This is a genomic window from Superficieibacter sp., assembly GCF_032071645.1.
In the GTDB taxonomy this organism is placed as follows: Bacteria; Pseudomonadota; Gammaproteobacteria; order Enterobacterales; family Enterobacteriaceae; genus Superficieibacter.
Window position 1 is genome coordinate 114909 of record NZ_DAMAPU010000006.1, and the last position, 115343, is coordinate 230251.

Here is a 115343-nt window from a genome sequence, read left to right on the forward strand (position 1 = left end):
GCGCTCACTTTTACGCCCCACGACGGGCGCGGTAGCCGCACTGAAGCGCTGGCCGCCCGCTGGCGCGCGCTGCCGGTGCCGATCATTGGCCGCATTTACGAGGGGCGTCTGTGGCTGGATCTGCGCTGCCTTGAAGATGAACCCCGTTTTCTGGAGTTGTTGAAATGATTATTGCCACCGCCGGGCACGTCGACCACGGCAAGACCACGCTGCTGGAGGCGATCACCGGCATCAATGCTGACCGCCTGCCGGAAGAGAAAAAGCGCGGCATGACCATCGATCTGGGCTACGCCTACTGGCCGCAGCCGGACGGGCGCGTGCCGGGGTTTATCGATGTGCCGGGCCACGAGAAATTTCTCGCCAATATGCTGGCGGGCGTCGGCGGTATCGATCATGCGCTGCTGGTGGTGGCGTGCGACGATGGTGTGATGGCGCAAACCCGCGAGCATCTGGCTATCCTGCAACTGACCGGCAATCCGACGCTCACCGTGGCGCTGACAAAAGCGGATCGGGTAGACGAGGCGCGGGTGCGGGAGGTTGAGCAGCAGGTGCAGGCGGTGCTGGGCGAATACGGCTTCGCGGCGGCGACGCTGTTTGTTACTGCGGCCACGCAGGGGCGCGGCATTGATGCGCTGCGCGCGCACCTCCTGCAGTTGCCGGAGCGCGCGCACCCGGCGCATCAGCGCTTCCGCCTGGCGATTGACCGGGCGTTTACGGTGAAAGGGGCCGGGCTGGTCGTCACCGGAACGGCGCTTTCCGGCGACGTGAAAATCGGCGATACCCTGTGGCTGACCGGTGCGGGCAAGCCGATGCGCGTGCGCAGCCTGCACGCGCAGAATCAGCCGGTCGAACAGGCGCGCGGCGGGCAGCGTATTGCGCTGAACATTGCAGGCGACGCGCAGAAAGAAGATATCACGCGCGGCGACTGGCTGCTGTCCGACGCGCCGCCCGCGCCTGCGGAGCGGGTTATCGTTGCGCTGCAAAGTCACGCCGTCTTAAGCCAGTGGCAGCCGCTGCATATTCACCATGCGGCGAGCCACATTACCGGGCGCGTCTCACTGCTGGAAAATAATCTGGCGGAGCTGGTACTTGATGCGCCGCTGTACCTGGCGGACAACGACCGGCTGGTGCTGCGCGATATCTCCGCGCGGACCACGCTTGCCGGAGCGCGGGTGGTGACGCTCAACCCGCCGCGCCGGGGAAAACGCAAGCCGGACTATTTACAGTGGCTGGCGCAACTGGCTGCCAGCGAAGGCGATGCGCAGGCGCTCAGCGTCCACCTTCAGCGCGCTGCCGTCCAACTGGCGGATTTCGGCTGGGGGCGGCAGCTTAGTCAGAGCGGGCTGGCGGCGTTGATTAACCGTCCGGATTACCTCCAGGCGGGCGGCTGCCTGCTGGATGCGCCACTGGCGGCACGCTGGCAGCGCAGGCTGCTGGACGCGCTGACCACTTATCATCAGCAGCATCCTGACGAACCGGGGCCGGGCCGCGAACGCCTGCGGCGTATTGCCCTGCCGATGGAAGATGAAGCGCTGGTCCTGACGCTCATCGAAAAAATGCGCGAAAGCGGGACGATCCACAGCCATCACGGCTGGCTGCATCTGCCGGATCATAAAGCGGGCTTCAGCGACGAGCAGCAGGAGATATGGCAAAAAGCCGCCGGGCTGTTCGGCGACGAACCCTGGTGGGTGCGCGATCTGGCGCGCGAAACCAGTACCGACGAGCAGGTGATGCGCACGGTGCTGCGGCAGGCCGCGCAGCAGGGGATGATTACGGCGATCGTAAAAGATCGTTATTACCGTAACGATCGGATCGTAACGTTCGCCAGCATGATCCGCGAACTGGATCAGCTGCGCGGATCGACCTGTGCGGCAGACTTCCGCGACAAGCTGAACGTCGGTCGCAAGCTGGCGATCCAAATTCTGGAACACTTCGACCGCATCGGCTTTACCCGGCGGCGCGGCAACGATCATATTCTGCGCGATAAAGCGTTATTTATTCACGAAGAGTAGAGGTAAATATCCTCCGGCGACTGGCCGGGGGATTACCCGCCCGTGCTTGCTTGTGCGTGATAAAGCCTCTCATCGCGCGCTTCTCTTTTTAAACGCGATATCACACTATTTTTAAGGGCATAAGAATATATTTCCTCTGGTTTATTAATCTTTCAGAGGTCATTATTATGTCTGCATTCTATATTCCAGCAATAAATATCCTTGGGATGAATACTCTGGCCGAAGCGCTGGAGACGATGGTCAGCTTTCATTTTAAAAAGGCGCTGATTGTCTGCGGCACGACGCTCAATAAACAGGGTATCGTCGATCGCATTCAGGCTGATTTAAAAACCAAAGGCATCGACAGCGTGGTCTACAACGGCTCCCGGCCTAATCCCGGCGTGAAAAGCGTTAATGCCGGGCTGGTGGTGCTGCGCGAGCACCAGTGCGACTGCGTGATCTCCATCGGCGGCGGCTCGCCGCACGACTGCGCGAAAGGCATTGCGCTGGTGGCGACCAACGGCGGCGATATTCGCGATTACGAAGGCATCGACCGCTCCGCCAAACCGCAACTGCCGCTGATTGCCATTAACACCACCGCCGGGACCGCGTCAGAAATGACGCGCTTTAGCATCATCACCGATGAAGAGCGGCACATCAAAATGGCGATTGTCGATAAACACGTCACGCCGCTGTTGTCGGTTAACGATCCGGCGCTGATGATGGGCATGCCCGCCTCGCTGACGGCGGCAACCGGGATGGACGCGCTGACCCACGCGATTGAAGCCTATGTCTCCATTGCCGCCACGCCGATCACCGACGCCTGCGCGTTAAAAGCGGTGACGATGATCGCCGAACACCTGCCCACGGCGGTGGCAAACGGCAGCGATGAAACCGCCCGCGAAGCGATGGCCTACGCGCAGTTCCTTGCGGGTATGGCGTTTAACAATGCTTCTCTCGGCTACGTTCATGCGATGGCGCACCAGTTGGGCGGCTTCTACGATCTGCCGCACGGCGTGTGTAATGCGATCCTGTTACCACACGTTCAGGCGTTCAACAGCCGCGTGGCAGCGGGGCGGCTGCGTGATTGCGCCCAGGCGATGGGCATTGAGGTGCGTTTGATGAACGATGAGCAGGGCGCGCAGGCGTGCCTGAATGCCATCCGTAAGCTGGCGCGCAGCGTGGATATTCCCACCGGGCTGCGCGATCTGAAAGTCAAAGAAGAGGATTTCCCGCTGCTGGCCACCAACGCCCTGAAAGACGCCTGTGGCCTGACCAACCCTATTCAGGCCACCCATGAGGAGATTATGGCGATCTACGCCTCAGCGATGTAACCGCGCGTTAGCCTTTTGCTGGCGCTGTCTTATGCTGCGCCAGCCACACTGCCCCCAGCCTGCCCGCCTGATTGCCCAGCTCGCACGGATGAATAGGCACTTTCAGTGCTTCCCACATTTCAAACTTTTCCAGATGCCGGTCCAGTAGCGGGTAGAGTTTTTCCTGCTCGCTGACGCCGCCGCCGATCAGCACCACCTGCGGATCGAACATTGAGATCACGCTATACACGCCGCGCGCCAGAAAGCGTCCCCAGTCGTTCACCGCCTCGCGCAGATGCATGTCGCTCTCCATCCGCTCGAAAATCTCCTTCCCGTGCGGCATTTCTTCTGCCGGTAGCGCCAGCGCCTGGCGGCAGGACTCCATCAGCCCTTTTGCCGAAGCGACCTCGTGCATACACTCGCCGTTATTACCGACCGGGATCACCCCAAATTCTCCGGCATGAAAATGCGCGCCGCGATACAGCTCGCGGTCAACAATAATCCCGCCGCCGATCCCGGTGCCGATGGTGATACAGACCAGGTTATCGTAGCGCTGCCCGGCTCCGCGCCACATTTCGCCCAGCGCCGCACAGTTGGCATCGTTTTCCACGATAACCGGCAGGTCGGTCAGCTCGCCGAACAGCTCCAGCAGATTCTGGTCATCCAGATAATCCAGCGCCCCCGCCTTCGCCGCATGGCCGGTATGCGGGTTGATATGCCCCGGAAAACTGACCCCAATCGCCGCGATATCATGCTCTTTCTGGCAGGTTTTCACCGCCTCCTGCCACTTTTCTTTGAACGTTTCGGCATCTTCCGGCGTGTCATATTCTTCGCTGGTTAACTCCTCACCGTCTTTGTCGATCACTCCATATTTAATATGGGTGCCCCCAACATCAAAACCGATATAACGCTGCATATCTTCTCCAGGAGTTTAACCGTCACCCCTCAAGTATGGCTGAAGCCAGCCGGGGAAACGTAAAGGAAAGTAATTCGTGAAGCGCGTCGTAAAGCGGTAAACGACTGGCGAAGAATTCACCAGTGGCGTCTACCCTTGTAAGACTATCCGCGACAAGGAGACGGCCATGACCAACAATCCTCCCTCTTCCCGCATTCAGCCTGGCGAATACGGTTATCCTCTTAAACTTAAAGCGCGCTATGACAACTTTATCGGCGGCGACTGGGTGCCCCCGGTAGAGGGCGAATATTACAAAAACCTGACGCCCGTTACCGGGCAGCTGCTGTGTGAAGTCGCTTCATCGGGTAAGAAAGATATCGACCTGGCGCTGGATGCCGCCCACAAGGTGAAAGACAAATGGGCGCACACGTCGGTGCAGGACCGGGCGGCGATCCTGTTTAAAATCGCCGACCGCATGGAGCAGAATCTGGAACTGCTGGCGACGGCGGAAACCTGGGACAACGGCAAGCCGATCCGCGAGACCAGCGCCGCCGACGTGCCGCTGGCGATTGACCATTTCCGCTACTTTGCCTCCTGTATTCGCGCGCAGGAGGGCGGGATCAGCGAGGTGGACAGCGATACCGTTGCCTATCACTTCCATGAACCGCTGGGCGTGGTCGGGCAGATTATTCCGTGGAACTTCCCGCTGCTGATGGCAAGCTGGAAGATGGCTCCGGCGCTGGCGGCGGGCAACTGCATCGTGCTGAAACCGGCGCGTCTGACGCCGCTGTCGGTGCTGCTGCTGATGGAAGTCATTGGCGATCTCCTGCCGCCGGGCGTGCTCAACGTGGTGAACGGCGCGGGCGGTGAAATCGGCGAGTATCTGGCAACCTCAAAACGGATCGCAAAAGTGGCCTTTACCGGCTCGACCGAAGTGGGTCAGCAGATTATGCAGTACGCCACGCAGAATATTATTCCCGTTACCCTTGAGCTGGGCGGCAAGTCACCGAACATTTTCTTCGCTGACGTGATGGACGAAGAGGACGCGTTTTTTGACAAGGCGCTGGAAGGCTTTGCGCTCTTCGCCTTCAACCAGGGCGAAGTCTGTACCTGCCCAAGCCGGGCGCTGGTGCAGGAGTCGATTTACGAGCGCTTTATGGAACGCGCCATCCGCCGCGTGGAGGGCATTCGCAGCGGTAACCCGCTTGATAACGGCACCCAGATGGGGGCGCAGGTTTCCCAGGGCCAGATGGAAACCATTCTGAACTATATCGATATTGGCAAGCAGGAAGGGGCGGATATCCTGACCGGCGGGCGGCGTAAGGATCTGGCGGGCGATTTGCAGGGCGGCTACTACCTCGAACCGACCATTCTTTTCGGCAAAAACAATATGCGCGTTTTTCAGGAAGAGATCTTCGGCCCGGTGCTGGCAGTCACGACCTTTAAAACCATGGAAGAGGCGCTGGAAATCGCCAACGACACCCAGTACGGCCTGGGCGCAGGCGTCTGGAGCCGTAACGGCAGCCTGGCCTACCGAATGGGGCGCGGCATTCAGGCCGGGCGCGTATGGACCAACTGCTATCACGCCTACCCTGCGCACGCCGCTTTCGGCGGCTACAAGCAGTCGGGCATCGGGCGCGAAACCCATAAAATGATGCTGGAGCACTATCAGCAGACCAAATGCCTGCTGGTAAGCTACTCCGATAAGCCACTAGGACTGTTTTAATCCGCAACACCGGGCGGCGCTGCGCTGCCCGGTTAATCCAGCACCTTCACCTGTAACGGGCGGAAACGGCTGTAAATCCACAGTCCCACGCAGCAAATGGTTCCCAAAAACAGAGTAAAAAACACGCTGATAAACAGCCCGCTTAGCAGCGCGATCGGCAGCGCCAGCACCCCGTGTACCGTTTCGTTATTCCAGTTCACCATGTTGTAGCCAAACATCCCCAGCAGGCCGCAAATCAGGCTGAAGATAAACATTGGAATGCCAAGACCGATCAGCATCAGGCGATAGATGACTGAGGCTTTAACGCGCTTGTGGGTGGCGGGAGTATTATTTTCCTGGGTGGACATGTTTTGTCTCTGAATGAGCATGGATAAATAAGGTTATACTATTTTTGGTTTTTTGTGGCAATAGTAGCTAACAGGAAGGGGATCCTGTTAGCCAAAATATTATAACGTTGTTGTTAGTTATATAAAGAAGCGGTAGCCTTCAGGATATCGGCAAAAGAATAAATATCGTCCACCGATCCAATAGGATGTCTGGTTTCATTTTTTTCCAGATCGAATAATCCAATGTACTTCTGACTGCGGTTGAAATGCAAACGGCAAAGAGGCTTTCTGTTATTATCATCAACAAGAACACCAAAATAACTTTTTGTATCTCTTTGGGTGATTCTTGGTGGCTCAATAACCGTTCTTACTATTGCCTTAACAATATGAAAACCTTCTAACTCCTCTATCGTAGTGACGATATCTGATGAATCTTTAGTTTCCCCTTCAGGTTGAGTATCGGCCGCTGTAGAGGACGATTCAACGAGCGGCAGTTGATTGCCTCCTATCGCTGACTTAAGACGTTCATTAATTTGAGCATTAATATACTGGCTGGCAGCTTTTTTGGTCAGAAGCGTAAACGTTTCACGTACCTTTTGGGTCAGCATTCCATCATAAACCCGTGAAGCAAAAAATTTAACAAAGTCTTCTTCTGGATTATTCAGTTGGGTATGTAGAACTTTTTTTATCAAACTGACGTATTTTAATTCACCAGCAGCGTTAATAATAGATTCTAAATCAAAAGAGGATTTAGTGATTTTTTTGATTTCTGGAATAAGCGTTTCATCGAGATCGAGCAGATCAATTTCCAGAAAGGGTCTTTCATCCATCTTATTTGGCGCTTCCAAATCGGTGTAAAATTTGTAAGTCTGACCGTTAGTAAGAATTGAAATTCTGGCACTGGTTACATGGAAATAACGGAATAACTGCGAGGCGTGATTAATATTCAGCGGTTCACCGATCTTTTTACATTCAATCAGGATTTGAATTTCGCCATTTTTAAGGATGGCGTAATCAATTTTCTCACCTTTTTTAGTGCCAATGTCGCAGGTAAATTCAGGGATAACTTCTGTCGGATCAAAAACATCATAACCCAGTACATTGTTAATGAAAGGCATGACAAAAGCCGTTTTTGTGGCTTCTTCTGTTTCAATGGCGGCAGATTGTTGCCTGATTTTTGATGATAAGACATTCAGCTTCTCTGTGAATTCTATCGTCATAACCACTCCTTGTAAGAATTGAGATAACAGGTTATTTACAATAAGTTATCTGGATTAACTTCAGATGTGAAAGAGTCCCTTTTTTTAGGTTTCAGCCTCTCATCCGGTTAAATTTCTTGATGCTTATTGCATAGAACATCAGTCCCGTCTCTCCATAGTGCAGGAGTAAATCGTTCACTTAATGAAGATAAATCACAGAATTGGAATATTTTAATCAGAAAACCCCTTCACCAAAAAGTAAAGGGGAGCTTTAGTTATTAAACCTCATTCACCCAGATGCGCATTTCCCCTTCGCCCCGGTTGGCCCAGCTAAACCACGGGATAAAGGTCAGCGTCTGCGGCTGGCGGAGGGCGGGCGACGCATCGTAACGCCAGAGCGGTTGCTGCGTGGCGTCGGGGGCGGTTTGTTTAATCCCCTGGGCCTGAATCAACATTTTGTGGGCGAAGATGCCTTTGCCTTCAAAGACGCTGAAATCACTGTCTTTGGGAAGCCAGAGATTGTGCAGCTCCGCGCCGTTGTCGGCTTCTTCCAGGCAGTAGACCAGCGGGCCGCGCTGGATGGCGACTTTTCCGGCCTGCTGGCGGACCAGAGGGTTACCGTAAACCCGGCGCACCGGCATTGGCAGGGTTAAGGTTATCGTATCGCCTTCCAGCCAGCGGCGCGGCAGATGCAGATACCCTTTCTGTGCGTTGACTTTAATGACCTCACCGTTCAGCGCGACCTGCGGCGCGTCGCACCAGTCCGGCAGGCGCAGTGCCAGAGTGTGCTGTACCGGCTGCGGTGAATCCACGGTGACGGTTATCTGCTCCTGCCACGGATAATTGCCGTCGATGCGCAGGCGCAGCGTTTGCTCGCCGACCGGAATTTCAACGCTGTTACCGATGTACAGGTTGATATACAGCGCGTCGGCGCGCGGCGTGTAAATATAATGCCCCAGCGAGGTCAGGACGCGGGCGATATTCGGCGGGCAGCAGGCGCAACCGAACCATCGCTGGCGCACCGGTTTAACATGATCGTAGATATGGTTGCCGGCCAACGATTTTGGATGCACTTCCAGCGGGTTGACGTAGAAAAAATGCTTACCGTCCAGCGCCATCCCGCCCAGCACGGTGTTGTACAATGCGCGCTCCATGACGTCGGCATACTGGCTGTCGGCTTCCATTTCCAGCATCCGGCGGGCAAACATCATCAGCCCGATGGAGGCGCAGCTCTCCGCATACACCGTGTCATTGGGCAAATCGTAGTCGCTGCTGAAGGCTTCGCCGCTACTCTGGGAGCCGATCCCGCCGGTGATATATAACTGGCGTTGAGCCATGTTATTCCACAGCCGCAGGCAGTCCTGGCGTTTGCCTTCGTCCTGGCTTAGCCGCGCCAGATGCGCAACGCCGGTCATCAGGTAGACGAAACGCACCGCGTGACCGATGGCGGTTTGTTGCTCCGCCAGCGGTTGATGCGCCTGACTGTAGGCTTTATCTTTGACCATCCACGCCGGGCCGTAAGTGTTCCAGTGGGACGTTTTGCCACGCTTTTCGTATTCTTCGTCATAGAAGTGCGGCTGCGCCCCGCGCTGCTCAACAAAGTATTTCGCCAGCGTCAGATAACGCGGCTGCCGGGTGACGTCGTACAGCCGCATCAGCGCCAGTTCGATTTCCGGGTGGCCGGGATAGCCGTGAAGCTGCCCGTCGCCGGGGCCAAACACGCTGTCGATATGATCCGCCAGGCGGCAGACCACGTCCAGCAGACGACGTTTTCCGGTGGCCTGGAAGAACGCCACGGCGGCTTCAATCAGATGCCCGGCGCAATAAAGCTCGTGGCACTCGGCCAGATTGGTCCAGCGTTCGCCAGGCGCTTTAACCGTGAAATAGGTGTTCAGATAGCCGTCATCCCACTGAATAGCGGCAATCAGCTCAATCAGCTCATCTGCGGTTTTTTCCAGTTGCGGATCGGGCTTCTGACACAGCGCCCAGGCCACCGCTTCCAGCCATTTCGCCACGTCGCTGTCCTGAAAAACCATGCCGTAAAACTCGCCCTGCACAATACCGGCAGCGATGCGGATATTTTCAATCGCATGGCTGGGATCGGCCTCTGGAATGCGGTCATTGAGCGCATCCCATTGATAGGGGATCACCACATCGCGTACCTGTTGTTGATACTGACCAAGAAAAGGATCGCTCACTTTCAGTTTATGCAGATCGACTTCCATTACAGACTCCTTAAGCGTGAACATGGCGCTGGCGCAAATCGCTGGCAATGCGCGCCATCATGGGATTAGTGAGATGACAGGCGCGGATAGCCAGTGCCAGCAGCAAATGAAACAGCGCGGGTAATAACGTTTCCATCGCGGTGATCCCCTGAAGCGAGCCCGCCGTTTGATTCTCCGCGCCCGGCTGATACGCCACCACAATAAACACCAGGCTGATAATCCCGGCGCTGGAAGCCCAGGCCAGCTTGATGAAAAACAGATTGAAGGCGAAGTTCATCCCGGAAGAGCGCACGCCGGTTTTCCACTCGCCGTAGTCATCGGAAAAGGCCATCAGTGAAAAATGCAGCGGCAGGGTAAAGCCGAGGATAATGCCGTTACCGAGGATCACCGCCAGCCACAGCGTCTGGTACGCGGGACCGGTGGGCAGAAACCACATCAGCACCGCAAGCAGCGCCAGAACCAGGTTGGTGTAGTAGTAAAGTTTTACCGTATCGAAGCGGCGCGATAACGGGTTGACGATTACAGAACCCAGAATGGAAGCAAACGTGACCATGGTAAAAAAGAGCGAGGTATAGCCGGTGCTGCCTTCCAGTACGTAGGTGATGAAATACATGTAGCCGCCGCCGCGAATGTTAAAGACGTTGATCAGCAGGAAGGACATCACCAGCATCAGCAGCAACTGATCGTTTTTACGTAGCCCGGCGAGATGCTCGCGCAGGGTAAATTTGCCCATCGCGCTGAGCGAGACGCGCTCGCGAACCCAAAAAAAGCAGCACAGAAACATCACTCCCGCGATGGCGCAGAGCACGCCGACGCCGAGCTGATAACCGCGTGCGGCGTTGCCTTCGCCCAGTTCCGCCACCAGCCATGGCAGGCCGACAGACACCAGAAATCCCGCCACCCCGCACAGAACGAAGCGCCATGACTGGCAGGAGATCACTTCGCTGTGGCGCGAGGTCATGGTGTTGATCAGCGCACAGTAGGGCACGTTAATGGCGGTATAGCTCACCGAAAGCAGCAGATAGGTGCCGAATGCCCAGGCGATTTTTACGCTCATGCTGGCGTCCGGGACGGTAAAGGTCAGCACGCCGATAATGCCAATCGGCACGGCGATCCACAGTTGCCAGGGGCGGAAACGTCCCCAGCGGCTTTGGGTGCGGTCGGCAATCACGCCCATCACCGGATCGGAAATGGCGTCGAAAACGCGCAGAGCGATAAATAACGTACCGACCAGCGCGGGCGTCAGGCCAAAAACATCGGTATAGAAAAAGGTTAAAAAGTTCATGATCAGGCAGGTGATCACCGTGCCGCCAGCGTCGCCCAGGCCGTAGCCAATTTTTTCGCGGATCGACAGCCTTTCATCAAGTGCCTTTTGCGTAATATCGGTAGAGGAAATCGGAGTGGAAGTCATCAATAACTCCTCGCGTAATGAAATGTTTTTATCCGGCTTGAGCCGGTGTTTTTTTGTAGTTTGCAAAGTACGGGACTCATTTTGCACCTTAAAAAAAGTGCAACAAGGGAAGGGGAAAGTAGATAAAGATGACGATTCCGACCTGATGTTTAAAATGTGACGTCGATCCTGCTGAATGTTTTAATTTCATGAATAATCAACATATAACGATTTATAACGGGCTGATAAGAGCGGAATAATGAATATCTATGCTTGAATTATCCATAGCGCTGCCCTTACGGGTACAAAATGGCGGATTATTTATTTCACGCGGCGTTGGACGTCATCCTGCGCGCAGGCTCAGTTCGTGGGAAATTATTTTCGTTGAGAAAGGAATATTAACCCTTCAGGAGGAAGAACGTGTGTTTCAGGTTAATGCCGGAGAGAGCCTGATATTATGGCCGCAGCGTCATCATATTGGCGTTGAGGATTTTCCAGCGGATCTGAAATTTTACTGGCTGCATTTTGACGTCATTGCCTCGCCTGCAACAGAGAAAAATCTGACCTCGCTCGCCGTGCCGCAGCATGTGCGGATCGGCGATCCCCAATATATGATTTCCCTTTTTCGGCAATTTCTCAGCGAGCAGGAAAGGCTTCAGCGCAGCGCGGCGCTGGAGTTTATTTTACTGCTGATCCTGCAACACATCGCGCTGGCGGGAGATTGTCAGGAGCGGGCGGATGATGCCGGAACGGCGCTGGCCTGGAAAGCGCAGCAGCTTATCCGCACCCAGTTTCATCGGCCGCTGTCGACCTCCGTGCTTGCCCGCGAACTGCACTGTAACGCCGATTATCTGGGGCGCGTTTATCGCCGGGTGTTTCGCCTCACGCTCACCGAAGCCATTCATCGTCAGCGAATACGGGCAGCGGAAAAAATGCTGGTCAACGAAGCCCGTTCGCTCAAAGAGGTTGCCGGACTGTGCGGCTTCAGCGACGTCGGCTATTTCCGGCAGATATTCCGCAAACATACCGGACTGACGCCCGCCGCCTGGAAACGGCGCTACTGTAAGGAGCACATCAATTCCGCGTAAAATAAAATCAACCCCTTTACAGGTAGTTGAACAGTAAACAGCCGGTGATTTATGCTGCATCCTCTTACACAACGCAGGGAGGCAATACATGTCGAATAAACCTTTTTATCAGGCTGCCCGCCAGGGTGGAGTCATCAAAGCGTTGTCGGAATATGTCCTGACGCTGCGCGAGCCGGTAACGCTGGACGTACTGCGTCAGCGCGCGCAGCAGCAGTCGTTGCTGCCGGAGCTGGATGCCAGTATCGACGAGAAAGAAGATGAGTTACATCTGGTTTTTCAGCAGGATAACGCCATTTATCTGTACCGCGTTTCGCTGTTCACCGACGAATATACCCTGTCGGCGCTGGAATATACCCCCAGAGTGCAAAGCATTGCGCCGGAGATCCTGCAACAGGCGGCAGGAGAACGTCAGCGGGTGTCGGTGGTTACGCGCTTTCAGAATAATATTTTCTTAAGCTGGCAGAACGTGATGAAGGTGATGGCGGTGCTGGCACCGGACCTGCTGATTGGTCAGGATATTAGCGCTGCCGGTAAGCTTTTTGCCCATAACTGGCTGCAATTTGAGGCGCGTTATCCGGCCCGACCGCGCGTGGATTCGCTGTATATTATTCACGCGGTGCACGACGATGAAACCGACGATTACTGGCTGCACACGCACGGGCTGGAGCGCCTGGGTCTGCCGGAGTGCGAAATCCTCTTCCGCCGCCAGGTGGAGTCGCTGGCAAGCGTTGGTGGTCTGATCGAAGCATTTGCGAACATCTGTCTCGATAACAACGGCATCGATTTTTATGTTCCGCAGTGGCTGGTGCGCACCCGTGAAGGCGATCAAGCTATTGTGGCGATCCCGTGGGAACAGGGGCTGGATTTTGTGCCGTTCGGCGGCAGCTTAAGCGATCTGCCGGAGCTGGATGAGATGGCGGAGATGCTGCCGGCGCCGACATCGCGTTTTAGCGGCGACAGGGCTGACCGTCTGGAGGGGCATAACGGGCCGTCCTGCCTGCTGTTTCGCCTGGAAGACGAGCGCGGGAGTGTCGGCTGCGTGCTCGACGGCGGCCTGGATGACGACCGGGTGATGTTTATGAAAAGCATCGCTCTTTCAGACAGCGAGGCGCATAAAGCCCAACTGCGCTGGCCTTATTTTCAACACGTTTTTGAGACGACGAGCGCCACGGAAGAGGCGCTGTTCATCGTCAAGATCGGTGTGCCGCACGGCAACGCCGATGAGCGGGAGCATATGTGGTTCCGGCTGCTGAGCATCGGCGATGAACAGCTCACCGGCGTGCTGACCAATCAGCCGTTTTACGTGCAGGATATGCAGCAGGACGAGGAATATACCCTGCCGCTGACGCTGGTAAGCGACTGGAAAATTTACCGTCCGGGGCAGGAATTTAACCCGGATAATATCTTTGAGATTATTTCCCACAGCTAACCTGTCGCCCGGCAGAATTTCCTGCCGGGCACGCGTTTACTGGCCGTAATAGGCGTTTTTGCCGTGCTTGCGCAGATAGTGTTTATCCAGCAGTTCAGGCTGCATATCCGCCAGTTCCGGCGTGAGCTGGCGTGAGAACAGGCCCATGTAAGCGCACTCTTCCAGCACCACGGCGTTGTGTACCGCGTCGGCGGCATCTTTCCCCCAGGCGAACGGACCGTGCGAATGCACCAGCACCGCCGGGATTTGCAGCGGATCAAGCTCGCGCGCCTCGAAGGTCTGAATAATCACTTCCCCGGTCTGGTATTCATAATCACCATTAATTTCTTCCCGCGTCATTAAGCGGGTGCAGGGGATGGTGCCGTAGAAATAGTCGGCGTGAGTGGTGCCCCAGGCGGGCAAATCGCGACCGGCCTGCGACCAGATGGTGGCGTGGCGCGAATGGGTATGCACAATGCCGCCAATCTGCGGATAGCGCCGGTACAGCGCCAGATGGGTTGGCGTGTCGGACGACGGTTTTTTTGCGCCTTCGACCACGTTGCCCGTGGCGATATCAACCACCACCATATCGTCAGCGGTCATCACGTTATACTCGACGCCGGAAGGCTTGATGACCATCAGGCCGCGTTCGCGGTCAACGGCGCTGACGTTGCCCCAGGTAAACGTCACCAGATGGTGGGCGGGCAGCGCCAGGTTTGCCGCCAGCACCTCGGCTTTCAGTTGTTCTGACATGTGAATCCTCCTTCCTGCATTCGCGCTTCTATCCAGCGGCGGGCCTGAATGATTTCCAGCACCGGCTCTTTTGCTTTCTCGGTCCACATTTCAATCAGAAACGCGCCCCGGTAGTTCAGCGCATGTAACGTTTTGAAGATGCCGACAAAATCGACGCAGCCTTCGCCGAACGGCACGTCGCGGAACTGGCCGGGGCTTTGCGCCGTTACTGGCTGGGTGTCTTTCAGATGAATGGCCGCAATGCGATCGATGCCCAGAGAGAGTTCTGCCGGAACGTCATTGCCCCACGCGCTGAGGTTGCCGACATCCGGGTAGACGCTGAACCACGGCGAGGCGAGCAGTTCATCCCACTTTTTCCATTTGCTGATGGAGTTCATAAACGCGGTATCCATAATTTCTACCGCCAGCATCACCTGCGCGGCAGCAGCCTGCTCCACCGCCCACGCCAGCCCGTCAGCAAAACGTTGCTGAGTGCCCGCGTCGTGTTCTTCGTAATAGACGTCGTAACCCGCCAGTTGAATGGTGCGGATGCCCAAATCGCGGGCCAGACGAATGGCTTTGCTCATGATCTCACGCGCGCGCTGACGCACGGTTTCATCGCGGCTGCCAAAGGGAAAACGGCGGTGGGCGGAGAGGCACATCGACGGAATAGTCACGCCGGTTTCCAGCATCGCCTGCACCAGCGAGGCGCGCTGGGCGGTGCTCCACTCCAGCCGGGCGAGGCGTTCGTCGGTTTCATCAACTGACATCTCCACGAAGTCAAAACCGCAGCTTTTCGCCAGCACCAGCCGCTCCGGCCAGCTCAGCTCTTTTGCCAGCGCCTTTTCATAAATGCCTAACGGATGGCTACGCATTATTGATCTCCCCAGATAGCGCGGATTTGCGCGTGGAAGTCGGCGGCGACCTGCGCGGGATGTTCGGCACCTGCCAGCGCGCGCCCGGCAATAAATGCTTTCACCCGGATGTCCTTAAACAGCGGCAGGTCGGCGGGAGTGATGCCGCCGGTAATCGAGAGTTCAAGTCCGATATCAGAGAGCGCCTTCATGCGCGCCAGATCGGCCTCACCCCACTGTTGCCCGCTGGCCTGCGCGTCGCGTCCGCGATGATAAATCGCCTGCCGCACGCCGGTCCGATACCAGTCACGGGCATTGTCCAGCGTCCAGTTGCCGAACAGTTCGATCTGGATCTCGCCGCCGCAGGTCTGCGCGACCGCATGGCCCTTTTCAATGGTCGCCAGCGGCGCAGCGCAGATAATGGTCATCCAGTTCGCGCCCGCGTTGAAGGCCTGCTGCGCCAGCGTTTCCCCGGCATCTGCCACTTTCCAGTCGGCCACGATGATTTTTTCCGGGCACTGCGCGCGCAGCGCTTTAACGGCGCTGAGTCCTTCGGTCAGGCACAGAATCGTCCCGGCTTCGACGATATCCACGTGATCCTGTAGCAGGCTGACGTCGCGTTGGGCGGCGGCAAGGCGGGTGTGGTCGAGCGCCAGTTGCAGTAATGGTCGGCTCATAATGTGTGCTCCTTAATACGGGCGTGAAAACCCTGTAGTGCTTCAATCAGAATCTGATAACGGTGGTATTTGCGCTGATAGGCAGCCTGCGCGGCCGGGTCCGGCGTGAAGGTGCGCAGGCTGTACGTCAGCGACCGCTGGGCGGCGTGGAAACTGGCGTGCAGGCCGGTGCCGACCTGCGCCGCCAGCGCTGCGCCGAAGCAGCCGGTTTCCTCCAGCTGCGGCAGCTCCAGCGGCAGGCCGCTGACGTCGGCGAGCATCTGCATCCAGACATCGGAGTGCGCCGGGCCGCCGGTCACGCGCAGGGCGCGAACGTCGTTAAAGCGTTCGCGCATCCGGTTGAGGTGGGTCATGTGGCTGAACACCACGCCCTCAAACACTGCCTGCAACAAATGCGCACGGCTGTGCATCGCCTGCATTCCGTAGAAACCGCTGGTCATTTCCAGCCCGGCGTTGCTGCCGTAAAGGAAGGGCAGAAACAGTAAATCGCTGCCCGCTTTCGGCAGGCTGGCTACCGCCGCGTTGATTTGCGCAAAAGAGAGATCGGGCCACTGGGCGGTCAGCCACTCAAGGTTGCCGGATGAGGTCGGGCTGGCTTCGTGAACGATGTACTCTCCGTCGTTGACGTAGCGACCATAGACGTAAGGATGCTTTTCGTGATGGCGCAGGCCGTGCGCGATCCCGCTGGTTACCGCCCACGTTCCCATTACCGCGTTCAGGGTGTGCTCATCCTGTAACCCGGCGCAGAGTGCGGTAGAGACCACATCAAACAGTCCGCCAACGACGGGCGTGCCCGCCGTCAGACCGGTCAGGGCGGCTGCCTGAGCGGTGATCTCCCCGCAAATTTCTGCTGAACCCACCACCGGCGGCAGGGCGTGGTCGATCTCGCTGATGCCGAGCCAGCGGGTCAGGCACGGGTCGTACCCGCCGCTGTTCATGTTGTAGAGATTGGATTCAGAGATGTTGCTCTCTTCACCGCCCTTAACCCCGGTCAGGCACCAGCGCAGGTAGTCGTGTCCCATCATTACGCAGCCGATACTGGCGTAGCGCTGCGGCTCGTTCTCCTTGATCCAGCGCAGCAGCGAAGCAGGATGCCCGGTCCACAGCGTCTGGCGCGTAGTCGGATACAGCGTTTCCGGGATGCCGTCCTGCTGCCAGCGGCGCACAATATCCAGCGCTCGCCGGTCGGAGGAGAGGATCGCATGGCCCAGCGGGCGATCATCTTTGTCCAGCAGAAACAGCCCTTTACCCTGCGCGGAGATGCCGACGCCGCAGATTTGATCGCCCGCGATGCCGGTTTTTTGCAGCAGGCTGGCGATGGTTGTGGCGCAGTGCTGCCATAGCGCGGCCATATCGCGCTCCGCATAGCCCAGTTGCGGGCTGAGGGTTTTCAGGGGCTGGCGAGCAATGCCGTGCTCGTGGCCCGCGCGATCGTATAAACCGGCTTTCAGATAAGTACCGCCACAATCGATACCCAGCCAGAAGGTCTCTCTTTCACTCATCTTGATATTCTCATTTTCCCCGGCAGCCAGAGCGTGCCGGGGCGACGCGGCGTTATGCTTCGCGCTTGCGCGAATTGACGGGGCGGGGGCTTTCGGCTCCGGCGTCACATTTAGCGGGTAACAGCAGGGCCATCAGTGCCGCCAGCGCCAGCGAAATGGCGAGGCAGTACACGCCCGCATCTTTGCTGTACAGGGTGATCAGCACGCCCACGGCGTAAGGACCGCAGAAACCGCCGAGGTTGCCGAGGGCATTAATCACCCCGCGTGCGCCACCGGCCATTTCAGCGCTGAACAGACGCGCCGGAATGGTCCAGAACACGCCAGCGGCGGATTGCAGGAAGAAGCCGCAGCCGACCAGCGCCGCATAAGACAGCCAGATGCTTTCTTTCAGCGCGACGGAGAGGAACATGCACAGCGCGAAGCCGATCAGCGGCAGGGAGACGAACAGTTTGCGTTTGCCGGTGCGGTCAGACAGCGACGAGAACAGGAACATCCCGGCAATCGCCCCGACGTAAGGCAGTACCGCCAGCATTCCCACCTGGCCAATGCTGGTGTGGGTCAGCTCTTTCAGAATGGTCGGCAGCCAGAGGGTGTAGCCGTAAATCCCGGTCTGGTAGAAGAAGTTCAGGGCAATCAACTGCCACATGGTTTTGTCGGAAAGCACCGCGCTGAGCGACGCGTTTTTGACTTCTTTACCGACAATCGCCTGCTGCTCAGCCGCCAGCGTTTCAACCAGGTAATTCTTCTCGGCCTCTGAGATCCAGCGCGCTTCCTGCGGACGGTCGTAAACGGTGAATGCCCACAGCACCAGCACCACTATCGACAGCAGACCTTCAATAATGAACAGCCAGCGCCAGTCGAGTACGGTAATGATCCAGCCGGAGAGCGGCGCGGTGATGATCCCGGCAATCGGCACGAACATGATCACAATCGCGTTGGCGCGACCGCGTTCGGCGTCCGGGAACCAGTTGCTGATCATCGTCAGCACCACCGGCAGCATTCCGCCTTCCGCCACGCCCAGCAGGAAGCGCAGCACCAGCAATTGATACTGATTGGTGATAAGCCCGGTGAGAACGGAAATCACTGCCCAGGCGACCAGCGACCAGCCGATAAATTTCTTGCCGCTGCCGTGAACGGCGATTTTGCCGCCGGGAACCTGTAAAAACAGATAGCCGATAAAGAAAATTCCGCCCGCCAGCCCCGCCATCGTGGCGGAAATACCGAGTTCCTGATCCATCCCGCCGGGCATGGCGAAGGCGATATTTACCCTGTCCATATAGGAAATAATACAGGCGATAAGAATCGGGGGAATTATTCTTAGCCAGCGTTGATGCGGAATGCCCGCAGGTGTCGATCCAGATAAAGTATTCATGATAGTAGTCTCATAAAAAAGTATTTGTTCTGGTGTAATGGCGCAGTGCTTTTATTATTTTGTTGCCAGATTCAGCGCGTTAATACCGTCGCGTAAAATGGCGATCCGATGCTGAATATCAGCATTAGCATTAATTTCCAGTAATTTGATACCGGCAAATTGCAATGTTGCGGCGTCTGCCGCAATAAATAATTCCTGCGCGCGCTGCGTCGTCAGCAGACTTTCTTCGCAGAATGGCGCAAAAGGCGCGTGCAGATCCTGCCATTCGCCGTAAGCGCCGCTCTCCGTCGTGCCGGAGAACATCAGCGCGCCCAGCTTGCCCGCCTTTTTCGCCATCTGCACATGCGCAAGCGGCAGGGTACTGTTGCGGCCTTCAATGGCCGAGCGCGCCCAGTTAATGCACAGGCTGATGTCATAATCCGCCAGCACCGCCAGCACGTTTTCCAGCGGCAAAAAACCTTTGCGCGGCGCGGGCTGGGTCATTGCGTCACAGTGCTCAAGAATGAGATTGCACGACCAGTCCCAGCTGGCGATCTCTTTTATCGAGCGGGCAAAGGCGTCGGTGGCCTGCGCCACGTTGCTGCTGCCTGCCAGCGGGGCGGCGTGAATTTCCAGCGCCGTCACTTTCCCGCGGTAACGGGCGTTGACGGCGTTGATTTTTTGCCGCAGATGACGGTAGTAGTCTACGCAGGCCCGGCGCTGATCTTCATCGCTGGAGGCCAGCCCGAAGCCGCCGTTTACGCCACGGCGACGCATGGTCTCCATAATGGCGGTGACGACGATTTGCCACTCGCCCGGCGTATGCTGCAACAGCCATTCATCGCCATAAGGATGAAGATGTTCGAGGCAGGGTTGCTCCAGCCCGCGAATATCGGCGGTATCCGCCAGCAGTTTCCAGAAGGCGCTTTCTTCCTCTTCGCTTTTCTGGTGAAACGAAGGCGCGCAGGGGTACGCACCGATAATATAACCGGCATGCTGAGTTTTCATTTTTAGCTCCTGATATTTATCGCATCAGATAAATATGCAAGTCATTAAAGCGCTGCGATGGCAACCTTTACCACAATTTTGCGAATGGGCGTCGCGGTGTATTTATTACAGGCAGGGCGGTGAACATCCTGCGGAAAAAATATGGCGTAACTGCCCGGCACCATTTCAATAAAGGATTCGTTTTCACTGTACTCATAAAAAATAATGTCGCGCTGTTCAAGCAGCGATTCACTTATTTCATTGTTGCCCGTATCAATGGCGATGCCAATTTTCTCTTCACCCCAGGCCAGAAACTGGATATCCAGATAGCGGCGGTGGGTTTCTGGCCTGTTTTCCTGCACCTCGCGGGTGGTGAGGTCAAGGATTTGGGCGAAAACGGTTTTGCCATCGATTTCCACTACCCCTGGCTCAAGCTGCTTAAAATCGGTGCTGCGCAGAAAATCGAGCGCTTTTTCAATGGCAGCAGGCAGGCGGCAAGGATTCGGCTGCGAAATATGACCAAAGATCATCGGTTATCTCCTTACAACGCCTGGATTTTCGCCCATACGCTGTCATCAATGGTGATGCCGTTGCGACGGTTTTCTTCCAGCAGTCGGGTGAATTCATGCCCCGGCAGGCGGATCTCAACGTTTTCATCAGCCCGGTCGGCGGTGGTGATGAAGTCCATAATGCGCTGCAATTTGGCGTCGCGGGTGGCTCCGTCAATCAGCCGGTCAACCTCAATGGCGATGAAAATCTGTGAAACGCCGTATTCGTCGCTGTTGTCCTGGGTGACTTCCGCAACCGAAGCGCCGTCGGAAAGCAGGGTGGCGATCATATCCAGCACCACCGAAAGACCAGAGCCTTTCCAGTAACCCATCGGCAGAATGCGGCGGTTTTTCTCAATGACGCCCGGCTCTTTGGTTAACTGGCCGTCGTCGTCAAAGCCGCCGTCTACCGGCAGGGTGCGGCCTGCCAGGCGGTTCACTTCTAACATGCCGTAAGAGAACATCGACATCGACATATCCACCATAGTGATGGGATTCGACGGGATGGCGACAATCAGCGGGTTGGTGCCGATACGGCACTCTTTCGATCCCCAGGGCGGCATAACGGCGATGGAGTTGGTCCAGCAAATGCCAATGTAGCCTTTCTCCGCCGCCTGCCAGCCATAGCTGCCGCCGCGCATCCAGTGATTGGCGTTGCGCAAAGCGACCAGTCCGATGCCGTGGTCTGACGCCAGTTCAGTCGCCCGGTCCATCATTTTTTTCGCCGTCAGGTTGCCGATGGCGCGTTGGGCGTCCCACTGTTCGATAGCACCGAGGCTGACGATCCGTTTTGGCACCGCCTCCGGGATGATATCGCCCGCATCCAGTTGTTGAATGAATCGCGGGAAGCGGTTAACGCCATGCGAGTAGACGCCGGATTCGGTGGTGCGGGCGAACATTTCCGCGCAGGCGTCGGCGGTTTCACTGGCAACACCGCGCGCCAGCAGAACCCGATTAAACGCCGCTTTTAATTCCTCAAAGGTCACTTTCATCTCTTTCTTTCTCCCGTTATCGGTTAGCGGTTTGATCGCTTTTTTATCTCTAAATTTCAATATGCGAAATGTGATTTCAAATATAACGATCTCCATTTAACAGATCAACGGGTAGCCCTGTTTTTTAAAGTGTTTAAAATCATAGAGTTGTAATTTTTCAGTCCAGATCGTGAACTGAAACACACTTTGCGCTACCATCAGGACGCGATAAAAAGGAGAGGGAAAGCAATGAGTACGAAAGAAAGCGATGTTATGCAGGATAAAGAGCGGCCCGCCGGAAGCCAGAGCCTGTTTCGCGGCCTGATGCTGATTGAGATCCTGAGTAATTATCCCAACGGCTGCCCGCTGGCGCATTTGTCCGAGCTGGCGGGGCTGAATAAAAGTACCGTCCACCGCCTGCTGCAAGGTTTACAGTCCTGCGGCTACGTCACCCCCGCGCCTGCAGCGGGGAGCTACCGGCTGACGACTAAATTTATTGCGGTGGGCCAGAAAGCGCTGTCTTCGCTGAATATCCTCCACGTTGCTGCGCCGCATCTGGAGGCGCTGAATCTGGCAACGGGGGAGACGATTAACTTCTCCAGCCGCGAAGACGATCACGCGATTCTGATCTACAAGCTGGAGCCAACGACCGGTATGCTGCGCACGCGCGCCTATATCGGCCAGCATATGCCGCTGTATTGCTCGGCGATGGGTAAGATTTATATGGCGTTTGGTCATCAGGATTACGTGGCGTCTTACTGGGAAAGCCACCGGGACAGCATCCAGCCGCTGACCCGCAATACCATCACCGGGCTGCCCGCGATGTACGACGAACTGGCGCAAATCCGTGAAAGCGGGATGGCGATGGATCGTGAAGAGAACGAGCTGGGCGTGTCCTGCATTGCCGTGCCGGTGTTTGATATCCACCGCCGCGTGCCGTATGCCATTTCAATTTCACTCTCCACTTCGCGCCTCAAGCAGACGGGCGAAAAAAATCTGCTTAAGCCGCTGCGTGAAACCGCGCAGGCGATTTCTAACGAACTGGGTTTTAGCGTGCGCGAGTAAAATGGGAGGATGCGCCAGATCGCTTCTGGCATCTGAACAATCTGTCGCTTTTCCCGCGTCGGATCAAAGCACGGGCGTGACCTTCTCTGGCACTCTGCGTTTTTCTTCTGCCGGAGAAGGCTATGAATCGCTTTATTGTCGCCGATTCCACAAAATGCATCGGTTGTCGCACCTGTGAAGTCGCTTGCGCGGTGTCGCATCAGGCGCAGCAGGATTGCGCCTCGCTGTCCCGCTCAGCATTGACTTCCCGCATCCGGGTGATTAAAGACGATACGTTTACCACTGCCGTAACCTGCCATCATTGCGAAGGCGCGCCCTGCGCCAGCGTCTGCCCGAATGGGGCCATTTTCCGGCGCGATGGCGCAGTTCACGTTGAGCAAAGCCGCTGTATCGGCTGCAAAAGCTGCGCGATCGCCTGCCCGTTTGGCGCGATGCAACTGGTAAGGGTGCAGGAGAAGGTGCAGGCCCTGAAATGCAATCTTTGTCAGCATCGCAGCCAGGGTCCGGCCTGCGTCGAAGCCTGTCCGACCGGGGCACTGCGCTGCATCGATCCGGCGAAAGTGCAGCGCACGCGGTTGCTGGCCTATCCTTCGCGCCAGGCCAGTTCGATTTCTTCGGCGAGAATTTTTACGCCAGCTTCAATTTTTTCCGGGTCAGGCACGTAGTTCATCCGCATACACTGGTGCGTGTGCGGCCAGGGTTTGTCGAGGCCGGGGAAGAAGTAGTCGCCGGGCACCATCAGCACGCCGCGTTTTTTCAGGCGCTGATATAACAGCTCCGTCGAGATGGGCAAATCTTTAAACCACAGCCACAGGAAAATAGCGCCTTCAGGTTTGTGGATCAGACAGCGCTCTTCCGGCAGATAGCGGCGAATGAGGGCGACAGTTTCCTGCACGCGCTGGTAGTAGAACGGTTTAATTACCGTTTCCGACAGGCGCAGCAGATCGTTGCGCTTGATCATTTCGCACATCATCGCCGGTCCCATGCCGCCTGGCGCAAGGCTGATAATGCCGTTCATATTGGTAATGGCGGAGATGATTTTCTCACTGGCGATGATGATCCCGCAGCGGCTGCCCGGCAGGCCCAGCTTCGACAGGCTCATGCACAGCACGATATTCGGGTTCCACAGCGGACGCGCGTCGCTGAAAATAATGCCGGGGAAGGGCACGCCGTAGGCATTGTCGATCACCAGCGGGATGCCGTGCTGGTTTGCCAGTACGTCCAGCTTCATGATTTCTTCGTCGGTAATGACGTTGCCCGTCGGGTTGGTCGGGCGCGAGACGCAGATCATTCCGGTATCTTCGCCGACGTGCAGATGTTCAAAATCGACGTGATATTTAAACTGACCTTCCGGCAGCAGTTCAATATTGGGCCGTGCGGACACGAACAGGTCTTCTTCCAGCCCGGCATCCGCATAGCCGATGTATTCCGGGGCCAGCGGGAAAAGCACTTTGCGGGAGGTTCCATCGGCGCGTCGGCCAGCAAAAAGGTTAAATAAGTAGAAAAATGCGCTCTGACTGCCGTTTGTCAGTGCAATATTCTGTGGCTCGATATCCCATCCCAGCTCATCACGCAGCATTTTCGCCAGCACGTCCAGCAGTTCGCTTTTACCCTGCGGCCCATCGTAGTTGCACAGCGCGTCCGTGGCTTTGCCGCTGACCAGCATGTCGGCAAGCAACTGGTGGAAGTAGTCGGTCATCGCAGGGATTTGCGCCGGATTACCGCCGCCGAGCATGATTGCGCCGGGCGTGCGTAAGCCGTCGTTGAGGTCCTGCATCAGGCGGGTAATACCGGAATGGCGGGTAAATTTGTCGCCGAAAAGTGAAAATGTCATAGCGGAGTTCTGCCGGACTGAGTGTAAAGAAGGTAACGATAACGATAACGCTGGCACGGTGCAAATCGGCAAAATGGAGATGGAGTGATATGTTTGGCTGATAATTTACAGTTGGCTGGTTTTAAATGTTGGGCGCGCTATGCGCGCCCCGGTAAAGATTTACTGCCGCTGACCCGCCCAAATCACCATCACCGCATCATCGCCCTTTTGACGGATGAAGCCGTATCCCTGTGAAAGCGTGAGCGTGGTCTGTTTGCCTTCGCCTACCGCCGGATGGCGGGCGCGGAACTGGCCCAGCTTTTGCCAGTGCGCCAGGTTTTGTGACGCTTTTCCGGCCAGATCCTGCCAGTTCATCTGTGAGCGGGTGCCCTGAAGCGGATCGGAACCGGTGGGCCCGAACGGACGCGCGGATTCATCACCGTAAAAGATCTGTACCGCGCCGGGTGCCAGTAGCAGCAGTTCCGCCGCCCGGCTGCCGCCCTCGCGGAACAGGCGAGTATCGTGTGAGGAGAGATAGCTGAGTACGTTAAACGTCTGGAGTTTATCGGCCATTTGCTGCCAGACGGGGTCGATGTTTGCCAGGCAATCCACCGCGCCTGCGGCCTGCTCCTGATAATCAAAGTTGATCATCGCGTCAAAGCCGTGGCGATAGTAGTCACTTTGCATCACGCCGTGTCCCCAGGCTTCCCCGGTCATCCAGAACGGCGCGTCGTCCAGCGCTTTGGCGGGATTGGCGGCTTTCCAGGCGGCAAGCGCTTCGCTGGCCTGGGTTTTCAGTTGTTGCCAGCCGTCCATTTCAACGTGTTTAGCGGTATCTACCCGAAAACCATCAATGCCGTAATCGCGCACCCACTGACTCAGCCAGTGCGTCAGATAGTCACGCGGCGTGTAGCCTGCTATCTCTTTGGCGTGAGTATCCGGCTTATGCTGATAAAAGACGGGCAGGCCGGACGGGGTGGTGGATTCGGTTTTCAGATCGGGTAAAAAGGCCAGCGACATGGTGAGATCGTCAAAACCGGGGTTGTCGTAATCGCCAATATCGGTCCTGATCCAGTTTTTCCCCCACCATTTGCCCCATGCGGTTTTGTCGCTGAAATTAATAAAATCGTTGTAGCTGTGCCAGCTTTGCCCGGCGGACGGTTTCCAGTCGGTCCAGCGCTCGCCCAGCGTTTTCTTCAGTTCGTCACCCTGCAAATACAGCGCGCCAAACTGGTACTCCTGCATATCGGCGAGCGTGGCGTAGCCGGTGTGGTTCATTACCACGTCAAAAAGGATACGTATTCCGCGTTTGTGCGCTTCATCAACCAGCGTGCGCAGGTCGGACTCATCGCCCATATTGGCATCCAGCCGGGTCCAGTCCTGGGTGTAATAACCATGGTAGGCATAGTGCGGGAAATCGCCTTTGGTGCCGCCGCCCACCCAGCCGTGGATTTGTTCCAGCGGCGAGCTGATCCATAGCGCGTTGACGCCCAGCTGGTGCAGGTAATCCAGCTTGCGGGTCAGCCCTTTCAGGTCGCCACCGTGGAACGTGCCGATCTCTTCCATCCCGTCCGGGTGTCGGCCATAGCTGTTATCGTTGCCGGGATCGCCGTTCTCAAAACGGTCGGTGAGCACAAAATAGACGGTGGCGTTATGCCAGTTAAATGCAGCCGGAGCGTCGGTTTCGGCACGCTCCAGAAGCAGCAGGCCGTTACTGTCAGCGGCGGGAGCGAGGGCGATTTTTCCCTCCCGGACGGTCGCGGTTTGCTGGCTATAAAAATCGCGCACCACGCTGCCTTCAGGAAAAGTCTGGCTGACATCCAGCGTCAAAGGTTTACCATCCCACTTCGGACACTGGCGCACGGCTACGGCGCTTGTTTCCTGCGCGTCGGTTTTTATGCTGATCATTAGCGTAGGCGTGCCGGATCGGGTATCGACCTCCAGTTGATATTCACCTTCCCGAAACAGACGCCACTGCGGCGCATCGCCGCTACAGGGCTTCAGCGAGAGCATCTGGTTGAGCTTAATCGCGTCTGCGGGCTGCCAGCACTGTTGGTCAAAATGTAAGGTCAGGGGGCGTATACCCTTCGGCAGTGACGTCTGACTTATGAACTTTCCGCTGCCCTGCGGCGTAAACGCCGGGAAATCTGGCGCGTTCCAGGCAGCGAAAGCCATGCCGGGCAGGAGTAGCGGAGCAAGTGCGGCGAGTTTCATAGTGATATCCAGTCACGGGGTTTTGTAGATTTTGCACGCAATCCCCGGCGGCGTACTCCTCCCTTGCGGCAGGCTGAAGGGGAGGACAACACAGGGTGAGTGACGGCGAGCACAAAATTGCGCAACAGAATGGTTTCGGTCGAAAAACGAGCTATTTTTAGTCGTTGCAGATGACACTATTTCGGACTTTATCTATTTCTTTACGTGATCAAGAAGGATATTTTTGATAAGGTCTGCGGATCAGTGCTCATTTTTTAACATAACTAAGGCGTTTTGGATGCTTAAATCCGACCAGGAGACTTAATGATATCGACTCCCCTTCGACGATACGGGGCCATGATACTCATGTTACTCACCTCTGCTTTTTCGGGTGGGACGTTTGCAAAAACGCACACAACAACGAGTGATATAGCCCATATAACAGCGACAACGAGTAAAAAGGTTAGCAGTAAACAAGAGTATTCTCGCAATAGTGATTTGAGCAGTGCACTCCCTGACTTGCGAAAATACCCTTCCGGAACACCCAGAAAGAAAGCGTTTCTCCGGACGGTCATGCCTTATATTACCAGTCAAAATGCAGCGATTACGACCGAACGTAACTGGCTGATTTCAAAGCAGTACGCCAATAAATGGTCGCCTGCAGAGCGTTCGCGCCTGAAGGATATTGCTAAGCGCTACAAAATTAAATGGTCCGGTAATACGCATCGTATTCCCTGGAACACATTGCTTGAGCGCGTAGACATTATTCCTGACAGCATGATCGCAACCATGGCAGCAGCAGAAAGCGGCTGGGGTACCTCGAAGCTGGCGCGTAACAACAATAACCTCTTCGGCATGAAATGCGCCAAGGGCCGTTGTAGTAATGCACCGGGCAAAGTGAAAGGCTACTCGCAGTTTGGTTCGGTAAAAGATTCGGTTAACGCCTACGTGGTGAACCTGAATACGCATCCGGCCTATTCTTCTTTCCGCAAATCACGCGCGCAGTTGCGCAAAGCGGATCAGGAAGTCACTGCCAGCGCGATGATCCACAAGCTGGAGGGTTACTCCACTAAAGGGTCCAGCTACAACAACTTCTTGTTTGCGATGTACCAGGATAATCAGCGGCTGATTGCGGCGCATATGTAATAGCTTTAAAGAGAACGCCTTCCGAAAGGAAGGCGTTTTTGTTTCTACATCATCACTTCACTATACCTGTCACGGTAATCCTTCGGCGTCGCGTCGTATTCCTTTTTAAATACTGAGTAAAAATATTGCAGTGAAGGGTAGCCGCACATCTGCGAAATTTCGTTAATCGACAGCGACGTGGAGATAAGCAGACTGCGCGCTTTGTCGAGTTTTTCCGCGTGGATCACCGCATGAATCGTCTCTCCCACTTCCTCCCTGAACCGCTTTTCCAGATTTGAGCGGGAAATACCTACCGCGTCGAGAACCTGATCGACCTTGATGCCTTTACACGCATTATTGCGGATGTAGTGCATGGCCTGGATGACGGCCGGATCGTTTAGCGAGCGATAGTCGGTAGAACGGCGTTCAATGACTCGCATAGGCGGAACCAGTACGCGCTGGAGCGGTAGCTCTTCGTTGTCCATTAAGCGGTGCAGCAGTTTTGCCGCCTGGTAACCCATTTGTCGCGCGCCCTGGGCGACGGAAGACAGCGCCACGCGTGAGAGGTAGCGCGTCAGCTCTTCGTTATCAATGCCGATAACGCACAGTTTTTCAGGCACCGGGATATGCAAATGCTCGCAGGCCTGCAAAATATGCCGTGCTCTGGCGTCGGTTACGGCAATAATCCCGGTCTGGGGCGGCAGCGTTTGTAGCCAGTCGGCGAGCCGGTTTTGCGCGTGCTGCCAGTTTTCCGGCGCGGTTTGCTGTCCCTGATAAACTACGCCGCGATATTTTTCTTTGGCAACCAACTGGCAGAAGGCGTATTCCCGCTCCACCGCCCAGCGTTTGCCGCTGGAAGTGGGAAGCCCGTAGAAGGCGAAGCGGTGAACACCTTTCTCTTTCAGATGTAAAAAAGCGCTCTCTACGAGCGCAAAATTATCGGTCGCAATATAATGTACGGCAGGATAGTGCTCTGGCAGATGATAAGAACCGCCGACGCCGACGATAGGAACGCCGACATCAGCCAGTAACTGCTCTATTTCAGGATCGTCATAATCAGCGATAACGCCATCACCCAGCCACTCTTTAATGTTCTCAATGCGGGCGCGGAAATCCTCTTCGATAAAAATATCCCACTCCGATTGCGAGGCCTGCAAATATTCCCCAACGCCCTCAACCACCTGCCGGTCGTAGGCTTTATTGGCATTGAATAAAAGGGTAATGCGGTGACGCTTTTCAAACATAGTACGGATTTCCTGGTAATCATCGCACGGTGAAAAATCAGACACGGCGTTTGGTGGCAGAGTCCATCCAGACTGCCAGCAAGAGGATTGCGCCTTTAACGATATACTGCCAGAACGTTGGCACGTCCATCATACTCATGCCGTTATCAAGGGACGCCATAATAAATGCCCCCATTACCGCGCCTGCCACGCTACCGATGCCACCCGCCAGACTGGTTCCGCCGATAACGCAGGCGGCAATAGCATCCAGCTCCGCAATATTGCCCGCTGACGGGGAACCTGCGCCCAGGCGTGAACTGAGGATCAGCCCGGCCACTGCGACCATCAGGCCGTTAATGGCAAAGACCGCAAGTTTAGTGCGTTCGACGTTGATTCCTGACAGGCGAGCCGCCTCCAGATTGCCGCCGATAGCATAAATACGACGACCAAACGCGGTGCGCGTTGCCATAAACATCCCGGCCAGCAGCAAAAAAGCCAGCAGCAGAACCGGCGTGGGAACGCCACGATAGTCATTCAGCAGCCAGATAGCGCCGAGAATAATGATCGCGGTGATGGCCTGCTTACCTGCCACGCCGCCCGACGCGGGTGTGTTCAGACCCAACGCCTGACGACGTTGACGACCGCGCCACTGCCAGGCAATAAACGCCATCAGCCCCAGTACGCCAATAGAGAAGCCAAAACCGCCGGGCAGGTAGCTTTGACCGATCTGCGACATCGCCGCGCTGGTCGGAGAGACGGTGGTCCCGTTGGTAATGCCGATCAGTACCCCGCGAAATGCCAGCATCCCGGCAAGGGTGACGATAAACGAGGGCACTTTACGGTAGGCCACCCACCAGCCGTTCCATGCGCCCAGCAGCAGGCCCATCACCAGCGTAACGATAATCGTCAGAGGCAGCGGCCAGCCGAACCAGACGTCAAAAATCGCCGCCGCGCCGCCCAGCAGCCCCATCATAGAGCCTACGGACAAGTCGATCTCCGCAGAGATAATCACGAACACCATACCCACCGCCAGAATGCCGGTGATTGCCGTCTGGCGAAGCAGATTTGAAATATTACGGGCGCTCAGATACGCGCCGTCGGTGGTCCAGGTAAAAAACAGCATGATCGCCACGATAGCGGCAATCATCACGAACACCTGGAGATTCAGGGATTTGAGGCCCGCGAATGCGCCAGGCACCGGGACCGCGAGTTTCATCTCAGACGGATTGCTTTTCGACATTGCGTTCGCTCCTCAGGGCGGCTTCCATAACCTGTTCCTGCGTCAGATTATGATTAACTAAGTTGGCTTTTAACTTCCCTTCATGCATCACCAGCACTCTGTCGCTCAGGCCAAGCACTTCCGGCAACTCCGACGAGATGACGATAACCGCGATTCCCTGCTGCACCAGCTGGTTGATAAGTTTGTAGATTTCATACTTTGCACCGATATCAATGCCGCGCGTCGGCTCATCGAGGATAAGAATGCGGGGATTAAGGAGCAGGCAGCGCGCCAGGATGGCTTTTTGCTGATTGCCCCCGCTCAGGCGACCAATTGCCAGCTCCGGGGATGAGGTTTTTACCTTCAGTCGCTGAATGGATTGCAAAATACAGTGCTGCTCCGCCGCGTCATTAAGTGTGCTGGCGGGACCGGTGAATTGATCCAGTGCGGCGAGAGTAATGTTTTTTCCGACGGCCATCACCGGCACGATGCCGTCTTTCTTGCGATCTTCCGGCACCATCGCAATCCCGTGGGCAATCGCTTGCTGGCAACTGTTTATTTTTACCGGCTGACCATCGATAAAAATCTGGCCCTCCCAGCGCCCGCGCCAGACGCCAAACAGACACTGCACGGCCTCGGTGCGTCCTGCGCCGACCAGCCCGGCAATGCCCAGGATTTCGCCACGTTTAAGAGAAAAAGAGACGTCGTTCACCCGCCTGATGTCGCGGTTGACCGGATGCCAGGCCGTCAGATGCTCAACGCGCAGGATCTCTTCGCCGGTGGTATGAGGTTCAGTAGGGTAGAGCGCCGTTAGCTCGCGGCCTACCATCATGGTGATGATATCGTCCTCGCTCATTCCCGCAGCGTCGCGGGTACCGATGTGCTGACCATCGCGGATCACGCAGATCGTGTCCGAAATGGCCTTAACTTCGTTTAGCTTGTGCGAGATATAAATGCAGGCAATATCGTGATGCTGGAGGTCGCGAATAATATTCAGCAGCACCGCCGTTTCCTGCTCCGTCAGCGAGGCCGTTGGCTCATCCAGAATAAGCAGGCGCACCTGTTTATTCAGCGCTTTAGCTATTTCAACCAGCTGCTGCTGGCCAAGTCCTAAATCACCGGTGCGTGTATTTGGTGAAATCGCCAGCTTGACCTGGGCGAGCAGCTTTTCACAGCGCAGCGTCATGGCGTCATAATCCATGACGCCATGACGGGTGATTTCCGCGCCGAGAAAAATATTTTCCAGCACGGTTAAATCTTTTACCAGCGCCAGTTCCTGATGAATGATGGCGATTCCCCGACGTTCGGTGTCGCGGATATGGCTGGCCTGTAACGGCTCACCGGTAAAAATAATCTCACCGTCGAAAGTGCCGTGCGGATAGATACCGCACAGCACTTTCATCAATGTGGATTTCCCGGAACCATTTTCGCCACACAGCGACATCACCTCGCCTGAGTTTAATCTTAGGCTGACATTATCCACGGCCTTTACCGCGCCGAAGGCTTTGGTTATGTTTTTCATTTCCAGTAAATAGGGCATAGCTGCTCCGCGTAGCCAATGAAATAACATCCAGAACCGGTGCCCTCGCGGGGAGGGCATCAGAGGTTAAAGGTCGCTTTTCTTGTGGAAGCCGTCTTTAACCACGGTGTCATCGATATTGTTCTTGTTGACTTCAATAGGCGTAAGCAGACGTGCGGGAACATCTTTCAGGCCATTATTCAGCGAAGAGTCTGCTTTTGGCTGCTGGCCGTTACCGAGCTCGACGGCGATCTCTGCGGCGGTGTTTGCCAGCAGGGTGATGGGCTTATAGACGGTCATTGTCTGGGTGCCCGCGAGGATGCGTTTGATCCCGGCAAGATCGGCATCCTGACCGGAGATGGAGACTTTACCCGCCAGCCCCTGAGCGTCCAGCGCCTGGATTGCGCCACCGGCGGTGGCATCGTTAGAGGCGACGACGGCGTCAATTTTGTTATTGTTTGCCGTCAGCGCATTTTCCATAATTTTCAGCGCGTTTTCGGGCAGCCAGCCATCAACCCACTGATCGCCGACCACTTTTATTTTTCCCTGATCGATATAGGGCTTTAATACTTTCATTTGACCGGCACGGAATAATTTGGCGTTATTATCGACCGGTGAACCACCCATCAGGAAATAATTTCCTTCAGGCGTTTTGTTTACCAGGCTTTGGGCCTGCATCTCGCCTACTTTTTCGTTATCAAAAGAGATATAAAAATCGATATCGGCATTGTTGATCATCCGGTCATAGGCCAGCACTTTTATGCCTTCCTGCTTCGCCTCTTTCACCACATTGCTGAGCACCTGACCGTTGTAAGGAATAATGACCAGGACGTCTACGCCGCGATTGATCATATTTTCAATTTGCGACATCTGGGTTTCTTCGTTGCCGTTAGCAGACTGGACAAATACTTTTGCACCGAGTGATTCCGCTTTTTTGACAAAGATATCGCGATCTTTTTGCCAGCGCTCCAGGCGCAGGTCGTCAATCGCCATACCGATTTTAACTTCTTTCGCGTGGCCTGCCGTACCGATCAGCAGGAGGGAGGCGCAGAGAGTGAGACAAACGTTCTTTATTTTCATAATCGTGATGCCTTTTGTAGGGTTAGAGTCGTTAAAAGAAAAATTGACTGCGTAACACGCTGCAAATTTTTAACAGGTAAACAGGAACTGGCAATTACAGATTCTTATCTTCGCATTACGATATTTCGTTTATTTTCTAATTTATGACCGCGATCGGACTTTTAAATGTCGGAGCCGGTTTTTTGCAACATTTTCAGGAAGGAATTACGTAAAACGCAAACAGCGTTTTTGCGAGCCAGCGCACATTTGTGGATTCTCTCAATAGCAGTGTGAAATAACGTAATTGAGCAACGCGAAAGGACGCTCCAGTATTACGCCTAAATCTACTATCCGCCGCGTCTCTGAATATGGAGTTCATTATGCAAGCTTATTTTGACCAACTGGATCGTGTCCGTTTCGAAGGGCCGAAGACCAAAAATCCTCTGGCGTTCCGCCACTACAACCCGGATGAGCTGGTGCTTGGCAAACGGATGGAAGACCATCTGCGCTTTGCTGCCTGCTACTGGCACACCTTCTGCTGGAACGGGGCGGATATGTTTGGCGTCGGTTCCTTCGATCGTCCCTGGCAGAAGCAGGGGGAGGCGCTGGAGCTGGCAAAACGCAAGGCGGACGTGGCGTTTGAGTTTTTCCATAAGCTGAATGTGCCGTACTACTGCTTCCACGATGTTGACGTTTCGCCGGAGGGCGCATCGCTGAAAGAGTACCTGAACAATTTCGCCGCGATGGTAGACGTGCTGGGCGAAAAACAGCAGCAGAGCGGCGTGAAGCTCCTGTGGGGCACCGCAAACTGCTTTACTAACCCGCGCTACGGTGCAGGCGCAGCCACCAATCCCGATCCAGAAGTGTTTAGCTGGGCGGCAACCCAGGTGGTCACCGCAATGAACGCTACGCACAAGCTGGGCGGTGAAAACTACGTTCTGTGGGGCGGTCGTGAGGGTTATGAAACCCTGCTGAACACCGATCTGCGTCAGGAGCGCGAGCAAATCGGCCGCTTCATGCAGATGGTGGTGGAACATAAACATAAGATTGGTTTTCAGGGCACGCTGCTGATTGAGCCGAAACCGCAGGAGCCGACCAAGCATCAGTATGATTACGACGTCGCCACCGTTTATGGCTTCCTGAAACAGTTTGGTCTGGAAAAAGAGATCAAAGTGAATATTGAAGCGAACCATGCGACGCTTGCGGGCCACTCCTTCCATCATGAAATCGCCTCAGCCATTGCCATGGGTATTTTTGGTTCCGTTGATGCCAACCGTGGCGATGCGCAGCTTGGCTGGGATACCGACCAGTTCCCGAACAGCGTGGAAGAGAACGCGCTGGTGATGTATGAAATCCTCAAGGCTGGCGGTTTTACCACTGGCGGTCTGAACTTTGATGCGAAAGTTCGCCGTCAGAGCACAGATAAATACGATCTGTTCTACGGTCACATTGGCGCGATGGATACGATGGCGATGGCGCTGAAAATCGCCGCCCGGATGATCGAAGACGGCGAGCTGGATAAACGCGTCGCTAAACGCTACAGCGGCTGGGACAGCGAGCTGGGTCAGCAGATCCTCAAAGGGCAGCTGAGCCTCGCGGAAATTGCCAGCTACGCCGAACAGCATAATCTGGCTCCGCAGCATCACAGCGGGCACCAGGAGCTGCTGGAGAATCTGGTTAACGCGTATCTCTTCGATAAATAATCACGTTTGCCCGGCCACGCAACTGCGCCGGGCCTCTCTGATAAGGAGTCGTCACTATGTATATCGGGATAGATCTGGGAACGTCCGGCGTGAAGGCCATTCTGCTGGATGAACAGGGAAACGTGCTGGCGACCCGAACGGAGAAACTGACCGTATCGCGCCCGCATCCGCTATGGTCGGAACAGGATCCTGAGCACTGGTGGCAGGCCACGGACCGCGCCATTAAAGCGTTAGGCGAGCAGCATTCGTTACGCGAGGTTAAAGCGTTGGGCATCGCCGGGCAGATGCATGGCGCGACGCTGCTGGATAAGCAACAGCGTGTTTTACGTCCGGCGATCCTGTGGAACGATGGGCGCTGTGGCGAAGAGTGCGCGCTGCTGGAGGCGCAGGTGCCTTCTTCCCGGGCGATCACCGGCAACCTGATGATGCCGGGATTCACCGCGCCCAAAGTGCTGTGGGTACAACGGCATGAGCCAGAAATATTTCAGCAGATCGACAAGGTGCTATTACCTAAAGATTATCTGCGCCTGCGGATGACAGGCGATTTTGCCAGCGATATGTCAGACGCGGCGGGTACGTTATGGATGGATGTCGAAAAACGTGACTGGAGCGATGAAATGCTCAGCGCCTGCCGGTTGACGCGCGACCAGATGCCAGCGCTGTTCGAAGGCAGTGAAATTACCGGAACGCTGCTTGCCGACGTGGCCGCTGGCTGGAATATGCCTGCGGTTCCGGTGGTGGCAGGCGGCGGCGATAACGCGGCGGGCGCGGTGGGCGTCGGGATGGCGGACGCCGGGCAGGCGATGCTCTCACTGGGCACTTCCGGCGTGTATTTCGCCGTCAGCGAAGGTTTTCTGAGCAAGCCGGAAAGCGCGGTACACAGCTTCTGCCATGCGCTGCCGGGACGCTGGCATTTGATGTCGGTAATGCTTAGCGCGGCCTCCTGCCTTGACTGGGCAGCAAAGCTAACCGGAATGGATTCAGTTCCTGCGCTGATTACGGCCGCCCAGGCCGCCGATGAAAATGCGGAGCCGGTCTGGTTCCTGCCGTACCTGTCCGGGGAGCGCACGCCGCACAATAATCCGCAGGCGAAAGGCGTCTTTTTTGGCCTGACGCATCAGCATGGTCCGGCAGAACTGGCGCGCGCCGTGCTGGAAGGCGTCGGTTACGCGCTGGCGGACGGCATCGATGCGGTTCATGCCTGTGGCGTGAAGCCGGAAAGTATTACGCTGATTGGCGGGGGTGCGCGTAGCGCATGGTGGCGTCAGATGCTGGCGGATATTTCCGGTCAGCAGATGGACTACCGCACCGGGGGGGATGTCGGTCCGGCGCTGGGCGCGGCGCGGCTGGCGCAAATCGCGTTAAATCCCGGACGTCCGCTGTCTGAACTCCTGCCCCAACTGCCGCTTGACCAGACACATGTCCCTGACGGCGCACGTCATGCGCGGTATAGCGGGCAGCGTGAAACGTTCAGACAGATCTACCAGCAACTGCTGCCGCTGATGTCCTGACGAATTTTCCCTCCTCATATCCGGGGAGGGATTCATTAGATGTATATATTGACGATTATTTGTACATATCATTACTTAATGATATGAATTTATTCCGAATTTCAGCCAGTTTTTCCTCCCGATGAAGTATCAGGACTCTGCTCTACCCCATAATGATTTTTCCACGGAGCGGAAAATGGAGATGGAGCGTATGGGTCAAAAAAGTGGGGCAATATCTCTTCACACGGCAAGAATCATGATGCTTGCAGGCGTTGTGCTGTATGGCATTGGGCTATGGAATATTTTCCCAACGTTAAGCGACAGGGGCTATTACGTTGCGTTGCTGGTGCTGGGGTTATTCCCCGTAGCGGTTTACTGGCATCTGGTACAGCACCAGTGCCTGAGTGCCGTGATGAATTCCTGGTGTCGTTTAACGCTTCTGACGGCGATGGGATTGCTTGCGGTCGGTTTATGGAATGAGCCAATTCCGTGGCAGCTTAAGCTTATGTATGTCATATCCTGGGCTATGAGTCTGACCGGTATGGCATTTTATTGCCGGGCGTCTGGTTCAGTGAAGTCTTAACAGAGCCTGTTCAGGTATATAAAACTCGAGAAAGATTTTAATACCTCCGATCGGAAAAAACGGGCGCTGTGGCCCGTTTTTCTGACTTACTAGCTGACCAGCCTGCGCGTATCCAGCCGCTGGAGCAGTATCGAAAGCAGCAAACTTCCCGCCAGCGTTGCCATAAAAATCCACACGATATCCAGCAGCGGCCAGCTTTTCAGCTCAACGCCGCGTGTACGCAAAGCATGAATGATCAGCGCGTGAAAACCATAAATACCCAGCGAATGGCGCGAAATAATATGCAGGCCGGGAAGTGGGCGCGTATTCAGCGTATTTTTAACCAGCGTCAGCAGCGATACCGCGCACAGAAAAACCATTGGACCGCAGTAAAGATACCAGGTGTCGGCAAAGCTGCCGCGCCATTTCAGTTCGTGCAGCGTGCCGCGTGAAATAATATATACCGCCACCACAAACAGCGCCGCGCACAGCAGGGTCAGCGGTTTTTTATCAGTATCCATCATACCGATGGCGCGCCCCAGCAGGCCGTACAGGACGTAGTAAAAGGTGTCGCCATTGATATAAAGGTTCACCGGCAGCCATTCAAAACCGCCGATTTTCTGCGGGACAGTATTCGGGTTCGCCAGCACGCCCGTCACGACGATCAGCGCCAGCAGCATTTTTCCGCTCACGTTTTTCACCTGAATTAACGGCGAAACCAGATAGATGACGATAATCGCGAAGAAAAACCACAGGTGATAAAACACCGGTTTTTGCAGCAGGTAGCGCAGCGAAAGCTCGCCATTAATGGAGGTAAAAAGCCAGATATAGAGCAGCGCCACCGCGCTGTAAAACACAAGGCATAGCGCGATGCGCAGAAAGTGGCGCGGCTGCGCGCTGCGTTCACCGAAAAAGAGGTAGCCGGAGATCATAAAAAACAGCGGCACGCTGACCCGCGAGGCGGAGTTCAGAACGTTGGCAATATTCCAGTCAGGATGGCTAATGACGGCAGAGTTGGTAATGTACCAGGTTGTGGTGTGGATCATCACCACCATCAGGCAGGCAATCCCTCGCAAATTATCTATCCAGTGTATTTTTGACGACATCAGTCTCCCGGTATCCTCTTTTATGGCGGGTTTTTCGCCTTATTTTGCCTGAGACGACGATTAGAAACTTCTGAATTTGTTTTGTACAACAATTTTCCGTTTACCAGAATGCACAGGTAAAAATATCTTATACAATTATTACCACTAAAAATAACAGCTGATTAACGAGGCGGCGGTAAATGATGTTAAGAATGATGATAGCCGTGCTGCTGGGGCTGGGTTTAACAGCCTGTCAGACACCGCCTGAATCGGTACAAAAGGCGCAGACGGCCAAAGTGGGGCCAGTCCGCAGTTTGGATATGGAAACGCTCTGCAAGGATGAAGCGGCCTGGCGCTACAATACGGGTGCGCAAAAAATAAACGTCATCGGCTTTGAGAAGTTCCAGGGCAGCTATGAGATGCGCGGTTATACACCGCGAAAAGAGAGTTTTATTTGCTCTTTTGACGCAGACGGCCAGTTTTTACACCTTTCTATGCGCTAGCAGGCCAATTTTGCCTCTTCTACCCGCTTTCGTACTGTATATCTTGCAGTCAGCGGGTATACTGGTCGCTTCCTTTAAATCCACACGTATCCAGCACGAAATACTATGCAAAAGTTTGATACCAGGACCTTCCAGGGCCTGATCCTGACCTTACAGGATTACTGGGCACGCCAGGGCTGCACCATTGTTCAACCACTGGACATGGAAGTCGGCGCGGGAACTTCTCACCCGATGACCTGCCTGCGCGCACTTGGCCCGGAGCCGATGGCGACCGCCTATGTTCAGCCCTCCCGCCGTCCGACCGACGGTCGCTATGGCGAAAACCCGAACCGTTTACAGCACTATTATCAGTTCCAGGTGGTGATTAAGCCATCGCCGGATAATATCCAGGAGCTGTATCTTGGGTCGCTGAAAGAGCTGGGCATGGACCCGACTATTCATGACATTCGCTTCGTCGAAGACAACTGGGAAAACCCGACGCTGGGTGCCTGGGGTCTGGGCTGGGAAGTGTGGCTGAACGGCATGGAAGTGACGCAGTTCACCTACTTCCAGCAGGTTGGCGGTCTGGAATGTAAACCGGTTACCGGGGAAATTACCTACGGTCTGGAACGTCTGGCGATGTACATTCAGGGCGTAGACAGCGTTTATGACCTGGTCTGGAGCGACGGCCCGCTGGGTAAAACCACTTACGGTGACGTGTTCCATCAGAACGAAGTGGAGCAATCCACCTATAACTTCGAATACGCCGATGTGGATTTCCTCTTCACCTGCTTCGAGCAGTATGAAAAAGAAGCCCAGCAGTTGCTGGCGCTGGAAAACCCGCTGCCGCTGCCTGCCTATGAACGCATTCTGAAAGCCGCCCACAGCTTCAACCTGCTGGATGCGCGTAAAGCCATCTCCGTCACCGAACGTCAGCGCTATATTCTGCGCATTCGTACCCTGACCAAAGCAGTCGCAGAGGCGTATTACGCTTCCCGTGAAGCCCTCGGCTTCCCGATGTGCAACAAGAATAAATAAGAGGCGGCCATGTCTGATAAAACTTTCCTGGTGGAAATCGGCACTGAAGAGCTGCCACCAAAAGCCCTGCGCAGCCTGGCGGAATCTTTTGCTGCGAACTTTACGGCGGAGCTGGATAACGCTGGCCTCGCCCACGGCAACGTAGAGTGGTTTGCCGCGCCGCGCCGTCTGGCGCTGAAAGTGGCAAATCTTGCCGAATCCCAGGCCGATCGTGAAGTTGAAAAACGCGGTCCGGCAATTAGCCAGGCGTTTGATGCCAGCGGCAATCCGAGTAAAGCGGCAGAAGGCTGGGCGCGTGGCTGCGGGATCACCGTTGACCAGGCCGAGCGTCTGACCACTGACAAAGGCGAGTGGTTGCTGTACCGCGCGCATGTGAAGGGCGAAAGCGTTGAAGCGCTGGTACCAAACATGATCGCCACGTCGCTGGCTAAATTGCCAATCCCAAAACTGATGCGCTGGGGCGCGTCTGACGTTCACTTTGTGCGTCCGGTTCACACCGTAACTCTGCTGCTGGGCGATAAGGTCATTCCGGCAACTATTCTGGGCATTCAGTCCGATCGTGTGATTCGCGGCCATCGCTTTATGGGCGAGCCGGAATTCACCCTCGACAACGCCGATCAGTATCCTGAAATCCTGCGTCAGCGCGGCAAAGTGATTGCCGACTACGCCGAGCGTAAGGCGAAAATCAAAGCGGATGCCGAAGAAGCGGCGCGTAAGATTGGCGGTAACGCTGACTTAAGCGAAAGCCTGCTGGAAGAAGTGACCTCGCTGGTGGAATGGCCGGTCGTGCTGACCGCGAAGTTCGAAGAGAAATTCCTCGCGGTGCCCGCCGAAGCGCTGGTTTACACCATGAAAGGCGACCAGAAATACTTCCCGGTGTATGCCGATGACGGCAAACTCCTGCCGAACTTTATCTTCGTCGCCAACATTGAGTCGAAAGATCCGATTCAGATCATCTCCGGTAACGAGAAGGTGGTACGCCCGCGTCTGGCGGATGCTGAGTTCTTCTTCAATACCGACCGCAAAAAACGTCTGGAAGATAACCTGCCGCGCCTGCAAACCGTGCTGTTCCAGCAGCAACTGGGTACGCTGCGCGACAAGACCGACCGCATTCAGGCGCTGGCGGGCTGGATTGCTGAACAGATTGGCGCTGACGTTAACCACGCTACCCGCGCGGGCTTGCTGTCCAAGTGTGACCTGATGACCAACATGGTCTTCGAGTTCACCGACACTCAGGGCGTGATGGGAATGCACTACGCGCGTCATGATGGCGAAGCGGAAGATGTGGCGGTTGCGCTGAATGAACAGTATCAGCCGCGTTTCGCCGGTGACGACCTGCCGTCTAACCCGGTGGCCTGCGCCGTGGCGATTGCCGACAAGATGGACACCCTCGCGGGTATCTTCGGCATCGGCCAGCATCCGAAAGGTGATAAAGACCCGTTTGCGCTGCGTCGTGCCGCGCTCGGCGTGCTGCGCATCATCGTTGAGAAGAACCTCGCTCTGGATCTGCAAACGCTGACTGAAGAAGCGGTGCGTCTGTACGGCGACAAGCTGACCAACGCTAAAGTTGTTGATGAAGTGATCGACTTTATGCTGGGTCGCTTCCGCGCCTGGTATCAGGACGAAGGCTACAGCGTTGACACCATTCAGGCGGTGCTGGCGCGTCGTCCGACCCGTCCGGCTGATTTCGATGCCCGCATGAAGGCCGTATCGCACTTCCGCACCCTGGAAGAAGCGGCGGCGCTGGCGGCGGCGAACAAACGCGTCTCCAATATTCTGGCGAAAGCGACCGAGCCGCTGAACGATATCGTCCACGCTTCGGTACTGAAAGAAGCGGCGGAGATCAAACTGGCGGGAAATCTGGTGGTGCTGCGCGATAAGCTCCAGCCGTACTTTGCGCAAGGGCGTTATCAGGAAGCGCTGATCGAACTGGCCGCGCTGCGCGAGCCGGTGGATGAGTTCTTCGAAAACGTGATGGTCAACGCGGAAGATCGCGATGTGCGTATCAACCGCCTGACGCTGCTGTCGAAGCTGCGCGAGCTGTTCCTGCAAGTGGCGGATATCTCGCTGTTGCAGTAAATCCGCGCTTAAGAGAAAAACCCGCCACTCATTATGACGCGGGTTTTTTTATATACTGCGAACAGGAAACTGAAATTTTGCTTTGTTCAGGGCGCGTGTATCAATAAGGGAAGGCTGGAAATTTATGGATAAATTACTCTTACTGCTCATCGCCTTCTACCGGCGCCCATAAAGGCTTTCGTTGCGCTTATGGCCTGCTGCATCACACGCACGGAATACTGCTGTGATAACGCGCCTGCGGCGGATGACTGTTTGCCGTCGAATTGTTCAGATTTCTCCTGACCGGATGTCAGCTGTCCCTGCGATTTTTCGCTGGTCCGTTTATTCAGCCGCTGGAAAAAAAGATAAAAAAAATCCCCGCCGCGAGGCGAGGATTCAGATTCTTAGCTTAATTAAGCTTACAGGCTGGTTACGTTGCCAGCTGCCGGGCCTTTAGCGCCGCTTTCGATGGTGAAGGACACTTTCTGGCCTTCGTCCAGGGATTTGTAACCCTGGTTCTGGATAGCAGAGAAGTGTACGAACACATCTTTAGAACCGTCATCAGGAGTGATGAAGCCGAAGCCTTTATCAGCGTTGAACCATTTTACGATACCAGTCATTTTACCGGACATAGAGATTACCTTTAATAGATGTATGTGTGCCTTTCGGCATTGTGGCGTGCATTACAGATTTTGAAGCGTTAAAGGAAAAGCTCTCAACGAAGGGTATCAAATGGATAACTCCTGGAGGATACTGCTTAACTAACTGCTTTAGGGTCTGTATACCAAACCGTCAGACGCATTAACGCATTTACTACAGCTAAAAGCAAACTTTATTTCAACTAATTTCAATTTCTGGGCTGCACTCGCGAAAACGGTCCTGAATCAGGACCGCTATAACTGAATCATTAATCCATCAATTCTTTACTTAACATAGGATTAGAGTGGATCAGGCGCATAAGTTTTAGCTCTGTTGCTGAAGGCCTGGCCCGCTTTGACTCCCACTCTTTTACCGTTGAAACCGTTACGCCCAGCGCTTTGGCGAAATCAGCAATCTTCAGGCCCGTGCCTTTGCGTAACTGTTCGATCTCAGTGAGGGTTTTCGGCTTCTGGGGTAAAGTGATTTTTTGTGGTTTGTCTTTAAAAACAATAAGTTCAAGACTGTTCATCAATTCGATCATCGGATCGCTATATTCCATTGAGTACCCCCTGACACACTGCATGGTCGTAAATAACGTCGAGCCTTTTAAGAATAGTCGGTAAATACGCAAAAGGTACTTACCCCCGCCATTATTTGCCGGGTATTGGTCTGCGGTATGGCGCGACGGCGGGGCAACCTGTTGAAAGATCGACACATCGTTTGCCATAGTACAATTTGGCAAACCGGTAGCTATTTTTCGTCGTTATCCTGCATGAAAAGGTATCCTGCCAGGCCGTCCTGGACTATCCTTGTCAGCGTCAGACACGCTGGTGTCGGTATGCACTTTTTTAGGTGAAAGGAGTATAAAAATGGCGACAGGAAAGTCCTGCTCTCGCTGGTTTGCGTCTGTAATGGCGTTATTAATGGTAGTTAGCCTGAGTGGGTGTTTTGATAAAGAGGGCGATCAGCGCAAGGCGTTTATCGATTTCCTGCAAAATACGGCGATGCGTAACGGTGAGCATCTGCCAACGCTGACGGCCGATCAGAAAAAACAATTCGGGCCGCTGGTGAAGGATTACGCGATCCTTTACGGCTATTCCCAGCAGGTGAATCAGGCAATGGATGCAGGTCTGCGTCCGGTCGTTGACAGCGTTAATGCCATCCGCGTGCCGCAGGACTACATGACCCAGCGCGAGCCGCTGCGTCAGGCCAATGGCTCACTTGAGGTGCTGAACCAGCAACTGCAAAACGCGAAAATGCAGGCCGATTCCGCGCATGCCGGGCTACAGCAGGCTGACGATCTCAAGCCGGTATTTGACCAGGTGTACGCCAAAGTCGTTACCCGTCCTTCAGAAGCGCTTCAGCCTCTGATCCCCGCCGCGCAGGTCTTTACCCAGCAGCTGGTGCAGGTAGGCGATTTTATCGCACAGCAGGAAACGCAGGTGAGCTTCTCGGCGAACGGCATCCAGTTCCCGACTTCGCAGCAGGCCAGCCAGTACAACTCGCTGATTGGGCCGCTGGCATCACAGCATCAGGCATTTACCCAGGCCTGGAACGCTGCGGTTAGCGCCACGCAGTAAAATGATGCTCCCGCCGCATGAGGGGGAGCCATCATCAACGTCTTTCAGCAGGGACGCCGGTTATCCGCTACTCCCTGCTTATTCTCTCCCCCGAAAAAATATCCCTGAATAATTCACGCCTGCCCAACTGAAACCTGTATTCAGATTAAGGCGCTTTGTGCCTATTTATCCCGATATATTCAATTAGTTGCATCATGTTGATATAAGAACGGGCATGAAAATAGTTATCGTATTATTTTCAGAGTGAATGTGTTGGCTCCATAAATAATCAAATGTAATGAATAATGGCGACGCGGATATTTACCGTGCCGTCAGGTCAGGACGTATTCATTTGAGCAATGTTTAAATTTCAGGGATGCTTATGAAAGAAAAATTGCAAATGTACGGTAAGTCGATGCTGGTGCCTATATCGCTGGTCGCTATCGGCGGTTTGTTATTAGGCGTCGGCGGCGCGCTTACCTCAGAAACAACGGTGAATTCATTAGGACTGGAGTGGGCCAGCTATTCGCATTCAGTCTGGTATAAAATATTTACCGTTATTAAAGGCCTGGGCGACGTTATTTTCAAAAACCTCGGCATTCTTTATGCGGTCGGCGTGGCCTTTTCTTTAGCGAAAAAAGAGCAGGGATGGGCGGCGTTTTCGTCAATGGTCGCTTATCTTTCAATGCTGATGACCTTATCTATTTTGCTCAAAAATGAAGGCTTCAGCGCAGAAAATACGACCGTGGCAGGCTTTATTGCCCAGGGGCAAAACGCCATCGATGCGACTCAATCTTCCGCGCTATTCACCTCGGAATTAGGCTATTTCACCTACCGGACGGGGGTTTTTGGTGGCCTGGCCATTGGCTTCAGCATTGCCGCTATTCACGCCCGCTTTTACAATACCAAACTTCCGCTGGCGCTGGCTTTCTTTTCCGGTACTCGCACGGTGCCGATCCTTGCACTGCTGGCCGGTGGCGTTGCCGGGGCGTTTTTCTTCGTATGCTGGCCGTTTATTGGCGGAGTGCTGGGGAGTTTCGCCGGATTTGTTCACGACTCAAGGCTACTGGGCACCTTTGTTTACCGCGCGGTGAATGAAGTGCTGATCCCCTTTGGGATGCACCCGCTGATTTCCCTGCCGATCCGCTGGACGCAACTGGGCGGAACTGAAATGGTGGATGGCGTGCTGGTATCCGGCACTTCGGCGATCCAGATGGCGCAGCTCGCCTCGCCTGAGCCGGGTAAATTGCTGGTGCGTGGTTTTATGGGCGGCAATGCCATCATCAACTTTGCGATTTACCCCGGCATCGCGCTGGCGATGTATCACACTACGCGCAAAGAAAATAAGAAAAAAGTCGCCGCGCTGCTGATCTCCGTAGTCATTTCCACGATAGTATTTGGCATCACCGAACCGATCCTGTTTACCTTTCTTTTTATCGCGCCGTGGCTGTATTTCCTTATTTATGCGCCTCTGGCTGCGCTGGGCGAAGTGCTCTCCGAACTCTGCAACGTCTCTATTTACCAGGGAAATATTAAAGACTGGATACCTTTCTTGTTCCGACCGGAGAAACTGAATATCTGGCCTTTCCTGTATCTGTTCCCTGGATTCTTCATCGCCTCCTACACATTATTCAGAGTGCTAATCACCCGCTTTAATATCAAAACGCCGGGACGGGAAGACGTGAGTAGTGAGGAAGAGATTAAGCTGTACACCAAACAGGATTATAACCAGAAGGTAAATAAAAAATTAGCTGACGCGCCTGTCACGCCCGGCAATACTTTAGCCGAAGGCATCATTGCCGCGCTGGGTGGGCGCGAAAATATTGTCGAAGTCGATAACTGTATTTCAAGATTACGCATCGTGCTGGTCAATGCCGATTTGATGGCGGCCGATAAGCACTGGAAAGAAAATCTTGAGGCGATGGGAATTATCCGCGTCGGTAAGAACGGCGTACAAATCGTTTATGGACCGAACGTCTGTAGCATTGCCGTTGATGTTCGTGAACATCTGGAGACGGCATAATGCTTATTCGCCACGATTTTACCGCGCAGCCTTTTGAGGTGCTGACCACGGAATTTAACGTGCAGGATGCCAGAAGTATTAATATCCATCTGCGTGAAGGCGTGTTTGAGCATGTTTTTATGCTGGTGAAAGATCCGCAGCAGCAACTGCGTGCGTTATTGACGTGGAAAACGCGGCTTAAACATTTCACCGTGGGTGAGTCGCCAGAAACCACCTCGAATAACGCGCTGGCGGGGGCGCTTCAGGCAGGCGTCTGGACCATCACCGTTATTCGACCCACGCCATTAACCGGCTACGTTGAGTTTGAAATTGTCACCCGCAGTGCGCCATCGGAAGTGGTAATGAATTCCCCCTGCGCCGTGCTGTCCCGGCGGTGGGATAACGTGGTCGACGCGGCGGAGAAATGGTATTGCGGCGATTTACACTGCCACAGCGTTTATTCCGATGGGCGGGTGACGCTGGAAGACATCGGCGCGGCGGCGGGTCAGTTTGATTATCTGGCCGTCACCGACCATTCCGTGATCACCACCTTGCTACCACCCGGTTTTCCGCCGGTGCTACCTGCCACGGAAATCACCTTCGACAATGAAGTGCATTACAACGTTTTCGGTATTCGCCGACTCCCCGATTACAGCCGTTATTTCTTGCGCGAAGGGATAACGAAAAATCACATCCTCACCGCGCTGTTTAACGACCTGACGGCGGAAGGGGCGTTAGTGTCGATCAATCATCCGTTCTCGAAGGGAATGTCGCTGGGGCATGATTTTGATATGCGCCACATTCAGCTACTTGAAGTCATCAACGCCCCGCATCTTGCCGATCGTCCCATCGACAACGAAAAAGCGATCCGCTTTTACGATTTTTTATGGCAGCGGGGCTACCGGCTTACCGCCACCGGCGGCAGCGATGCGCATAAGCCAGATAGCCACGGCGTTTACCCGCTCGGCAAGCCAACGACGTTTATTCACTCCGGCGGCTTAAGCCTTGCGGGGCTGCTCGGCGGATTAAAAAAAGGCCGGACGATGATTGCTCATGGCGTGAATTGCCAGCTGGATATTCGCCAGGGCGAGCGGGTGGTGTATCCCGGCGACGAGGTGCAGGGCGCGGTGGCGTTTTCTGCCACCTGCGACACGGGGGCGTTGCGCTGGCGGCTGATAAAAAATACGCGCTGTCTTACTGAGCAGGTCGGTGTTCACTTCAGCGGTTCGGCTGAGCTAAAGGCCGGTGACGTGGTGCGCCTTGAAGCGCGCCTCGGCGATGAAACCGTTTTTTTCAGCACGCCGGTTCATTGTGCGCTTAGCCAGCCGGTTGAGTTTTCGTTTGCCGCATTGCTGGCGCAGTTTTTGCGGATGGATAATTAATTCAGGAGCAGTTATGAAATTAACAGTATTGGGTGGCGGCGGAGTTCGCTCCGCTTTTTTAGCAAAATCTCTGGCCTATAATGCGCACCGCATTAATTTAACTGAGGTGGTTTTTTTAGATAATTCAGCAGAGAATTTAGAACTCTTTGGCGCAATCGCCAGCCATATTTTTAATACGATTCGACCGGATATCGCCTTTAGCCTGGAAACCGACGCGGTGAAAGCGTTGAAAGGGGCGAACTATATCATCACCACTTTGCGCGTGGGCGGCGACGAAAGCCGCATCCGCGATGAGCGTATTGCCCTCGATCATAATACGCTCGGACAGGAGACGACCGGGGCGGGCGGCTTCGCCATGGCGATGCGCTCGATCCCCGCCATCCTCAATTATTGCCGCCTGATTGAAGAGCATGCCGCCAGTGATGCGATCCTCTTTAACTTCACCAATCCGTCCGGTCTGGTGACGGAAGCCATCGTCAAATCCGGTTTTAAACGCCAGGTTTACGGCATCTGCGATGCGCCGTCGGAACTGATCCGCGAGCTGCCCGCGTTGCTGGGCTGCACGGAGGAACAACTGCGGGTTGAGTGCTACGGCCTGAATCATTTTTCATGGTTCACCGGCATCACCGTGGACGGCAAGGACGTGACGGAAGCGTTGATCGCCAATCCCAAACTCTATACCCATACGTGTATGCAGTATTTTTCGCCAGAACTGGTCCGGCTGTGCGACAACCAGCTCCTGAATGAATACCTGTATTACTACTATTACCGGGAAGAAGCGCTGAACGCGATTCAGGCGTCCGGCGAAACGCGCGGCGAACAAATCGCCCGTATCAATCGCGATATGCGTGAAGCGCTGCGCACCATTGATGCGAAAGCCAATCCGCAAAAGGCTTTTGATATCTGGATGCGGCACTATCTGCGCCGTGAAAACAGCTACATGCAGAGCGAATCCCGGCAGGAGAAATTCAACACCCGCGCGGCGCTAACCCTGAAGCAGTTTATTGAGCAGCCGGACAGCGGCGGCTATGCGGGCGTGGCGCTGGATATTCTCGAAGCCGTTAACAGCAAGACCAGCAAACGCATTGTGGTTTCGCTGCCCAACAACGGTACGCTGGATTTCCTGCCGGATGATGACGTTATCGAAATTAGCTGTGACTTAAGCAAAGACGGCCTGAAACCCGTCACGCCTTCTCACGTTCCACAGGCGCAGAAGAATATGATCGCCTGTGTGAAGGACTATGAGCGTCTGGCGGTGGCGGCTATTCTCCAGCAGGATCGTAAACTTGCGGTGCGTGCGCTGATGGCGCATCCGCTGATCGCTTCGTGGACGCTGGCGGAAAAGCTGGTCGCCGCTTATCTGGACGCGCCGCAGTTTGCGCAGTGGCGGTAACGCGTCGCCTCGCTATTCGGCTGATTCTGACATCTGCTCAAACCACAGTTTGAGCAGATGTTCAAAACCCAGAATGCAGTAGCCAAAAAACGGATTCGACCAGTAAATATCATCATCGTATTTTTGCGGATCGTGAATGATGATGGCGGTATCCGATGCCTGTGCCAGCGGGCTTTGGTAATCGCCGGTAAAACAAATCAGATCGATGTTTTTATGTTCCAGCGCTTTCACCCAGCTTAAAGCAGAAGAGCTGCGCCCGGATTTGGAGATGATCCAGATCGCATCAAATTTGGCGTTGTTTTTTTGCTCAAGAATTTCATAGTCTGGCCACAGTGCGAGACTGGCATTCACCCCGGTCACCAGAAATTTATTATAAATATATTGCGCAATCAGCTGAGAGAAGCCGCTGCCGTGGATCAGAATACGTTCATGCTGAAGTCGGCTTAATAGCGAGGGCAACTTTCCGGCAGGCTGGATATTCATAAAATCGACGTCGTTGGTTACGTCCAGCTTTGGCAAGGTAATATTGAATTTAATAAAGTAAACCAGTTCCAGCCAGCCGCTGAATTTCAGTTTTTTTGCCAGCCGCACCAGCGATGAAGGGTTACTGTAGCAGCGCTCCGCCACGCTACGCACGCCGTCACGCAGGCAGGTTTCCGGGTCTGCCTGAATATAACGTAAAACGTTAATCTCGGTTTTTGACAGTCTGACGTCGCGAAAAAGATTACTGAGATCCATCATCGGCTCCTTGCGCAAGGGTCACAGACTACCAGCGGGGCGATAATGTTTCTTTGAGGGCACGGGCGTTTTGGCAAAGTTTGCAGCCGGAACCCGACAGGAATATCCGGGTCCGGCTGATTAATCAGGCTCTTACCTGCGGATTTACGCAGTTTTTATCCACCTTGCCGTTGAGCGCGTCAATCAGGTTATCCACTGCGCAGGCGGCCATGTTGTAGCGCGTTTCATGCGTGGCGGAGCCAATGTGCGGCAGGGCGACGACGTTCGGCAGTGAAAGCAGTGGCGAATCTTTTGCCAGCGGCTCCTGCTCAAAAACATCCAGACCTGCGGCGAGGATCTGGCCGGTTTTCAGCGCCTCAATCAGCGCCTGCTCGTCCACCACCGGACCGCGTCCGGCGTTAATGAAAATGGCGGACGACTTCATCTTCGCAAACTGCTTCGCGCCAATCATATGGTGCGTTTCCTCGGTCAGCGGCAGCACCACACAGACAAAATCGGCCTCTTCCAGCAGCGCGTCCAGCTCGCAATAGCGGGCGTTGAAACGCTCTTCTGCTTCAGAATGATGATGACGGGCATTGTAGAGAATCGGCATATCGAAGCCAAAATGGGCGCGCTGCGCCAGCGCAAGTCCGATGCGTCCCATCCCGACGATGCCCAGCGTTTTATGATGCACGTCAACGCCAAACCAGTCCGGGCCAATGCTTTTGGTCCATTCGCCCGCTTTCACCCGTTCAGCAACCTCCACAACCCGGCGGGCGCTGCTTAGCACCAGCGCCATCATGGTATCGGCCACGGTTTCGGTCAGCACGGTGGGCGTATGCATGAGGGCAATTTTACGGCTGTTCAGCGCATCAACGTCAAAATTGTCATACCCGACGGAAATCGTAGACGTGGCGCGAAGCGCAGGCATTTTCTCCAGCAGAGCGCTGTTCACGGTTTCGCTGGAGCCAAGCAGACCTGTGGCGCTGGCGAAGGCTTCCGCGTGCTGTTCCACGGTTTCAGGCTTCAGGTTGGCAACCTGGGTGACGGTAAAATGCTCTTCCAGGCGCTGAAATAAATTGTCAGGGAGTGCTTTGTACAGAATGACGGACGGCTTCATAAGATCTCCGTAATAGGCTGTTCAGGCGTGGCGTGCGCCAGCCGGAATCTGTTGATTATTCGCGGGCTTAACAATAAGAGTAAGCCATACTGAGGCAAAAAGTGCCACTCCCATAAATATATACGACGCTGAAGGCGAACCGGTTGAGCCGTTGAGATAGCCGACAAACCAGGAGCCGCAGAAGGAGCCGAGCGCGCCCATGCTGTTGATCAGCGCCATCGCGCCGCCCGCTACGTTGCGCGGCAGCATTTCCGGGATAATGGCGAAAAATGGCCCGTACGGGGCGTACATGGCTGCCCCGGCGATCACCAGCAGCGTGTAGGAAATCCAGAAGTGGTTGGCACCGACGGCCCAGGAGCCGATAAAAGCAAAAGCGGCAATCAGCAGTAGCGGCCAGACGAACAGTTTGCGATTTTGCAGTTTATCCGATGCCCACGACGCGAGGATCATGGCGATAGTGGCGGCCAGATACGGCACGGAAGACAGCCAGCCCACTTCCACCATCCCCAGATTTGCGCCGCCGCTGTGAATGATTGAAGGCAGCCACAGCACAAAGCCGTACACCCCGATGCTCCAGGCAAAATACTGCATACACAGCAAAATCACGTTGCGCGAGCGGAAGGCTTCGCCGTAGTTACGCACGGCTTTAATCCCCTGCTGCTCTTTCTCCAGTTGCGCTTGCAGCGCGGCTTTTTCCTCTGCCGCCAGCCAGTTCACCTGCGACGGTTTATCTTTAACCAGCACCCACCAGCAGAAAGCCCAGATAACCGCCGGAATGCCTTCGATAATAAACATTTCACGCCAGCCCAGCGCCTGGATCAGATAGCCAGACACCACCGACATCCACAGCACCGTGACCGGATTACCGAGGATCAGAAATGTATTGGCGCGTGACCGCTCGGATTTGGTAAACCAGTTGCTGATATAAATCAGCATCGCGGGCATCACCGCTGCCTCAACCACGCCGAGAATAAAGCGGATAGCGGCCAGCATCGGAATATTATTCACCATGCCGGTCAGCGAGGCGCAGGCACCCCAGAGGATCAGACAGATAAAAATCAGCTTGCGCACGCTGCGGCGTTCCGCGTAAACCGCGCCGGGGATCTGAAAGAAAAAATAGCCGAGGAAAAACAGCGCGCCGAGCAGGGAAGAGATGCCTTTGGTGATCCCTAAATCGTCGTTAATTCCCGCAGCGGAGGCAAAACTAAAATTTGCCCGGTCGAGATATGCGAGGCTGTAAGTGATAAACACGATGGGCATGATGTACCACCAGCGTTTTGTTGCGTTTGTTGCGCTTTTCATGGGCCAACCTCTGATAGTGAGAGTGTGACGGCCTCTGACGGTAGGGTACAGAGGCATAACTGTTATTGATTAAGCTGCGCGCGGGTGGGCAGACCTTCACTGTCGCCCTGAACCTGAATAGCCAGTGCGCCAATTTTATTGCCCCGCGTTACCGCCTGTTCCAGCGTTTTCCCTTCCAGCAGCGCGCTAATCACGCCGACCGCAAAGCCGTCGCCCGCGCCGACTGTATCAACCACGTTTTCTACTCTGACCGGAGGCACGCAGCCCTGCGCGCCGTCCGCTGACTTAAACCATGCTCCGTCCGCCCCGGTTTTAATCACCACCGCTTTCACGCCCTGATTAAGATAAAAATCGGCGATTGCGTGCGGATCGGTATGACCGGTCAGGATGATGCCTTCCTTCAGGCCCGGCAGTACCCAGTCGGCCTGGAACGCCAGATGATTCAGTTTTTCCACCATTTCCGCCTCGCTGGGCCAGAGCACCGGGCGCAAATTGGGATCGAAAGAAACGGTTTTCCCCTGCGCTTTCATCGCCCCAGCCGCGTAATCAAGCAGGGCATACGAGCTGGCGGAAAGCGCCGCCGCCACGCCGCTCAGATGTAAATGGCGCGCGGAGGAAAAATGCAGCGGCTGATAATCCTCCAGCGAAAGGTGGCTGGCAGCAGAGTTCTTACGAAAATACTCCACAATGGGATCGGTTCCATTTTCAGCTTTTGATTTCACCTGAAAACCCGTGGCATAGCGTCCGTCCAGCGTCACGGCGGATGAGATAATCCCTTCTTTTCTCAGGCTGTTCAGCACGAACTGGCCGAAGCTATCGTCACCGACGCGGCTCACCCAACTGACGTTAAAGCCCAGACGCGCCAGCCCGGTCGCCACGTTCAGTTCGGCACCGGCAACACGCTTGATAAAATGTTCTGCATGGCTCAAATCGCCCGTCTCACGGGCAACAAACATGGCCATCGCTTCACCTATGGTAATAACATCCAGAGAGGGATTCATCGGTTACTCCTCGCGTAATAAAGCCACGTAGCGGCGCGTCACGGCGGTTAAATCGTCGCCCTCAAGCGGAAACTCAATCCCGCGTGGGACATCGGCAGGCAGGGCGCGTAACAGATCCCGCCAGCGCGTACCGCCCTGATCCGGCGGCACGGCGCGATAGCCATGGTCATGCGGCGCGGCGGCCTTTACGTGGATATAGCTGACAAAAGGGGCCAGATGGCGCGCGGCGTTTTCCGGGGAGGCATCCACCCACAGCCAGTTACCCATATCAAACGTCAGCGTGACCGGCAGGCGCTGTACCTGGCAGGCGGCGCTGAAGCGCTGCATGGGCGGAAGCTGTCCGCATGAGGTCTGATCGTTTTCAACCACCAGCCGCACGCCGCTTGCCGCCAGCCATTCACGCAGAACGTCCAGCGTCTGAGCATCGCTAAAATGCCCCAGCGACACTTTCAGCCACAGCGCGTTCAGGGTCTGCGCTTCGTCCAGCAGCCCCGGCAGTGCAGGGTTAAGCGTACCGTCGGCAAGACAAAGGGGGTCGGGGGCGGAATAGCAGGCCAGCAGATGATGTTCTGCGAGGGCGACAGCCAGCGCGGGCAGACGGGCCAGCTCCTGTTCGTTAAACATTTCGCGGCGGATCTCAATGCCGTCGGCACCGGCGGCGGCGGCAACCGGCAGCATGGCAATTTGCCCACCCGCCGCGCGAACCCGGTCATGACCCCAGGCGGCAGAAACAACGAAAATTTTCCGGTTCATCATTCACTCCAGCACAACATCTTACTTATTACGCTAGATGGAACCGGTTCCAAAGAAAAGGCGGTGATGGCGAAATTATGATCGCCATCACGAACTCTGTTTAACGGGAAGTGGAGCCGCGAACGATCAGTTCGCCGGAGAAGACCTGTTCACGCAGGGTTTCATTATTGCCTTCAATGCGCCGCACCACCTGCTCGACGGCGGCGTAGCCAATCTGCCAGGTGGGCTGTTTGAGAGTGGTAATGCCCACGCCTGCCAGCTCTGCCCATTCCAGCTCATCAAAACCCAGCAGGCCGATGTCGCTGCCCCAGTGCAGGCCGATGCGCCGCAGCGAGCGGGCCACCTGTAGCGTCAGCGCGCCATTTGCGGAGATCACCGCCTTGCGCATTCCCCGGTGCCGGGCATGAAACTGGCGCAGCGCGTTATCCATCAGCGCCGCGTCCATCAACGGCACTTCGCTGTTTTCGGCGATCAGGCCGGGCCAGCGGGCCAGCGTTGCGCGAAAGGCGCTTAGCCGCTCGCGGCGGGTATTGACGGTGCCAAGCGGCTCGCTGAGAAACAGCAGCGCTTCAAAACCCTGTTCAATCAGATGCTCGGTGGCGGTCGTTGCGGCCTGAACGTTATCGAGTCCCACCACGTCGCAGGCGAAATCGGGAATTTTACGATCGATAAGCACCATCGGCAGCGCTGACTGTTGCAGGCGATTCAGCCCGTCCTCGCGCATTCCCACGGCGTTGACCACAATGCCTTCTACCTGATAACTGCGCAGCAAATCCAGATAGTGCAGTTCCTGATCCAGCTCGTTATTGGTATTACACACCAGCGGCGTAAAGCCTTTCTCGCGGCAAGCGGCTTCAATACCGCTGAGCACATCGACGGAGTAGGGGTTGGTGATATCGGCAATAATAAGACCGATCAGGCGGGTACGCCCGCGCTTAAGGCCGCGCGCCATCAGGCTGGGGCGGTAATCGAGATCGGCAATGGCTTTTTCAATCCGCGCCAGAAGCGCGTCCGACAGCAGATGTTTTTCCCCGTTCAGATAACGTGAAATACTGGTTTTGCCGGTTTTTGCTGCTTTTGCGACATCGCTGATCGTAGAGCGCGCTGCTTTGGTCATCGCTGAATCCCTCGCCTGAAGTGGGAATACCTTAACGCGAAAATGGGCGATGGCAAGCGCATTCATGTGGGCCTGCGGATGCGCAGGCCCGGAGGATTTTACTGGAGCGGGCTTAACGTAATTTCTACGCGGCGGTTTTGCGCCTTGCCGTCTTCAGTGCTGTTGCTGGCAACCGGATTGGCCGGACCCATACCGCTGGTACGCAGACGACCGGCATCCACGCCCTGGGTGATGAGCGAGCTGCCTACGGAATCCGCACGCTGTTTTGACAGGCGCATGTTGAGATCCTGACCGCCGGTGCTGTCGGTGTAACCCACCACGTTAACGGCGGTTTTCGGGTACTCTTTCAGCACCATTGCCACCCCGGACAACGTGTTTGCGCCCGCCGGTTTCAGGTTCGCGCTGTTGCTGTCAAAGGTCACATTGTTCGGCATGTTAAGAACGATGTTATCGCCATTTCGCGTCACGCTGACGCCCGTTCCCTGCATTTTCTCGCGCAGTTTGGCTTCCTGAACATCCATATAATACCCGGCGCCGCCGCCCAGTGCGGCACCCGCAGCGGCACCAATCAGCGCGCCTTTACCGCGGTCTTTCTTCGAGGAGGAGAGTGCACCAATGCCCGCGCCGACGACGGTGCCAATACCCGCGCCGATGCCGGATTTGCCCGCTTCACGCTCACCGGTATAAGGGTTGGTGGTACAGCCAGAGACGGCCAGCGCACCGCTGACGAGAGCGGCAATAACCAGTACGCGTTTTTTCATATTATTTCCTTAATCCTTTTTATTCTTTGCCACGGCAGGCGTGCCGGTTGATTATGACGCCAGAATATGTAGAAAATTCCGGGGACAACTCCGAATTTTGTAAACAACATTGAACGGCTGCAAAAGCCGTCACACCTGCATGAACGGCTCAGGAGCGTGTTTTGGCAAATCCATCTGCGAAAAAAACGGTATTAACGGCGGCCCACTGGGGGCCAATGCTGGTCGAAACCGATGGTGAAACGGTGTTCTCGTCCCGTGGCGCACTCTCAACTCCCTTTTTAAACTCGTTACAGACTGCCGTGCGCGATCAGGTCCACAGCAAGACCCGCGTGCGCTTCCCGATGGTGCGTAAGGGGTTTCTCGCCTCGCCGGAGCAGCCGCAGGGCGTGCGCGGTCAGGATGAATTTGTGCGCGTGAGCTGGGATGAGGCGCTGGATCTGATTGACGCCCAGCACCGGCGCATTCGTGAAAGCTACGGTCCGGCGTCCATTTTTGCCGGTTCCTATGGCTGGCGCTCGAACGGCGTGCTGCATAAGGCGGCGACCCTGCTTCAGCGCTATATGAGTCTCGCGGGCGGCTACACCGGGCATCTGGGCGACTATTCCACCGGCGCGGCGCAGGCGATCATGCCTTACGTGGTCGGCGGTAATGAAGTGTATCAGCAGCAGACCAGCTGGCCGCTGGTGCTGGAGCACAGCGAAGTAGTGGTGCTGTGGAGCGCGAATCCGCTTAACACGCTGAAAATTGCCTGGAACGCATCGGATGAGCAGGGCATTCCGTACTTCTATGCGCTGCGCAAAAGCGGTAAACGGCTGATCTGCATCGATCCTATGCGATCGGAAACGGTAGACTTTCTCGGCGACGGCGCGGAGTGGATCGCCCCGCATATGGGCACGGATGTTGCGCTGATGCTGGGGATCGCCCATACGCTGGTGGAAAACGGCTGGCACGACCAGGCATTTCTGGCGCGCTGTACCGAAGGCTATGACGTCTTTGCAGCCTATCTGTCCGGCGACAGCGACGGCGTGGCGAAAACGGCGGAATGGGCGGCGGAGATTTGCGGCGTTTCTGCGGCTAAAATCCGCGAACTGGCGCAATTATTCCACGAAAATACCACTATGCTGATGTCCGGCTGGGGAATGCAGCGTCAGCAGTTCGGCGAGCAAAAACACTGGATGCTGGTGACGCTCGCCGCCATGCTGGGGCAAATCGGCACGCCGGGCGGTGGCTTTGGCCTGTCTTATCATTTTGCCAACGGCGGCAATCCGACCCGACGCGCTGCGGTGCTGGCGTCGATGCAGGGCAGCGTGCAGGGCGGGACTGACGCGGTAGATAAAATCCCGGTGGCGCGTATTGTTGAAGCGCTGGAAAATCCCGGTGCGCCCTATCAGCACAACGGCATGGATCGGCACTTCCCGGATATCCGCTTCGTCTGGTGGGCGGGCGGCGCGAACTTTACCCATCATCAGGATACCAACCGCCTGATCCGCGCGTGGCAAAAGCCGGAGCTGGTGGTGATTTCTGAATGCTACTGGACGGCGGCGGCCAAACATGCGGATATCGTCCTGCCTGCCACGACGTCGTTTGAACGCAACGATCTGACCATGACCGGCGATTACAGCAACCAGCATCTGGTGCCGATGAAGCAGGTGGTCGCCCCGCGCGATGAAGCGCGGGATGATTACGACGTGTTTGCCGATCTCAGCGAACGCTGGGAGCCGGGCGGGCGCGAGCGTTTCACCGAAGGTAAAAGCGATCTCCAGTGGCTGGAAACCTTCTATGCGATTGCCGCCCAGCGCGGAGCCAGCCAGCAGGTAACGCTCCCGCCGTTTGCGCAGTTCTGGCAGGCGAATCAGCTGATCGAAATGCCGGAGAGCGAGCAGAACGCGCGGTTCGTGCGTTTCGCCGATTTCCGCCGCGATCCGCAGGCGCATCCGCTGAAAACCGACAGCGGCAAAATCGAGATTTATTCCGCGCGCATCGCCAGCTTTGGCTATGCCGACTGCCCCCCGCACCCGAAGTGGCTGGAGCCGGATGAATGGCACGGCAACGCGCAGCCGGAACAGCTTCAGGTGTTGTCGGCGCATCCGGCGCACCGTCTGCACAGCCAGTTAAGCTATACGCAGCTGCGTGAGCGCTATGCGGTGGCCGGGCGTGAGCCGATCACCCTGCATCCGCAGGATGCCGCCGCGCGTGGCATCAGGGCGGGTGATGTGGTGCGGGTGTGGAATCAGCGCGGTCAGGTGCTGGCGGGCGCGGTGATCAGCGACGGCATCAAGCCTGGCGTGCTGTGTATCCACGAAGGCGGCTGGCCGGATCTGGACATGCAGGCCGGGGGGATCTGTAAAAACGGCGCGGTGAACGTGCTGACGAAAGATCTCCCCAGCTCGCGGCTGGGGAACGGCTGTGCCGGAAATACGGCGCTGGCATGGGTGGAAAAATACCGTGGCCCGGCGCTTACGTTAACGGCGTTCGATCCGCCTGCCAGCTCATGATCCACGTCGGGTGCTGAGTCTCTTCCTGCCAGGCGCTGTCTTCAATGCGAAAGCCCTGGGCATGGTAGAAATTCACCGCCCGGCTATTTTTCTGGTACACCTCAAGACTGAGGCGCGGAAAACGCTGCTTAACGTGATTAAGCAGCGCCCGCCCGATGCCTTTGCCAATCAGCGCGGGCGTCACAAATAACGCGCCGACGAATCGCTGATCCATCACGCTGATAAACCCGCCCGGCTTGCCTTTCTCTTCCCATACCCAGGTCTGGGCGGCAGGAAGGTAGACATCGCGCACGATGGCTTCGCTCTCATACCAGTAGCGCTCGTTAATAAACGGATGACCGTAGCGGGTGCTTTCCAGCCACAGATTCAGCAGGCGGGTGGTGTCTTTATTGTGCCAGGCGCGGATCATGTTGACCTCCCGGAGAGCAAATGCAGCCCGTGATATGGTCATTAACCAGGCCGCAGGCCTGCATAAACGAATAACAAATAGTGGTGCCGACAAAGCGGAAGCCGCGTTTTTTTAACGCTTTTGCCAGCGCGTCGGACGCAGGCGTTGACACCGGAATGTCTGCGAGGCTGGCAGCCTGGCGGATTTGCGGTGCGTGGTTCACAAAGGACCAGACGAATTCCGCAAACGGCTCGCCGTTTTTTTCCATTTCCAGATACGCCCGCGCGTTGCCAATAATGGCCTGAATTTTACCGCGATGGCGGATGATCCCGGCGTCCAGCATCAGCCGCTCGACATCTTCTTCCTGCATCGCGGCGACGCGCTGCGGGTCAAACTGATAAAAATTTTGCCGATAGTTTTCGCGCTTTTTTAACACGGTGATCCACGACAGGCCAGCCTGCTGCCCCTCAAGACAGATCATCTCAAACAGCTTTTTGCCGTCAGTTTGTGGTACGCCCCATTCGTGATCGTGATAGGCGATGTAAAGCGGATCCTCACTTACCCAGCCACAGCGTTGCATGGTCTTCTCCCTCAGCATTGGTCAGCAAAAATATATCAGCCATTAGCCTTGACGTACTTATTAAAAAGACAATATTTAATACAAGGTAATTCCCTCAAACATAACCAGAAAATCGCCGAACTCGGCTCTTTCCAGGAGTCGCTTTGATGATAATAAAAAAGCGCAGTGGTCGCCGGGGCGTCACGCTCCTGGCGGGTGTGTTTGTCTGTCTGTTCAACATGGACACAGCAAAAGCCTGGCAACAGGAATATATCGTTGATGACCAGCAAAGTAATACGACAGAACGCTATACATGGGACAGCGATCACCAACCGGACTATAACGACATTCTCGCCGAGCGCATCCGCTCCGCGCAAAATGTACCGGGTTTGATGGTCAATCTTCCCGATAGCACGCCGCTGGATGCCTCCAGCGCGATGAGTCTTGGCTGGAATTTTCCGCTGGTGGATAGCTGGACCACCGGGCCGGTCGCGCAGTGGCATTACGATGGCTCGACCCCTTCAATATATAACGAGTTTGGCGACAGCGTGGTTAACCAGGCGCTGCCCGATCCGCTGTGGCACGCCAGCATCAGCTCCCTCGGCTGGCGCGTGGATTCGCGCTTTGGCGACCTGCGACCCTGGGCGCAAATCAGCTATAACCAGCAGTTTGGCGATAACCTGTGGAAATCGCAGTCCGGGCTGAGTCGGCTGACGCCCATTGGTCAGGAAGGCAACTGGATCGATGTGACCGTCGGCGCGGATATGCTGCTCAATCAGCATCTGGCGGCTTATGCGGCGCTTTCACAGGCCGAAAATACCAGTACGGGCGAAAACTATCTTTATACCATGGGCGTGAGCGCGCGTTTTTAATCCCCCGGCAGGCGGCGCGCAATGCCATTCATTCTGCATTCAATGCAGTTCATTCCGCCCCTGCTGCACTTCATGCCGTTTTCCCCCAGGCATTAAAAGGATTTCGCTATCGTTGATGACAGTGAAATCCCTTAATTTTGATGACCTGGACGCTTGCCATGAACACATCAACCTGTAATCGCACCCGCTGGTTAACGCTTTTCGGCACTATTATCACCCAGTTTGCGCTGGGTTCGGTCTATACCTGGAGCCTGTTCAACGGCGCGCTCTCCAGCAAGCTGAACGCCCCGATAAGTCAGGTCGCTTTCTCCTTCGGTCTGCTCAGTCTCGGCCTGGCGCTCTCCTCCTCGGTCGCAGGGAAACTTCAGGAGCGTTTTGGCGTGAAACGGGTGACGATGGCATCAGGGATTATGCTTGGCGTCGGTTTCTTCCTTACCGCTCACTCCAGCAACCTGCTGATGCTGTGGTTCAGCGCCGGACTGCTGGTTGGTCTGGCCGATGGCGCGGGCTACCTGCTGACGCTCTCCAACTGCGTGAAATGGTTCCCGGAACGTAAAGGGCTGATCTCCGCGCTGGCGATTGGCTCTTACGGCCTGGGCAGTCTCGGCTTTAAGTTTATCGACAGCCATTTGCTCGCCACCGTGGGTCTCGAAAAGACCTTTATGATCTGGGGCGCGATTGTGCTGGTGATGATTGTGGCCGGTTCGACCCTGATGAAAGACGCGCCGCTACAGCCAGTAAAAGCGGTGAACGGGGTGGTGGAGAACGATTTCACCCTGGCAGAATCGATGCGTAAACCGCAATACTGGATGCTGGCCGTCATGTTCCTCACCGCCTGCATGAGCGGGCTGTACGTGATTGGCGTGGCGAAAGACATCGCCCAGGGCATGGTACGGCTGGATGTCGCGACGGCAGCGAACGCCGTGACGGTGATTTCGATTGCCAACCTGAGCGGTCGCCTGGTACTGGGCATCCTGTCGGATAAAATGTCCCGGATGCGGGTCATCACACTTGGACAAATCATTTCGCTGGTCGGCATGGCGGCCCTGCTGTTTGCGCCGCTGAATGAAGTGACCTTCTTCGCCGCGATTGCCTGCGTCGCCTTTAACTTCGGCGGCACCATCACCGTCTTCCCGTCGTTGGTCAGCGAGTTCTTCGGCCTCAATAACCTCGCGAAAAACTACGGGGTGATTTACCTGGGCTTTGGTATCGGCAGCATCTGCGGATCGATTATCGCCTCGCTGTTTGGCGGCTTCTATGTCACCTTCTGCGTCATTTTTGCTCTGCTGATTATTTCGCTGGCGCTTTCCACGACTATCCGCCAGCCGCAGCGCGTGGCTTACAAACAAGTACATGCCTGATATTCATACTATTAATTGTATGCCTTACTTAGCCTGCTAACTTATCTTACTGATCTGACCAACTTTTTTTGTAAATATTTGGTCAGATCACATTCCTTGCAGACACTTTTCTCCTCCCCTGTGGTCTACTTAGCGCGCTTAGACGTTTCATATATCTATGATTACGCATTTACTTTAGCCTGCTCGCTGCTATGAGAGCCACGTTCAGGCTGGTTTAGCTCCCTTTGTTCCAGGGTTACAATTGAATGAAATATATTAAAGCGATGTCTCAGCAGACGCTGAGCTTCCTGCTGGCCTTATATATCGGCCTGTTTATGAATTGCGCGGTTTTTATCCGTCGGTTTGACAGTTACGCGCAGGCTTTTAGCATCTGGAAAGGTTTCGCTGTGGTCGTCGAACTGGCCGCAACCGTTCTGGTCACGTTCTTTTTACTGCGTATTTTATCGCTGCTGGGAAGCCGCCTCTGGCGCGTTCTCGCCACGCTGCTGGTGCTCTGCTCCGCCGGGGCCAGCTACTATATGACTTTCCTTAATGTGGTGATCGGCTACGGCATTATTGCCTCGGTCATGACGACGGATATTGACCTCTCAAAAGAGGTGGTCGGTCTGCATTTCATTCTCTGGCTGGTGGGCGTGAGCCTCCTGCCGCTGATCCTGATTTGGCGTAACCGCAGCCCGTATACCCTGATGCGTCAGATCCGCACGCCGGGTCAGCGCGTGGGCAGCGTTGCGGTGGTCTTACTGGCTGGACTGATGGTCTGGGGACCGATTCGCCTGCTGGATATTCAACAGAAAAAAGTCGAACACCAGACCGGGATTGACCTGCCAAGCTACGGCGGGGTAGTGGCGAACTCGTATCTCCCTTCCAACTGGCTTTCCGCGCTGGGGCTGTATGCCTGGGCGCAGGTTGATGAATCTTCCGATAACAAATCGCTGATCAACCCGGCGAAGAAATTTACCTATAACGCGCCGGGCGATCTCGATGACACTTACGTGGTGTTTATCATCGGCGAAACGACCCGCTGGGATCATATGGGCCTGTTTGGTTACGAGCGCAATACCACGCCGAAGCTGTCCCAGGAGAAAAACCTGGCGGCTTTCCGTGGCTACTCCTGCGATACCGCCACCAAACTCTCCCTGCGCTGTATGTTCGTGCGTCAGGGCGGCGCGGATGAAAACCCGCAGCGCACGCTGAAAGAGCAGAACATCTTTGCGGTGTTGAAACAGCTGGGCTTTAGCTCCGATCTCTATGCGATGCAGAGCGAAATGTGGTTCTACAGCAACACGATGGCGGACAATATTGCCTATCGCGAGCAAATTGGTGCTGAACCGCGCAATCGTGGTAAGCCGGTAGACGACATGCTGCTGGTCGAAGAGATGCAGCGCTCGCTGGCGAATAACGCGCAGGGCAAGCATTTGATCGTCCTGCATACCAAAGGCTCGCACTTTAACTACACCCAGCGCTACCCGCGCAGTTTCGCGCAGTGGACGCCGGAATGTTTAGGTGTGGACGGCGGTTGTTCCAAAGAGCAGTTGATCAACTCCTTTGATAACTCGGTTTCCTATGTGGATTACTTTATCAGCAAGGTGATTGACCAGGTTCGGGATAAAAAGGCGATCGTGTTCTATGCGGCAGACCACGGTGAGTCGATCAACGAGAAAGAGCATCTGCACGGCACCCCGCGCAATATGGCACCGCCGGAACAGTTCCGCGTGCCGATGATGGTGTGGATGTCCGACAAGTACCTGGAAAACCCGGCGCACGCGCAGGCCATGGCGCATATGCAGCAGCAGGCGCAGATGAAAGTGTCGCGTCGCCATGTGGAACTGTACGATACCATTATGGGCTGCCTCGGTTATACCTCGCCGGACGGCGGGATTAACCAGAACAATAACTGGTGCCGTCTCCCGGCTACGGCTAAGAAATAAGGGGTCTGGCGAGTTTATCGCCGATCGAATGGCTTTTTTAGTTCAGGGGATTGACGGGGGTGCACCTGCGCAGTAAGATGCGCCCCGCATTCGGTGATTGGCGCAGCCTGGTAGCGCACTTCGTTCGGGACGAAGGGGTCGGAGGTTCGAATCCTCTATCACCGACCAAATTTAGAAAAACCCAACCGCAAGGTTGGGTTTTTTGTTTTCTGCGTTATAAAAAAAGAGGACGAGAACCTCCGGGGGCAGGGAGGTTCGACTCGAGCGAAGCGAGAGAGCGTTGTGCCAGCAACGACCCGCAGGGCGAGCCACGAAGTGGCGAGTAATCCTCTGGCACCGACCAAATTTAGAAAAAACCGACACTTGAGCATAATGTTGGTCAGCTAAGGAAAACAGGCTGACAGGAAAGGGGACAGTCCGGGTTCGCGGTGACGCCCGGTGCCGGTTTTCTCCCTCTCCCTTAAGGGAGAGGGCCGGGGTGAGGGGGAGCGTTTATCTTCCCTTCCCCACCTAAACGCCCTCTCCCTAACCCTCTCCCCCAGGAGAGGGGACAGTCCGGGTTCGCGGTGACGTCCGGCGTCGGTTTTCTCCCTCTCCCTTAAGGGAGAGGGAACAGTCCGGGTTCGCGGTGACGTCCGGTGCCGGTTTTCTCCCTCTCCCTTGAGGGAGAGGGCCGGGGTGAGGGGGAGCGTTTATCTTCCCTTCCCCACGTAAACGCCCTCTCCCCCAGGAGAGGGGACAGTCCGGGGTCGCGGTGACGTCCGGTGCCGGTTTTCTCCCTCTCCCTTAAGGGAGAGGGCCGGGGTGAGGGGGAATTACGACTCCAGAATCTCCTTTCCCTGGACAAAGATTTGCCCGCATATTCCCCTCCGCGACTCCCACTGCCTTGTCCTGATTTTGTGACATAATCCATTGTATTTTTTTATATATCCATCAATCTTTTTTCGCGTTACTTATGGATAGCCCAGCATTTTCCGCTGTGCGTTTTAACGTTCGCGGTATTTATCGCTCAGATATTCGCCATTTCGCAAGAAATTTTTCGTAATGTGACTAAACGTTAACAACTGCTTTACAGTCTTATTTGAGAATAATCCTCTGGTTGATAGCGCTTAGCATAATTTTCCCTGCTGAAAATAGTGGCTTGAACTTTTTTTAATCTTTGTTTGCCAATTCTCATCCCTGATGTAAATCCCGATTACCTGTATTGACGTTTTGACATTCTGTTGACAGATTGTAGGCCATGAGGGGCATTTCACGGAGGATCTGTACTGCTACTCAGTCAAACGATTGCACGGACTCTCCCATTCTCATAGCTACTGACCAGACCGGTGAAAATTCAAATAAAGGCTGGCAGTCAGGCCCGGTTAAACGGGTAAACACAACACATATCACATTGGAGCAGAAGAATGAGTATTTCCTTGAAGAAGTCAGGGATGCTGAAGCTTGGTTTGAGCCTGGTGGCTATGACTGTCGCAGCAAGCGTTCAGGCGAAAACGCTGGTGTATTGTTCAGAAGGATCTCCTGAAGGCTTTAACCCGCAGCTTTTCACCTCTGGTACTACCTACGATGCCAGCTCTGTACCGATCTACAACCGTCTGGTCGAATTCAAAATTGGCACCACTGAAGTCATCCCTGGCCTGGCTGAAAAATGGGAAGTCAGCGAAGACGGCAAAGTCTACACCTTCCATCTGCGCAAAGGCGTGAAGTGGCAGGACAGCAAAGATTTTAAACCGACCCGCGAATTCAACGCGGATGACGTCGTGTTCTCCTTCGATCGTCAGAAAAACGAAAGCAACCCGTATCACAAAATCTCTGGCGGCAGCTATGAATACTTCGAAGGTATGGGCCTGCCGGAGTTAATTAGCGAAATCAAAAAAGTGGACGATAACACCGTTCAGTTCGTGCTGACGCGCCCGGAAGCGCCGTTCCTCGCGGATCTGGCGATGGACTTCGCCTCTATTCTGTCAAAAGAATATGCGGACAACATGCTGAAAGCCGGTACGCCGGATAAAGTGGACCTGAACCCTATCGGCACCGGTCCGTTCCAGCTCCAGCAGTACCAGAAAGACTCCCGTATTCTGTACAAAGCCTTTGCTGGTTTCTGGGGAACCAAACCGCAGATCGACCGTCTGGTCTTCTCCATCACCCCGGACGCCTCCGTGCGCTACGCGAAATTGCAGAAAAACGAGTGTCAGGTGATGCCGTTCCCGAACCCGGCTGACATCGCGCGTATGAAGCAGGATAAAAACATCAACCTGATGGAGCAGGCGGGCCTGAACGTTGGCTATCTCTCCTATAACGTTGAGAAAAAACCGCTGGATAACGTGAAAGTGCGTCAGGCGCTGAACTACGCGGTAAACAAAGAAGCGATCATCAAAGCGGTTTACCAGGGCGCGGGCGTTGCGGCGAAAAACCTGATCCCGCCGACCATGTGGAGCTATAACGACGACGTTAAAGACTACACTTACGATCCTGAAAAAGCGAAAGCGCTGCTGAAAGAAGCGGGCCTTGATAAAGGCTTCAGCATCGATCTGTGGGCGATGCCGGTACAGCGTCCGTACAACCCGAACGCGCGCCGTATGGCCGAGATGATTCAGTCTGACTGGGCGAAAGTGGGCGTACAGGCCAAAATCGTTACCTACGAGTGGGGCGAATACCTGAAACGTGCGAAATCCGGCGAGCATCAGACTGTGATGATGGGCTGGACCGGCGACAATGGGGACCCGGATAACTTCTTCGCAACGCTGTTTAGCTGCGATGCGGCGAAGCAGGGTTCGAACTACTCCAAATGGTGCTACAAGCCGTTTGAAGACCTGATCCAACCGGCGCGCGCTACCGAAGATCACAACAAGCGTATTGAACTGTACAAACAGGCCCAGGTGGTGATGAACGAACAGGCTCCGGCGCTGATCGTCGCTCACTCCACCGTTTATGAGCCGGTGCGTAAAGAAGTCAAAGGCTATGTGGTTGATCCATTAGGTAAACACCACTTCGAGAACGTGTCCGTCGAATAATAATTAAGTGTTCTCCCTCTCTCATTGGGAGAGGGCAGGGGTGAAGGGGATAGCGTTTCCCTTCACCCTAATTCTCTGCCTGATGGCGAGAGAATTTACATTGTGAGCAATACAGACGCCTGATCTCCAGGTGAGGCGTCATTACAGAGAATACGGGTTATGTTGCAGTTCATCCTCCGACGTCTGGGCCTTGTGATCCCGACGTTTATCGGTATTACCCTTCTCACCTTTGCCTTTGTTCATATGATCCCCGGCGATCCGGTGATGATCATGGCAGGTGAGCGCGGTATCTCCCCTGAGCGCCATGCGCAGCTGTTGGCTGAACTCGGCCTGAATAAGCCGCTGTGGCAGCAGTATCTCAACTACATTTGGGGCGTGATGCACGGTGATTTAGGCATCTCGCTGAAAAGCCGTCTTCCGGTATGGGAAGAGTTCGTGCCGCGCTTTAAAGCGACGCTGGAACTCGGCACCTGCGCGATGATTTTTGCCGTCGCCGTCGGGATCCCCGTAGGCGTGCTGGCCGCCGTCAAGCGCGGTTCTATTTTCGATCACACCGCTGTGGGCCTGGCGCTGACCGGTTACTCGATGCCGATTTTCTGGTGGGGCATGATGCTGATCATGCTGGTCTCCGTACAGCTAAACCTGACGCCGGTCTCCGGGCGGGTGAGCGATATGGTGTTCCTTGATGATTCCAACCCGCTCACCGGCTTTATGCTGATCGACACCGCCATCTGGGGTGAAGAGGGCAACTTCATTGATGCGCTGGCGCATATGATCCTGCCTGCCATGGTGCTCGGCACCATTCCGCTGGCGGTGATAGTGCGTATGACCCGTTCGTCGATGCTGGAAGTGCTGGGCGAAGATTATATCCGTACCGCGCGTGCCAAAGGGCTGACCCGGATGCGGGTGATCATCGTTCACGCGCTGCGTAACGCCATGCTGCCGGTTGTTACCGTTATCGGCTTGCAGGTCGGTACGATGCTGGCGGGCGCGATCCTGACCGAGACCATCTTCTCCTGGCCGGGCCTTGGACGCTGGCTGATCGATGCCTTACAGCGCCGTGATTATCCGGTGGTGCAGGGCGGCGTGCTGCTGGTGGCGACGATGATAATTCTCGTCAACCTGCTGGTCGATTTGCTGTACGGCGTGGTGAACCCGCGTATTCGTCATAGGAAGTAAGGGGCCGTCATGTCACAAGTTACTGAAAATAAAGTTTTAACTGCTCCCGTACCGATGACACCGATTCAGGAGTTCTGGCACTATTTCAAACGCAACAAAGGTGCGGTCGTCGGGCTGGCCTATGTGCTGATCGTGATTTTTATCGCCATTTTCGCCAACTTCGTTGCGCCGCATAACCCGGCGGATCAGTTCCGTGATTCCCTGCTCGCGCCGCCTGTCTGGCAGGATGGCGGAAGCTGGACGCATATTCTGGGCACTGACGACGTAGGCCGCGATACCCTGTCGCGCCTGATGTACGGCGCGCGCCTGTCGCTGCTGGTCGGCTGTCTGGTGGTGGTGCTGTCGCTGGTGATGGGCGTCGTGCTCGGCCTGGTGGCGGGCTACTTCGGCGGTCTGATTGACAACATCATCATGCGCATTGTCGATATCATGCTGGCCCTGCCAAGCCTGCTGCTGGCGCTGGTGCTGGTGGCGATATTTGGTCCGTCGATTGTCAACGCCTCGCTGGCGCTTACCTTCGTGGCGTTGCCGCACTATGTGCGCTTAACCCGCGCGGCGGTGCTGGTAGAGGTCAACCGCGATTATGTGACCGCCTCGCGCGTTGCCGGTGCGGGCGCGATGCGCCAGATGTTCGTCAATATTCTTCCTAACTGTCTTGCGCCGCTGATCGTTCAGGCGTCGCTCGGCTTCTCTAACGCCATTCTCGATATGGCCGCCCTGGGCTTCCTTGGCATGGGTGCGCAACCGCCAACACCGGAGTGGGGCACCATGCTCTCCGACGTGTTGCAGTTCGCGCAAAGTGCCTGGTGGGTCGTGACCTTCCCGGGTCTGGCGATCCTGCTGACGGTGCTGGCATTTAACCTGATGGGTGACGGTCTGCGTGACGCGCTCGATCCCAAACTCAAGCAGTAAGAGGTTCGAGATGGCGTTATTAAATGTAGATCAATTATCGGTGCACTTCGGTGAAAAAGATGCACCGTTCCGCGCCGTAGACCGCGTAAGCTACAGCGTGGAGCAGGGTGAAGTGGTCGGCATCGTGGGCGAATCCGGCTCCGGTAAATCGGTCAGCTCGCTGGCGATTATGGGGCTGATTGATTACCCCGGCCGCGTTATGGCGGAAAACCTCGCGTTCAACGGCCAGGACTTAAAGCGCATCTCTGAAAAAGAGCGCCGCAGCCTGGTGGGATCGGAAGTGGCGATGATTTTCCAGGATCCGATGACCAGCCTGAACCCGTGTTACACCGTCGGTTTCCAGATTATGGAAGCGATTAAAGTCCATCAGGGCGGTAATAAGAAAACCCGCCGCCAGCGGGCGATTGACCTGCTGAACCTGGTCGGCATTCCCGATCCGGCATCGCGCCTTGACGTCTACCCGCATCAGTTGTCCGGCGGGATGAGCCAGCGCGTGATGATTGCGATGGCGATTGCCTGTCGGCCAAAACTGCTGATTGCCGATGAACCGACCACCGCGCTGGATGTGACGATTCAGGCGCAAATTATCGAACTGCTGCTGGAGCTCCAGCAAAAAGAGAACATGGCGCTGATCCTGATCACCCATGACCTCGCGCTGGTTGCAGAGGCCGCACATAAGATCATCGTTATGTACGCAGGGCAGGTGGTGGAAACCGGCGCGTCGACGGATATCTTCCGCGCGCCGCGCCATCCGTACACCCAGGCGCTGCTGCGTGCGCTGCCGGAATTCGCCCAGGACAAAGCGCGTCTGGCCTCGCTGCCGGGCGTGGTACCGGGCAAATATGACCGCCCAACCGGCTGTCTGCTGAACCCGCGCTGCCCGTATGCCACTGACCGCTGCCGCGCCGAAGAGCCTGGCCTGAACACCGTTGACGGTGGTCGCCAGTCGAAATGTCACTACCCACTCGATGATGCCGGGAGGCCCACACGATGAGTACGCAAGAGGCCACCCTGCAACAGCCGCTGTTGCAGGCTATCGACCTGAAAAAACACTACCCGGTGAAGAAAGGGCTGTTCGCCCCGGAACGCCTGGTAAAAGCGCTGGACGGCGTATCGTTCAGCCTGGAGCGCGGTAAAACGCTGGCGGTCGTCGGAGAGTCCGGCTGTGGTAAATCCACGCTTGGACGTCTGCTGACGATGATCGAAACGCCGACCGGCGGCGAGCTTTATTTCCAGGGGCAGGATCTGCTCAAACACGATCCCCACGCCCAGAAACTGCGTCGGCAGAAAATCCAGATTGTGTTTCAGAACCCGTATGGATCGCTGAACCCGCGTAAAAAAGTGGGGCAGATTCTGGAAGAGCCGTTGCTGATTAATTCCGAACTAAGCAAAGCGGAACGGCGGGAAAAAGCGCTGGCGATGATGGCGAAAGTGGGCCTGAAAACGGAACACTATGACCGCTATCCGCACATGTTTTCCGGCGGCCAGCGTCAGCGTATCGCCATTGCCCGTGGTCTGATGCTTGACCCGGACGTGGTGATCGCCGACGAACCGGTCTCCGCGCTGGACGTCTCCGTGCGTGCGCAGGTGCTGAACCTGATGATGGATTTGCAGCAGGATTTAGGGCTGTCTTACGTGTTTATCTCCCACGATCTTTCGGTGGTCGAACACATCGCCGATGAAGTGATGGTGATGTACCTCGGTCGCTGCGTGGAGAAAGGCACCAAAGATCAGATCTTCTCCAACCCGCTGCACCCTTACACCCAGGCGCTGCTCTCCGCCACCCCGCGTCTGAACCCGGACGACCGTCGCGAGCGCATCAAGCTGACTGGCGAGCTGCCCAGCCCGCTAAACCCGCCGCCGGGCTGCGCGTTCAACGCCCGCTGCCGCCGCCGCTTTGGCCCCTGCACCCAGTTGCAGCCGCAGCTAAAAGAGTACGGCGGCCAACTGGTGGCCTGCTTTGCGGTCGACCAGGACGTCAACGGTGAAAAGCCGGTAGCGTAAATCTCTCCTTCAGGAGAGAGAACAGCCCGTCGTCGCCCTTGTTTTGCGGGTGACAAATAAAGCCTCATCCGATATTCCCTCTCCCCCTGGAGAGGGAATATCCCAGCATTGTACTTATGCCCTGCGCACCATCTAAAACCTCATCCTGTTGAAAGAGTGTCATTTTTGAGCTATTTTCTCTTTATAAAGACTTTAATAGTCTATAAATGAACTGAATTTACAGTTATGGTTTATTTATGGTCTTTTGTGGTCATAAATCTGAATATATGGTTTATTTATGAGCTATGAAACCTCGCGAGAAGTCACCGATGAACTGGCGCTAGTAAGTGAGCGCTTAACGGCATTGCAGAAAAAAATCGCCTTTTTCACCAGCCTGACGGAAAAAGTGCCTGCGCATCCCGTTGACAGCCCGCGTCATCTGGGCGAACAGCTCAATGAGCGGCGCAAAGCGCTGAAGCTTGACCTCTATACTCTTGAGCTACAAACCGGGATTTCATCTTCCACCCTAAAACGCTTATTCAAAGATCCAGAGCAGGTGAAATTCGGCAGCGTATTTGCTGTCGCCCAGGCGCTGGGAGTCAAACTATGTACCGACGAGTAAAAGTTTTACTCTATGGTCAGGCGGCGGGTGAACTGATCCAGGATGAACGGGGCTTTACCCAGTGCGCCGTAAAGCCCCGTCCTTAAGGGCGGGGAGGATGTCAACGAAACGCATTTAACTTGCGCTGCCGCTGCTGGGCTGCTATCGCCACCGATTGCGGCTGCTGGGGTATCAGGGCTGAGCCAGCCCCCCAAATCCAGCCGTTTGCCAGACAGACAGCGTTCTCACTTGTCTCTACTCTCTCTGACCGTGCTTTTTGCTGGCGACCAGTATTAATAGCTGACTAAGTAAATACTTAATGGCTTTATTTTATAAGCCTTGCTTTTCTTTGTGCCGCATTGGGAAAGGTGAAGAAGGGATAATTTGCAGGATGCTACGTAAATCATTTTACCTTACGCTATCGCTATTAGACATAGCCCGTGTTTTTCAGTGAGAAATTTGCCAGCAATCCGGCTACTATGTTAATAGTGCAGCCGATAAGATGCTGAAATCTAAAAATGATTGCGCTAATTAATTATATTATTAGTAAGGCTTTTAGCCTGCGAAGTATTCCTAAAACAGCAAAGTAATCTATGCTGTAGATGAAAGGACTCGCCATAAGATAAGCAGGATAAAATTAATGTTTTTAAGTCATGGTGTTAGCGATGAATCATTATGATGATTTGCAGCGGTTTAAGGACAAAACCCGTTCGCAATTAGTGAATTATAAGGATCTCTCTGCGCAATCGTCCGCCGACGAGCGTGGAGACTGGGCGATCCTTAACCAGCTGTCGCCGACCCGGCAAGAGCCAGGCCTCGCGATGGGCGGACACGTCTCATCGCCAGTGCCGAAGTCAGTGGCAGCGAATCTTTTTAGCCAGCCTCGTTCGCCTGAAAGCCTGCCCACGCCGGTAGCGCCGCCACCGCATGAGCGTTCGCCGCTGATGCAAAGCGTGGCGCAACGGCCTGCACAGCCGCAGGCCGCTGCGCCAGCACCATTGACGCTTGAAAAATCGCCGGTAGTGTCCGCCGCCGATACGTTTGCGTCGCCGCCTGCCGCTAGCGCTGAACCGTCGCCTGCCGTCGTGCCACAGCCACAGCCGCAGGCCACCGTTGCTCGTCCGCGCGTGGTCACGCCACCGCCGGAATCGGTAAATTATTCCCGTCTGTTTGCGCCAAAAGTGGTTGAGCCGCCTGCAACGGATGCGAAAACGAATGAAGAGAAAACGTTGCCTCTCAAATCACTGTTAGAAAGGATTGCTTCATGCCGTTGATCTGTGTGTGTTCACCTAAAGGGGGCGTGGGAAAAACGACTCTTGCGGCAAACCTGACCTATGCGCTGGCGCGTTCCGGGAGCAAGGTGCTGGCGATTGATTTCGATGTGCAGAACGCGCTGCGCCTGCATTTCGGCGTTCCGCTGTCCGACGATCGCGGCTACGTTGCCAAATCCGCAGAGTCCTACGACTGGGGTCAGGATGTGCTGACCGCAGGCGGCAATATTTTTGTCCTCCCTTACGGTGATGTCACCGAAGAGCAGCGGCTGATATTCGAAAACAATCTCGCCACCGACGATCATTTTCTGGCGCGCGGTCTGGGTACGCTGTTGAACTATCCGGGGCTGGTGATCGTCGCCGATTTTCCGCCCGGCCCCTCGGCAGCATTAAAGGCCATCACGCCATTTGCCGATATGCATCTGATAAGCCTGCTGGCGGATACCGCCTCCATGTCGCTGCTGCCGCATATCGAAAATCACCGCCTGACCGGGGGTGAGCTGAATCATCGTCTCGGGCATTTTTTTGTGATCAATCAGAGCGATACCCGCAGGCAGATCAGCCGTGACGTTACGGCCTTTCTGGAAGAACGACTGGGGGATCAGCTACTGGGCGTGATCCACCGTGATGAAAGCGTCTGCGAAGCCAACGCCTCGCAAAAGTCGGTTTTCGACTTTAGTCCATCGTCAGCGGCGGCATTTGATATTGAAATAATTGCCAGAAAAATCGTTGCCAAATTAGGGATAAACGTTGGCGATGGCACGGTTCATAACGCGCCACGCAAATCCGGGCTTTAATTTTCTCAGGACGACATATGAAAAAGTTCCTGTTTTATATGCTGGTGCTGGCATTAGCGCCCGTCGCTGTGTTGGTGATCGTGACGCCAATGGACAGCCAGAAACAATATATCTTTGGCTTACTCAGCATTGGTATTCTTTTTTTAATGGGCTTCAGCAAGCGGCGAAGTATATCCGTCATTATGGTGGTGATGTCATTACTGATGTCCACCCGCTATATGTATTTTCGCCTGACGCAAACGCTGCATTTTAATTCCGAGATAGAAGCCATTCTGGGGATGGGATTATTCATCGCGGAAGTTTATATCTGGGTCATGCTGCTGCTGAACTATCTGCAAACCGTCTGGCCGTTAAAGCGCGAAATCGTGCCGCTGCCGGATGATATGTCGCTATGGCCGACGGTCGATGTCTATATTCCGACCTATAACGAACCGCTGGAAGTGGTGCGCGATACCGTGCTGGCGGCACAATGCATTGATTATCCGCGAGATAAAATAAAAATTTATCTGCTGGATGACGGCAGCCGCCGCGAGTTTGCCGTATTTGCCCAGGATGTGGGCGTGGGCTATATCACCCGAGCAGAGCACTCGCACGCCAAGGCGGGCAACCTCAACCACGCGATGAAAATCACCCAGGGCGAACTGATTTGCGTATTTGACTGTGACCATGTCGCGACGCGTATTTTCCTTCAGGCGACGGTCGGCGGCTTCCTGAAAGACCCGATGCTGGCGCTGGTGCAGACGCCGCACTACTTTTACTCGCCCGATCCTTTTGAACGTAATCTCTCCGTTGGCCGTAATATTCCCAACGAAGGGATGCTGTTCTACGGGCCGATCCAGCAGGGTAACGACAACTGGAACGCCACTTTCTTCTGCGGCTCCTGTGCGGTGATCCGCCGCAGTGCGCTGGAAGAGATCGGCGGCTTTGCTGTTGAAACCGTAACGGAAGATGCGCATACGGCGCTGAAAATGCAGCGTCGTGGCTGGAAATCGGCTTTTATTGATATTCCACTGGCAGCAGGACTGGCTACGGAACGTCTGGTTCTGCACGTCATCCAGCGTACCCGCTGGGCGCGCGGTATGACGCAGATTTTTCGTCTGGATAACCCGCTGTTCGGGCGCGGGTTGACTTTCCAGCAGCGGCTGTGCTACCTGAGCGCGATGCTCTATTACCAGTTCGCCCTGCCGCGCGTGGTGTTCGTCACCGCGCCGCTGGCTTATTTGCTGTTCAACCTGAATATTATTCACTCGTCCGCCAGTCTGATCCTCTCCTACGCGCTGCCGCACCTGTTTCTGGCGATTTACGTAGGTTCGCGGATGAACGGACGCTATCGCTACAGCTTCTGGGGCGAAATTTATGACATCGTGCTGGCATTCCACCTGATCCTGCCAACGCTGGTGACGATGATTTTCCCCAAACGCGGCAAATTCAACGTCACCGATAAAGGCGGCCTGCTCGACGTGGGTTATTTTGACTTCAGCGTGGTCAGGCCGCATCTGGTGGTGGCATTCCTGCTGGCGACGGCGGTGATTGCCGGGATCGTCCGCGCCTTCGCTCACGACTTTTTCACTGCCGATCCCAGCGTTATCGCGCTGAACATCGGCTGGGGCGTTTACAGCCTGATCTTCCTGCTGGCGGCGATTGCCGTGGCCCGCGAGACGCGGCAGACGCGAAAAACGATCCGTATCGACGTCACCATTCCGGTGCTGATCCACTACGCCAGCGGCTTCGTTACCCGTAGCCAGACGGCGGATTTATCCATGGGCGGCTGCCGGATGGCCATCGTTGACGACCGTCACACCTATGATGAAATTGAAGAGGTCGAGCTGATTCTGGAATCCGGGGCAATCGCGATCCCGGCGAAGCTGGTGGCAATGGATGAGCACTTTATTCGCGTGATGTTTGATGAAGACATTCCGCTCTCCCGCCGCCGCGAACTGGTGCGCGTGGTGCTGTCGCGTGCCGACGCGTGGATCAACCCGCCAAGACAGCAGGACAACCCGTTCCGTTCATTCGTGACCATCCTGCGCTGCGTCTTTGAGCTGTTCTGGCTGACATGGAAATCGCGCCGCAGCCGTCGGCGTACCCGGGCGACCGCAGCGGTAGCAAAGGAGGATAGTCGCGTATGAAGCGCTTAACGACGCTGGCACTGCTGACAGGGGCGCTGCTTGCGCCCGTCCTGCACGCCGAGGACCCGGCGGCTAACGCTGACGATACTCCACCGCTGGATTTTCCGCTGTCCGCTACCGCAGTCACGCCTGCTCCGGCGGCCACGACGCCTTCACCTGCTACGCAGCCGGACGCCAGCGCAGCACAGCCTGCTACCGCGCCGCAATCTGACACCAGCGCAGCGGAGCCGACCGCCGCGCCGCAGCCGGATACGCCGCCTGCGATGCCGCCCGTCACCACCACCGCCGCGCCCGTGTTCACCCCGTCGGCGCAGAATAGCCTGAGCTTCGCGCAAATGGGCAGCGCGCAGGGGATCGTGTTAAGCGGTGGTCAGCTACAGGGCGGGACCAACTTCACCCTGGCGAGCGATAAGGTTATTACCAGCGCGCAACTGTCGCTGGATGTGGAAGTCTCCCCGGAAATGGCGGCGCGCAACGCTACGCTGCAACTTCAGCTCAACGGGCAGCCGCTGGGCACCGTGCCGCTGAGCGCGGCGGAAAATAATATTTCTCATTTTGAGCTGGACGTGCCTGCCGCGCTGATGGTGTCCAGCAACAATCTGAGCTTTCGAATCAACGATGGCGATGCTCAACAGTGCCTGCGCGATCTTAACGATAAGTTCCGCGTGGCCATCCTGCCAACCTCACGTTTTGATTTTGAAGGGCAGCAACTGGATATTGGCTCCGATCTGAGCCATTTCCCGAAACCCTTTTTTGACAGCCAGCAGATGACCGAGGTGAATCTGGCGTTCAGTTTCCCGGAAAAACTGACCCCGGATACCGTCAGCGCAGCGGCGCTGATCTCCTCCTGGATGGGGATGCAGGCGGACTATCGCGGCATCTCGTTTACCGCGCTGAGCAATCGCCTGCCGGAAAAACACGGCATTATTATTGGTCATCCGGGTGAAATCGTCGGCGGGCTGACGCTGCCGCAAAGTGACGTGCCGCTGCTGCAAATCGTGGATAACCCGATAAACCCGGTCTATAAGCTGCTGCTGGTGGTGGGTAAAGACGACACCGCCCTGCGCGCGGCGGCCTGGCGTCTGGCGAAAGGTAATTTCCCCGGACAGACGGCGCGTACCGACGTTGAGGCGCAAGTCATTCCGACCAGTAAGCCTTACGATGCGCCGCGCTGGATTTCTACCGCCCGCCCGATCAAACTGACAGAGCTGATCCGTCAGGATCAGAGCACCACGGTTTCCGGTGTCTGGCACGCGCCGCTTCAGGTCGCATTCCGCGCCGCGCCGGATCTCTATTTGTGGGACGGTGAAACCATCCCACTGCACATTGGCTATCGCTTCCCTTCCGAGAACTGGATTGATGAAGAGAAATCGCGGCTGAGCGTGACCCTTAACGACACTTTCCTGAGCAACCTGCCGATGAACAAGCAGGGTTTTCTCGAAACGCTGTGGCGCAAAGCGGGTGGCGATGCCCGTCAGGAAAAAGTCACTATTCCGCTGGAGCCGTATCTGATTTACGGCGACAACCAGCTTTCGCTCTATTTTAACGTGGTGCCGAAAGATACCGCGCCCTGTAACGTCCTGTTGAATAACAATATTAAGAGCCGACTGAATGAGGATTCGTGGATCGATCTCACTCACACCCAACATTTCTCAATGCTGCCAAACCTCTCTTACTTTGTGGGCGCGTCCTTCCCGTTCACCCGGCTGGCGGATTATTCGCAGACGGTGATGCTGCTGCCGGAAACGCCGTCGGAGACTCAGGTCGCGACGCTGCTTAACCTGGCGGCCCGCTCCGGCAACGCGACCGGGATGGCGCTGGCAAATAACCGCGTGGTGCTGGGCGTTCCCGCTGGTGGGACGAATCTGGAGTATCTGCGTCAGCGCGATGTGCTGGCCGTCGGTGGCCTCGATCAAAAAGCCTTTATTCAGGGGCTGCTGACCCAGTCGCCTTATATCGTGGGCGACAATACGCTCGGCGTGCGGGCACCGACCCTGTGGCAGAAAGTGCAGCACTGGCTGCTGGGCGACTGGTCAACCGATAACATCGACGCCGACCGGTATTTCTCCTCCAACGACGCATGGCGCGGCTTTATCAGCTATCGCTCGCCGTGGAACCAGGAGCGGCTGGTAGTGGCCGCCGTGGGCAGCAATGACGATCAGCTGGCGCATCTGCATGACGACCTCTCGTCTTCACGCATTAACGCCGGTATTCGCGGCGACACCTCGATCATCACCGATGAAAACGGCGTGCGCAGCTTTCGGGTTAGCAGCCAGTTCCCAAGCGGACAAATGCCGGGCTACATGATGGCGATCTGGTATGCGAATCAGTATTCAGCCCTGCTGGCAATCGTCGGGCTGATTGCCGCGTCGATTCTGGGTCTCGCGCTGACCGCCATGTTCCGCCGTCACGCCCGTAAGCGCCTTTATTCAGGGAGCGTAGATGAAAAGGGTGACCAAAATGAAAAAGAATGATCCGGGCCGCCGTTTTACCACGCTGTGCCTGACCGGCGCGCTGACCCTGGGCGCGCTGGGCAATGCGCAAGCCGCGACTAACGATGCGGCGCTGAACGCGCTGTTCGAGCAGGCCAAATACTGGCATGAAAAGTCGCACGACGAGCTGGCGATGGAGTCGCTGAAAAAAGTGCTGATGGTGGATGCCAATAACACCCAGGCGCTGTACCTGATGGCGCTGTGGACACAGCAACGTGGCGATACCCAGGCGTCAGCGCAGTGGCGCGAGCGGCTGGCAAAGGTATCGCCTGACGATGCCGGGCTGGAAGACCTGGCGAATGCCCGTCAGCTCTCCACTGTACCGCAGGGGCAGCTTAACCTCGCCCGTCAGCAGGCGCGCAGCGGCAATATTCCTGCCGCGCTGGCGACGTGGAAAAGTCTGTTTAAAGGCGATGCGCCGCCGCAGGGCATTGCCGCTGAATACTATCTGACGATGGCGAGCGATAAGTCGCTTTATCCGCAGGCGATTAGCGACCTGCGCAGCTACGTGGCGCAGCATCCGCAGGATAACTCGGTGCGCGTGGCGCTCGGCAAGGCACTGACCTGGCGGGAAGAAACCCGCCGAGAAGGGATGGATATGCTGGAGCCGCTCGCCAGCGGCAACAAAGAAGCCGACAGCGGTCTACGTCAGTCGCTGCTGTGGCTGGGCGTGCAGCAGGGCGATCAGCGTTACTACGATAGCTGGTTGCAGCGCCACCCGCAGGATACCGACGTCCAGAAATACTACCGCGAACGCATCGGCGGAATTGCGAAAGGCGAGGGCTATACCGCGCTGAACAGCGGCGACACCGCTTCCGCAAAACAGGAATTTGAGCAGGTACTGCAAACCAACCCGGCGGACGCGGATGCGCTTGCCGGAATGGGCTACATCGCCCAGCGTAGCGGCGATTATCAGGCAGCGGCGCAATACCTGAATCGCGCCGCCAGCCAGGGCGGGGACGCGGCGGGAGAGCGTAAAAATCAGGCGGAAGACGCCGAATTTTACGGACGGCTGGCCCAGGCGCAGCAGGCGTATAAGCAGGGCAATATCAGCCAGGCGCTGGCGCTTTCCGCACCGCTGGCCCAGCAAAGCGGCGAGCGCGGCGCAGCGGGCAAGCTGTTCCGCGCCGACGTCCTGCGCCAGAACAAAGATTATGTCCAGGCGGAACAAACCCTGCGCGCGGTGCTGAACGAGCAGCCGCAGAACGCGGCGGCGCGGGAAAACCTCTACTATGTCCTGCGCGATCAGAACAAAACGGCGGAAGCGCAAACGGTGCTGCGCACGCTGCCGCAAAATCTTCAGTCCCGGCTTCAGCCGCGTACAGTCACCGGCGTGCCGGGCGATACCATCCGTCGTCAGGCGCAGCAGCAGGCCGCCAGCGGTAACGTCCAGCAGGCCATTACCACGCTGCGTCAGGGCGTGACGCGCTACCCGGATGACGTCTGGCTGCGGCTGGATCTGGCCCGGCTGCTGCAAAAATCAGGTGGAGAAAATGAAGCTGCTGCGGTAATGGCACCGGCGTTTCGGACCGGGGCCAGTGCTAACGCGCTGTACGCGGCTGCGCTGTTCTCCAGCGAAAACGGTGCGTGGCAACAGGCGCAAACGCTGCTCTCGCGCATTCCGGCGTCCAGCCAGAATTCGCAGATGCGCGATTTGCGTCAGCGGGTCAATTACAACATGCAGATCGCCACGGCGCAGAATTACCTGGCGCAGGGTAATTCCGTGGCGGCGACCAATACCCTGAAGGCGCTGTCTTCGCAGCCGCCGAAAGATCCGGCTGACGTCGGCAAGCTGGCGCGCCTGCTGGCGCAGAGCGGCGATCTCACCACCGCCGTGGCGCTGGTACGTAACAATATCAGTTCCGGCGTGCATGGCGGCGCGGGGGATTACGCCGATCAGATCACGGTGCTGAACCAGGCCGGGCTGAGCAACGAGGCGCAGGCGCTGCTGGCGAACCCGGCCATTCAGGCGCAGAGCACGCCGACCCAGCTTGCCAGCCTGCAAAATGGCTACGTGGTCAACGAGGCGGACCGGCTGCGCGAGCAGGGCAATTACGCAGGCGCGTATGACAAACTGATCCGCGCGCTGCAACAGGATCCGCAGAATACCGATCTGATGTTCGCGATGGCGCGGCTGTATCAGAGCGGCAAAATGAACAAAGAGGCGGGGGTGGTTTACGATTATCTGATCACCCGCGATACACCCGATCAGGCGGCGCGTGCGGGTGCCATTGACGTCGCGCTCTCCGAAGGCAACAACGAGCGGGCGGAACAACTGGCGCGCGGCTTACGCAATGACAACACGCCGGATCGCCTGATCCTGCTGTCACGGGTAGAAGAGGCGCAGGGGAATCACCAGCGCGCGCTGACGTATTTGCGCAGCGCGCGCGGTCGCGTGCTGGGACTCCAGACCAGCAACAGTTCCGCCACGCCGAACGTTGGCGGGCTGCTGGCAGCGGACAATCCGTTCGTCGGCACCTCCCGGCTTCAGCCGCAGGCGCGTACCGCCTCAACCTACGGGCGCACGCTGCCGTGGCAGGTGGGGACGGTGGCGACCAGCGATGCGGATATGGCAATGCCTGGCAATCAGCGGACCGATCTGCCGATCGAAACGGCGCAGAGCCGTACCCTGCGGCAAATCGATACCATGATGGAGCAACTGGAAGAAAAAACCGGCACCTGGCTACAGGGCGGCGTGGAAGTGCGCAGCCGCGACGGGGAGTCCGGCACCAGCAAGCTGACCGAGGCGAAAGCCCCGCTCACCTGGTCCTCTTCGCCGTTCGGCGAATCGCGCTTTGAATTTACCGCGACGCCGGTCACGCTCAACGCGGGCAGCGCGTCCGGCGATGCGTGGCGGCGCTACGGCTCGAATCCGCTGGCGAATGCGGTCACGAATATTGCCGCCACCGCTGCCAGCGAGCAGCAGGCGATCGCCGCAATGACCAGCGCTGAGCGCACCGCCTATTTCGCCAGCAATCCCGGCGCGCAGGCGCTGAGCACGCTGGGTACTATCGACGCGGCTACGCTGAACCCGACCACCACCAGCGGGATGGAAAATCTGGCGCGGCTCGGCAACTACGACTCCGGTCAGGTGGCGAGCTATCTGGCGGCCTCCAGCCGCAAGCCTGACGTCAACGAGGCGGGCGACGTTTCGACGGATTCGCAGAAAGCCAACGGCGTTGAGCTGAGCATGGCCTTAAGCGGCGAGCAGTACCGGCTGGATATCGGCAGTACGCCGCTGGGACAGGATTTGAGCACTCTCGTCGGCGGCGTGAAGTGGTCACCAAAACTGACCAACTATCTCACGCTGATCCTCACCGGGGAGCGCCGCGCGCTGACCGACAGCCTGCTGTCGTATGTCGGCATTGAAGATCAATATTCCGGCAAACGCTGGGGACGGGTGACCAAAAACGGCGGCACCCTCCAGCTAAGCTATGACGACGGCGACGCCGGTTTCTACGTGGGCGGCGGTGGCTACAGCTATCTGGGAGAAAACGTCGCCAGCAACACCAGCGTCAACGCCAACGCGGGCGTTTACCTGCGCCCGTTCCATGATGATTACAGCTCGCTCCAGACCGGACTGAGCATGAGTTTTATGGACTACTCGAAAAACCTGAGCCAGTTTACCTACGGTCAGGGGGGCTATTTCAGCCCGCAAAACTACGTCAGCGTCTCGCTGCCAGTGGATCTGACGCAGAAGTTTGATAGCTGGACCATGCGCGTTGGCGGCTCGGTAGGTTATCAATCCTATACCCAGGACAGCAGTGACTATTTCCCGACGGAATCCGGCTGGCAGCAGCAACTGGAAACGGCGGTGGCGAACGGCTTCGCCAAAGAAGCACGCTATAAAGCGACGTCCGAAAACGGCATCGGCTATACGGTACGAGCCGGGGCGGATTATAAAGTGAACAAGCAGATGAGCATTGGCGGACAGGTCGGCTATGACACCTTTGGTGATTATAACGAAAGTACGGCCGGGCTATGGTTCCGCTACATGTTGGGGAACAACGAATGACGACCGACAACACTAATTTAGCGCTAAAAGCTTATTTTCAGCATCAGCAAACGCCGCCAGGCTGGTTCGATCTGCTGACGATTATGGTCGACGGTATGATCCGTAACGCGGGCGAGCGGGACAGTCAGCCGTTTCTGCGCCAGATGGGCGAAACGCTGGCCGATATCTTCCCGCTCCCGGCGGCAGAAACGTTGGGCGATCTGGAGAACAATATCAATCATCTGCTGGCGCGATTTAACTGGGGCGTGGCCGAAGTCAGCGTCGGTGAAATGGGGCTGGTGGTGCGTCATCAGGCGCTGCCAGTGAGCCGTGAAGAAGACCAACAAGTGCGCTGGTGTAATGCATTTTGTGCAATACTTGAAGGGTTGTACGCCCGCTGGCTTCAGGGTCAGGGCGGTGAGGAGCACCTGCTGTTTCAGCGGGAGCAGCTTTTCGCCATCGACGACGTGCAATTCCGCTACTTTAACCCGTAACCAATAAGTGAAATATCATTTTGCGTCTGATTACAGCCATGATTGCTATGACCGCGCTGCTGTTTACCTCCCTTGCTCAGGCGGATACGGCCTGGGCGGCCTATAAAGCGCGTTTTCTGATGCCCGACGGGCGGATTGTGGATACCGGCAACGGTAACGTCTCACACACCGAAGGACAGGGCTATGCGATGCTGATGGCGGTTGCCAGTAACGACAAGCCCACCTTTGATAAATTATGGCAGTGGACTAACAGCCATTTAAAAAATAAAGAAACCGGGCTGTTTTACTGGCGCTATAACCCGGTTGCGCCGAATCCGATTGCGGATACCAACGATGCGACCGACGGCGATGCATTAATTGCGTGGGCGCTATTAAAAGCGCAGCAAAAATGGCAGGACAATAATTACGGCACGGCGTCGGATGCCATTACCCAGGCGCTGGTGAAGTATACGGTGATTGACTACGCCGGTTATAAGGTCATGCTGCCGGGGCAAAACGGTTTCAATTTTAATACTAGGATTAATCTTAATCCGTCCTATTTTATTTTCCCGGCGTGGCAGGATTTTGCCAAACGCAGCTATCTGAAAGTCTGGCAGGAATTACTGCGCGACGCGCAGACCTTAACCGGCAAGATGGCGTGGGGCGAAGCGCAACTGCCTACCGACTGGGTGGCGCTGGCGGCAGACGGGAGCCTCAGCCCGGCGCAAGAATGGCCGCCGCGCGTGAGCTACGATGCGATCCGTATCCCGCTCTACATTTACTGGCAAAACCCGCAAAGCCCGCTGTTACAGCCCTGGAGACAGTGGTGGAAGCAGTTCCCGCGCCAGCAAACGCCAGCGTGGATTAACGTGGTCAACGGCGAGCGCGCGCCGTATAACATGAACGCAGGGTTACTGGCCGTGCGCGACCTGACGATGGGAGAGAGCATCGCAGAGCCGCAAATCACCGCCCAGGATGATTATTACGCGGCAAGTCTGAAAATGCTGGTCTGGTTAGCGGCAAAAGGGAATTAAGCCCGTCGTAAAACCGTTGTTTTTTCCGTATTTGCTGATTAATACCTCGTCAGTAAATACGGATCGCTACATTCTTTCTCTCTCATATTGTCATATATCCATGATATTTCAGGTATACCCATGCAGGCTGCGCGCGTGCATTGCCGTTTCTTACGCAGGTAAGTTCCCGGACGTTCTCTTTTGCCGCCTTTCTGCAAGCTGAATTATTTAGGTATAGTATCGGGTATAATCGCCCCCGGTCAGACGATCTGCTGACCTGATGCTTTTGAATAAGTACAAGTGGAGAGTCATTTTGCGCGTCAGCCGTTCTCTTACGATTAAACAAATGGCGATGATTTCGATCGTGGCCATGTTTTTTCTGTTTATTTTTTGCTTTATTTTACTCTTTCACTTCGTGCAGCAGAGCCGCTATGACACCGCGTCCCAGCTGGAAAGTATTGCCCGCTCCGTTCGTGAGCCGCTGTCGTCAACCATCCTGAAAGGCGATATCCCGGAGGCGGAAACTATTCTGCGCCGCATCCAACCCGCTGGCATCGTCAGCCGCGCGGATGTGGTGCTGCCCAACCAGTTCCAGGCGCTGCGAATGAGCTTTATCAATGAGCGCCCGGTGCCGGTCACTATCACCCGTATATTTGAACTGCCGGTACAAATCTCTTTACCTATTTATTCCCTGGAACGCCCCGCCAATCCCCAGCCGCTGGCGTATCTGGTATTACAGGCCGATTCATGGCGCATGTATAAATTCGTCATGAGCGCTATCTCGACGTTAGTGACTGCTTACTTACTTCTGGTGCTGGTGATGACAGTCGCCATCACCTGGGGCTGTAGCCGTCTGATCGTCCGCCCGCTGCGCCAGATGGCACGGGAACTTAATGAAATTTCGCTCCAGGAAACGCCGGGACATCAGCTCAGCCTGCCGCGCCTGCACCACGACGATGAGATCGGGATGCTGGCACGCAGCTATAACCGTAACCAGCTCGCGCTGCTACGCCATTACGAAGAGTTAAATAACCACTCGACCTGTTTCCCGGTTTCCGGCCTGCCGAATAAAAGTTTTCTGCTGGCGCTTCTCGATCAAAATATCGAGCGCAATAATGGCTCGGCCCTGATGGTGATCGCCTGTGAAACGCTTCAGGAGACGGCGGGCGTTCTTCAGGAAACCCAGCGCGAAATGCTGCTGCTGACGCTGGTGGAGCGGCTGAAATCGGTGCTGTCGCCGAAAATGGTACTGACCCAGGTCAGCGCTTACGATTTCGCTATTATCGCCCACGGCGTGAAAGAGCCGTGGCACGCTATTACGCTAGGTCAGCAAGTGCTTACTTCCTTTAATGAGCGGCTGCCGGTGCAGGGGATCCAACTTCGCCCCAGCGCCAGCATCGGCATCGCGATGTTCGATCGCGATCTCTCTGCCGAGCAGCTCTACCGCCGCGCCTTCTCCGCCGCTTTTACCGCGCGGCGGAAAGGCAAAAACCAGATTGAGTTTTTCGACCCGGAACAAATGGAAAAGGCGCAGCAGCGGCTCACCGAAGAGAGCGATATCCTGAACGCGCTGGATAATCAACAGTTTGCCATCTGGCTTCAGCCGCAAATTGACACCCGCAACGGCGAGGTTTACAGCGCTGAAGTGCTGCTGCGCCAGCGCCAGCCGGACGGTCACTGGGAACTTCCTGGCGGGCTTATCGACAGCATCGAATCCTGTGGCCTGATGGTCACGGTCGGCTACTGGGTGCTGGAAGAGTCCTGCCGCCAGCTCGCCGCCTGGCGTAAAAAAGGGCTGCGGCTGCCGTTATCGGTCAATATCTCCGCGCTGCAACTGATGCATCACAATATGGTGCCGGATATGCTTGAGCTACTGAGCCGCTATCGTATCGAGCCGGGCACGCTGATCCTCGAAGTTACCGAAAGCCGCCGCATTGACGATCCGCAGGCGGCGATCGCCATTCTGCGCCCGCTGCGCAATGCTGGCGTGCGCATCGCGCTGGATGATTTCGGCATGGGTTACGCCGGGCTGCGCCAGCTTCAGCATATGAAATCGCTGCCGGTTGATATGCTGAAAATCGACAAAACCTTCGTTGATGGCATCCCGGAGGACGTCAGCATGGTGTCGGCGATTGTGCAGATGGCGCGCAGCCTTAATCTGCGCATTGTGGCGGAAGGCGTCGAAGAGCAAGCGCAGTATGACTGGCTGAAAGAGGCTGGCGTCGATTTCGTACAGGGTTTCTTATTCGCCTGCGCGCTGCCGCCGCAGGAATTTGAAGAGACCTGGTTCAGCGCGCTTCACGTTAAGGAAAATGAGTAAATTTGTTGCGCTTGTGCGAGCCAGCTCAAAGTTCTTAACAAAAATGTTTCAAAATTGAACCGCGTTCATTTCTGGAATGTTTCTTGGGTGTTATTTTAAAACCGCAGGTGGAACCAACCCTACAATGCCTGTGGTTTTATCTTAAGGACATCCTATGAAAACCTCTTTGTTTAAAAGCCTCTATTTTCAGGTTCTGAGCGCCATCGCCATCGGGATCCTGCTGGGTCATTTCTACCCGGAGCTGGGTGCGCAAATGAAACCGCTTGGCGATGCTTTCGTTAAGCTGATTAAAATGATTATCGCGCCGGTCATTTTCTGTACCGTGGTCACAGGCATTGCGGGCATGGAAAGCATGAAGGCGGTCGGGCGTACCGGCGCGGTGGCGCTGCTGTACTTTGAGATCGTCAGCACCATCGCGCTGATTATCGGTTTGATTATTGTTAACGTGGTGCAGCCGGGGGCGGGAATGAACGTCGATCCGGCGACGCTGGATGCCAAAGCCGTCGCGGTGTATGCGGAGCAGGCGAAAGACCAGGGCATTGTCGCCTTCCTGATGGACATCATTCCGGGAAGCGTGATTGGCGCATTTGCCAGCGGTAACATCCTCCAGGTGCTGATGTTTGCGGTACTGTTTGGCTTTGCCCTGCATCGTCTGGGCAGCAAGGGCCAGCTGATTTTCAACGTGATTGAAAGTTTCTCACAGGTCATTTTCGGCATCATCAACATGATCATGCGCCTCGCGCCCATCGGTGCGTTCGGGGCGATGGCCTTTACCATCGGTAAATATGGCGTCGGAACGCTGGTGCAGCTTGGACAGCTTATTATCTGCTTCTACGCCACCTGTATCCTGTTTGTGGTGCTGGTTCTCGGTTCCATCGCCCGCGCTACCGGGTTTAACATCTTTAAATTTATCCGCTACATTCGTGAAGAACTGCTGATCGTGCTGGGAACGTCTTCCTCTGAATCGGCGCTGCCGCGCATGTTAGATAAGATGGAAAAACTGGGCTGCCGGAAATCGGTTGTCGGGCTGGTGATCCCGACCGGCTATTCCTTTAACCTGGACGGCACTTCAATCTACCTGACCATGGCCGCCGTGTTCATCGCCCAGGCGACCAACAGTCATATGGATATTTTCCATCAAATCACGCTGCTGGTGGTGCTGCTGCTGTCCTCGAAAGGGGCGGCCGGGGTGACGGGCAGCGGGTTTATCGTGCTGGCGGCGACTATCTCAGCGGTGGGACATTTACCGGTCGCCGGGCTGGCGCTGATTCTGGGCATTGACCGCTTTATGTCGGAAGCTCGCGCCCTGACCAACCTGATTGGCAACGGTGTGGCAACCATCGTGGTGGCGAAATGGGTGAAAGAACTCGACCAGAAACAGCTTACCGATACCCTCAATAACCGTGCGCCAGACGGCAAAACGCACGAAATATCCTCTTAATTCCTCCCCTTATGGCCGTAGTCCCTTGATGGACCACGGCCTCCTGAGCATAATTGGAGCTGGCTCGCGTTTGCTGGCTCTGCCATCGCGACGCGGCCCGAATGATTTTGCAGATATTTTTCACGGGCTACGCGACATTTTCCGCTTTGCGTGGTCTTACAAATGGCTTTTCCATACTCAAAATAATCCTCATTGCAGGATGGTCTTGTCTTTAATTACCAGGAACGTTGATCAGGGGTTCACATGCAGGGCACAAAAATTCGACTCTTAGCCGGTGGTTTGCTGTTTATTGCAACGGCTGGTTATGTGCAGGCAGAAGCGCTCCAGCCCGACCCGGCCTGGCAACAGGGGACGCTGGCGAATGGTTTCCAGTGGCAGGTTTTATCCACCCCACAGCGCCCCAGCGACCGCATCGAAATTCGTCTGCTGATAAACACCGGTTCGCTCACTGAAAACACGCAGCAAATTGGCTTCAGCCATTTTATTCCCCGGATTGCGCTCTCCCAGAGCGGCAGCCTGCCGCCGACCCAGGCGCAATCTCTCTGGCAGCAGGGCATCGACCCTAATCGACCTTTGCCGCCCGCCATCGTCTCTTACGACCACACGTTGTTTAATCTGAGCCTGCCGAATAACCGCAATGACCTGCTGAAAGAGGCGCTGACGTGGCTGGCGGACAGTTCAGGCAGACTCAGCATTACTTCTGCGACCATTAACCCACCGTCGCCCACCGAACGGCTGGTCGCGACCTGGCCGATGGATACCAAAGAAGGCTGGTGGCGTTATCGTCTGAAAGGATCGACCATGCTGGGGCACGATCCGGCCGATCCGCTGAAAAAGCCGGTGGATGTGGAGCAAGTTAAAGCCTTCTACCAGAAATGGTACACCCCGGATGCCATGAAACTGATTGTGGTGGGCAACGTAGACAGCCGCAGCGTTTCCGAACAAATCAACAAAGCGTTTGGCGAACTGAAGGGTAAACGCGAAACGCCCGCGCCGATGCCGACGCTCTCCCCGCTGCCGCTGGAGTCGGTCAGCATTATGACTGATACCGTAAAACAGGATCGCCTGTCGATTATGTGGGACAACGCCTGGCTACCGATCCGCGAATCCGGCGCGCTGCTGCGCTACTGGCGCGCGGATCTGGCGCGTGAGGCGCTCTACTGGCACGTTCAGCAGAATCTGAGCAAAAGTAACGCCAAAGATATCAGCATGGGCTTCGACTGCCGGGTGCTGTATCTGCGCGCCCAGTGCGGCATTAACATTGATTCGCCGAATGAAAAGCTCAACACCAATCTGGTGACGGTCGCCCGTGAACTGGCGGCGCTGCGTGAGAAGGGGCTGACGGAGGAAGAGTTCAACGCGCTGGTAGCGCAGAAGAAGCTGGAGCTGCAAAAGCTGTTTGCCACCTACGCCCGCACCGATACCGATATTTTGATTAGCCAGCGAATGCGCGCGCTGCAAAATCAGGTGGTGGATATCGCGCCGGAGCAGTACCAGAAGCTGCGTCAGGATTTCCTTAACGACCTGACGCTGGAGAGCCTGAACCAGGATCTTCGCCAGCAGCTCTCTCAGGATATGTCGTTGATTCTGCTCCAGCCGAAAGGCGAGCCGGAGTATGATATGAAGGAACTCCAGGCGAGCTGGGATGAAATCATGACGCCTGCCGAGCCTGCGGCGACTCCCGCGCAGGAAGACGTGCGCCAGGAAGTGACGGATATTCCGCCTGTGCAGTAAGGGTTAACCCCCGTCCTCGAAGGGTATTATTCCGGCGGGGGAGAGGGGGAAAACCGGTGACGGACTCAGCAATGACGCCGGACTGTTCCCTCTCCCCTGAGGGTTAGGGAGAGGGGGAGCGTACGAGCCCCGGAATCCCCTCACCCCGACCCTCTCCCGCAGGGAGAGGGAGAAAACCGGTGACGGACTCAGCAATGACGCCGGACTGTTCCCTCTCCCCTGAGGGTTAGGGAGAGGGGGAGCGTACGAGCCCCGGAATCCCCTCACCCCGACCCTCTCCCGCAGGGAGAGGGAGAAAACCGGTGACGGACTCAGCAATGACGCCGGACTGTTCCCTCTCCCCTGAGGGAGAGGGTTAGGGAGAGGGGGAGCGTACGAGCCCCGGAATGCCCTCACCCCGGCCCTCTCCCGCAGGGAGAGGGAGAAAACCGGTGACGGATTCAACGACGACGCCAGACTGTTCCCTCTCCCCTGAGGGAGAGGGTTAGGGAGAGGGGGAGCGTGCGAGCCCCGGAATCCCCTCACCCCGGCCCTCTCCCGCAGGGAGAGGGGGAAAACCGGTGACGGACTCAACAACGACGCCGGACAGTTCCCTCTCCCTTGAGGGAGAGGGTTAGGGAGAGGGGGAGCGTACGAACCCCTTATCCCGGCATTGCCTCACGCGGAATAATCGCCCCGCGATACTGAATCACCGTGCTGGCGGTCAGATGCCCGCGTTTAGCCGCTTCAGCCGCGTCACCACCGGTCAGGCGGACGGCCAGATAGCCCGCGCTGAAGGAATCGCCCGCCGCCGTGGTATCAACGACCTTCTCTTTCGGCAGTTTCACCGCCGGAACGTCAATCACCGCCGCGTTCGCGACTGCCACCAGGCAGGAGTCCGCGCCGCGTTTAATCACCACTTCTTTCACGCCAGCCGCCTGGGTACGGGCAATTACCTCATCGACCGGTCTTTCGCCCCACAGCGCGTCTTCATCATCCAGCGTCAGGAACGCGATATCGGTGCTTTCCAGCATCTGCTGATAAACCTGCTGCGTCTCTTCTTTGCTGGCCCACAGGCGCGGACGGTAGTTGTTGTCGAAAATCACCTGCCCGCCGTTAGCCCGACACTCGCGCAGCAGGGAGAACAGTTTTTCGCGGCTCGACGGGCTGAGGATCGCCAGGCTAATGCCACTCAGATAAAGATAATCAAAGGTCGCCAGTTTTTCGCAGATCGCCGCAGACTCCGCGCTTTCCAGCCAGAATTTGGCGGCGGCTTCGTTACGCCAGTACCAGAAAGTGCGCTCGCCGGTATCGTCGGTTTCGATGTAGTACAGACCCGGCAAACGGTTTTCCAGACGCTGGATCAGCGCGGTGCCCACATGCTCGCTCTGCCAGGCGTCCAGCATCTGCTGGCTGAAGTTATCCGTGCCCAGCGCAGTAACGTATTCCACGCTTAGCGCGTCGGCAGGCACCTGACGCGCAATATAGACAGAGGTGTTAAGCGTATCGCCGCCGAAGCCGCGCTTCACTTCTGCACCTTTCTCTGACATTTCAATCATGCATTCGCCAATGACGGCAATTTTCTTGGACATAGTATTAACCTGACAGGAACCGGGAAATGAGCCTAGTCTGCTCTGTGGAGTTTTTTCGGTCAACCATATTAAAACAACGTTCCATAATTTTTTTGAGCTGGCGCGTATTATCGACACATTCTGCCGCGCTGTTTTGTAATTTGCCTGCCGCTGAACATAAAGTTCTCACTGCCTGCGCCGATAACTCTGTGACGAGTTCCGACCGATCATCCCCTTTGCAACAGGACATCTGAGATGAAGTTAAAGCAGGTTATCCAGCGGCTACACACTCCTGAGGCAGAGATTGAAAGTCTGCAAGAGCGGCGCTACTGGCTGCAATGTCAGCTCGCATATACCTATCAGCCGATCTACAGGACGGATGGTCGTCTGATGGCCATCGAACTGCTGACGGTGGTCACCCATCCCGATAAGCCGGAACAGCGGATCCCGCCGGATCGCTATTTTGCGGAAGTCGCGGTGCGCCAGCGTATTGATGTGGTGAAAGAGCAACTGGCGACGCTGGAGCAGAAGCGCGAGTTTTTCGAGCGCAATCAGGTGCTGGCCTCGGTTAACGTCGATGGCCCGACGCTGCTTGCCATGCGCCAGGACAAAGCGCTGATGGCGACCATCGACAGCCTGCGCTGGCTGCGGCTGGAACTGGTGGAGCATATCCGCCTGCCGGTGGATTCCTCCTTCGCGTCGTTCTGCGAATTTGGCCCGCTATGGCTGGATGACTTCGGCACCGGCATGGCGAACTTCTCGGCGCTTAGCGAAGTGCGTTATGACTACATCAAAGTGGCGCGCGATCTGTTTATCATGCTGCGAAAAACGCCGGAAGGACGCAATTTGTTCACCCTGCTATTGCAGTTAATGAACCGCTACTGCCAGGGGGTGATTGTCGAAGGCGTAGAGACGCTGGAAGAATGGCAGGATGTGCAGCAATCACCGGCGTTTGCCGCGCAGGGATATTTCCTTTCCCGGCCGGTTCCTATGGCGACGCTCGACGGCGTCGTGATGCAGCTTTCTCCGGCATGTCTTGCCTGATGGCCTGTATTTGCTCGCGATAATAAGGAAACTGCCGCTCCCTTTTCTGTCAGCCTCAACTATCTTTAGGACAGGTAAGGTAATCAGAAAGCGGAGTGAGGCATGTCTAAAACAAGTAAAATACTTGCCATTATCTTAGGGACCCTGGTGTTGCTGATTGTTGTGGCAATCATCATTATCGCCACCTTTGACTGGAACCGGCTGAAGCCGACAATCAACGAAAAAGTCTCAACGGAGCTGAATCGTAAATTTGCCATTCGTGGCGATCTGGGTGTGGTGTGGGAGCGGCAAAAGCAGGAAACCGGCTGGCGTAGCTGGGTGCCGTGGCCGCACGTTCACGCAGAAGATATCGTGCTGGGCAACCCGCCGGAAATCCCGGAAGTCACGATGGTCCATCTGCCGCGCGTGGAAGCCACTCTCGCGCCGCTGGCATTGCTGAGCAAAACGGTCTATCTGCCGTGGATTAAATTTGTGCAGCCGGATGCGCGGCTGATCCGCCTGTCCGAGAAGAACGACAACTGGACGTTTAACCTCGCTTCCGATAACGACAAAGACAAAAATGCCCAGCCTTCCGCATGGTCATTCCGCCTCGATAATATTCTCTTCGACCGTGGTCGCGTGGCGATTGACGATAAAGTCAGCCGTGCCGACATTGAGATCCTCGTCGATCCCTTAGGCAAACCGCTCCCGTTTAGTGAAGTGACCGGCAGTAAAGGGAAAGATGACAAACAGAAAGTCGGCGATTACGTTTTTGGTCTGAAGGCGAAAGGGCGTTACAACGGTCAGCCGCTGACCGGAACCGGTAAAATCGGCGGGATGCTGGCCCTGCGCAGTGAAGGCACGCCTTTCCCGGTGCAGGCAGATTTCCGTTCCGGCAATACGCGCGTGGCTTTTGACGGCACGGTTAACGATCCGATGAAAATGGGCGGCGTCGACCTGCGACTTAAATTCTCCGGCGATTCGCTCGGTGAGCTGTACGATTTAACCGGCGTACTGCTGCCGGATACGCCGCCGTTTTCAACGGACGGTCGGCTGGTGGCAAAAATCGATACCGAAAAGTCCTCCGTCTTTAATTATCGCAATTTCAATGGCCGCATCGGCGACAGCGATATTCACGGCTCCCTGACCTACACCACCGGCAAGCCGCGTCCGAAACTGGAAGGCGATCTGGAATCCCGCCAGTTGCGTCTGGCGGATTTGGGGCCGCTGATTGGCGTCGATTCCGGTAAAGGCGCGGAGAAATCGAAAAAAGCGGAACAGAGCAAGGGCGAGAAAAACGTCCAGCCTGCGGATAAAGTGCTGCCGTATGACCGCTTTGAAACCGATAAATGGGACGTGATGGACGCCGACGTGCGCTTTAAAGGCCGCCGGATTGAGCACGGCAGCAGCCTGCCGATTAGCGATCTCTCTACTCACCTGACACTGAAAAACGCCGATTTGCGTCTGCAACCGCTGAAATTCGGCCTCGCGGGCGGCACTATCTCCTCCAATATTCACCTTGAAGGCGATAAAAAACCGATGCGCGGCGTGGCGGATATTCAGGCCCGGCGGCTGAAACTCAAGCAACTGATGCCGGATGTGGAACTGATGCAGAAAACGCTGGGTGAGATGAACGGCGACGCGGAATTCCGTGGCACGGGTAACTCGGTGGCGGCGCTACTTGGCAGCAGCAACGGTAATCTGAAACTGCTGATGAATGACGGGCTAATCAGCCGCAACCTGATGGAAATCGTCGGGCTTAACGTCGGTAACTTTATCGTGGGCCAGCTCTTTGGCGATGAGGAAGTGCGGGTTAACTGTGCGGCGGCAAATCTGGATATCGTCAACGGCGTGGCGCGTCCGCAAATCTTCGCTTTCGATACCGAGAACGCGCTGATTAACGTGACCGGGACGGCCAGTTTTGCCTCGGAGCAGCTTGATTTGACGATTGACCCGGAAAGTAAGGGTATTCGTATCGTGACCCTGCGCTCGCCGCTGTACGTGCGTGGCACCTTTAAAAATCCGCAGGCGGGGGTGAAAGCCGGTCCGTTGATTGCGCGTGGTGCCGTCGCCGCCGCGCTGGCAACGCTGGTGGCACCGGCTGCCGCACTGGTGGCGCTGATCTCGCCGTCAGAAGGTAATGAAAATCAGTGCCGGACGATTCTGGCGCAGATGAAAAAATAAGTAAAAAAATGCCCGGTGCGACGCACCGGGCATGGATTACAGCGACTGGTGACGCGTTTCGTGCGTCAGCAGCAGGGCAATCAGCGTCAGGGCTGCCATTGATGCCAGATAAATCCCCACGTAGAACAGACCGTAGTTAGCCTGAAGCCAGGTGGCGATGTACGGCGCAACGGACGCTCCCAGAATCGACGACACGTTATAAGAGAATGACGCACCGGTATAGCGGACTTCCGTCGGGAACAGCTCCGGCAGCAGCGCGCCCATCGGGCCGAAGGTCAATCCCATCAGGCTCAGACCAATCAGCAGATACGCCATCACCAGCGCCGGACTTCCCGAACCCAGCAGCGGCGGAAACACGAACAGCGCGAACAGAATAATCAGCGTGGTGATCACAATCATGCTTTTCCGCCGACCAAAGGCATCCGCCAGCAGACCGGCAATCGGCACCATCACCCCAAAACCAATCACCGCCATCATCAGCATCCACAGCACTTCATTGCGCGGCAGGCCAAGGCCGACCGGGGCGGCGGTGGTACTGAAGGTCATCGAGTAAACGGTCATAATGTAGAACAGGGTGTAGGTCGCCAGCATAATGAACGTGCCGAGCACGGTCACGCGGACGTGTTTTGTCAGCAGCGTACCCAGCGGGATTTTCACCTGTTTTTTCGCGGCGGCGACTTTGGCGAATACCGGCGTTTCATGCAGCGACACGCGCACGTACAGGCCGATCAGCACCAGCACGGCGGAGAAAATAAACGGTATGCGCCAGCCCCACTGCATAAACTGTTCGTCGGTGAGCAGCCATGAGAGCAGCAGGAATGTCCCGTTCGCGAAGAAGAAACCAATCGGTGCGCCAAGCTGCGGGAACGAACCATAGAGCGCACGTTTGCGCGCCGGGGCGTTTTCCGTTGCCAGCAGCGCCGCGCCGCCCCATTCACCGCCCAGCCCCAGACCCTGACCAAAACGAGCCAGCGCCAGCAGCAGCGGGGCAAAAATGCCGATAGTGGCATAGGTCGGAAGCAGACCAATTAAGACGGTGGAAATGCCCATCGTCAGCAGCGACGCCACCAGCGTGACCTTGCGGCCCACGCGATCGCCAAAGTGACCGAATAGCGCCGAACCAATTGGACGCGCGACAAACGCAATGGCGAACGTCGCCAGCGACTGTAGCGTCGCCGCCGTCGGATCGCCCTGCGGGAAGAAGATATGGGGAAACACAATCACCGCAGCGGTGGCGTAAATATAGAAGTCGAAAAACTCAATGGCGGTGCCAATCAGTGAGGCAACGACGACCTTATTACGGGAGTTAACCGGGACGGTTTCGGCGGTGTTATCGAGCGTAGTTGTGGCGGTTGCTTGCATAATTATTTCTTATTTTATGACGAACGAACGGCCATATTACGCACAGCAAAAGCGACATTTCAATCCTGAACGGAACTGGCTTTTGGTTAAATAACACACAAAAAGTGGATAATGTTCACAGGCGGGAATTTTCTTCTATGAAATGCTTCACACAATTTCAAACTTAGCATTTAAAACTGGTTTTGAGTTAAATAAAAGTTACAGGTTGGATTTATCTGCTGAAATAATCAGGCGGGATGAAATTTTGCTTTAACATTCATCCCGCTGAAGGTGTTAAGGGTGACCTTTACCCGGCATATGCGGATCGTCTTTGTACTCGGCGGTGGCGATCCACGCCGCGCAGAACAGCGTCAGACGGGCGAAGAAGTAGAAGAACGCCATCACGCCCAGCACCGAACCAAACGCCGCCCCTGAAGGGGAGGTGGCCAGCGAGGGCAGCGTCCAGGTCATGATGATTTTAATCACTTCAAAGCCAATCGCCGCAATCAGCGTCCCGCGCATCAGCGCCTTACGGCGCGGGCGATGGCGTGGCAGACGCCAGAAGATCCAGAAGAACAGCAGATAGTTGGCGCAAATCGAAATGGCGAGGCCAATCAACTGCCAGACCGGTTTCAGCCAGTCAATGTAGTTCAGGTAGAGCAGGGAGATGATTTTTTCCTGCGCCGCCCCGGCGATAGAGGTGATCGACAGGGTGATCACCAGCGCCACCAGCAGACCAATCAGCGAGATAAAATCACGGATGTACTTTACCCAGAATTTCTCATCTTCCTGGGTCTTACGCTCCCAGACATCGCGGGACTGGGCGCGGATGGCTTCACGCAGGTTGCCCATCCAGTTCACCCCCGAATAGAGCGCCACCAGCAGGCCGACAATCCCGACCGTCGTGCGCTGCTGCACGGCGGTGCTGATCGTGCTTTTTAAGGTAGACGCCGTGGACGGGTCATTCACGTTACTGAGGATTTTGTTGAAGATATCCTGCAACAGCGTGGGGTGCGAGGCGAGCACAAACCCGGCGGCGGCAAAGCAGACCATCAGGATCGGGATCATTGATAAAAACGAGAAATAAGTGATGGCGGCACCAAACTGATTGCCCAGCCGGTCGTTAAACCGCTCGGTAGCGCGGAGCAGATGCGCTACCATCGGCCTGCGTTGAATTTTCTCCGCCGTTTCCGTCACCGTTGCCAGTAAGCCGCTGTCATGCTCTTTCGGCTCCGGGGCTTTTTTCTCTGCGTGGGCGTCAGTCGTCCCGGCGCTTTCTGGCGTGGCAGCAGGTTTTTCATGGGTGATAACTTGTTTTACCGGCTGGTAATCCAGTTCCGGCACCGGGCGCTTTTCATCATTTTCCGACGTCATTGAGTTGCTATTCCTTTTACGAATACGTGATCTCTATGGCAATTATAGTCACGGTTACGCAACGGCGTTTTTCAGCACTCCGGTTAGCCATTCCATAAAAAGATGTACCCGCCGCGAAAGATTACGTCGTGGCGGGTAGACCAGCGACAACGGCAGCGAGCGGGCGCGGTACTGCGGCAGAATGGGCAGCAGCTTTTTACTGCGCAGCGCGTCGCGCACGGCGACTCTGGGAGTCTGAATAATCCCCAGCCCGGCCATGCAGGCGGCGTGATACGCCTCCGCGCTGTTGACCGTCAGAATGCCGCCGCTATTTACCCGCTGGAGGGAGCCATCGCGGTAAATCTCAAATCCCGCCGGGCGGCCGCCGGAATGGGCGGCGTAATGTACCAGCGCGTGATGCGCTAAATCCTCCGGCGTTTCCGGGTAACCAAAACGCGCCAGATAATCGGGGCTGGCGCAGTTGACTGATGATATTTTGCCCAATGGACGCACCACCAGGCCGGACTCATTTAAGTCTCCCATCCGCACCGCGCAGTCGGATCCTTCGCGGATCACATCGACCTGCCGATCGTTGCCGAGCAGTTCAATCTCAATGCCGGGATACTGCTGGACGAAGGCGGGCAGGCGAGGGATAACCACATTTTTGGCGAGAATGACCGGAATATCGACGCGCAGTATGCCGCTCAGGCTGGCGGGATCGTGACGGAACAAGCCGTCCAGCTCATCAAGGTTGCTCAGCAGGTCTTTGGCGCGCTCGTAATACACCATGCCTTCCTGGGTGAGCTGGACCTGCCGCGTAGTGCGGTGCAGAAGCCGGGTGTGCAGATGGCTTTCCAGCGCCTGAATCTGCCGGGATACGCTGGCTTTCGGCAGGGCGAGAAAATCCGCCGCGCGGGAAAAACTCTCCAGTTCGGCAACACACACAAAAAGCCGCATTGCGTGAATTTTATCCATTGGGGTGCCTTATTGTTGTCATCAATGAAACAGTAATGCGTTATCCGTAATGTTTATTGATTTTGTAGCAGCTAATAAGGCTTTTCTCAATCAGCAGCGCGAGGAATGCGACCTCTTTTCACGATTTTCCCGCCAAAAGGCAGGGCAAAACGCCGCGCTGAAGTGCCAGAAATGCAGTGATAGCGGGAGATTTACGTGCTGCTGTTTCTCTATTAACATTCAATGATACTTTAAATGCGGTATCGTATTTAGTAACAGTATTTATGAATATCGGCGTTTACTGGCTTCTGCGAAAATAATATTATGCCTGACGAATTAATTTTATATTAAAGACAGGGCTGGCTTCAGGAAATTCTTAATTAAGGTGTGATATAAATCACCTATTTGTAATATATATGACTCGCGTGTAATGATTCATAATTCTTATCTTTTTATTCTTCAACTCATCGGTAGAATGCCCCAGGCTAAACAGCAAGTGTCAATTTGCCTTTACTGGTAATACCCTTCCCCTTGTTTTTTGTGGGTGTTTGGTTTGCGATGGAGAAAGAGTAATGCAGGTAATCATGTTTGACAGGCAGTCAATATTTATTCATGGAATGAAAGTCAGTTTGCAACAGTCAGTTCCTGAAGTAGATATCCACGGTGTCAGTCAGGCGGATGAGCTGTGGACCCGGCTGGATAAAACGCCGGAGGCTATTCTGATGCTGGATGGCAATATGGATCGGGATTTTTGCCTGTGGTTGTTACAGGAGAAATCAGAACGCTTTCCACTGTGCCGCGTGCTGCTGGTGGCATCCGATTGCAATATGGAATGGATTAAGGATTTGCGCCGTTATAATGTGCTGGCGGTAGTACAACGGGATTCCGGGCCGGATAAATTTTCGCTGGCCCTGAATAGTGTGGCGATGGGTCTTTTATGTCTGCCCGGTGACTGGGAAACGGCGCAACAGGAGGCGAATGGTCATGAATTACAGCACCTGAGCAACCGCCAGCGTGAAATTCTTAAACTGATCGCCGCCGGGGACTCAAATAAGCAAATTAGCCGCACGCTGAATATCAGCGCGGGGACGGTTAAAGCCCATCTTGAGTCTATTTATCGTCGCCTGGACGTTAAAAACCGGACCCAGGCGGCAATGATGTTTAACGATACTCACGCCCACTAGGCCACCGTTATTTCACATCCCTGAGTAAATAATGCGCATTCGGCCTGGCGTTGTGGCGTCAGGCTGGTCACTTTCCGGCCATTCAGCACGATAGCTTTCTCCCATTCCGCCAGCGCACGGTCAAAATCACCCGCATTAATATGCTTCAGGATCGGCGACTGATAAAATGCTTCATTGCCACAGCTGAGCGCCAGCGAGACCACGGCGTCATATTGCGGCTGGGTGAGGCTGATTTCCAGGCATTGCTGGATCAGGCACTGGCAGCGCTGAATATCCAGCATCAGCAGCGCGTCTGCCGTTTCCGGCGTCAGCGGCCCGGCAAAGTTTTCATAGCAGGCGATCATATGACCGTAGCCAATGATCCACATTCCGCGTTCATCCTGGTACTGTTCCAGTGACAGACCCTGGTATTTTTTAATCAATTCGACACCGGTGGGGCTAATCATCAGGGGTTGCTGCAACATAACGTATTCCTCTTTCTCTCTGACACAGCAGTCTACGAAAAAGCACCGTGCGGCAAAATTCGCCAGATGACCCTGGGGCTGGCCTATGCCATCGCATTAGCACTAAAAATTAGCTGGCGCAGCGCGATAGATCACTGTATTGAAACAGAATTTGTTATATGTTCTTAACATTGCCATAACGCGCCGCAGGACAGTTAATGACGTACAGCACATCGGTTCAGATTCGCGAACAGTTTGAACACTGTCTTGCGGTTATTCGCCAGGCGTCGCTTGAAATTTTGTTGCTGCTGGACATGAAGGTTTCGGAAGGAAAAGATCCGCGCTGGTTTCTGGAACAGCTGGATCAGGCGCGTCTGAGCCTCGGCGGATGGGCCAGCGTCGCCCGACGGCTTAATCTTGATGATGCGCAGATGAGCCGCTTTACCCTGCATTTGCGCCATCTTCAGCAGTGGGTGCCGCAGTATGAAAGCGGGCAGGAGGTGAGCAACAACCAGCTGATTGCCGCGCTGCGCTTTGTCACTGAACTCGAATATTTGCGCCAGAAACAGCCGTTGCTGAAGTTCGCGCCGCCCGAAGGGGAGGACAGCAGCGCCCAGCAGCAGGCGCAGGGGCAGCTACGCGGGCTGGAGCTGACCCTGAAAGCGCTTATCAACCAGGCGTGGCCGGATACGGTAAAGCTGAATAATCAGCTTAAAATCCAGTTTGGTGCCGACAAAGTGCGCCGCTGGTTAAAGCTGGGTGAGCGCAACGATGTGCTCAGCGGGATGCCGTTCGGCGATCTGGTGATGATGCTGGTGGATAAAAAAGAGTTTGCCCGGCACTATGCGCCGCTCTTCAGCACGCCTTCGTCACTCAGTTTATTCAGTGAACCCCGTGCCACGCTGCAACATTTTCTCGCCGACTGCCGCCAGATCCGCAATGTGGTTATCGCCAATCAACCGCTGAGCCTGGCGCAGCGCAGCCTGGTGGAACATTATCATCAGCAGATCACCGGCCCGGTCCAGCAGGCGTTTAGCCTCGGGCAAACGCGGGTGAACCCCGCCGCGTTTATGCCGCCGTCGCCGGAGGAACTGTCCAGTTTCTGGGACAGCGCCCGTAAAAAAGATCGTCTGTGCGGTGGTGACAACGACGATATCAGCGACAGCATTGAGCGACCGCAGACCCGGCGCAAACGCTCCGCCGAAGAACGTGACCAGCTTATCTCAGTGGTGCTGTGGGCGATGGTCGGTATTGCCGTACTGGGGATGGGCGCAGGCGGGTTATGGATGATGAATCAGACCAGCGCCGCGCCGCAGGCCAGCACGCAAAGCGTGGCGACGACCAGCCGCGTGGAGCGCGAGCCCTCATCGCCGCGCGAACAACTGGTCAGCATGGGAATTGCGTGGGATGCGAACAATCTGCGCTCGGCTATCGATCGCAATAATCTTCAGGTGACGCAGCTTTTTTTACGCGGTGGGATGAGCTGGAAAGTATCGTGGACCGAGACGGCGTTCGCCGCCGGTAACGACGAGACGCTGGCGCTATTGCTGCGCTACCGCGCGCAGATGGATGAAAGCCGCCCCTGCCGACGCTTTATGACCACGACAGGCCACGCGATGCTACAGGGCGGCTCGTTAACTTCTGTGCACAAGGATTTTCTGCACACGTTTTGTACCGCCGCGCCCGTTGTTGAACGGCAGCGCTACGATACCGAACAGGCCAGACGCCGGGCACAGGCGCAGCCGGATGCGCAGAGCAAAAAATGGCTGGCGATCCAGACAGCCATTTATGACGAAGTGCGCTAGTCGCGTGGCGGCTCGCCATACAGCGCGATAAGCCGACGCGCCACGCCGTTGGTCCAGCCAAAGCCGTCCTGAAGCGGATACTCACCGCCGCCCCCCGTACTCGGGGTGCTGTCGGCAATATGGTATTTTTCCACCAGCTTATGATGCTTCTCATAAACGTGGTTAACCGTTGCCAGCCAGCAATGGGCAATTTCATCGCCCAGCGCGTCGTTGCCGTACAGTTTAAAGCCCTGTACCGCCATCCACTGTAGCGGTGCCCAGCCATTGGGTTTATCCCACTGTTCGCCGCTTTCGTATTCGCTGGCGAGGATGCCGCCGGGCGTCAGCAGACGCGAACGAATCGCCTCGGCCAGACGATCGGCCTGTTCATGGGTCGCCATGCCGGTATACAGCGGCACGATGCTCGCCGCCGAGAACAGCGCCTGCTGCTCGCGCCGCCAGTCGTAATCGCGGAAGCAGCCGTTTTCGTCATCCCACAAATAGTGAGTGACCGCCGTCCGGCGATCCGCCGCTTTCTGGCGGAATTTGGCTTCCGTTTCCCGGTCGCCGTTTACCCCGGAGATATTGGCGATGGTACTCTCCAGTTTGAACAGAAACGCGTTCAGGTCGATCGGAATAAACTGGGTGGTACGGATACTGGCGAGACGGTGCGTATCACGCAGCCAGCGGGAGGAGTAGTCCCAGCCGGACGCGGCACCGGCACGCAGATCTCGATACACCTCGTTGGCCGGACGGCTGGAGTGCTTCGCCGTCTCTACATCCTCAAGCCAGGATTCATCGCGCGGCGTGTCGCGGTCGTCCCAGTAGCGGTTGAGCAACGCGCCGTTAGGCATTCTCACCACGTGACGATAAGCCTGGTTGAGCACCAGCGATTCCGCACCGTCCATCCAGAAGCTGTATTCCATCTTCAGATGCTCGAGATAACGCCGCGCCCCGCGCACCCCATCTTCTTCGAACAGTTCCACCATCAGCGCAAACACTGGCGGCTGGGAACGGCTCAGATAATAAGTACGGTTGCCGTTCGGGATATGCCCGTAGATTTCGATCATCCACGCGAAGTTATCCGCCATACATTTCAGCAGATCGTTACGGCCGCTTTCCGCCAGCCCCAGCATGGTGAAATAGGAATCCCAGTAGTAGGTTTCACTAAAGCGTCCGCCCGGCACGATATACGCCTGCGGCAGCGCCAGCAGCGACGACCACGGGATATGATCCTGCGGCTCGCGGGTGAGAACAGGCCAGAGATTATCGATATGCTCCTTAAGGGAGTGCTCTGGATTCGAGATGTACTCTTTGCTGTAATTTTCCGGCAGCCAGAAGTGATCGCTGACAAACTCGCGCAGATCAAAGCCCGGCTTACGTTTCACCCGACGGTAGCGGATGAGAATATCCAGAGGGTCCATTTTTGGTGCGCAGTCCGGGAACGTTTTGCTGTCGGCAAAAATTCGCGAGGACTGTACATGCTCAAAGAGTTCGAGATAGCGATCGGCAGGGGTCAGCGCGTCCGAGGCGGGAAGCCCCTCGATCATCTCCGGCTCCGGCTCAACTTCGATCATATCATCCAGTTTTAATTCGCATGGATCGGTTTCGTAGTTGAGATTGTTATCAATCAACAACTCTTCTTCCTCCACACTGCGCATTTTCTGGTTGAGCATAATGATACAAACCTCCGGATTACGTCGTCTTAAACATACGGGTGTTGCCCGGTTTAACTATAAGCGTAGACATTCGCCTCGATCATCGATCGGCAAAATGTGCGATAGATCACACTTCTCTGTGAAGCAATAAAGAGCAAAAACGTTCAGGTCGCTGTTAACTAACAGGAATTGTGGTCGTCGGTCCCCTTTCACTTTCAGAGTATTTACTGTGCAATTGCGTGCTAAGTGAAAAGGCGTGAGCACAGTATAACGTGGGCCGAGTGATGAAATAAACAGCAGTTTGCGTGAAGGTATGTAAAGGGGCGTTAATGGGTGGAAATGATTAGGATCAGCGTAGTCCGGTTGTAAGATTTGCTCTTACAAATACGTATGATTAATCGCCCACCGTCTCCGGTGGGCGATTCTGTTAGCTAGCGCATCGTCACAAATTCTTCCGCGCCGGTAGGGTGGATTGCGACGGTATTATCGAAATCCTTTTTCGTCGCGCCCATTTTGAGCGCCACCGCAAAGCCCTGGAGCATTTCGTCCATCCCGTAGCCGATGCCGTGGATGCCGACGATTTTCTCCTCCGGCCCCACGCAGACCAGCTTCATGCGGCACGGCTGGCGGTGCGAGGTGACGGCGGTGTACATTGCGGTAAATGAAGATTTATACACTTTCACTGCGTCGCCGTGTTTCTCCCGCGCCTGCTCTTCGGTTAAGCCTACGGTGCCAATCGGCGGGTGGCTGAAGACCACGGTCGGGATATTGCTGTAGTCGAGATGCTCGTCCGGCTTATTGTTAAACAGGCGCTCGGAAAGGCGACGGCCTGCGGCAACCGCGACGGGGGTGAGTTCCACTGCGCCAGTGTTATCGCCAACCGCGTAGATCCCTTCTACGCTGGTATTCTGATATTTATCGACGGCGATATGTCCTTTTTCGGTGGTTTTCACGCCCGTTACCGCCAGATTGAGGTTATCAGTCGCCGGTTCGCGGCCAACGGCCCAAATCAGGCAATCGACGGTCTGCGAGCGGCCATCTTCCAGTTCCAGCGTCAGGCTGCCGTCGGCGTTTTTGACGACCGCTTTCGGCACCGCGTGGGTGTGCAGGGTCGGGCCTTCGCTATTCATAACCTCGACCAGCGTTTCAACCAGCATGGAATCGAAGCTGCGCAGCGGGGCGTGTTTACGCACAAACAGATGCGCCTCTGCGCCAAGACCGTTGATCACGCCTGCCAGTTCGACGGCGATATAACCCGCGCCGACCACCGCCACGCGGTTGGGTAATGCAGGCAGCGCAAAGAAACCGTCGGAGTCGATGCCGTATTGCGCGCCCGGCACGTCCGGGTGGATCGGCCGACCGCCGGTCGCGATCAGGATATGATCGGCGGTGATTGTCTCACCGTTGACTTCCAGCGTTTTGGCATCCACAAAGCGGGCAAAGCCTTTGATCACATCAACCTGGTTTTTTCCCAGCACGTTATCGTAGGACGTATGAATGCGATCGATATAGGCGGTGCGGCTGGCAATCAGCTTATCCCAGTTAAATTTATTCAGGGTGGTATCAAAGCCGTAATCCGGGCCATAAAGCTGAATGGCCTCGTGGATCTGCGCCGCGTGCCACATCACTTTTTTCGGGACACAACCCACATTCACGCAGGTGCCGCCCAGCGCTTTGGCTTCAATCAACGCACATTTTTGTCCGTACATCGCCGCACGGTTGATGGAGGCGATACCGCCGCTGCCGCCGCCGATAGCGACGTAATCATAATGTTTAGTCATCATTTCTATCCTTAATCGTCGATTGCCCCGATTGTATACCGCAATGCAGAAAGTTCTGCCGATGGCTGCGATTACTCCGGCACGATCCAGTTTACTAAAGTATGGCCGATGCCCGCCGGAACCAGCTTACGATGCAGCCACGGCAGCACGTTGTTCATCTGCTGCTCCAGTTTCCACGGCGCGTTGATGACAATCATGCCGGAGGCGGTCATGCCGCGCTGGTCGCTGTCCGGGCGCACCGCCAGCTCAATTTGCAGGATTTTACGAATGCCGGTGTCTTCCAGATCGTGGATCATGCGCTTGATTTGCTGGCGCAGCACGACCGGATACCACAGTGCGTAGGTACCGGTAGCAAAGCGTTTGTAGCCTTCGTTAATGCCTGCGACCACCGCCTGATAATCAGTTTTGATTTCATATGGTGGGTCGATGAGGATCAGACCACGACGCGATACCGGCGGCAGTTTGGATTTTAACTGCTGGTAGCCGTCGGCTTTAGCAACGCGGGCGCGCTCGTCTTTCTGGAATTCAGAGCGCAGCAGCGGGAAATCACTCGGATGCAGTTCGGTCAGTTGCAGGCTGTCCTGCTCGCGCAGTAACTGGCGGGCGATCAGCGGCGAACCGGGGTAATAACGCAACTGCCCGCTGCGGTTAAAGTGTTTTACCACGCTGATGTACGGCTCCAGTTCGGCAGGCAAATCGTCCTGCTGCCAGATGCGGGCGATCCCTTCGAGATATTCCCCGGTGCGCTCGGCGTGTTCGCCGCTGAGCTGGTAACGTCCCGCGCCCGCATGGGTGTCCAGATAGAGAAACGGCTTATCTTTCTCTTTCAGTGATTCAATAATCAGGCTCTGAACGGTGTGTTTAAGGACGTCGGCATGGTTGCCAGCGTGAAAGCTGTGGCGATAACTGAGCATAGAAATCAGGATTCCGGGAATGAAAAAATAATCGTTAGTTTACCGCAGAACCGCACCAATTGCCGTCATAAAGCCAGAGAACACCGCCTACAGGCTGAAAAGCGTCAGCGAACGTACGTGGGCGCTGGGGTTGGCCTGCTTCACCGCCGTCAGGAAAGCCACGAAGCTGCGGTTAAAAAGCGTGAAATTGTGCAGAAAACGAACCTGTTTGCGCTGTCCGTTGATGTCCCAGGTGACTGACCACACGGAGCGGTTGTTAATCTGGGTCGATTCCCGCTGTACTTCAACGATATTGGTCAGCGGGACGCTGACCGTCGCGCCCGTCGTCACCTCATAGAAATTCTCAGTGTCGAAGTAATAATCCGCTTTGTAGCTCTGGGAACTGCCAAAAGTGCGCAGCATAAATGATGAGGTAGAAATTAATTTCCGGTCGCCAGGGGCGGTGGGCGTGTCGGCGGGACGGGTACGTTTGAGCGTTTTGATCAGCAGGAAAATGATGCCTGACAAAAGGAGCAGCGGTAAAAACGTGAGCATAACCTTCATTGAATCCCCTTTATCTTTCAGGCGGCTTGCCTTGACCCCTTCGAGCAACGGTATCGCGGCCCTGAGGCAACGTAAATGAAATATTATAGTAACGTCCCCGGCGCGCTCGCCATTGAAATTCTCTACACTTAACCCCATGCTACAACGAACAGGTAAGCGCCGGAACGCGCGCTTCATTTACCCTATTCAAACAGGACCGCGCTTATGACCAATCCTTTACTGACGCCTTTCGATCTTCCCCCTTTCTCTGCGATTAAACCTGAGCATGTCGTCCCCGCCGTTACCAAAGCGCTGGATGACTGCCGTGCGTCGGTCGAGCGCGTGGTGGCGCAGGGCGCGCCGTACAACTGGGAAAATCTTTGCCAGCCGCTGGCGGAAGTGGATGACGTACTGGGGCGCATTTTTTCGCCCATCAGCCACCTGAACTCGGTGAAAAACAGCCCGGAACTGCGCGAAGCCTATGAGCAAACCCTGCCGCTGCTCTCTGAATACAGTACCTGGGTGGGCCAACATGAAGGGCTGTATAACGCCTATCGCGACCTGCGTAACGGCGAACATTATGCTGCGCTGGATATCGCGCAGAAAAAAGCCGTCGATAACGCGCTGCGTGATTTTGAGCTGTCCGGTATCGGGCTGCCGAAAGATAAGCAGCAGCGCTACGGCGAGATCGTGACCCGCAAATCCGAGTTGGGTAATCAGTACAGCAACAACGTGCTGGATGCGACGATGGGCTGGACGAAGCTGATCACCGACGAATCCGAACTGGCGGGTATGCCGGAAAGTGCGCTGGCGGCGGCGAAAGCTCAGGCGGAAGCGAAAGAGCAGGAAGGGTATTTGCTGACTCTGGATATCCCAAGCTATCTGCCGGTGCTGACCTACTGCGACAACCAGGCGCTGCGCGAAGAGATGTATCGCGCCTATGGCACCCGCGCTTCCGATCAGGGGCCGAACGCCGGAAAATGGGACAACGGCCCGATTATGGCGGAGATCCTCGCGCTGCGTCACGAGCTGGCGCAACTGCTGGGCTTTGACAGCTATGCCGACAAATCGCTGGCTACCAAAATGGCCGAGAACCCGCAGCAGGTGCTGGAATTCTTAACCGATCTGGCAAAACGCGCCCGTCCGCAGGGGGAGAAAGAGCTGGCACAGCTTCGCGCCTTCGCCAAAGCAGAATTTGGCGTGGACGAACTTCAGCCGTGGGACATCGCGTATTACAGCGAGAAACAAAAACAGCATCTGTACAGCATCAGCGACGAACAGCTGCGCCCGTACTTCCCGGAAGATAAAGCCGTAAACGGCCTGTTTGAAGTGGTGAAACGCATCTACGGCATTACCGCCAAAGAGCGTAAAGATATCGACGTCTGGCACCCGGACGTGCGTTTCTTCGAACTGTATGATGAGAACAACGAACTGCGCGGCAGCTTCTATCTCGACCTCTACGCGCGTGAACACAAGCGCGGCGGCGCATGGATGGATGACTGCGTAGGGCAGATGCGTAAAGCCGATGGCACCCTGCAAAAACCGGTGGCCTATCTGACCTGTAACTTTAACCGCCCGGTCAACGGCAAACCGGCGCTGTTCACCCACGACGAAGTGACAACCCTGTTCCATGAATTTGGTCATGGGCTGCATCACATGCTGACCCGCGTTGAAACCGCAGGCGTGTCGGGTATCAGCGGCGTGCCGTGGGATGCGGTGGAACTGCCGAGCCAGTTTATGGAAAACTGGTGCTGGGAGCCGGACGCGCTGGCGTTTATCTCCGGTCATTATGAAACCGGCGAACCGCTGCCGAAAGAACTGCTGGATAAAATGCTGGCGGCGAAAAACTATCAGGCGGCGCTGTTCATTCTGCGTCAACTGGAGTTCGGCCTGTTCGATTTCCGTCTACATGCCGAGTTCAGCCCGGAACAAGGGGCGAAAATCCTTGAAACTCTGGCTGAAATCAAGAAACAGGTTGCCGTGGTGCCGTCACCGTCGTGGGGCCGCTTCCCGCACGCCTTCAGCCATATTTTCGCCGGGGGCTACGCGGCAGGTTATTACAGCTATCTGTGGGCCGACGTGCTGGCCGCGGATGCTTACTCCCGCTTCGAAGAAGAGGGGATTTTCAACCGCGAAACCGGGCAGTCGTTCCTTGATAACATCCTGACGCGCGGCGGCTCTGAAGAGCCCATGGAGCTATTCAAACGCTTCCGTGGCCGCGAGCCGCAGCTTGACGCCATGCTGGATCACTACGGCATCAAAGGCTGACGTTCGGGTGAAAATCTGCTTACTTGACGAAACAGGCACCGGAAACGGTGCCTTATCCGTTCTGGCTTCCCGCTGGGGGCTGGAGCACGATCCTGACAACCTGATGGCGCTGGTGTTAACGGCGGAGCGACTGGAGCTGCGCAAACGCGACGAGCCGAAGCTTGGCGGCATTTTTGTCAATTTTGTCGGCGGCGCGATGGCACACCGACGCAAGTTCGGCGGCGGTCGCGGCGAAGCGGTGGCAAAAGCGGTGGGCATTAAAGGCGATTATCTGCCGGATGTCGTCGATGCCACGGCGGGATTAGGGCGCGATGCGTTTGTGCTGGCCTGCGTCGGCTGCCGGGTGCGGATGCTGGAGCGTAACCCGGTCGTGGCGGCGCTGCTGGACGACGGCCTGGCGCGCGGCTACGCGGACCCGGAAATCGGTCCATGGTTACAGCTGCGTTTGCAGCTGATCCACGCTTCCAGCCTGACCGGGCTGGCAGAAATCACCCCGCGCCCGCAGGTGGTGTATCTCGACCCGATGTTTCCCCATAAGCAGAAAAGCGCGCTGGTAAAAAAAGAGATGCGGGTATTTCAGTCGCTGGTGGGGCCGGATCTTGATGCCGATGGCCTGCTGGCACCCGCTCGCCAGCTTGCCATCAAACGGGTGGTGGTGAAACGCCCGGACTACGCCCCGCCGCTGGCGGACGTTGCCACGCCGAACGCGGTAGTGACCAAAGGGCATCGATTTGATATTTATGCGGGGACGGGGGAGTAAGTAAAGCTTACCCGGTTGCGGGAGGTCTGAAATGCATTGCTGATAAAGATTCAATCGCCAGCGGCAATGAGCGCTGGCAGTTGGGCATCGTGTCACCTCCCGGCTTCCAGCGGCTGGCAAATGCCTGCTGAAGATCGATGTCATCCCGCAACGCTGCACCGTTTATACCCGTCAGCCTTCAGAAAATCCGGTACGGAATACCCGATGCCGCTCTCGTATCAACCTCTTCCCGCTTTTCGACCGCGATCACACTTCCCCTTCCACTCCATAGATACTGCCTGAAAATGCGCATAATATAACAAAAACGCAAAAACACGCATTCATGGCAACCCTAAGGAGTGTAGAAAATGGCACCAAAATCCGTCATTTTATCGCCATCCCTGATGTGCGCGGACTTACTTAACTTAAGTCACGCCGTCCGGGAGCTGGAAGAAAGTGGAGTGGACGCGCTGCATATCGATATTATCGACAGCGCGTTTAGTCCCAGTATGCCGCTGGGGCTGGAAACGATAAAGCAGCTACGTAAAAAGACCTCGCTGGATTTTGATATTCACATCATGTCGATGAATAATGAATGGTTTATCAAACAGATGCTGGATGTCGGCGTTCAACGGATCGCCTTTCATTATGAGACTTCGCTGCACCCTGACAGGCTGGTAAACCTGATCAAAAAAGAGAATGTGGAGGCGGGGATCGCGCTTAACCCGGCGACCAGTTTAAGCACCCTCGACTACCTTTTACCTTCGCTGGATTACGTATTGTTGATGCTGATTAACCCAGGATTCGCGGGTGATAAGAGCGAGGCGCAGGTGCCTTACGCGCAGGAAAAAATCCGGCAGCTTCATGCAAAAATTGCCGATGCAGGCGCGAATACCGGCATCCAGGTTGATGGCCGCGTTTCGTTTGCCACCATCCCGGGGCTGATTGCTGCGGGAGCCACTAACCTGGTGCTGGGCAGCACCGGGCTATTTATCGCCGGTCATACGCTGGCGGAAAATAAATGCACGCTGGACGCCGTTGTTGCGCAGGGCTTGCAGGAAGAGAGGATCGGCGCATGAGCTACCAATACAGTAAAGACCGCGTGCTCCAGGAGCTGAATTTGACGCTCGATAACGTCCCGGAGCAAAGCGTGCAGCAACTGCTGGAGATGATCGAATCCGCCGACCGGGTATTTTTTGTTGGCGTCGGGCGGGTGCTGCTGTCATTGCAGGCCATCGCCAAGCGGCTGGCGCATCTCGGCATTCAAACCTGCATAGTCGGGCAGATCACCGAACCAGCGATTACTGAAAAAGACCTGCTGATTGTCGGGTCCGGGAGCGGCGAAAGCCTGTTCCCGTTGGGAATTGCCAGAAAAGCAAAATCTTTTCGTGCCAGAGTCGCGCATATCGGCGCTAACCCGCAAAGCAGTATGCGGGAGGTCAGCGATCTGTTTATTCGTATTCCGGTAAAGACCAAACTGAATCTGCCATCGGAGACGCCGTCCATTCAGCCGATGACGTCACTGTTTGAGCAGTCGCTGCTGCTGTTGGGCGATATTATTGCGCTCCTGCTGATCGAGAAAAGGCAAATTAATATGGCGTCGCTCTGGCAGTTCCACGCCAATCTTGAGTGATATCTAGCTTGTGCGCCCTATAAAACCTGTTATGTGGCGCGCCTTATTTATTATTAAGGAATGAAAATGACGATAACCGTTATTTTTGATATGGATGGTGTACTGATTGACTCTGAACCGGTATGGCGGGAAGTCGAAAAAGCCTTTTATTTGCAGCGCCACGGCCTGACGCTGGTTGATAGCGATTTTGATGCATTTACCGGTATGCCGGTGATGATTTTCCTGCGCAAACTCCATGAAAGGCATTGCCTGCCCGCACAGGATCTCAGGTCTGTTCACGACATTATTGTCGGGCAGGTCGCCGAAAAAATACGCCAGCACCCGGAGCCTCTGCCGGGCATATTCGATCTGCTTGCAGCCCTGAAGCAGCGTAATATCCCGATGGCCGTCGCCTCGTCTTCTCCGCTGCGCCAGATTGATAACGTGCTGGATACGCTGAATATCCGGGAATATTTTTCAGTCGCCATTTCCGCTGAAACGCTGAAGCATGGCAAACCGCACCCGGAAATATTTCTGAAGGCGGCTGAGATGATGGACGCCGATCCTGAATCCTGCCTGGTGATTGAAGACTCGCTTAACGGGCTGATCGCCGCCCGAGCCGCAGGTATGCAGGTCCTGGCGCTACCGGCTGCACATCAGCGCCAGGACCCGCGCTTTACCCTTGCCGACCAGATTATTGACCATCATGATGAAGTGCTACCTTTTATTTTAAACAATTAAATACAGGCAAAAAAAACAGGTTTACCGACTGTCAGGTAAACCTGTAAAAGGCGAGAAGGGATTATTACTCGCCTAAACCTTTCTCAATTTCAGATGCCAGACTTTGCATTGCGCTTTCCGCGTCTTCACCTTCAAACTCCACCCGAATTTCATGGCCCTTTTTGATGCCGAGGGATAAAAGCGCCATCAGGCTTTTCGCATTAACACGCTTTTCGTCGCGCGACAGATTTGCCACTTTTACCGCACAGGAAAAGGGCTTCAGCGTTGCAACAAAATGCGCGCCCGGACGTGCGTGCAGTCCATTTTCATTACGGATAATAAATTGTGCGTGACAGTGATTATTGACCATGGCAGTTAACAGAGTTCTGGATGGAAAAACCTGCGTCGGCATACTGCTGGGCAACGCAGCGCGTAATTTCATGGTCCTGAGGCAGGCCAATGATATTTGCAGCGGTGGCTAAAACGCCCTGGGCTTGCAGCGATTGCTGAACGGCCACCGAGGCTTTGTCGTCCGGCGCATAATAGGCAAGTCCGCAGGCAATCGCTTTAGCAATGGGAGTGTAATCCAGGCCGAATTTCAGGCATAGCTGTGCCACGCCCATCAGACGGTCACGATTAGCCAGCTTACGGATGGGGTCCCAGGCCACGCGATGAATGGAATCCGGCAGCTCGTTCTTCGCTTTTGGCAGGTATTCCAGATCCGTCAGCGCTTCGCGCGTGATTTGCGGGTACTCCAGCATTACCGCTTTGATGGTGATCGCGTGAACGGCATTAACCAGCTCCGCGACTTCAGGATCGGCTGAGGCGTCAGGGATAGTTTTATACCCTTTCTGGAAGCCAAAATAAGCGGTGGTGGCGTGCGGACCGTTGATGGTGAAGACCTTGATGTCTTTCAGCATTTCCAGGTGATCGCGCGGCTCCAGCCATTCGACGTCGCTGATGTCGTTATACAGCGGGGTCTGGATCAGCAGCGAAGCCACGGCGGTGCTGTCAATATTGGTGGCGTAATGCGTTGATGCATCGGTGGAGCGACGCACAATGGAATCACGGATCGCAACGTGGCTATCGAACCAGGCGCGGGCTTCCGGGGTTGAGATCGCGTTGCGGTAATAACCTTCGATATCTTTAATAATGTGGTTTTTATTGGTTAAGCAGATGAGGGTCATTTTTTTATCAGGATTGACTTCATACTGCTTTTCAAAACATCTGGCGAGATATTCGCCGGATTCCGGGAAATCTTCCGGGTACAGCGGGCACATAATGACAGAGGACTCAAGAAAATCATCCATTACGGAGTAATTATCATCGGTCAGAAAAGCATTAAAATTAGTGACATCATGCATGATAATGTCATCGGTACGAAATACCTGGACGGTATATTTATTGTGCTTGTTAAGTTCGTCGATGACTCGGGGATCTTTATCGAGGAAGGTAATACTCCAGCCAGCATTATCGAAAGTTTCGCCAACAAATCCCTTGCCAAGGCGGCCAGCGCCGACAACTAATACGCGTTTCATTAGAACACCTCATGATATTAGATGTCCTTGCTCGTGAATATATGGTTTATATCCTTGAGTGAGGACACAACGAAATTAGACCTGGTCTCAAGTTTTTCTTCGGTAACAAGAATGGCAACTTCATTCGAGACTTCAGCCATTTTTTGCTTGGTGTAGCACTCATCCAGACTCGGAATAGTTATGCCAACTTCGCTATCGACATGTGCGACACCCATAAAATAAATATCGGGACGAATAGCTTCGAGTTCACGGATAGTTTCTGCACCAATTAATACTAAGGAGTTTTTATACAGTCTGCCGCCTAAACCTACGACTTCCACATTCTGATAATCACTTAACAGATGCAGGATAGGAATATTATTGGAAATAACTGTACACTTTATATCCTTAGGAATGCATTTTACTAATTCGTAATTGGTCGTTCCTCCATCAATCAAAATAACACTATTCTCTTGAATTAAGCTCACTGCTTTCTTTGCGAGTTTAACTTTTTCATTAATGTTCAGATCCTGTCTGACATTAAACTCGGTGATTGCCGGGCCGACGCGGATGGCACCACTGTGTACACGTCGGATTAACCCCTGATTTGCAAGTTCATTTAAGTCGCGCCTTACGGTATCCTCAGAAACCTTCAGGCGCTCACTTAATTTACTGGCAACAATCTTTTTTTCTTTTTCAAGTATCTGAAGAATAATGTCTTGTCTGGCTGCCTTCATCACTGCATACTCATGTTATTCAAAGAATAATGAGTATATCTTATAAGTTCAGGACTTGTAAAATTTGTTGTGTAGACTTAGCATTACGTAATGCCATAACATTCTCTTCCTCAATACAAATAAGGGCGATCTTATTCAGTAACTCCATATGTTCGCCCTCCTTACCGGCAATACCAATGGTGATATAGGCCGTATTACCATCACCAAAATCTACGCCTTGTGGAAACTGTACTAAAGAAATCCCGGTTTTAATGATCTCACAGTCAGAACCATCGGTGCCGTGAGGGATCGCTAAACCATTTCCCAGATAAGTTGAAACTATCTCTTCTCTGAGTTTCATTCTCTCGATGTATTTTTCAGTAACGTAGCCATTCTGATTTAAAACGTTGCCAGTAAGTTTTATTGCTTCAAATTTATCAGTAGCGCTGGCGTTAAGTAGAATGTTTTTTATGGAGAAAATATCACTCATACGGTCGCCTCGTTATTATCAACCTGATTACGATGTTTGATGAATGCCACCGTTTCGTCATAATCACTTAACTTAATAAAGTTATTAACGGTCATGAAGGTCGTATCCGTGTTTTCGCAACTGAGCTTCGCGCGTTCCAGTAGCCCGGAGAGGGTGATAACAATGTCGTACTCTTTTCCGACCCGATTCGCAGAATCGTTGATGACGGTTATGCTCTCCAGTCCTTCTTCTTTCAGCCGCTTTCTGAGTACCGAGGCACCCATTGCGCTGGAGCCCATCCCTGAATCGCAGGCAACCAGAATGCGCTGGATGCTTTTCCCTGCGCTGCCAGCCACCGTCATGCCGGGCACAAAGTCGCTGACCGATTTGACCTGACGACCACCTACGATCACCGGGTTTTCTTCGTTGTCATCTTCAGAGCCGGGGCTGATTTTGAGCAGCAGCCAGCCAAGCGTACAGGACACGACAAAGCCCGCACTGATGGACACCAGGTTCGCCACTATCGCACTTTTCGGCGTCATCATCGCGATGGCGATCAGGCTGCCGGGTGATGCTACCCCAATCAGGCCGCCGTCCATGATCACTTGCAGGAACAGCGAGACCGCAAGGCCGCCCATGGTGGCGAATACCAGCAGCGGGTTAGCCAGCACGAACGGGAAGTACACTTCACCAATCCCGGCAATCCCGGCAATGAACATCGCCATTGGCGCGGTCTTTTTAGCGCGTCCACGACCAAACAGGGCGATAGCCATCAGCGTGCCTAACAGCGGCCCGTTGTTGGTATCCACAAGGAACATAATCGATTTGCCCAGTTCGGGAACCTGTGCAAAGCCGATGGGGGCGAGAATACCGTGGTTGACGACGTTGTTAAGGAAGAGCACCTGTGCGGGAGCCATAAATACCGACAGCAGCGGCAGCAGGTTGTGCGTGGTACACCAGTTAACGCCAGAGGTAATGATCACAATCAGCAGGCGGATCACCGGCCCGACGGTCATGTAGGCGAAGATCGCGCAGAGCAGACCGATGATCCCCAGGCTGAAGTTGTTCACGAACATTTCAAAGCCGGGTTTGATCTTATGCTGCACTTTCTGATCGAACTTCTTCAGCAGCCACGAAGAGAGCGGACCCATTACCATTGCGCCACTGATCATCGTGATATTGGAACCTACGATCACGCCCATCGTGGCGAACGCTGCAATCACACCGCCGCGCTGACCGTGAATGTTATATCCAGCCGTGTAGCCTATTAATAGCGGGAAAAGATAGTTCAGGATCGGGCCGACCATTTCTCCTAATTTTTCATTGGGAAACCAACCATTAGGAATAAAAATGGCGGCCATCAACCCCCATCCTACAAAAGCGCCCAGATTCGGCATTACCATGCCGCTCATAACGCCACCAAACTTTCTGATTTTTGCTAACGCAGGGCTATTGGCAATTCGATTATTTCCCATGGTCGGCTCCATTTCTTATGATGATGGGTGATTAATGATGTGATTTACCGCCGGTGATATTGACGACGGAACCGGTGATGTAGGAAGAACGATCGGAAACCAGGAAAGAGATAAGATCGGCAATCTCTTCAAGTTTTCCAGGACGGCCCAGCGGGATGATCCCTTTGTAGTCTTTATGCACTTTGGTTGGGTCAGTGCCACGGGTATAGGCCAGTGCCCGGAAATTTGCGTCGCTGTTCATTGGGGTCGGGACGTTTATAGCTGGCTCTACGCTGACAACGCGTACGTTATACGGCCCCAGCTCTTTGGCCCATGAGAAGGTGAAAGCATTAACGGCAGCTTTAGTGGCTGAGTAGCAGCTCTGCCCGCGTGAACCCTGAACGCCCGCTTCGGAGGTCATATTGATAATGACGCCGGATTCCTGTTCTACCATCTGGCGGGCGACGGCCTGCGAAACGAGATAAACGGCTTTCTGGTTTACATTGACCATAAAGTCGAAATCATCTTCGCTCAGTTCGTATTCCGGTTTTTCCTTGAAGACGTCAACCAGCAAGCGCGGGCGGCTGACGCCTGCGTTATTGACCAGCCCGTCAACGTGGCCGAATTTTTCGACCACGGCGGCGACCAGGCTTTCAACCTCAGACTTCTTCGTCACGTCGCATTTGATGTAGGTGATGGCGTCGTTTTGACTAAACGTCGCGTTGGGGGCGAGATCGGCATACACCACCGATGCGCCATTAGCGTGCAGGTTTTCAACCATTTTCTCGCCGAGACCCATGCTGCCACCGGTCACAATGACAACTTTTCCTGAAAGATCTAACCACTTCGTAGCTTGACTCATTTTTCTTTTCTCCCTTTCGCTGCTGATTAACATGCCCAGAGGTGCGGGTACGTAACTCTGCTGCATGTTTGCCTAAATAAATGCGTTTTTGTGCGCCCTTGTAAGATATGCGCAGAAAAACGCATTGCCTATCAGGATCGTTGCGATCTGCGAAGGAAATCACAATTAAAAAATATATCCATTATCATTCAATAAGTTACATTGTTGTATGGATTTTGCGTGGTACATCGCATTTTGTTGATGGTTGTTATTTGAACGTTTAAGTGTGCATGTAAGTGCATCTATTAATCCCAAACACGCATTTTGGCGCAATTATTGTTTTGTGATAATTAATTTGTTGTTAATGAAAAGTTTATTTAAAGAGAGGGCGATAAATCAGACGAGCAGGAGCATCGTTTTTGGGCGTGCGATGTCTACAGGCGAAAAAAAACTGCGGACCAGCCGCAGTTTTCAGGATTTGAGAGAGGATCTTCAGGCGTCTTCTTCGTCACGCAGCGGGACGATCAGCATGTCGACATGGACGGTGTTAATGAGCTGGCGCGCGGAGGACATCAGCTTGCTCCAGAAGTCCTGGTGATGACCGCAAACCACCAGATCCATATCATATTTTTTGATCGCATCGACCAGCACCTGACCCAGATCGCCGCTGCCGCTAAGGGTTTCTGTGATGGGATAACCGGCGTTAGCGGACAGTTCGCTTAGCGCGTGGTGGGTCTCTTCAGAGATGCGCTTTTGCATATCGCCAAGGTTGACATCAATCAGACCGGTGTAGAGAT

The 115343-nt window shown here is 55.4% G+C and carries 95 protein-coding genes, 1 tRNA gene and 1 other RNA gene (2 of these 97 cut by a window edge); 50 read left to right on the top strand and 47 right to left on the bottom strand.

The features are described 5' to 3' along the window. From selA to yiaY, 3 genes are all read left to right on the top strand, one after another. Positions 1 to 168 carry the final stretch of an L-seryl-tRNA(Sec) selenium transferase gene (selA, locus tag RT197_RS13450; protein ID WP_312951450.1) on the top strand. 1221 nt of this gene lie to the left of the window's left edge, so 168 of the gene's 1389 nt are visible here — the last part of the coding sequence; its start codon lies beyond the left edge, outside the window; the stop codon is at positions 166 to 168. Further along, on the top strand, positions 165 to 2012 hold the full coding sequence (gene selB, locus RT197_RS13455) for a selenocysteine-specific translation elongation factor (protein ID WP_312951452.1): 1848 nt from the start codon (positions 165 to 167) through the stop codon (positions 2010 to 2012). The genes selA and selB overlap by 4 nt, the downstream gene beginning before the upstream one ends. Before the next feature lie 161 nt (positions 2013 to 2173). Further along, positions 2174 to 3325, top strand: a complete 1152-nt coding sequence (gene yiaY, locus RT197_RS13460; protein WP_312951630.1) for an L-threonine dehydrogenase — start codon at positions 2174 to 2176, stop codon at positions 3323 to 3325. Between the two features lie 7 nt (positions 3326 to 3332). Here yiaY and RT197_RS13465 read toward each other — a convergent pair whose 3' ends face one another. Continuing rightward, positions 3333 to 4220 carry an ROK family protein gene (locus RT197_RS13465; protein WP_312951454.1) on the bottom strand — a complete coding sequence of 296 codons (888 nt, stop codon included), beginning with the start codon at positions 4218 to 4220 and terminating at the stop codon, positions 3333 to 3335. Between the two features lie 166 nt (positions 4221 to 4386). On the opposite strand from RT197_RS13465, the gene RT197_RS13470 reads away from it, so the two are divergent. Continuing rightward, positions 4387 to 5925 (top strand): aldehyde dehydrogenase family protein, encoded by a 1539-nt coding sequence (locus tag RT197_RS13470; protein ID WP_312951456.1) that lies wholly within the window; start codon positions 4387 to 4389, stop codon positions 5923 to 5925. A gap of 32 nt (positions 5926 to 5957) precedes the next feature. Here RT197_RS13470 and RT197_RS13475 read toward each other — a convergent pair whose 3' ends face one another. From RT197_RS13475 to RT197_RS13490, 4 genes are all read right to left on the bottom strand, one after another. Then, positions 5958 to 6272, bottom strand: coding sequence for a hypothetical protein (locus tag RT197_RS13475; protein ID WP_312951458.1), 315 nt, complete (start codon positions 6270 to 6272; stop codon positions 5958 to 5960). A gap of 113 nt (positions 6273 to 6385) precedes the next feature. Then, the gene (locus RT197_RS13480; protein ID WP_312951460.1) at positions 6386 to 7471 is read right to left on the bottom strand and encodes a type I restriction endonuclease; all 1086 of its coding nucleotides are present in this window, start codon (positions 7469 to 7471) and stop codon (positions 6386 to 6388) included. A gap of 257 nt (positions 7472 to 7728) precedes the next feature. After that, positions 7729 to 9699, bottom strand: a complete 1971-nt coding sequence (locus RT197_RS13485; protein ID WP_312951632.1) for a glycoside hydrolase family 127 protein — start codon at positions 9697 to 9699, stop codon at positions 7729 to 7731. Next, a complete protein-coding gene (locus RT197_RS13490; RefSeq protein WP_312951462.1) occupies positions 9686 to 11086 on the bottom strand; it encodes an MFS transporter in 1401 nt (466 codons plus the stop codon). The genes RT197_RS13485 and RT197_RS13490 overlap by 14 nt, the downstream gene beginning before the upstream one ends. Positions 11087 to 11334: 248 nt before the next feature. Here RT197_RS13490 and RT197_RS13495 point away from each other — a divergent pair, with 248 nt between their 5' ends. After that, positions 11335 to 12153 (top strand): helix-turn-helix domain-containing protein, encoded by an 819-nt coding sequence (locus tag RT197_RS13495; RefSeq protein ID WP_312951463.1) that lies wholly within the window; start codon positions 11335 to 11337, stop codon positions 12151 to 12153. An 88-nt stretch (positions 12154 to 12241) separates the two neighbouring features. Next, entirely contained in the window at positions 12242 to 13582 is a 1341-nt protein-coding gene (locus tag RT197_RS13500; protein WP_312951465.1) for a DUF4026 domain-containing protein, read from the top strand. Between the two features lie 36 nt (positions 13583 to 13618). On the opposite strand, the gene araD is transcribed toward RT197_RS13500, so the two are convergent. The 8 genes from araD to yiaK are packed head-to-tail and all read right to left on the bottom strand — an operon-like array spanning position 13619 to position 21204. Beyond that, positions 13619 to 14314 (bottom strand): L-ribulose-5-phosphate 4-epimerase, encoded by a 696-nt coding sequence (gene araD, locus RT197_RS13505; protein WP_312951466.1) that lies wholly within the window; start codon positions 14312 to 14314, stop codon positions 13619 to 13621. After that, positions 14299 to 15168: an L-ribulose-5-phosphate 3-epimerase gene (locus RT197_RS13510; protein ID WP_312951467.1), complete on the bottom strand. Its 870-nt coding sequence runs from the start codon at positions 15166 to 15168 to the stop codon at positions 14299 to 14301. The genes araD and RT197_RS13510 overlap by 16 nt, the downstream gene beginning before the upstream one ends. Next, positions 15168 to 15824: a 3-keto-L-gulonate-6-phosphate decarboxylase UlaD gene (gene ulaD / locus RT197_RS13515; RefSeq protein ID WP_312951469.1), complete on the bottom strand. Its 657-nt coding sequence runs from the start codon at positions 15822 to 15824 to the stop codon at positions 15168 to 15170. Before ulaD ends, RT197_RS13510 begins: the two co-directional genes overlap by 1 nt. Continuing rightward, positions 15821 to 17326 carry an FGGY-family carbohydrate kinase gene (locus RT197_RS13520; RefSeq protein WP_312951470.1) on the bottom strand — a complete coding sequence of 502 codons (1506 nt, stop codon included), beginning with the start codon at positions 17324 to 17326 and terminating at the stop codon, positions 15821 to 15823. Before RT197_RS13520 ends, ulaD begins: the two co-directional genes overlap by 4 nt. Positions 17327 to 17378: 52 nt before the next feature. Beyond that, positions 17379 to 18698 (bottom strand): MFS transporter, encoded by a 1320-nt coding sequence (locus tag RT197_RS13525; protein ID WP_312951472.1) that lies wholly within the window; start codon positions 18696 to 18698, stop codon positions 17379 to 17381. Positions 18699 to 18752: 54 nt separating this feature from the next. After that, positions 18753 to 19685, bottom strand: coding sequence for a DUF4862 family protein (locus RT197_RS13530; RefSeq protein ID WP_312951474.1), 933 nt, complete (start codon positions 19683 to 19685; stop codon positions 18753 to 18755). Between the two features lie 44 nt (positions 19686 to 19729). After that, positions 19730 to 20194 carry a YhcH/YjgK/YiaL family protein gene (locus RT197_RS13535; protein ID WP_312951475.1) on the bottom strand — a complete coding sequence of 155 codons (465 nt, stop codon included), beginning with the start codon at positions 20192 to 20194 and terminating at the stop codon, positions 19730 to 19732. 11 nt (positions 20195 to 20205) lie between these two features. Further along, entirely contained in the window at positions 20206 to 21204 is a 999-nt protein-coding gene (gene yiaK / locus RT197_RS13540; protein WP_312951476.1) for a 3-dehydro-L-gulonate 2-dehydrogenase, read from the bottom strand. 228 nt (positions 21205 to 21432) lie between these two features. Between yiaK and yiaJ the strand changes: the two genes are divergently transcribed. Both yiaJ and RT197_RS13550 read left to right on the top strand, forming a co-directional pair. Continuing rightward, positions 21433 to 22248, top strand: coding sequence for an IclR family transcriptional regulator YiaJ (yiaJ, locus tag RT197_RS13545; protein WP_312951478.1), 816 nt, complete (start codon positions 21433 to 21435; stop codon positions 22246 to 22248). Between the two features lie 122 nt (positions 22249 to 22370). Continuing rightward, entirely contained in the window at positions 22371 to 22913 is a 543-nt protein-coding gene (locus RT197_RS13550) for a 4Fe-4S dicluster domain-containing protein (protein ID WP_312951480.1), read from the top strand. Here the strand turns inward: RT197_RS13550 and avtA are convergent. Together avtA and RT197_RS13560 are read right to left on the bottom strand one after the other, a co-directional pair. Then, positions 22832 to 24082 carry a valine--pyruvate transaminase gene (avtA, locus tag RT197_RS13555; protein ID WP_312951481.1) on the bottom strand — a complete coding sequence of 417 codons (1251 nt, stop codon included), beginning with the start codon at positions 24080 to 24082 and terminating at the stop codon, positions 22832 to 22834. The genes RT197_RS13550 and avtA overlap by 82 nt on opposite strands. 159 nt (positions 24083 to 24241) lie before the next feature. After that, on the bottom strand, positions 24242 to 26275 hold the full coding sequence (locus tag RT197_RS13560) for an alpha-amylase (protein WP_312951483.1): 2034 nt from the start codon (positions 26273 to 26275) through the stop codon (positions 24242 to 24244). Positions 26276 to 26578: 303 nt separating this feature from the next. On the opposite strand from RT197_RS13560, the gene RT197_RS13565 reads away from it, so the two are divergent. Then, entirely contained in the window at positions 26579 to 27400 is an 822-nt protein-coding gene (locus RT197_RS13565; RefSeq protein WP_312951485.1) for a protein bax, read from the top strand. A 44-nt stretch (positions 27401 to 27444) separates the two neighbouring features. On the opposite strand, the gene xylR is transcribed toward RT197_RS13565, so the two are convergent. The 4 genes from xylR to xylF form a co-directional block, all read right to left on the bottom strand. Then, a complete protein-coding gene (gene xylR / locus RT197_RS13570; RefSeq protein WP_312951487.1) occupies positions 27445 to 28623 on the bottom strand; it encodes a D-xylose utilization transcriptional activator XylR in 1179 nt (392 codons plus the stop codon). A gap of 37 nt (positions 28624 to 28660) precedes the next feature. Then, positions 28661 to 29842: a xylose ABC transporter permease XylH gene (gene xylH, locus RT197_RS13575; protein WP_312951488.1), complete on the bottom strand. Its 1182-nt coding sequence runs from the start codon at positions 29840 to 29842 to the stop codon at positions 28661 to 28663. After that, positions 29820 to 31361 carry a xylose ABC transporter ATP-binding protein gene (locus RT197_RS13580; RefSeq protein ID WP_312951489.1) on the bottom strand — a complete coding sequence of 514 codons (1542 nt, stop codon included), beginning with the start codon at positions 31359 to 31361 and terminating at the stop codon, positions 29820 to 29822. The genes xylH and RT197_RS13580 overlap by 23 nt, the downstream gene beginning before the upstream one ends. 66 nt (positions 31362 to 31427) lie before the next feature. Beyond that, positions 31428 to 32420 (bottom strand): D-xylose ABC transporter substrate-binding protein, encoded by a 993-nt coding sequence (xylF, locus tag RT197_RS13585; RefSeq protein WP_312951491.1) that lies wholly within the window; start codon positions 32418 to 32420, stop codon positions 31428 to 31430. A 359-nt stretch (positions 32421 to 32779) separates the two neighbouring features. Here xylF and xylA point away from each other — a divergent pair, with 359 nt between their 5' ends. The 3 genes from xylA (at position 32780) to RT197_RS13600 (ending at position 36175) form a co-directional block, all read left to right on the top strand. Further along, positions 32780 to 34102 carry a xylose isomerase gene (xylA, locus tag RT197_RS13590; protein ID WP_312951493.1) on the top strand — a complete coding sequence of 441 codons (1323 nt, stop codon included), beginning with the start codon at positions 32780 to 32782 and terminating at the stop codon, positions 34100 to 34102. Positions 34103 to 34158: 56 nt separating this feature from the next. Further along, positions 34159 to 35613, top strand: coding sequence for a xylulokinase (xylB, locus tag RT197_RS13595; protein WP_312951495.1), 1455 nt, complete (start codon positions 34159 to 34161; stop codon positions 35611 to 35613). A 235-nt stretch (positions 35614 to 35848) separates the two neighbouring features. After that, on the top strand, positions 35849 to 36175 hold the full coding sequence (locus tag RT197_RS13600) for a YiaA/YiaB family inner membrane protein (RefSeq protein ID WP_312951496.1): 327 nt from the start codon (positions 35849 to 35851) through the stop codon (positions 36173 to 36175). Positions 36176 to 36264: 89 nt separating this feature from the next. On the opposite strand, the gene RT197_RS13605 is transcribed toward RT197_RS13600, so the two are convergent. Continuing rightward, positions 36265 to 37260 (bottom strand): acyltransferase, encoded by a 996-nt coding sequence (locus RT197_RS13605; protein ID WP_312951497.1) that lies wholly within the window; start codon positions 37258 to 37260, stop codon positions 36265 to 36267. Between the two features lie 191 nt (positions 37261 to 37451). Between RT197_RS13605 and RT197_RS13610 the strand changes: the two genes are divergently transcribed. The 3 genes from RT197_RS13610 to glyS all read left to right on the top strand — a co-directional run bounded on the left by RT197_RS13610 (position 37452) and on the right by glyS (position 40838). Continuing rightward, positions 37452 to 37742 carry a YsaB family lipoprotein gene (locus RT197_RS13610; RefSeq protein WP_409529697.1) on the top strand — a complete coding sequence of 97 codons (291 nt, stop codon included), beginning with the start codon at positions 37452 to 37454 and terminating at the stop codon, positions 37740 to 37742. A gap of 105 nt (positions 37743 to 37847) precedes the next feature. Further along, the gene (gene glyQ, locus RT197_RS13615) at positions 37848 to 38759 is read left to right on the top strand and encodes a glycine--tRNA ligase subunit alpha (protein ID WP_154160986.1); all 912 of its coding nucleotides are present in this window, start codon (positions 37848 to 37850) and stop codon (positions 38757 to 38759) included. Between the two features lie 9 nt (positions 38760 to 38768). Continuing rightward, positions 38769 to 40838: a glycine--tRNA ligase subunit beta gene (glyS, locus tag RT197_RS13620; protein ID WP_312951500.1), complete on the top strand. Its 2070-nt coding sequence runs from the start codon at positions 38769 to 38771 to the stop codon at positions 40836 to 40838. A gap of 398 nt (positions 40839 to 41236) precedes the next feature. Here the strand turns inward: glyS and cspA are convergent, their stop codons facing one another. Next, positions 41237 to 41449 carry an RNA chaperone/antiterminator CspA gene (cspA, locus tag RT197_RS13625; protein WP_049839272.1) on the bottom strand — a complete coding sequence of 71 codons (213 nt, stop codon included), beginning with the start codon at positions 41447 to 41449 and terminating at the stop codon, positions 41237 to 41239. Between the two features lie 275 nt (positions 41450 to 41724). Next, positions 41725 to 42015 carry an HTH-type transcriptional regulator gene (locus RT197_RS13630; RefSeq protein ID WP_312951502.1) on the bottom strand — a complete coding sequence of 97 codons (291 nt, stop codon included), beginning with the start codon at positions 42013 to 42015 and terminating at the stop codon, positions 41725 to 41727. A 310-nt stretch (positions 42016 to 42325) separates the two neighbouring features. Here RT197_RS13630 and RT197_RS13635 point away from each other — a divergent pair, with 310 nt between their 5' ends. The 4 genes from RT197_RS13635 to RT197_RS13650 all read left to right on the top strand — a co-directional run bounded on the left by RT197_RS13635 (position 42326) and on the right by RT197_RS13650 (position 47792). After that, the gene (locus RT197_RS13635) at positions 42326 to 43036 is read left to right on the top strand and encodes a DUF3053 domain-containing protein (RefSeq protein WP_312951504.1); all 711 of its coding nucleotides are present in this window, start codon (positions 42326 to 42328) and stop codon (positions 43034 to 43036) included. Between the two features lie 361 nt (positions 43037 to 43397). Continuing rightward, positions 43398 to 45038, top strand: a complete 1641-nt coding sequence (locus tag RT197_RS13640) for a PTS transporter subunit EIIC (RefSeq protein ID WP_312951506.1) — start codon at positions 43398 to 43400, stop codon at positions 45036 to 45038. Beyond that, positions 45038 to 46399, top strand: a complete 1362-nt coding sequence (locus RT197_RS13645; protein ID WP_312951508.1) for a CehA/McbA family metallohydrolase — start codon at positions 45038 to 45040, stop codon at positions 46397 to 46399. Before RT197_RS13640 ends, RT197_RS13645 begins: the two co-directional genes overlap by 1 nt. 13 nt (positions 46400 to 46412) lie before the next feature. Continuing rightward, positions 46413 to 47792: a glycoside hydrolase gene (locus RT197_RS13650; RefSeq protein ID WP_312951509.1), complete on the top strand. Its 1380-nt coding sequence runs from the start codon at positions 46413 to 46415 to the stop codon at positions 47790 to 47792. 12 nt (positions 47793 to 47804) lie between these two features. Here RT197_RS13650 and RT197_RS13655 read toward each other — a convergent pair whose 3' ends face one another. From RT197_RS13655 to RT197_RS13685, 7 genes are all read right to left on the bottom strand, one after another. Beyond that, positions 47805 to 48530 carry an SIS domain-containing protein gene (locus RT197_RS13655; protein ID WP_312951636.1) on the bottom strand — a complete coding sequence of 242 codons (726 nt, stop codon included), beginning with the start codon at positions 48528 to 48530 and terminating at the stop codon, positions 47805 to 47807. Positions 48531 to 48654: 124 nt separating this feature from the next. Further along, positions 48655 to 49629 carry a glyoxylate/hydroxypyruvate reductase GhrB gene (gene ghrB, locus RT197_RS13660; RefSeq protein WP_312951510.1) on the bottom strand — a complete coding sequence of 325 codons (975 nt, stop codon included), beginning with the start codon at positions 49627 to 49629 and terminating at the stop codon, positions 48655 to 48657. A 21-nt stretch (positions 49630 to 49650) separates the two neighbouring features. Next, on the bottom strand, positions 49651 to 50931 hold the full coding sequence (locus RT197_RS13665; protein WP_312951512.1) for an MFS transporter: 1281 nt from the start codon (positions 50929 to 50931) through the stop codon (positions 49651 to 49653). Between the two features lie 62 nt (positions 50932 to 50993). Further along, positions 50994 to 51932 carry a sugar kinase gene (locus tag RT197_RS13670; protein WP_312951514.1) on the bottom strand — a complete coding sequence of 313 codons (939 nt, stop codon included), beginning with the start codon at positions 51930 to 51932 and terminating at the stop codon, positions 50994 to 50996. A 3-nt stretch (positions 51933 to 51935) separates the two neighbouring features. Further along, positions 51936 to 52685: a sugar phosphate isomerase/epimerase gene (locus tag RT197_RS13675; RefSeq protein ID WP_312951638.1), complete on the bottom strand. Its 750-nt coding sequence runs from the start codon at positions 52683 to 52685 to the stop codon at positions 51936 to 51938. 100 nt (positions 52686 to 52785) lie between these two features. Then, the gene (locus RT197_RS13680) at positions 52786 to 53802 is read right to left on the bottom strand and encodes a LacI family DNA-binding transcriptional regulator (protein ID WP_312951640.1); all 1017 of its coding nucleotides are present in this window, start codon (positions 53800 to 53802) and stop codon (positions 52786 to 52788) included. Between the two features lie 98 nt (positions 53803 to 53900). Beyond that, positions 53901 to 54563 carry an OmpA family lipoprotein gene (locus RT197_RS13685; protein WP_312951515.1) on the bottom strand — a complete coding sequence of 221 codons (663 nt, stop codon included), beginning with the start codon at positions 54561 to 54563 and terminating at the stop codon, positions 53901 to 53903. A gap of 161 nt (positions 54564 to 54724) precedes the next feature. On the opposite strand from RT197_RS13685, the gene RT197_RS13690 reads away from it, so the two are divergent. Further along, positions 54725 to 57058 carry a molybdopterin guanine dinucleotide-containing S/N-oxide reductase gene (locus tag RT197_RS13690; RefSeq protein WP_312951516.1) on the top strand — a complete coding sequence of 778 codons (2334 nt, stop codon included), beginning with the start codon at positions 54725 to 54727 and terminating at the stop codon, positions 57056 to 57058. Here the strand turns inward: RT197_RS13690 and RT197_RS13695 are convergent. Together RT197_RS13695 and tag are read right to left on the bottom strand one after the other, a co-directional pair. Beyond that, complete coding sequence (locus RT197_RS13695) at positions 57021 to 57467, bottom strand: N-acetyltransferase (protein WP_312951517.1); 447 nt, start codon at positions 57465 to 57467, stop codon at positions 57021 to 57023. The two genes, RT197_RS13690 and RT197_RS13695, sit on opposite strands and share 38 nt — an antisense overlap. Beyond that, entirely contained in the window at positions 57445 to 58026 is a 582-nt protein-coding gene (gene tag, locus RT197_RS13700) for a DNA-3-methyladenine glycosylase I (RefSeq protein ID WP_312951518.1), read from the bottom strand. Before tag ends, RT197_RS13695 begins: the two co-directional genes overlap by 23 nt. A 146-nt stretch (positions 58027 to 58172) precedes the next feature. Here tag and RT197_RS13705 point away from each other — a divergent pair, with 146 nt between their 5' ends. The 21 genes from RT197_RS13705 to RT197_RS13805 all read left to right on the top strand — a co-directional run bounded on the left by RT197_RS13705 (position 58173) and on the right by RT197_RS13805 (position 87519). Beyond that, positions 58173 to 58877: an autotransporter domain-containing protein gene (locus tag RT197_RS13705; protein ID WP_312951519.1), complete on the top strand. Its 705-nt coding sequence runs from the start codon at positions 58173 to 58175 to the stop codon at positions 58875 to 58877. Positions 58878 to 59035: 158 nt separating this feature from the next. After that, the gene (locus RT197_RS13710) at positions 59036 to 60238 is read left to right on the top strand and encodes an MFS transporter (RefSeq protein WP_312951520.1); all 1203 of its coding nucleotides are present in this window, start codon (positions 59036 to 59038) and stop codon (positions 60236 to 60238) included. Between the two features lie 245 nt (positions 60239 to 60483). After that, positions 60484 to 62166, top strand: coding sequence for a kdo(2)-lipid A phosphoethanolamine 7''-transferase (gene eptB, locus RT197_RS13715; RefSeq protein ID WP_312951521.1), 1683 nt, complete (start codon positions 60484 to 60486; stop codon positions 62164 to 62166). Between the two features lie 91 nt (positions 62167 to 62257). Beyond that, a tRNA-Pro gene (locus tag RT197_RS13720) sits at positions 62258 to 62334 on the top strand. Between the two features lie 40 nt (positions 62335 to 62374). Further along, positions 62375 to 62509: non-coding RNA, RtT sRNA (locus RT197_RS13725), on the top strand. 1063 nt (positions 62510 to 63572) lie between these two features. Next, positions 63573 to 65180: a dipeptide ABC transporter periplasmic-binding protein DppA gene (gene dppA, locus RT197_RS13730; RefSeq protein ID WP_312951522.1), complete on the top strand. Its 1608-nt coding sequence runs from the start codon at positions 63573 to 63575 to the stop codon at positions 65178 to 65180. Between the two features lie 159 nt (positions 65181 to 65339). Beyond that, complete coding sequence (gene dppB / locus RT197_RS13735; protein WP_312951523.1) at positions 65340 to 66359, top strand: dipeptide ABC transporter permease DppB; 1020 nt, start codon at positions 65340 to 65342, stop codon at positions 66357 to 66359. A gap of 9 nt (positions 66360 to 66368) precedes the next feature. Beyond that, entirely contained in the window at positions 66369 to 67271 is a 903-nt protein-coding gene (dppC, locus tag RT197_RS13740) for a dipeptide ABC transporter permease DppC (protein ID WP_312951524.1), read from the top strand. A 10-nt stretch (positions 67272 to 67281) separates the two neighbouring features. Next, a complete protein-coding gene (gene dppD / locus RT197_RS13745; RefSeq protein WP_312951525.1) occupies positions 67282 to 68265 on the top strand; it encodes a dipeptide ABC transporter ATP-binding protein in 984 nt (327 codons plus the stop codon). Next, complete coding sequence (gene dppF / locus RT197_RS13750) at positions 68262 to 69275, top strand: dipeptide ABC transporter ATP-binding subunit DppF (protein ID WP_312951526.1); 1014 nt, start codon at positions 68262 to 68264, stop codon at positions 69273 to 69275. Before dppD ends, dppF begins: the two co-directional genes overlap by 4 nt. A 277-nt stretch (positions 69276 to 69552) precedes the next feature. After that, positions 69553 to 69876: a helix-turn-helix transcriptional regulator gene (locus tag RT197_RS13755; RefSeq protein WP_312951527.1), complete on the top strand. Its 324-nt coding sequence runs from the start codon at positions 69553 to 69555 to the stop codon at positions 69874 to 69876. A gap of 644 nt (positions 69877 to 70520) precedes the next feature. Continuing rightward, on the top strand, positions 70521 to 71129 hold the full coding sequence (locus RT197_RS13760; RefSeq protein ID WP_312951528.1) for a cellulose biosynthesis protein BcsO: 609 nt from the start codon (positions 70521 to 70523) through the stop codon (positions 71127 to 71129). Continuing rightward, positions 71120 to 71923: a cellulose biosynthesis protein BcsQ gene (gene bcsQ / locus RT197_RS13765; protein ID WP_312951529.1), complete on the top strand. Its 804-nt coding sequence runs from the start codon at positions 71120 to 71122 to the stop codon at positions 71921 to 71923. The genes RT197_RS13760 and bcsQ overlap by 10 nt, the downstream gene beginning before the upstream one ends. A 17-nt stretch (positions 71924 to 71940) precedes the next feature. Continuing rightward, a complete protein-coding gene (gene bcsA / locus RT197_RS13770; protein ID WP_312951530.1) occupies positions 71941 to 74052 on the top strand; it encodes a UDP-forming cellulose synthase catalytic subunit in 2112 nt (703 codons plus the stop codon). After that, positions 74049 to 76526: a cellulose biosynthesis cyclic di-GMP-binding regulatory protein BcsB gene (gene bcsB / locus RT197_RS13775; RefSeq protein WP_312951532.1), complete on the top strand. Its 2478-nt coding sequence runs from the start codon at positions 74049 to 74051 to the stop codon at positions 76524 to 76526. Before bcsA ends, bcsB begins: the two co-directional genes overlap by 4 nt. Then, positions 76513 to 80559: a cellulose synthase subunit BcsC-related outer membrane protein gene (locus tag RT197_RS13780; protein ID WP_409529696.1), complete on the top strand. Its 4047-nt coding sequence runs from the start codon at positions 76513 to 76515 to the stop codon at positions 80557 to 80559. The genes bcsB and RT197_RS13780 overlap by 14 nt, the downstream gene beginning before the upstream one ends. Continuing rightward, the gene (bcsD, locus tag RT197_RS13785; RefSeq protein ID WP_312951534.1) at positions 80556 to 81032 is read left to right on the top strand and encodes a cellulose biosynthesis protein BcsD; all 477 of its coding nucleotides are present in this window, start codon (positions 80556 to 80558) and stop codon (positions 81030 to 81032) included. The genes RT197_RS13780 and bcsD overlap by 4 nt, the downstream gene beginning before the upstream one ends. A gap of 14 nt (positions 81033 to 81046) precedes the next feature. Then, positions 81047 to 82045 carry a glycosyl hydrolase family 8 gene (locus RT197_RS13790; RefSeq protein ID WP_312951641.1) on the top strand — a complete coding sequence of 333 codons (999 nt, stop codon included), beginning with the start codon at positions 81047 to 81049 and terminating at the stop codon, positions 82043 to 82045. 292 nt (positions 82046 to 82337) lie between these two features. Further along, complete coding sequence (gene hmsP / locus RT197_RS13795; RefSeq protein WP_312951536.1) at positions 82338 to 84344, top strand: biofilm formation regulator HmsP; 2007 nt, start codon at positions 82338 to 82340, stop codon at positions 84342 to 84344. Positions 84345 to 84498: 154 nt separating this feature from the next. Further along, the gene (gene dctA, locus RT197_RS13800) at positions 84499 to 85785 is read left to right on the top strand and encodes a C4-dicarboxylate transporter DctC (RefSeq protein ID WP_312951538.1); all 1287 of its coding nucleotides are present in this window, start codon (positions 84499 to 84501) and stop codon (positions 85783 to 85785) included. Between the two features lie 243 nt (positions 85786 to 86028). Continuing rightward, positions 86029 to 87519: a pitrilysin family protein gene (locus RT197_RS13805; RefSeq protein ID WP_312951539.1), complete on the top strand. Its 1491-nt coding sequence runs from the start codon at positions 86029 to 86031 to the stop codon at positions 87517 to 87519. A gap of 641 nt (positions 87520 to 88160) precedes the next feature. Here the strand turns inward: RT197_RS13805 and RT197_RS13810 are convergent. Then, positions 88161 to 89090 carry a sugar kinase gene (locus tag RT197_RS13810; protein WP_312951540.1) on the bottom strand — a complete coding sequence of 310 codons (930 nt, stop codon included), beginning with the start codon at positions 89088 to 89090 and terminating at the stop codon, positions 88161 to 88163. A gap of 234 nt (positions 89091 to 89324) precedes the next feature. Here RT197_RS13810 and pdeH point away from each other — a divergent pair, with 234 nt between their 5' ends. Continuing rightward, a complete protein-coding gene (gene pdeH, locus RT197_RS13815) occupies positions 89325 to 90113 on the top strand; it encodes a cyclic-guanylate-specific phosphodiesterase (protein ID WP_312951541.1) in 789 nt (262 codons plus the stop codon). A 102-nt stretch (positions 90114 to 90215) separates the two neighbouring features. Continuing rightward, complete coding sequence (locus RT197_RS13820) at positions 90216 to 92276, top strand: AsmA family protein (RefSeq protein WP_312951542.1); 2061 nt, start codon at positions 90216 to 90218, stop codon at positions 92274 to 92276. Between the two features lie 36 nt (positions 92277 to 92312). Here RT197_RS13820 and RT197_RS13825 read toward each other — a convergent pair whose 3' ends face one another. From RT197_RS13825 to RT197_RS13835, 3 genes are all read right to left on the bottom strand, one after another. Then, positions 92313 to 93638 carry an MFS transporter gene (locus RT197_RS13825; RefSeq protein WP_312951543.1) on the bottom strand — a complete coding sequence of 442 codons (1326 nt, stop codon included), beginning with the start codon at positions 93636 to 93638 and terminating at the stop codon, positions 92313 to 92315. A gap of 273 nt (positions 93639 to 93911) precedes the next feature. Further along, a complete protein-coding gene (gene yhjD, locus RT197_RS13830) occupies positions 93912 to 94991 on the bottom strand; it encodes an inner membrane protein YhjD (protein ID WP_312951544.1) in 1080 nt (359 codons plus the stop codon). 54 nt (positions 94992 to 95045) lie between these two features. After that, the gene (locus tag RT197_RS13835) at positions 95046 to 95945 is read right to left on the bottom strand and encodes a LysR family transcriptional regulator (protein WP_312951545.1); all 900 of its coding nucleotides are present in this window, start codon (positions 95943 to 95945) and stop codon (positions 95046 to 95048) included. Between the two features lie 551 nt (positions 95946 to 96496). Here RT197_RS13835 and RT197_RS13840 point away from each other — a divergent pair. Next, positions 96497 to 97108, top strand: a complete 612-nt coding sequence (locus RT197_RS13840; protein ID WP_312951546.1) for a response regulator transcription factor — start codon at positions 96497 to 96499, stop codon at positions 97106 to 97108. On the opposite strand, the gene RT197_RS13845 is transcribed toward RT197_RS13840, so the two are convergent. Continuing rightward, on the bottom strand, positions 97105 to 97572 hold the full coding sequence (locus tag RT197_RS13845; protein ID WP_312951547.1) for a lysozyme: 468 nt from the start codon (positions 97570 to 97572) through the stop codon (positions 97105 to 97107). The genes RT197_RS13840 and RT197_RS13845 overlap by 4 nt on opposite strands. 197 nt (positions 97573 to 97769) lie before the next feature. Between RT197_RS13845 and RT197_RS13850 the strand changes: the two genes are divergently transcribed. After that, positions 97770 to 99356, top strand: a complete 1587-nt coding sequence (locus RT197_RS13850; RefSeq protein WP_312951548.1) for an STY4199 family HEPN domain-containing protein — start codon at positions 97770 to 97772, stop codon at positions 99354 to 99356. Here the strand turns inward: RT197_RS13850 and RT197_RS13855 are convergent. From RT197_RS13855 to RT197_RS13870, 4 genes are all read right to left on the bottom strand, one after another. Further along, complete coding sequence (locus RT197_RS13855) at positions 99353 to 101011, bottom strand: alpha,alpha-trehalase (protein WP_312951549.1); 1659 nt, start codon at positions 101009 to 101011, stop codon at positions 99353 to 99355. The two genes, RT197_RS13850 and RT197_RS13855, sit on opposite strands and share 4 nt — an antisense overlap. Before the next feature lie 413 nt (positions 101012 to 101424). Beyond that, positions 101425 to 102774, bottom strand: a complete 1350-nt coding sequence (gene gorA / locus RT197_RS13860) for a glutathione-disulfide reductase (protein WP_312951643.1) — start codon at positions 102772 to 102774, stop codon at positions 101425 to 101427. A gap of 71 nt (positions 102775 to 102845) precedes the next feature. Then, positions 102846 to 103688 (bottom strand): 23S rRNA (adenine(2030)-N(6))-methyltransferase RlmJ, encoded by an 843-nt coding sequence (locus RT197_RS13865; RefSeq protein ID WP_312951550.1) that lies wholly within the window; start codon positions 103686 to 103688, stop codon positions 102846 to 102848. An 87-nt stretch (positions 103689 to 103775) separates the two neighbouring features. Next, positions 103776 to 104231 (bottom strand): hypothetical protein, encoded by a 456-nt coding sequence (locus RT197_RS13870; RefSeq protein WP_312951551.1) that lies wholly within the window; start codon positions 104229 to 104231, stop codon positions 103776 to 103778. 204 nt (positions 104232 to 104435) lie between these two features. On the opposite strand from RT197_RS13870, the gene prlC reads away from it, so the two are divergent. From prlC to RT197_RS13895, 5 genes are all read left to right on the top strand, one after another. Further along, positions 104436 to 106478 carry an oligopeptidase A gene (prlC, locus tag RT197_RS13875; protein WP_312951552.1) on the top strand — a complete coding sequence of 681 codons (2043 nt, stop codon included), beginning with the start codon at positions 104436 to 104438 and terminating at the stop codon, positions 106476 to 106478. Positions 106479 to 106485: 7 nt separating this feature from the next. Beyond that, positions 106486 to 107238 carry a 16S rRNA (guanine(1516)-N(2))-methyltransferase RsmJ gene (gene rsmJ / locus RT197_RS13880; protein WP_312951553.1) on the top strand — a complete coding sequence of 251 codons (753 nt, stop codon included), beginning with the start codon at positions 106486 to 106488 and terminating at the stop codon, positions 107236 to 107238. Positions 107239 to 107585: 347 nt separating this feature from the next. Then, positions 107586 to 108296 carry a ribulose-phosphate 3-epimerase gene (locus tag RT197_RS13885; RefSeq protein ID WP_312951554.1) on the top strand — a complete coding sequence of 237 codons (711 nt, stop codon included), beginning with the start codon at positions 107586 to 107588 and terminating at the stop codon, positions 108294 to 108296. Further along, positions 108293 to 108850 carry a 6-phospho-3-hexuloisomerase gene (hxlB, locus tag RT197_RS13890; RefSeq protein ID WP_312951555.1) on the top strand — a complete coding sequence of 186 codons (558 nt, stop codon included), beginning with the start codon at positions 108293 to 108295 and terminating at the stop codon, positions 108848 to 108850. The genes RT197_RS13885 and hxlB overlap by 4 nt, the downstream gene beginning before the upstream one ends. A 66-nt stretch (positions 108851 to 108916) precedes the next feature. Further along, entirely contained in the window at positions 108917 to 109570 is a 654-nt protein-coding gene (locus tag RT197_RS13895) for an HAD-IA family hydrolase (RefSeq protein ID WP_312951556.1), read from the top strand. Between the two features lie 64 nt (positions 109571 to 109634). Here RT197_RS13895 and RT197_RS13900 read toward each other — a convergent pair whose 3' ends face one another. From RT197_RS13900 to uspA, 7 genes are all read right to left on the bottom strand, one after another. Further along, on the bottom strand, positions 109635 to 109919 hold the full coding sequence (locus RT197_RS13900; protein ID WP_312951558.1) for an HPr family phosphocarrier protein: 285 nt from the start codon (positions 109917 to 109919) through the stop codon (positions 109635 to 109637). Further along, positions 109909 to 111087 carry a mannitol dehydrogenase gene (locus RT197_RS13905; RefSeq protein ID WP_312951559.1) on the bottom strand — a complete coding sequence of 393 codons (1179 nt, stop codon included), beginning with the start codon at positions 111085 to 111087 and terminating at the stop codon, positions 109909 to 109911. The genes RT197_RS13900 and RT197_RS13905 overlap by 11 nt, the downstream gene beginning before the upstream one ends. Positions 111088 to 111104: 17 nt before the next feature. Further along, positions 111105 to 111803, bottom strand: coding sequence for a DeoR/GlpR family DNA-binding transcription regulator (locus tag RT197_RS13910; RefSeq protein WP_312951645.1), 699 nt, complete (start codon positions 111801 to 111803; stop codon positions 111105 to 111107). Between the two features lie 40 nt (positions 111804 to 111843). Further along, positions 111844 to 112272, bottom strand: a complete 429-nt coding sequence (locus tag RT197_RS13915; RefSeq protein ID WP_312951560.1) for a PTS sugar transporter subunit IIA — start codon at positions 112270 to 112272, stop codon at positions 111844 to 111846. Beyond that, positions 112269 to 113726 (bottom strand): PTS mannitol transporter subunit IICB, encoded by a 1458-nt coding sequence (locus RT197_RS13920; protein ID WP_312951562.1) that lies wholly within the window; start codon positions 113724 to 113726, stop codon positions 112269 to 112271. The genes RT197_RS13915 and RT197_RS13920 overlap by 4 nt, the downstream gene beginning before the upstream one ends. A 31-nt stretch (positions 113727 to 113757) precedes the next feature. After that, a complete protein-coding gene (locus RT197_RS13925) occupies positions 113758 to 114567 on the bottom strand; it encodes a sorbitol-6-phosphate dehydrogenase subunit (RefSeq protein WP_312951564.1) in 810 nt (269 codons plus the stop codon). A 471-nt stretch (positions 114568 to 115038) separates the two neighbouring features. Beyond that, positions 115039 to 115343: the 3' portion of a universal stress protein UspA gene (gene uspA, locus RT197_RS13930; protein WP_312951565.1), read on the bottom strand. It continues 133 nt past the right edge of the window; the window shows 305 of its 438 coding nt (coding positions 134-438); the start codon falls outside the window, past its right edge; it ends in the stop codon at positions 115039 to 115041.

What these genes read in the sequence shown, in the direction of transcription:
- selB (WP_312951452.1), top strand. Translation starts at nt 165, where the DNA reads ATGATTATTGCCACCGCCGGGCACGTCGACCACGGCAAGACCACGCTG.
- RT197_RS13465 (WP_312951454.1), bottom strand. Translation starts at nt 4,220, where the DNA reads ATGCAGCGTTATATCGGTTTTGATGTTGGGGGCACCCATATTAAATAT.
- RT197_RS13470 (WP_312951456.1), top strand. Translation starts at nt 4,387, where the DNA reads ATGACCAACAATCCTCCCTCTTCCCGCATTCAGCCTGGCGAATACGGT.
- RT197_RS13475 (WP_312951458.1), bottom strand. Translation starts at nt 6,272, where the DNA reads ATGTCCACCCAGGAAAATAATACTCCCGCCACCCACAAGCGCGTTAAA.
- RT197_RS13480 (WP_312951460.1), bottom strand. Translation starts at nt 7,471, where the DNA reads ATGACGATAGAATTCACAGAGAAGCTGAATGTCTTATCATCAAAAATC.
- RT197_RS13485 (WP_312951632.1), bottom strand. Translation starts at nt 9,699, where the DNA reads ATGTTCACGCTTAAGGAGTCTGTAATGGAAGTCGATCTGCATAAACTG.
- RT197_RS13490 (WP_312951462.1), bottom strand. Translation starts at nt 11,086, where the DNA reads ATGACTTCCACTCCGATTTCCTCTACCGATATTACGCAAAAGGCACTT.
- RT197_RS13495 (WP_312951463.1), top strand. Translation starts at nt 11,335, where the DNA reads ATGCTTGAATTATCCATAGCGCTGCCCTTACGGGTACAAAATGGCGGA.
- RT197_RS13500 (WP_312951465.1), top strand. Translation starts at nt 12,242, where the DNA reads ATGTCGAATAAACCTTTTTATCAGGCTGCCCGCCAGGGTGGAGTCATC.
- araD (WP_312951466.1), bottom strand. Translation starts at nt 14,314, where the DNA reads ATGTCAGAACAACTGAAAGCCGAGGTGCTGGCGGCAAACCTGGCGCTG.
- RT197_RS13510 (WP_312951467.1), bottom strand. Translation starts at nt 15,168, where the DNA reads ATGCGTAGCCATCCGTTAGGCATTTATGAAAAGGCGCTGGCAAAAGAG.
- ulaD (WP_312951469.1), bottom strand. Translation starts at nt 15,824, where the DNA reads ATGAGCCGACCATTACTGCAACTGGCGCTCGACCACACCCGCCTTGCC.
- RT197_RS13520 (WP_312951470.1), bottom strand. Translation starts at nt 17,326, where the DNA reads ATGAGTGAAAGAGAGACCTTCTGGCTGGGTATCGATTGTGGCGGTACT.
- RT197_RS13525 (WP_312951472.1), bottom strand. Translation starts at nt 18,698, where the DNA reads ATGAATACTTTATCTGGATCGACACCTGCGGGCATTCCGCATCAACGC.
- RT197_RS13530 (WP_312951474.1), bottom strand. Translation starts at nt 19,685, where the DNA reads ATGAAAACTCAGCATGCCGGTTATATTATCGGTGCGTACCCCTGCGCG.
- RT197_RS13535 (WP_312951475.1), bottom strand. Translation starts at nt 20,194, where the DNA reads ATGATCTTTGGTCATATTTCGCAGCCGAATCCTTGCCGCCTGCCTGCT.
- yiaK (WP_312951476.1), bottom strand. Translation starts at nt 21,204, where the DNA reads ATGAAAGTGACCTTTGAGGAATTAAAAGCGGCGTTTAATCGGGTTCTG.
- yiaJ (WP_312951478.1), top strand. Translation starts at nt 21,433, where the DNA reads ATGAGTACGAAAGAAAGCGATGTTATGCAGGATAAAGAGCGGCCCGCC.
- RT197_RS13550 (WP_312951480.1), top strand. Translation starts at nt 22,371, where the DNA reads ATGAATCGCTTTATTGTCGCCGATTCCACAAAATGCATCGGTTGTCGC.
- avtA (WP_312951481.1), bottom strand. Translation starts at nt 24,082, where the DNA reads ATGACATTTTCACTTTTCGGCGACAAATTTACCCGCCATTCCGGTATT.
- RT197_RS13560 (WP_312951483.1), bottom strand. Translation starts at nt 26,275, where the DNA reads ATGAAACTCGCCGCACTTGCTCCGCTACTCCTGCCCGGCATGGCTTTC.
- RT197_RS13565 (WP_312951485.1), top strand. Translation starts at nt 26,579, where the DNA reads ATGATATCGACTCCCCTTCGACGATACGGGGCCATGATACTCATGTTA.
- xylR (WP_312951487.1), bottom strand. Translation starts at nt 28,623, where the DNA reads ATGTTTGAAAAGCGTCACCGCATTACCCTTTTATTCAATGCCAATAAA.
- xylH (WP_312951488.1), bottom strand. Translation starts at nt 29,842, where the DNA reads ATGTCGAAAAGCAATCCGTCTGAGATGAAACTCGCGGTCCCGGTGCCT.
- RT197_RS13580 (WP_312951489.1), bottom strand. Translation starts at nt 31,361, where the DNA reads ATGCCCTATTTACTGGAAATGAAAAACATAACCAAAGCCTTCGGCGCG.
- xylF (WP_312951491.1), bottom strand. Translation starts at nt 32,420, where the DNA reads ATGAAAATAAAGAACGTTTGTCTCACTCTCTGCGCCTCCCTCCTGCTG.
- xylA (WP_312951493.1), top strand. Translation starts at nt 32,780, where the DNA reads ATGCAAGCTTATTTTGACCAACTGGATCGTGTCCGTTTCGAAGGGCCG.
- xylB (WP_312951495.1), top strand. Translation starts at nt 34,159, where the DNA reads ATGTATATCGGGATAGATCTGGGAACGTCCGGCGTGAAGGCCATTCTG.
- RT197_RS13600 (WP_312951496.1), top strand. Translation starts at nt 35,849, where the DNA reads ATGATGCTTGCAGGCGTTGTGCTGTATGGCATTGGGCTATGGAATATT.
- RT197_RS13605 (WP_312951497.1), bottom strand. Translation starts at nt 37,260, where the DNA reads ATGTCGTCAAAAATACACTGGATAGATAATTTGCGAGGGATTGCCTGC.
- RT197_RS13610 (WP_409529697.1), top strand. Translation starts at nt 37,452, where the DNA reads ATGATGATAGCCGTGCTGCTGGGGCTGGGTTTAACAGCCTGTCAGACA.
- glyQ (WP_154160986.1), top strand. Translation starts at nt 37,848, where the DNA reads ATGCAAAAGTTTGATACCAGGACCTTCCAGGGCCTGATCCTGACCTTA.
- glyS (WP_312951500.1), top strand. Translation starts at nt 38,769, where the DNA reads ATGTCTGATAAAACTTTCCTGGTGGAAATCGGCACTGAAGAGCTGCCA.
- cspA (WP_049839272.1), bottom strand. Translation starts at nt 41,449, where the DNA reads ATGTCCGGTAAAATGACTGGTATCGTAAAATGGTTCAACGCTGATAAA.
- RT197_RS13630 (WP_312951502.1), bottom strand. Translation starts at nt 42,015, where the DNA reads ATGGAATATAGCGATCCGATGATCGAATTGATGAACAGTCTTGAACTT.
- RT197_RS13635 (WP_312951504.1), top strand. Translation starts at nt 42,326, where the DNA reads ATGGCGACAGGAAAGTCCTGCTCTCGCTGGTTTGCGTCTGTAATGGCG.
- RT197_RS13640 (WP_312951506.1), top strand. Translation starts at nt 43,398, where the DNA reads ATGAAAGAAAAATTGCAAATGTACGGTAAGTCGATGCTGGTGCCTATA.
- RT197_RS13645 (WP_312951508.1), top strand. Translation starts at nt 45,038, where the DNA reads ATGCTTATTCGCCACGATTTTACCGCGCAGCCTTTTGAGGTGCTGACC.
- RT197_RS13650 (WP_312951509.1), top strand. Translation starts at nt 46,413, where the DNA reads ATGAAATTAACAGTATTGGGTGGCGGCGGAGTTCGCTCCGCTTTTTTA.
- RT197_RS13655 (WP_312951636.1), bottom strand. Translation starts at nt 48,530, where the DNA reads ATGGATCTCAGTAATCTTTTTCGCGACGTCAGACTGTCAAAAACCGAG.
- ghrB (WP_312951510.1), bottom strand. Translation starts at nt 49,629, where the DNA reads ATGAAGCCGTCCGTCATTCTGTACAAAGCACTCCCTGACAATTTATTT.
- RT197_RS13665 (WP_312951512.1), bottom strand. Translation starts at nt 50,931, where the DNA reads ATGAAAAGCGCAACAAACGCAACAAAACGCTGGTGGTACATCATGCCC.
- RT197_RS13670 (WP_312951514.1), bottom strand. Translation starts at nt 51,932, where the DNA reads ATGAATCCCTCTCTGGATGTTATTACCATAGGTGAAGCGATGGCCATG.
- RT197_RS13675 (WP_312951638.1), bottom strand. Translation starts at nt 52,685, where the DNA reads ATGAACCGGAAAATTTTCGTTGTTTCTGCCGCCTGGGGTCATGACCGG.
- RT197_RS13680 (WP_312951640.1), bottom strand. Translation starts at nt 53,802, where the DNA reads ATGACCAAAGCAGCGCGCTCTACGATCAGCGATGTCGCAAAAGCAGCA.
- RT197_RS13685 (WP_312951515.1), bottom strand. Translation starts at nt 54,563, where the DNA reads ATGAAAAAACGCGTACTGGTTATTGCCGCTCTCGTCAGCGGTGCGCTG.
- RT197_RS13695 (WP_312951517.1), bottom strand. Translation starts at nt 57,467, where the DNA reads ATGATCCGCGCCTGGCACAATAAAGACACCACCCGCCTGCTGAATCTG.
- tag (WP_312951518.1), bottom strand. Translation starts at nt 58,026, where the DNA reads ATGCAACGCTGTGGCTGGGTAAGTGAGGATCCGCTTTACATCGCCTAT.
- RT197_RS13705 (WP_312951519.1), top strand. Translation starts at nt 58,173, where the DNA reads ATGATAATAAAAAAGCGCAGTGGTCGCCGGGGCGTCACGCTCCTGGCG.
- RT197_RS13710 (WP_312951520.1), top strand. Translation starts at nt 59,036, where the DNA reads ATGAACACATCAACCTGTAATCGCACCCGCTGGTTAACGCTTTTCGGC.
- eptB (WP_312951521.1), top strand. Translation starts at nt 60,484, where the DNA reads ATGAAATATATTAAAGCGATGTCTCAGCAGACGCTGAGCTTCCTGCTG.
- dppA (WP_312951522.1), top strand. Translation starts at nt 63,573, where the DNA reads ATGAGTATTTCCTTGAAGAAGTCAGGGATGCTGAAGCTTGGTTTGAGC.
- dppB (WP_312951523.1), top strand. Translation starts at nt 65,340, where the DNA reads ATGTTGCAGTTCATCCTCCGACGTCTGGGCCTTGTGATCCCGACGTTT.
- dppC (WP_312951524.1), top strand. Translation starts at nt 66,369, where the DNA reads ATGTCACAAGTTACTGAAAATAAAGTTTTAACTGCTCCCGTACCGATG.
- dppD (WP_312951525.1), top strand. Translation starts at nt 67,282, where the DNA reads ATGGCGTTATTAAATGTAGATCAATTATCGGTGCACTTCGGTGAAAAA.
- dppF (WP_312951526.1), top strand. Translation starts at nt 68,262, where the DNA reads ATGAGTACGCAAGAGGCCACCCTGCAACAGCCGCTGTTGCAGGCTATC.
- RT197_RS13755 (WP_312951527.1), top strand. Translation starts at nt 69,553, where the DNA reads ATGAGCTATGAAACCTCGCGAGAAGTCACCGATGAACTGGCGCTAGTA.
- RT197_RS13760 (WP_312951528.1), top strand. Translation starts at nt 70,521, where the DNA reads ATGAATCATTATGATGATTTGCAGCGGTTTAAGGACAAAACCCGTTCG.
- bcsQ (WP_312951529.1), top strand. Translation starts at nt 71,120, where the DNA reads ATGCCGTTGATCTGTGTGTGTTCACCTAAAGGGGGCGTGGGAAAAACG.
- bcsA (WP_312951530.1), top strand. Translation starts at nt 71,941, where the DNA reads ATGAAAAAGTTCCTGTTTTATATGCTGGTGCTGGCATTAGCGCCCGTC.
- bcsB (WP_312951532.1), top strand. Translation starts at nt 74,049, where the DNA reads ATGAAGCGCTTAACGACGCTGGCACTGCTGACAGGGGCGCTGCTTGCG.
- RT197_RS13780 (WP_409529696.1), top strand. Translation starts at nt 76,513, where the DNA reads ATGAAAAAGAATGATCCGGGCCGCCGTTTTACCACGCTGTGCCTGACC.
- bcsD (WP_312951534.1), top strand. Translation starts at nt 80,556, where the DNA reads ATGACGACCGACAACACTAATTTAGCGCTAAAAGCTTATTTTCAGCAT.
- dctA (WP_312951538.1), top strand. Translation starts at nt 84,499, where the DNA reads ATGAAAACCTCTTTGTTTAAAAGCCTCTATTTTCAGGTTCTGAGCGCC.
- RT197_RS13805 (WP_312951539.1), top strand. Translation starts at nt 86,029, where the DNA reads ATGCAGGGCACAAAAATTCGACTCTTAGCCGGTGGTTTGCTGTTTATT.
- RT197_RS13810 (WP_312951540.1), bottom strand. Translation starts at nt 89,090, where the DNA reads ATGTCCAAGAAAATTGCCGTCATTGGCGAATGCATGATTGAAATGTCA.
- pdeH (WP_312951541.1), top strand. Translation starts at nt 89,325, where the DNA reads ATGAAGTTAAAGCAGGTTATCCAGCGGCTACACACTCCTGAGGCAGAG.
- RT197_RS13820 (WP_312951542.1), top strand. Translation starts at nt 90,216, where the DNA reads ATGTCTAAAACAAGTAAAATACTTGCCATTATCTTAGGGACCCTGGTG.
- RT197_RS13825 (WP_312951543.1), bottom strand. Translation starts at nt 93,638, where the DNA reads ATGCAAGCAACCGCCACAACTACGCTCGATAACACCGCCGAAACCGTC.
- yhjD (WP_312951544.1), bottom strand. Translation starts at nt 94,991, where the DNA reads ATGACGTCGGAAAATGATGAAAAGCGCCCGGTGCCGGAACTGGATTAC.
- RT197_RS13835 (WP_312951545.1), bottom strand. Translation starts at nt 95,945, where the DNA reads ATGGATAAAATTCACGCAATGCGGCTTTTTGTGTGTGTTGCCGAACTG.
- RT197_RS13840 (WP_312951546.1), top strand. Translation starts at nt 96,497, where the DNA reads ATGCAGGTAATCATGTTTGACAGGCAGTCAATATTTATTCATGGAATG.
- RT197_RS13845 (WP_312951547.1), bottom strand. Translation starts at nt 97,572, where the DNA reads ATGTTGCAGCAACCCCTGATGATTAGCCCCACCGGTGTCGAATTGATT.
- RT197_RS13850 (WP_312951548.1), top strand. Translation starts at nt 97,770, where the DNA reads ATGACGTACAGCACATCGGTTCAGATTCGCGAACAGTTTGAACACTGT.
- RT197_RS13855 (WP_312951549.1), bottom strand. Translation starts at nt 101,011, where the DNA reads ATGCTCAACCAGAAAATGCGCAGTGTGGAGGAAGAAGAGTTGTTGATT.
- gorA (WP_312951643.1), bottom strand. Translation starts at nt 102,774, where the DNA reads ATGACTAAACATTATGATTACGTCGCTATCGGCGGCGGCAGCGGCGGT.
- RT197_RS13865 (WP_312951550.1), bottom strand. Translation starts at nt 103,688, where the DNA reads ATGCTCAGTTATCGCCACAGCTTTCACGCTGGCAACCATGCCGACGTC.
- RT197_RS13870 (WP_312951551.1), bottom strand. Translation starts at nt 104,231, where the DNA reads ATGAAGGTTATGCTCACGTTTTTACCGCTGCTCCTTTTGTCAGGCATC.
- prlC (WP_312951552.1), top strand. Translation starts at nt 104,436, where the DNA reads ATGACCAATCCTTTACTGACGCCTTTCGATCTTCCCCCTTTCTCTGCG.
- RT197_RS13885 (WP_312951554.1), top strand. Translation starts at nt 107,586, where the DNA reads ATGGCACCAAAATCCGTCATTTTATCGCCATCCCTGATGTGCGCGGAC.
- hxlB (WP_312951555.1), top strand. Translation starts at nt 108,293, where the DNA reads ATGAGCTACCAATACAGTAAAGACCGCGTGCTCCAGGAGCTGAATTTG.
- RT197_RS13895 (WP_312951556.1), top strand. Translation starts at nt 108,917, where the DNA reads ATGACGATAACCGTTATTTTTGATATGGATGGTGTACTGATTGACTCT.
- RT197_RS13900 (WP_312951558.1), bottom strand. Translation starts at nt 109,919, where the DNA reads ATGGTCAATAATCACTGTCACGCACAATTTATTATCCGTAATGAAAAT.
- RT197_RS13905 (WP_312951559.1), bottom strand. Translation starts at nt 111,087, where the DNA reads ATGAAACGCGTATTAGTTGTCGGCGCTGGCCGCCTTGGCAAGGGATTT.
- RT197_RS13910 (WP_312951645.1), bottom strand. Translation starts at nt 111,803, where the DNA reads ATGAAGGCAGCCAGACAAGACATTATTCTTCAGATACTTGAAAAAGAA.
- RT197_RS13915 (WP_312951560.1), bottom strand. Translation starts at nt 112,272, where the DNA reads ATGAGTGATATTTTCTCCATAAAAAACATTCTACTTAACGCCAGCGCT.
- RT197_RS13920 (WP_312951562.1), bottom strand. Translation starts at nt 113,726, where the DNA reads ATGGGAAATAATCGAATTGCCAATAGCCCTGCGTTAGCAAAAATCAGA.
- RT197_RS13925 (WP_312951564.1), bottom strand. Translation starts at nt 114,567, where the DNA reads ATGAGTCAAGCTACGAAGTGGTTAGATCTTTCAGGAAAAGTTGTCATT.